Origin of the sequence: Paraburkholderia sp., from assembly GCF_024281035.1 — a bacterium.
GTDB lineage: Bacteria > Pseudomonadota > Gammaproteobacteria > Burkholderiales > Burkholderiaceae > Paraburkholderia.
In genome coordinates this window covers 1-91194 of sequence record NZ_JAMXLH010000006.1, presented here as the reverse complement: position 1 = coordinate 91194, position 91194 = coordinate 1, and the positions used below count along the sequence as shown (strand labels likewise).

Sequence of the window (91194 nt, the reverse complement as noted above, 5' to 3'; positions counted from 1 at the left end):
CCCTGTTCCCGAACGGTTACTACTTCTCGCTCGCAGGCTATACGGGCTACACGAACCTCATTCACATCAAGCCGAATATCACGCTCAAGCCAACCCCGAATCTTGTGTTGCTCGGCGGGTTGGGTTTTCAGTGGCGCCAAACGACCGGCGACGCCGTCTATCAGCAAGCCAATCAGGCCGTGCCGGGCACAGCGGGCAAGGGCAGCCTGTGGACGGGGATGTACGTGCAGTTGCGCGCGGACTGGACGATTGCGGCAAACCTGATCGGGTCGATCGAAGCCGTGCACTTTCAGGTGGGAAACGCGATCCGGCAGGCGGGCGGACACAACGCCGACTACGCCGGTATCGAGCTTAAATACGGATGGTAGGCGAGTTCGGCCTTTCGAAGCTCGTCGCGGTCATTCCAGCCAGGCGGACTCGCCGATCGGAGACAATCCGCCGTAACCGGCCGGACGGCCTCATACGAAGGAGGGCTCCATGCTCAAACGTATTGCAACCACGTTGCTTGATATCGCCTATGACGAACAGGGCGACGCGAACGGATGGCCGGTCGTCCTGCTTCACGGTTTCCCTTACGACATCCACGCGTATGACGAAGTGGCGCCACGGCTGGCTTCCCAGGGTGCGCGCGTCATTACCCCCTATCTTCGGGGCTACGGGCCAACGCGCTTCCTTGCGCCCACAACATTTCGCTCGGGCCAGCAGGCTGCGCTCGGCGCGGATCTGTTAGCGCTGCTCGATGCGCTTCAAATCGATCGGGCCGTGCTCGGCGGATACGACTGGGGCGGCCGGGCGGCGTGCATCGTGGCGGCGCTTTACCCGTCGAGAGCGCGGGGGCTCGTTTCGGTCAACGGCTACAACATCCAGGATATAGCCGCCGCGTCGCAGCCAGCGGACCCCGAAAGGGAATACCGGATGTGGTACCAGTACTACCTGCATGGCGAGCGCGGACGGGCTGGCCTGGCTGAAAACCGGCACGCGTTTTGTCGTCTCCTATGGTCGCTGTGGTCGCCTACCTGGCACATCGACGACGCCATCTACGCACGCTCTGCAGTGGCATTTGATAATCCCGATTTCGTCGACGTGGTCGTCCATTCTTATCGACACCGTTTCGGACTGGTCGATGGCGATCCTCAGTTTGACGATATCGAGCGCCGGTTGTCGGTTATGCCGCCGATTACGGTGCCTGCGATCACGCTCGAAGGGGATGCCGATGGCGTTGTTCTACCTGGAGAAAGACCGGCTGACTCGACGTGCTTCACTGGACGCCATCAGAATCGCGTCGTGCCGAATGCGGGCCACAATCTTCCGCAGGAGGCTCCCGAAGTGTTCGCCGCCGCGGTTCTCGATATCAACGCATGGGCTGGTTGACGCTTCGCGTGTGAGGTGTTTGATGCCGCCGAGCATTGGGCTCCATTAATCCGGACGATCACGTAGTGCCGGAACAGGGTGACTACCGCTGCACCAGGATCAGCTTGACTCCGACCCCGACGAACGCAGCGGCAAAACTCCGGCGTATCCACTTGAGAGCATCGGGTCGCGAAAGAATTCGATCGCGAACACTCGCCGCAAAGACTCCGTACACGACGAATACGGCGAACGTCATCGCCATGAAGACGAGCGAAAGTTCCAGCATGCGAAGTGCGGCCCGGTTTTCGCCGCGATCAATGAATTGCGGCAGGAAGGCAAAGAAGAAAATCGAAAGCTTGGGGTTGAGCATATTCACCAGGATCGCGTGCGAGATCACATTCCGATCAGAGTGCGTGAAGCCGTCGAACTTGATCCTCAACGGTCCATTTTCCTTGAGCGTTTTCCATGCCGTGTAGAGCAGGTAGGCGACGCCCGCATACTTGATCGCTTCGAATGCGACGGCGCTCGCATGCAGGAGTGCAGCCAGACCGGTAATCGCCGCCACCATGTGGGGCAGGATGCCGAGCGTGCAGCCCAATGCCGCGACGACGGAAGCACGCGCCCCACGCGACAAACCTGCGGTTAGAGTAACGAGTGCGCCTGTTCCGGGCGAAGCTACGACGATCAGCGACGTGATCAGAAATTCGACGTTCATCGTACCTGTAGCTCCGTCACAGATGTAGAAGGCCAAAGCTCGGAGATCGTCGCGCGGAGCATCGAGATCAGCCGTGCGATATCCGCCTCCGCCGTTTCGTGCATGGCCTCGACAATGACGAGCGCCGTTGTAGTCGTTTCCTTCACTGCCGAATAGCCGCTCTGACGGTTCGCCCACCGCCGTGCGTGGGCGCGATGACTATCGTCAACGAAGATAATCTCTCCCACTTCCGGATGCTCGATATCCCCCGCGAAGGTTTCATAAGTCTCCGTACCTGATGCAGCGCGCACCTGAAGGTCGCCAGTGATTCTGTCGAGATCCATGGCCGCGATCGGGATGGCGAAAGCCATCGACATGGCGTTGCACAGGTCGATAAGCGGATGAAATGAAGGCAGGTCTCCCCTTTGACGAAGTCGGCGGAGCAGCGCCTCCGAGGCGCAGCGATACTGTGTTGGCTTCAGGCCCATCTTTGCGAAAGCTCGCCGCCACGCCTGGATCTCCGGCAGATCGCTTTCTGTTGCGAGCGCGATGCGCTCCCTGGCAAGGGCGACGAGATGGGTGACGGGCTTAGCTATCGGCGCCACAGGTCCCAGTTCATCCAGCCGAAGTGCGCGCGAGGCGAGATTTGGGAAGTCTCGATGAATGGAAGGTGCATAGGAAAGCGGCATGATCGTGCCTCACGTCGAGAAAGGAGATCGAGCCTCAATTCTCGTCATCGTTTGTCCGATCGTCTTGAACAAAATTGCAGGCTTGTGTGGTTAGCCCGCTGCCTTGGCGTACGCACCCGGCGTTACGCCGAAACTGCGGACAAACAGCCGCGTCATGTGGCTTTGATCGGAGAAGCCGCTCAGTGCGGCCACCGCTGCGAGCCGCGTGCCGTGACGGATCATTTGGCGTGCGCGATGAATGCGGCGCTGCAGGATGTAGGCGTGGGGCGTGAGGCCGGTTGCTCTCGCGAAACCTCGCAGGAACTGATAGCGGCTCAGCCCAGCTTCGTTTGCTAGCGCGGTAAGCGTCAGAGTCGCGATGGGATCGTCATCGATCAACGCACGTGCCGCAGCGATTCCGGACGGAACAGAATGCTGCCTTGAGGAACCAGGGCGCAGCAAGCTCCCCAGCAGGAGCAGTAAGGTCTCGTCCGCCTTGAGTCCGTGCTTGTCTACAACACTGCCGGTCATTGCCTGGTAAAGCTCACTAAATTGACCTGCAATGCGCTTGTCGCTGACCTTGGGCCGGGTGAACTCGCAAGTCGCTCCTCCCCGTCCTTCGGTGATGTCGGTGGCTAGTTCAGCAACGATCGCGGGGTCCAGGTACAGCATTCGCCATGAGCGTCCGCCATCTCCGATCGGTGCCCCGTCATGCACTTCACCAGGGTTGACAGTGATTACGTCGCCCGCACCGGCTTCGACGAGACCACGGCCGCTCGCCGATTTCTGTGCGCCGCGTTCGATCAGACCTACACCGAATTGCTCGTGGGTATGGCGGCCAAAGACGAGTGTGGTGTCTGCTTCCACGGCTTCGATGCCGCTTCTTTGGCAGCTCAACAGCTTGAATCGCGTGCGTTCCATTTCTCTCATGGCCTCCGGGTGTCCATCGCTCAACGCCACATCGCCAGTGTGAATCATTTCATATGATGTAACCAACGGCCTGGATTGGGACCACGTCGATGTGTCGATTTTTGGCATTGTCAGTGATTCAGGCGTCGCAGTCGAACGTCCGTTGGTGGCCGTGGATTCAACCGGTCGATGCAACAGCTTGATTGCCGCTCCAGCGGCTCGCGATCGACGCTCCGCCTGACGGATTGGCTTTGCATCCGCCACCAGGTCAAGAGGGCAACTCAGGATAAGAAATTGAATCGTGAATCGATCCAGCTCACCGTGGAGGGGATGGTAGTCGGCTATCAATCCTGCTGTCAGGAAAGGAAGGGTAGGATGATGTTCGCGTACGCGCTATTGATGCTGTAATACGTGTTTATTTTCCCCGCCACGAACGGCTGGAATTCCGGCTGCATGATGTTCATGATCCCGCCGTCGCCATCCCAACACCAAGCCAGCACAGGCCAGTCAAGTGATTTCGCATAGGTGACGATGGCTCGCCAATCGGTATCCGGAGTCTCGTTGCTCTCCCCGAACTCGCCGATCATGCAAGGGCGCCCGGTCGCGACAAGAAGATCAATGTCCGCAAGCGTCAGCGGACCCTTGCCGTTCCATGTTTTGGGATAGACATGCATGGACAGAATCACGTTCTGATTGCCCGGCAGCGACGCCTTGGCGCGGTCAGTTGCTCAGGTTGAAAGTCAACGTCACTTCACCCACATATCCGCCATCGTTCGGCGCGAACTTCCACTTCATCAAGGCGTGGGTTGAAGCGCGCTCGAACAGCCCTGCTGGTGACGCGTGCATGATCTTGACCGAACCAACGCTTCCGTCCGCTTCGATGGTCAGGTGAGCGGTGACCGTACCTTCAACGTTGTCGGCCAGTGCGCGTGACGGATATTCCGGCTCGACACGCGTAAGCGGAACCAGCCCGCGCCGAATACCCGGCGCTTTCTGCGGTGACTGCATCGCCACGGGCTGAGCCTCACTCACCAGAGGGGGATGATCCGTGTGCACCGACTCCGCGGGGGGTGCCTCGGTTGCTGCGGGTGCGGTAACCACCTTGGGTTCAATCGCTGGCCTGGCAACCCGCTGCTTGACCGGTTGCGCGCGATGATGCTCGACCGGCTTCGGCTCGACTCGCCGCGGGGCAGGCGGCGGCGAAACGGGTGGTGCGTCGGCGATTTCGACAACGCGGGTGATCTTGATCGGCGCCGGTGGTACAGCTGTTTTCGTTTGCAACAACCGGTGGCTGAGTACGCCTGCAATCAAGGCCGCTTCGATCAGGCACCCGGCAATAATAGCGATCGCCAGCCTCGTGCCCGCCGCGTCGGATGATGTCTTCATGCCCGGGGCAATTACGGTCGCGTTCATAGCCTGCTCCTCAGCGTTTGGTCGCGATGCCAAGGTCTTCCACGCCAGCGGCACGGGCAATATCCATCGCATGAACGAGTGCTTGCAGCGGCACGTCCTTATCGCCCGCCACCATGACGTCGAGCGTCGAGGCATGCATGCGCTCCTTGATGAGCGCAGTGAGGGCATCCGCAGTGACCGGATGACCATCCGTCAACAGGGTGCCGTCGCGCAGCGCCTCGATCGTCAGCGAGGCCTTCGGCAGCGTTTCCGTGGTCGCCGCCTGAGGCACGCTGATCTTGAGTCCCCCAGTGTCGATCATCTTGAGCATCGTCACCATGAAGAAGATCAGCAGGAACATCATGATGTCGATCATCGGAATGATCTCAATGTGCGGCTTGCGCACTTCCATATAGCGGGTACGGGTCATCGTCGTGTTCCTGTAGTTGCCCCTGTAACTCAGGCCGCTGCGGACTGTGCACGCAAACGGACACTGTCCTTCAGGTGGAAATGCTTGACGCACGTGAATTTAAGCAAATCGAGTTGCAGCATGGCGACACGCAAGCGCTTGCCGAAGTATGCATTGGCCGCGACGCCGACGATCGCCACCAGCAGGCCACATGCTGTCGCGGCCAGAGCATGGCCGATGCCGCCCATCACGGCGCCGATGTCCTGCTTGCCGTTGCCGAACACGTTGAACGACTCGGTAATGCCGATGATGGTGCCCAGCAAACCGATCAGCGGACCCAGCGTCACGCATGCATCGATCATCCACAGGAACCGGTCAAGACGCGGGAGCTCATGAACGATGGCCTCATCGATATAGCGGTCCATGTGATCCGCGTCGAGATGACGTGCTTCAAGGGCGGCTTCCAGCGGCGCTTCGAATACGGTTCCCTCGTATTGACGGGAAATGGTACGCAGCGCATTGATCTCATGATGGTTGGTTGCCTGCAGTTCCTGATTGAGCTTGAGGCCGGATGGAACGAGGCGCGCAAAGCAGATGCCGCGCTCGATGGAAACCACAATGACCAGCAGAAGCAGGAGGATGAGCAGCGGGATGATGCCAGTCGATTGCTGACTCAACGTGATGAATTGTTGAAACATGATCTTCCTCGCAACGTGAAATTAGTAGAAGTCCTTAAAACAGCGCCGCAGGAGATTTGTCGAGGCTCTTGCAAAACATATGCAACCGGGCCTCAGTGAAGTTTCGGCGTGTAAGTGAGTCCCAGCCAAAACACACGGCCCGCCGAGAAGTTGTCCTTGAGCAAGTTGCGATCCTTGCCGGTGACACTCACGATTGGCGAGCTCGTCAGGTTCGCAACGGAAAACCAGGTCCGCCAACCGCGACCAGCGTCATAGCTCGCTTGCAGATCCCATTGGTCACGTGCTTTCCAGTAGACGTCCTGATGCGCGTAGGCAGAATCGATCTGACGCAGACTCTCGCCGACTCGGTTATAAGCCAGCGTGACGCCGAACTTCCGGTATTTGTAGAACACCGAAACGTTGGTGATATGGTCAGGCTGATTGATCAAACCTTTGATCGTACGTGTCGATCCGTTCGACTGGGTCGCATTCAGCCTGCCAGCCATGAGCGTTTCGTTGACTGAAAAACCAAACCCCGACAGATATGGACTCAGCCAGCCGAGGGTGCCCTGCACGAGCGACATCTCGATGCCGTTGACTTGCGACGCAGATGAGTTGAGCGGTTGGGTGATAAACGCTGGACGGGACTCGCCGCCATAAGAAAACTGGCCCGTGCTCGTTAGCGTATAAATCTCGTTCGAAATCTTCTTGCGGAACAACGCAACCGATGCGAGGCCATTGTGCGGCAGGTACCACTCGGTCGAAACATCGAAGTTGTTGGACTTTCGCGGCTTAATGTCTGGGTTGCCCTGCTTCACCGTAATCGATCCGTCGCTGTTCTCCGAGATCGACGAGTTCGGTGCATAAGCATCGAAGTTTGGACGTCCGATCGTCTCGCTGTATGCAAGCTTGAGCTTGACGTTGCCCACCGGACTCAGCACAAGCGACGCGGCGGGAAGCAGGTAGTCGTAATGCGAACGCCTGGTCACCGACTGCCAGCTCGTCGTCCCGTTTGCCGTGTTGCGCACATTGCCCGTTGTATTCAGATTCGTATAGTCCTGGCGCAATCCGAACATTGCTGCAATCCGGTCGGTTTGATACGTTGCCAAACCATAAACGCTGGCCGCCTGCTCATGGTGCGAGTAGTTGTTCTGAAGACTGTTGGCAAGGTTGGCGGAGTATGCCCCTGCGAGAGAGCCGTTCTGTGCGAGCTGGTTCCAGGCCGCCGAGTCGTCGACAATCACAAATGGCAAGCCGCCGCTATAGGGCAGTGGGACACCGGACAGATAGCCCGCGTCAGCGAGCGTCAGATTGCCGGCGTCCGTCGGCGTGTACATGTTGTAGTACTTGCTATAGCTGTGGCCGAGGGAGCGGTAATCGGCACCGACTGCATAACCCAGGCCTCGCGCATCGATGCCGACGTTATGACGGTAGTCCAGTTTCACATCGCCGACCCGATCATCGATGCGAACGTTGTCGATACGCCAATAGAAGGGTTTCCAGTTATTCAGGTTGGTAAAGTTGTCCGGATTCGCCAGATTAAACGATGGATTGAAACCCGAGGTGTTGTAATCCATCGCCAGCTCCGGAACGCCGGTTATCGTCGGGTATGCGCCTGGAGCATACTTGAAGTTGCCGTAAACGTATTTCGCGGCCCGCTGCGGGTTCCGGTCTGCTGCCTGAGAAAACGACGAACGCAATGATAGTTCCCGGTTGTCGCCAAGCTTCCAGTCCAGGCCGCCGCGAACCGTTTTCGTCGAACGGTCAACCTGGGACAGCATGTTGCCGGCCTCGGCCTCGCCCAGATTAAAGTGCCCCGATGTCGACGTCTGGTTGACCACCGGGTTTGGGCCGGTGCTGCGGCTCGTGTCGATGATGACTTCGTTCCGGGTTGCGTGAACATTGTCGTCGTTGAAGTCCACGCCGACAAAACCGTACACGTCGCGGCTGAATTTTGCTTCGAGCTTGATGTTGCCACCGATTCGCTCGATATTCTTGTAGTACAGCCAGTTCTTGTCCTGCTGGGGAACTGGAATGCCGTTTCCAGTATTTGGGCCGCCTGTTGACGACGGGTTGGCAATCGTGCCGTCCGGATTGTAGTAGCTGTAGAACACTTGATCCGTGGTCATGTGCCCTACGGAAACGGTATTTTTCTTTTCGTAGTTGGCTGCAATGACCAACCCCAACGCGCTGGTTGGGCCGAACGTGGTGCTGAACACCGTATTGATCTTGCGCGCCAGGCCATCGGCGCCGGACAGGACCTTGCCTGTCCCATCTGCATGCCCAAGCCCGCTGGACACCTGGAAGAATGGCTTTCCACCATTGTCGAATGCGCTGCGGGTTGTAATGTTGATAGAACCGCCGACGGCATTCGGATCCAGGTCAGGTTGCCACGTCTTGTACACCTCGAGCTTTTTGACCATCGTTGCGGACAATACGTTTGTACGTGCGCCGCGGCTCGTTTGATCGGTCGAGGCCCACGGCGCTCCGTCGATCGTCACATTGTTGTAGGCAGCATCGAGGCCGCGAATTGTCACGAATACCGCGTCATCCCGGCCATTGATCGAATCGGCGTTGAAACTCGTCGAAACGCCAGCGATACGCTTTACCGCGTCGTTGACGGTCGTGTCAGGCAGATTTTTGATCTGCTCACTGGTCAGGACGTCCATGACTCGATTGTCGTTGCGCTTGGTCGCAACAGCAGTCTGTGTCTGAGACCGCTGGGCAGTGACGTTGACGCTATCCATACGATGCACGCTGGGCGTATCGCGACCGCTCTCCCGGGCCTTGCCCGACGCTTCAGTCGTTGTCCGGAATTTGTCCTCTGTCGCCGCTGTTTCGGCCAGGGCAGGAGCCGCGGCGCAAATCGCCCACGCCATGATTGAGAGATTGATCCCCTGTCTGGCGCCTGGCAGTTCTAAAGTGTGTTCCATAGTTATCCTATTTAATGCAAATGCATGATCGATGCACGCCATGCATCAAATACTTGTCCGACGTTATGAGCCAATGGGACAGCGACTCGCGCGCTGGATGGTCAACGTCGCCCCGCGTCGTGATACAGGCGGATGTTATTACCCGCATCGGGTATTAATTGTGACAAGCAACTGTGCCGAGCCAGTTGTTTCGGTCGCTGAGAGGTCGAAGTACGGAAGGCCTTCACCGTCATGCAGGCGTCTTTTTCCCGTGCAGGTCGAGAAAAATAGGGGGAGCCGGATGGAGGGGAGCGGTGCGAAGCCGGTGCGTAATCCTCTGCGCGCGAGCAGTTTCGATATTACACAGTTGTAGTAGAATGCGACGGATGTGTCCCCGCATAAGGGAACCGTCCCGGAACACCACTCATACAAAAGACGAAAATGGATGCCTCAGCGGCTCAGCAGGCCTCGTCACAACGCCATGCGCGGACAGGCTTCACCGTTTCGCCCAGCGAACGGATCATTCTGGATGCGGTGCGGCGGCACCGCTCGATTTCCCGGGCGGCTTTGACCGTCGAAACCGACCTGTCCCAGCAGTCGGTTCACCGCCTGGTTGACCAGTTGATGGAGCGCGGGTTGCTCGTCGCAGGCGAGGCAATCAGGAAAGGGCGCGGCCAGCCGAGTCCGCAGATCGAACTCGAGCGCACCGCTGCTTACGCCATCGGCATCTCGGTCAGTACCGATTCGATGACGCTTTGCCTCGCGGATTTCGGCGGCGATATCCTCGAGGAAATTCGTCTAAGGATTCCACCGCTCCGCCGCAATGCCTCACTCACGGCATTGCGTGACGCGATGGACCGACTGGTGAAGAGAAACTCAGTCGATCGGGCGCGCATCATGGGTATCGGCTTCACGATCTCAGGGTTTTTCGTTCATGACCGGAAGCACGTCAATGCGCCAGTCCCACTTCAGGACTGGTCGCTGACCGATCTCCAGACAATACTGGAAAATACCTTCGAACTGCCGGTCTGGATGGAAAACGACGCAAGCAGTGCCGCGATTGGCGAAAGCCTCCTTGGCGTCGGGACATGGGCGCGCAACTTCTTCTACCTGAACTTCTCCTATGGCTTCGGCGGCGGTGTCGTGCTCAACGGCAAACCCTATTTTGGTTCGCACGGCAATGCCGGAGAAATGAAGTTTGACAAGGAGGAATCCAGGCGTCGGCCTGCACTGAAATTCCTGATTGCCGAGTTGCGAGCCAATGGTATCGACATCGATTCGATCGAAGACCTTCGGATGCGTTTTGATCCACAGTGGCCCGGCGTTGAGTCCTGGATCGAGCGAACGCTCCCGGCACTGGATCGCGTCATCAACACGCTCGCGGGGCTTTTCGATCCTGATGCGATCGTCTTCGGGGGACTCTTGCCGCCGACGCTCGGCAATATGCTGATCGAGCGCGTGCAATTCTGGGAACACCGCAATGGCGTCGGCCCAGCCCTTCCCAAGCTCGTCTTGAGCGAAACCAATGGTGACGCCACCGTCATCGGTGCGGCAGTGACGCCGCTGAAAAACACCTTCTTCCTGTAGGCCTGCGCCCGGGCGCCCACCGCCTCGGCTCGCCCCGGACGCGTGCCCAATCGCATACTGCCTGCCACAATTAATACACATTACGGGTAGTAATATTGGGCACTTCACCGCAATTTCAGACCGTTTTCCGGTCTCTCCTTCATGGGCACACCAACTCATCATATTGGCAAGAAGTTCAACATTGACGGCAGCGTACGCCGTTTCCCCGGCAATACGATCATCTGCCACATCCCCATGCTCACCGTCCTGTCGCGCGGACTTATGACGGTGCGGGATCGAGTCAGGATCAGTCCGTTTGGCCACAAATTCACGTTCCTGCCGCCGTCGAGTTACCACATGACTGTGTTCGACTGCATGCTGGACGAGAGACGCGGCCCGGGCCACTGGCCGAAGGACTTGCCTGCGGATGCCTCGATCAACGACGGCACGAAATTTCTGGTTGAGCGCCTTCGTACGCTCGACCTGCTTATCGATGCGCCATTCCGGATCCGTATTGGCTCCAGTGGCATTCAAACCTCGCTGACCTCCTTGACGCTGGTCCCGGAACCGGAAAGCGAGCAACGGCTGAGAGCGCTGCGCGATGCGATGTCCGAACGCTTCGGCATCACTGCGCCGGATCACGCAACCTATCTCTTTCACACCACGGTTTCATATCCAATCGAGGAGCTGGACGACGAGACGCCATGTTACCGCGCACTCTGGTTGGACGTGGTCGCCGAACTGGCGGAACGCATCGGTACCTTCGAACTCGGTGCGCCTGAATTTTGTACGTTTAACGATATGTTCGCGTTCGAAACCCAGTGTTTTATCGGGGAAGCGAGCGCACGCCTGCAATCCTGCTGAACATGGGAAGCGTAAAACACGTGCGAGCACACGCGGCCCGATCGCTTGCAAGCCTTGCCGTGGGCGCGGGGATGCTCCTGTCCCTGCCTGCGGTCTGCCATAGTGCCCAGTTTGATTTCTGGTACGCGCAAAGCGGCAAGGCGGGCATGGTCGTGCAACAACTGTGCGACGCATTCAATGCCAGCCAGTCAGCCGACCGTGTTCAGTGCATCGGGCAGAATGGCTACGAGTCGAATCTGCGTCAACTGATTGCCGCCTGGCGCGCGCATCGCTCGCCCGCACTCGCCGAAATCTATGATGTCGGCACGAACGACATGCTGCTCAGCGACGCCACAGTCCCGTATGCCGATCTGGCGCGCGAGTTCGGCAATGGCGACGTCAGTGCATCCTACCTTCCTGCCATTCGCCACTATTACGGGGATAAGCGTGGCGAGTTGTACTCCGCGCCGTTTGCGGTATCGACGATCGTGCTCTATACAAACGATGCCCTGTTGCGCCGCGCAGGAATTGCACAACCACCCCAAACATGGGAGCAATTCCTTCGGGACGCCGCACGCCTCAAGGCTGCCGGGATCGGCTGCCCCGCCGTCATCGACATCGACCCGTGGCAAATGCTTGAACAGCCCGGCGCGGTGGCCGGTGAGCCAATCGCGTCACTGCGAAATGGCGCGGGTGGACTGAACGCACGACTCGTCTTTGCATCAGGCCGGCACCCCGAACTCATGAACGCACTCCTGAACGGGTATCGTCGCGGCGAAATCGTCGAGGCGACCGAAACCCGTGTGGGCCGTCAGTCTCAAGCGTTCGCAAGCGGCGAATGTGCGATGTCGATCGGTTCCACGTACGCGTGGGGCATCGTCCAGCAAATGGGCCGTATTCAGGCCAGCATCAGCCTGCTGCCGAATTTCTCCGGCGTGCCGCGGCACAGTACGGTGATCGGCGGGTCGTCCCTGTGGATCATGAAGGGCTTCGATCGCGACACCTACCGGGCCATTGCGAAGTTCCTCGACTTCATCAACCAGCCGGCCAATCAGATGAAGCTCGCTGGGCAGACTGGTTTCCTGTTGAGAACGACCGGGACCGTCGCAGCATGGCGTGCGTCTGATGCACACGGCAATCCGCGGCTGCGACATCTCGAAGTGGCACTGACTTCACTCGATCAGCCCACGTCGGACTTTTCGCATGGTGCGCGGCTCGGCTTCTTCACGCAAATCCGGATGGCCTGGCAGCTAGAGGCCCAACGGGCCTTTGCCGGACAAAAAAGCATGGCCGACGCACTGGTGAGTGCACAGGATCAGGGCAATCGTCTGCTCGAACGCTTCCAGCGCATGTACGCGAAACCTTGACGGATACGACAGACCTGGAAAGGAAATTTCGATGAAACAACACGCCTTGTTCGAGGGATGGCGGCTGCCTCTGCTCATCGCATTACCTCAACTGCTGCTGATCTGCCTGTTCTTCTATTGGCCAGCGCTCAAGGCCATCGCCTGGTCGGTGCATCTGGTTCGTCCGTTCGGCAACGGCGAGGTGTTCGTCGGTCTGGACAACTATGCTCGCATCGTCACCGATTGGGCGTTCTGGGAATCGATCCGCGCCACGGTATTGTTTGCCGTTCTCGCCGTATCGATGTCAGTCGGTATTTCGCTGGGATTGGCGGGACTCAGCGAATATCTGCTTGGCGGCAGTGCGTTCTACCGCAATCTCATGATGTGGCCGTACGCAGTCGCCGGAGCGGTCGTTGGCATCATTCTGAAGTTCGTGATGAACCCCGTGGTCGGCCCCATGAGCGTGATCAATGAGATCTGGCCTGGCGCGTGGTCGCCCAACCAGCATCCGTGGGAAGCATTGCTCTTCGTTGCGACCGCCTTCGCGTGGATGCAAATGCCGTTCTGCTTCGTGATCCTGACCGCTGCGCTACGTGCGATCCCCGACGACTACCTGGCGGCGGCCGCGATGGATGGTGCCGGTCCGGCTCGACGCTTTATCGACATCCAGGTGCCGATGATTGCGCCGCAAATCGTCTTCGTCTTCGTTATCTGCACCCTGGACAGCCTGACCCATAGCTTCGGCCTGATCGATTCGCTGACCCGGGGCGGGCCCGCCGGGGCGACCAACATTCTCCCGTACAAGATTTATGCCGATGGTTTTCTTGGCCTCGACCTGTCCGGCTCGTCGGCGCTGTCGGTCATCCTGATGGTGATTATCGTTGCGGTGACAATCGTCCAGTCCATGCTCGCAAACCGCCAAAAGCAACCAGGGGGCCGCCGTGCGTGAGAAAGCCCCCGTTGTCCGCGTGCTTGGCCCGATCGTGCTCGCGATCGGCCTGATCTTTGCACTCGCCCCGATCTACCTTGCCTTATGTTCGGCTTCGGTGTCGAATCGGCAACTGATCGAACATGGCGTCGCGTTCGTGCCGGGCACGCAACTCATCGCCAATCTCGCGGAAGTGCAACGACGTGCGAACTTCGGTCGCCTGCTGCTAAACAGCTTCCTGGTCGCAAGCATCGTCGTCGTCGGAAAACTGCTGCTCTCCGCGCTCACGGCGTATGCCGTGGTGTTCTTCCGCTCGCGCATCAAACACGTGATCTTTGCCGCCGTGCTCATCACGCTGTTGCTGCCGCTGGAAGTACGCGTGATCCCGACCTATGCAGTGGCCGCGGACCTCCTTGAGCCGGTCCGCGCTGTGCTCGCCGCCACCGGTCTCGATCATGCGCTGCAGACGATCGCCAGCATCCGGATTTCGATCCCGACGATCAATCTGCTCAATTCATACACCGGTTTGTCGCTGCCGCTGGTCGCTTCTGCCACCGGTACATACCTGTTCCGCCAGTTCTACCGGACGATTCCGGCTGAACTGCTGGAAGCCGCCAAAATGGACGGTGCCGGCCCGATCCGCTTTTTCGTCGACATGCTGCTGCCGTTGTCCAAGGCCAATTTTTCTGCTCTCGGGATCATTGTGTTTGTTTCCACGTGGAAGGATTACATGTGGCCGCTCGTCGCGACCAATCAGCAGGACATGCGCACGGTGGTGCTCGGTGTCGTGAAGTTTCTACCGACCGATGCCTCGCAGCTTCCCGAATGGAACCTGATGATGGCGGCGACCGTCATCGCTCTGGCGCCGCCCATCCTGGTCGTAGCGTTGATGCAGAAATGGCTCGTGAAAGGCATTATTGGAGCAGAAAAATGACAGGAACGACCGCACCGCTGACGATCTCGGTCCGCAACCTTGCAAAGACCTACGGCTCGACGCATCTGATGAAAGATGTGAACATCGACTTCCTGCACCAGGAATTCACTGTGGTGCTCGGCCCGTCAGGCTGCGGAAAATCCACACTGCTCAGAATGATTGCCGGCCTCGAGGAAATTAAATCCGGCGAGATTCGCATCGGTGATCGGGATGTGACCCGGGCCGCTCCCAAGGATAGGGGTTGCGCGATGGTGTTCCAGAACTACGCGCTCTATCCACATATGACGGTGCGCAAGAACATATGCTACGGCCTGAAACTGGCTGGCTTGTCTTCGGCGGAACAGACTTCGCGCGCTGGCAAAATTGCCACGATGCTCGGGCTTGAGCATCTGCTGGATCGTCTGCCCTCACAGCTCTCGGGTGGGCAACGCCAGCGAGTCGCGATCGGTCGCGCAATTGCGCGACAGCAGGATGTCCTGCTGTTCGACGAGCCTCTTTCGAACCTCGATGCGAGCATGCGCAACGACATGCGCGTAGAACTTCGCAAGCTGCATGACCAGCTCGGATGCACCTCGATCTTCGTTACGCACGACCAGATCGAGGCGATGACGCTAGCTGACCGGATTATCGTGATGAACCAGGGCTGTGTCGAGCAGGTCGGTACACCGACTGAAATCTATCATCGGCCAGCCAATGAATTCGTGGCCCGTTTCATCGGTACGCCACCGATGAACCTCATGCCGGCCTCGCTCTCCGGTCATTCGATCCGACTCGCGGACGGGCAATTCGTGTCGCTCCCTCTGCCCGATCCGGCAAGCCTGCCGGAGCATGGTGAAGTCAAAATTGGCATCCGCCCAGAAAATCTCCGTGCCAGCCCGGTGTCCGGTGCGTTCACAGGAACCGTGACGGCGGTTGACGATTTGGGCAGCCACTATGTAATGCATTGCGCGGTTGGCGGCAGCCCGGTACTGGTCACGCAATGGACGATACCTCCTGATGTGGGCACATCAGTCTGGCTCGATGCACAGACTGGTACGGTTTCATACTTCGACGGTCGTTCAGGCGAGCGCCTTGGAAGCGGGTAGCCAACTCGATCGTAGTAAGCGCTAATTCGAAGGGGATGCCGACGGCGTTGTATCGGGTTTTCGGCGTGCGGATTCAACTAAATCGGCGACTGAATTAGCAACCGGGCTGTTCCACCAGCCAGTCAATTAACGCTCGCACTTTCGGCGGCATGAGCCGGTTCGGCGGATACAGCAACCAGACAGGCCCGCTGTAGGCGCGTGGCTCGAACAACCATGCGGGCAGCACCTGTACCAGCCTGCCGGCACGGAGATCGTCCGCAACGGCAAACTCCGGCAGGCTTGCCACGCCCCAATCTTCCAGCGCGGCTTCACGCCGTGCGCTCACATCGTTCGCTATATAGCGGCCTCTGACTTCGATGGTCTGTGTGTGGTTGCCTTGCCGGAAAGTCCACCGGTTGTCGTCCGGCGTATCGCCGAGACATAGACAATCATGCTGCGCGAGCTCGTTTGGAACCGCGGGCGTGCCGCGTGCGCGCAGATAGCCAGGCGAGGCGCACGGCAGCCATCGCACCGTGCCGAGCTGTCTTGCCACGAGGCCTTGCGGTGGTGTCGGCGTGGGCCGCACGACGAGATCGACGTGATCGCGTATCGGATCGATTTCCCGATCGTCGAATACGACCTGCACGTCGACTTCCTGGTAAGCACGCAAGAAGCCTGGAATCTTCGGGTGAATCAGGCTTTTCGCCAGCGAAATCGGAGCGCTGATGCTGACCCGGCCGCGTGGTTGTGCCGTCAACTGACTTGCCGCATCGACGGCTCCGGACGCCGCGTCGATCATCTCCCGGCAGTGGCGATAAACCTGCATGCCGGACTCCGTTAGCCTGATGCGCCGCGTCGAGCGTTCGAACAGTCGCGTGCCCAGTGCGCGTTCCAGCCGCTGCACTTGCCGGCTGATGGTCGAGGGCGTGGTGCCGAGCGGGTGGGCTGCCGACGAGAAGTTACCGGACTCGACCACCTGCGCGAAAGTCGCGAGATCCGGCAGCAACGGGAGAAGTTCGGTCGGTGTCATGGACGTACCAAGGCTAACCTGCGTTTCTGGTTTATTTATGCGTCGGATGCACAAAAGATGTTCCGGTCGACAGGATTATCGCTGCCAATGCATTATCGGACAATGAGGGCCATTCATTACGGGAGGCTCGTCATGCGTTTTCGGATCAGTACATCGGCCGATTTATTACTGCTTGTTGTGGCTTTCATCTGGGGAACGAGCTACGCCGTGGTGAAAAGCGCATTGCTCGTCTATCCGGTGTTGGGCCTTCTCGCGTTGCGCTTCGGCATCACGTTCGTGCTGCTGTCGCCGTCGCTGTGGTCGATGCGCGGATTATCGCGTTCTCAGTGGGGCAGGATCGTCGGCGCAGGGTGCGTACTGCTCGGGATTTTTCTGGCAGAAACGTTCGGCGTGCGGATAACGAGCGCGTCGAATGCGGCGTTTCTGATCAGCCTGTGCGTGGTGATGACGCCGCTGGTCGAATGGGCATGGCTCAGGCGCGGGCCGCGCGGCGTCGAATGGGTGGCCGCCGGGCTTTCCCTCCTGGGCGCCTTTCTGCTCGGCGGCGGCCGATTCGATTTCACCCCTGGTGATGCGTTGGTGGTGCTTGCCGCGCTGTTACGCGCAATCAATGTGTGCGCAACGAAGCGCGTCATGCAGGTCAACGCCGTTTCTCCGCTAGCGATGACGGCCGTGCAATCCGGCGTTGTGTCGTTCGGCTGCGCCGTGCTTGCTCTGAGCGTCGCGAGATCCGAATGGCAGCCCTTGCCTGCATTCGCCGGGTATGAGCGTTTCTGGATGATCGTTATTTATCTGGTCGCGGGCTGCACGTTGTTTGCTTTCTTCGTGCAGAACTACGCGGTCAGCCGCAGCACGCCAACACGCGTCGCGCTGCTGATGGGCAGCGAGCCTGTCTTTGGCGCCTTGTTTGCGAGCGTATGGCTTGGGGAACGGGTAACTGTGCTTGCGGCAATCGGGGGCGGGTTGATCGTCCTTGCCTCCCTGCTCGCATCGATTAAAGGAAAGGATCGGCGCGATCGGGATGTCGTCCCGGATTTTGAAGAGCCGAAACGGTTAGCCATCTAATGGAAAAGCGCCGGGAGCCGCGCATCGCGCGGCTCTCATGGTCGAAACCGCTCCGATCAGCAGCCCGTTTGCTTCACGCGCTCGACTGCGAGACCGAACACCGGACGCAGCTTCGTGCCGATCACGTTGCCGGAAAATGCCGCGACGAGCCACAGCCAGCCGTGCAGGCTGCCTGACGCAATGCCGCTGAAGTACGCGCCGATATTGCAGCCGTACGCGAGGCGCGCGCCGTAGCCGAGCAGCAGACCGCCGACGATTGCCGCGATCAGCGAGCGCAGCGGCAGACGCCACACGGGCGCGTAGCGGCCAGCGAGCGAAGCTGCAACCATCGCGCCGATCACGATGCCGATGTCCATCACCGACTTCACGTCGTGGCTGATCGGTGCGGCGAGGGCGGCCGCGTTCGGGCCGGTGCTCCAAACATGCCAGCTTGCGACGTCGACGCCCATCGCGGAGAACGCCTTGGCGCCCCACAGCGCGAACGCCGACGTGATACCCCACGGATGGCCTGAAAGCGCGAGCGTCACGAAGTTGAGGACCGCAAGCACGACGCCGCCGGCGAGCACCGGCCAGGGGCCATGCAGCCACGGCGATGCGTTCGGTGCGCGCTCAACGTCATTCACGAGGCGGCCGTGACGGCGCTTTTCGATCAGCACGGTCAGCGCGGCGATTGCCGCAAAAACCACGAGGTTCAGCACGATTGCCGGGCCGACGCCGAGCGTCTTCACGAGCGAGATCGGCTGGAGATGCGGCAGCGCCGCCCAGAACGGCATGTGCGCCGTGCCGACCACCGAGCCGATGACGAACGCGATCAGCGTGACGATCATCCGCGTGCTGCCGCCGCCGACCGCGAACAGCGTGCCGGAGGCGCAGCCGCCGCCGAGTTGCATGCCAATGCCGAACATGAATGCGCCGATCACGACCGATGTGCTGACGGGCGACACTTCGCCGACAACCGGATGACCGAACAGCGTGCCGGCGGAAAGTGCCGGGAAAAACAGCAGCACGCCGATCGCGAGCATCAGCATCTGCGCGCGCAACCCGGCGCCGCGGCCGTCGGCAATGAACACGCGCCATGCGGAAGTGAAACCGAACGCGGCGTGATAGAGCGTGATGCCGAGCAGCGCGCCGAGGACGTACAGTGCGGCCTGCTTCACGCTGACTGTCTGCGCAAGATAGATCGCGCCGAGCACGACGAGCGCGAGCGCAATGGTGAGCGGCTTCGGATTGATGTTGGCGAGGCGGCGGGGCGTGCCGCCGAACGACGTGGACAGATCGGACATGATGAACGGGGTCGGACGCGCTTGTTTCGCAAGGGCGGCACGCCGGTGAAGCCGGCGTTCGCAGTACGGACGAAAGGTCGCGAAAACTCGTTGAAGGAAAGTTGCCGAGTATATAGAAATGATGCAGTGCGCCCACGGCCCGCGACGGTCAGCGCCGCTCGATGGCAGGGCTGCGCGCACGCAGTGCCGTTAGCGTGAGAGGTCCGCCGCACGGGGCTTTACGGGAATTGACGCCGATCAATGTCAGCCGTTTAATAACCCCGCGTAATAGCGATATTTCAAATCTGCCTTGAAATCGCATTATTTTTTGCAGGAAAACGACAAGGTTAGCGATGCTGACAGGGCGAAAGATAGCGCTTCTGGATTGGCGATGACGGGATCCTCTGACCGACCCGGAGCGGCGCTTCAGATCTGACCGAAGCGCTCAGGCCAGGTCACGGACGGCGGCGTCCGTGCCTCGCTTCCTCCGCGCGAACGAGGAGGCCTGATGCCTGTTCCGATCAATCGAGAAGCCCTCTTAACGTGTCCCACGTGTGTTGAAGCCCGCAGTACAGCCCGCCGGAATTCTCGTCGCAGGTCTGATAACGTTTGCCTTCGGAGTGGTAATTGAACGTTACGGCACCCACAAGCAGTGCCACGAGCGCAAGGATCTTCGAACCTTCCAAAATAGCCTTCAGCATTGCCGTCTCCCTTGGAGTAGTTCTTCCGTACAGCGACGATATCTGACTATTTTCAAGCGAAAGCTGATGTGAGCGTCTGTGAACGACTGTGATCGATGTGGCTATGGGCAGATTGTCAGCAATCCAGGTCCGCCTGTCGAGTGATCGTTTGTCCGGACGGCTGCTCGATGCGGCGGCAACATTGCACCTTACTGTTCGATGAAAACGGGTGTTCCTGACTCGACCAGATCGAACAGCTCCACGATGTCCGCGTTGCGCATTCTTATGCAACCGTGAGAAGCGGGCACGCCCATCGGTTCAGTGTCAGGGCAACCGTGAATGTAGATATAACGTCGCATCGTATCTACTTCGCCTAGCCGGTTTTTGCCGTGTTCGCAGCCGCGTAGCCAGAGAATGCGGGTCAATATCCAGTCGCGCTCCGGGAACTGTTGCGCGAGATCGGTTGAGTAGATTTCACCCGTTGCTCTACGGCCGACAAAAACGGTGCCGACTGGACAGGAGGCGCCGATCTTTATCCTGATGACATGCTGGCCGCGAGGCGTGCAGCCGCTTCCCATTTGTTCGCCAGCGCCGTTTTTCGCTGTCGAGACTGGATAGGTCCGCACGGTTTCTCCGTCCCGTATGAACGTCAACGTTTGTCTGGAGAGGTTTGCGACGAGCCGCGGAATTGCCATTGGATTTACCAGCTTCGGGAACGTGGATCGCCATCGCATGACGGATGTCGACTTCCTGCCGATGATTGTCGGCGATCTGCGCGATGATGTCGAACGTCGTAAATTTGGTCCGGCGGTATTTCGCTGGCGCACAAGTGGAAATTCCACATGTGCTGTTAGCGGAAAAGCGTCCGCCGCGGTACGGGCGAAAGGCGTGTCCCGGTTAATCAAGCTCCGCGGTGGTCACCCACGCCATCTTCTTGAGCTGCCCGAGAATCGTATTCAGCGACCCTGCGAATGTTTCGGCGAACGATATCGTCATGTCCTCGAAGCCAAGTTTTCCGTTGGCCACAATCCGGACACGTTCGACGTCACGCGCCACCGGCATCAGTACCTGCCAGACTGCGGCGACGCGCAGGCCGCCGCTCAGTGCCCGAACCGTGATGTGGTGCCCTGTGGACGTTAATAGTGCAGCAATATCGGGTGTCATTCACCACCTCTTTCTCAGCTGTGTTCGCGCTATTGGCCGCACCGCCAGTGCGGCCGCATTCACGCGCGCGTTGGGTGCCACTACTCGTGATGATTGAGATTTCGTAGCATTCCTGCCCGTATCCGCTCATGGCGATAGTGAACAATCACCATGAAAAATCCGATACCAAGGGCCGACCCTCCAATGATCAAACCCAACCAGGTCTCACTCATGACTCATTCCTCTCACGGAACCACAGGGGGAAGCGAATAGATCATGCGGGTTAGCATCGCGTCCCCGCACGAACCGGACGGCGCGCATCGTGTTACTGCATGTGCTGCCCGCCATTGATCGCGATATTGGAGCCGGTCACGAAGCCAGCGTCGTCCGAGCACAGATAGAGGACGAGTGATGCCACTTCTTCCGGCTTGCCGAGACGGCCCATCGGAATATGCGGCAGGATCTTCGAATCGAGGATCTCCTGCGGAATTGCCGTAACCATTTTTGTCGCCAGGTAGCCCGGCGAGATCGTGTTGACGGTCACACCTTTGCGCGCAACCTCGAGCGCCAGCGACTTCGTGAAGCCGTGCATGCCGGCCTTGGCCGCGGCGTAATTGGTCTGGCCGATGGACCCTTTCGAACCGTTGACCGACGAGATATTGACGATTCTTCCCCAACCGCGTGTGACCATGTCTTCACATAGCGGCTTGGTCATGTTGAACACCGAATCGAGATTGGTGCGAATGACCGCGTCCCAGTTGACCTTGTCCATCTTCCTGAGCGTCATATCCTTTGTGATCCCGGCGTTGTTCACCAGAATGTCGACTGGACCGACTTCGGCCTGAATGCTGGCCACACAGCGCTGGCATGAGTCGTAATCGGAAACATCAACCGGGTATGCGCGGAAATTTCGACCGGATTTTTCCATGCTCGCCAGCCAGTCGGCTACGCCGGTGTTGTTCGGCGAGTGCGTCACCACAACCGCATAGCCAGCATCGTGCAGTTTCGTGCTGATCGCTTCTCCAAGACCGCCCATACCGCCCGTCACTACAACAGTGCGTTTCGTCATAGTTTCCATCCGTGAATTTAATCGCTGAGAGGTTCATGAATACCCATTGGCCACCTCGTATCACCCGTCATTGCGTTAGCACAAAGTGTCGCCGGCCGCCGCGTTCTGGGAGGCAATGGCTACAGCTTTGATTGAGCCGCGCGGGTTTTTGTAGTCTTGTGGTATTGCGCGAGTAGAGCCCGGTACGCCGACGAACTACGACATGCCGCCGCGCAGGCGCACCGTTAAAAATTTCAGATGCCCACTGCTTTCAGGCGTGCGTGTCCGAGTGCGACGTAACTGTCCTGCTGGCTCCCGCGATCATCGCGGAAACATTGGCCTGCATGCCTTCCACGACACTCCGAACCGATTTGCGCATCGTTTCCGCCGCGTCGCTCGCCGTCGAAAACGCCGATTTCACGGCAATGAAAGTGGTTTCCGAACCCGTTGGCGTTTGCGTTGCCCAGCTTTCGACACGGGCTAGCAAGTCGCGGGCGAACTGGTCGTAGTGCGCGTCGATGATCTTCGCAGAGGCGGTTTCGGTCGCGATCGCGATGTCATAGGCATGCAACTGATATGAGAGTGATTTCCCAACAGCGAACTGGGCGAGGCGCAACGGCGAACCCGGCCAATCGACGGTTGCGGCGTCGGACTGCATTTCCCGCAGACGTGCAACGCTATCCGCCAACACGGAGTGTGCGGCCTGCAGATTCAGTTCCGCGAGCTTCTGCACCCCATCAGATGCCTCGCAAGCCAGTGAAATGAAGAGCGAAATATTCGCTCCATAGAATTGCATCAGGTCTTTAGACGAAAACACGTTGATTTCCTCTCCGGGAATATTGGTGGCGACCACCCGACCTGATGGATCGCGCACGCCTATGGTTTTCAGATTGCTCTTGGTACGGAATTTACTTTCAAGTTTATTATTAGTATGACCAATTAGATGAGAGACGAATCGACCGGAATCGGAACTTCCTCACCTGATCTGCGACACGTGAAATCTTGCGCGACACTGATTTCAGAATCGCGACTGCAGACTAAAGCGCGGCAGTCGAATCATCTGCCGCGACGCTGGCGGAGCGTCTTCAATTACTAAAGTTGTGATTTATGCAACTACATAAAGCAGATATTAGAATTTTCATTCTAACCAGCAAATGTTAACTAACGCCACTGAATTCTGAGGTGGTTACATTTCCTTACGGTGCGGCACGGGGGCCGTCATTGCCATTGTCTGACTACTTTGAATATTCGAACAACAAATTGAAAATACAGGACAGTGACTCTTTCGTGACACGCTCCAACGCGTGGATCGACATTGGTCAATCATGAGTGAATACGTCAATCCAAAGGGCATGAAGTGTTGCGCGGGCGACAATTGCGGGCACGCATCAAATGTCAACTTGTCAACGTCTTGTGAGAACGACTTCAGATCAGTTTTGATCTGCATGCTGTACCGCTTTCACGCGACGACCGGTATGCCCAAAACATAGATCGCATGCGAACGAAAGCTGTACGCCGTTCGTTTCGCACGTGTCACGGCCACCAGACGAAGTGAAAGACAAGCAGGCCAGCGGATCGTAGCCCGCGCAAGCAATCTCGGTGACGCCATCTGGAGGAGGGTTGGTTACGTATGAGTCGGGAGCGAGAGCACCTGGGCCCTGATGTTTTTTTCTCCCCGTCAAATGCCGTGCCCGGGAAATTGTTACGAGAAAGTCGTGCGCCGGGCCCGAACGTTGCTTCTTATTCGTCACTCACCTGTCTTGTTACCACAGGCTTTCAAACTGTCCAATGTTTCGATTCACTCTGAAGACTGGAGCATCGTGTCCGAACTCGCGAATATGAAAGAAAGAGCGACCGTTGTGTGCTGGCGGCAAGGCCGAATCCTTCTTGTCGAACGGGGACGATCGCGGTGGGCGTTGCCCGGTGGAACGATTCGGCGTAACGAATCGCCGATCGATGCCGCGAAACGCGAGCTGAGCGAGGAAACGACCCTTTCGGAGTGCGAACTCGGATATCTGTTCCAGTTTGGCGGGTTGAACAAGCGGCATCACGTCTTCTATGCGGTCGTGCCACGGGACGCCCGACCCCAACCGGGCAACGAAATCCTCGTATGTCGATGGTTTCGGCCCGGCAAGGTGGCCACGCTTCTCACGAGCGTGCCGACGCGCGAAATCGTGAATCTCATTTTTGGTCATAAAGACGCCACAATCTAGACGCTGTGATCGTCCGCATCCGGTGCCTTGTTCCAGGATCGCAGCTATCCGAATTGACTGACTAATTCGACCAGGAAGATGGGGCCGAGACCATGATAGGAAACTTTGAAATTCTGGAGCGCCTGCTCATGGCCGCAGTGCTGGGTAGCGTCGTCGGTTTTGAGCGTGAAAGACTGAACTGGGCTGCGGGTTTGCGCACGCACATGCTGGTGAGCGTCGGGGCCTGCCTGATGATGCTGGTGTCGGCATACGGCTTTACCGATGTGCTGGGCGAGAAGAACGTCGCGCTCGATCCATCACGCGTTGCGGCCCAGGTCGTATCGGGAATTGGCTTCCTCGGGGCAGGGTCGATCCTGCTTCGGGGCGAAGTCGTGCGGGGATTGACCACTGCAGCCAGCCTGTGGTCCGTCGCTGGCGTCGGCCTTGCCGTCGGTGGCGGAATGTACACGGCCGCCATCGGTGCAACCGTCATCATCCTGGCAATTCTCGCGGGCCTCAAGCCGCTCGAACGCCGCTTCATCTCCGTCCGGCTACAGCGCAACGTACAGTTGCTGGTCGAACGCGGGAGCGTATCTTTGGACACCGTACATCACACGCTCGGTTCGGGGAGCGTCCGGGTCAAGCAGTTCATCGTCCAGCAATCCGAAGACGATCCGGAGCTCGACGACGTGCAAATCGCATTGTCGCGCGTGAGCGAAAGTGAGTTCCTGGCCATCTGCGCGCGGCTCGAGAAAATGGATGGCGTGCGTGTCTGCCGACACGATAACGGAACGCAGTGAGACATGCGGATAAATTGTGAACACAACGGTTTTACCAAGGGGCTTATGTCGGAGTCGACGCCAACATCCGCCTGCGGATGCAGGTTCAGGCGCCGCGTGCCCACGCTGCAACTGAAAAAATCGCACTTTTCAGACCTGCGGCCTGGCAGTCCGCGGCTATGAGCCAAAGGCCGTAGTACGTAGCGCACATACGCACATACTCGGAGATCGGATACGTGTGTCCATATCGGATAGACAGCCACGTACCCGTCGGCGGTTGCTCAGATTTGCCACGCGTCGTTCGGTCTGAACAATCCTGGCTTGTGGTGAAGAGCGCGCCGATCGCCCCGGAATCAAGTGGGGCTGTCGAGTGCGCGGAATGGCCTTGCATACCCTTTGCGGTTTTCTAGAATTAAAGGCGACACGCCGTTTTCACATTGCAGGATTACAGCGCCTGCTTGTGATCCATACGGCTGCGCGCATTGTCCACTTCACGCCATCATTTCCAGCGTGGCTCACGCCTGATCAGCGCCCCGGCGCTAACGACCACACTGCACGCGCTTTCGCACGCGAAGGCTGAGTCGAGCTTGCTCGGAGCCACGTGTAATCGACGCATCTTCCTGCACGCGGTGCGCTACGCGCTGGTGCTGCGCGGCGTCGCCATGCTTGTCTGGGCGGCACTGCTCGTGGCCAGCCATACCTGATGCTTCGTCGAACCCGTGGGTGCGGATATGGACCAAAGTCAGCCCGCTGCGCGCACCGTGCTGCTCACGAGTGCCACGATGGTCGCTTTCGCTTCCAACTCGCTGCTGTGCCGTCTGGCCTTGCAGCACGCCAGCATCGATGCGGCGAGCTTTTCCAGTATCCGGCTGGTCTCGGGTGCGGTAATGCTCATGGTTCTCACGCGCTCGGGTACGGCCAGAGCGCCGCGAGCGAGTGCGGACTGGATCGCGGCAACGATGCTCTTTTTGTATGTCGCGTTCTTCTCGTTCGCGTATCTAACAGTGAGCGCGAGCACAGGCGCATTGATTCTGTTCGGCGCAGTCCAGTTGACGATGTTCGGCGCCGGCCTGCACGCAGGCGAACAGTTCGCGCCGCGCGCGTGGCTTGGGCTCGCGCTGGCACTTGCGGGGCTCATCTATCTGGTGTCGCCTGGCATTACTGCGCCAACGCCTTTAGGTGCCTTGCTGATGAGCGTGGCGGGCGTGTCCTGGGGCGTGTATTCGCTGCGCGGCCGCGGCGTCGCGAATCCACTTGCGGCCACGGCGGGTAATTTCCTGCGCGCGGCTCCCATGGCGCTCGTTTTGAGTCTTTTGTTTCATAACCGCTTTCACGCTGCCCCCGCTGGCATCGCGCTGGCGATCACATCAGGTGCGGTGACATCGGGCATCGGCTACGTGCTGTGGTATGCGGCGCTGAAAGGGCTGTCCGCGATGCGTGCCGCGACGGTGCAGTTGTCAGTGCCGCCGATAGCCGCTTTTGCCGCCGTGCCGTTATTGTCCGAGGTAATTACTTTGCGCCTTGTGGTCGCGTCCGCTGCGATTCTGGGGGGTATTGCCATGGCGCTGGTGAGCCGCACGCAAAGCAAAAGCGCGACGGCACTTTCCGATCAAGGCGGGAAGCCCGGGCAATAGTTGCTGACGATAACTGATCGTGAAGGATGGGCGCACTTATAACGATGCCATCCAGACCTGGGTAAGCGTTTCATGCGTGCGGTAGAACGAGCGAACCAGTTGAAGCCTGGCGACCTGGCTGTAGTCGACAGAAACGTTGCTCGCTGACTTTCGCTCCCCATTGCTCTCCCTCGGATTCGCTGGTTAGCGTAAAGCCAAACGCTTCGTACAAGCGGCGAGCCGAATCCAGTTCCTTGAATGTCCAAAGGTGCGTCTCGCGGAACTGCTGCTCATCGACGAAGCGCATTGCGTGCGTCATGAGTTGCCGCCCAATACCGGAACCGCGTAAGGAATCGTCCACGATGAACCATCGCAAATGTGCGACTTGTGCGGGGGCGTCTCCGTCGATTGCAAGAGAAGCGAGCGTGCGGCCATTTTCGACGTAGAGCCAAAGCGCCTTATCTTCAGCTGGCAATGCGCCCGCAAACTCCGCGAGTTCCATCGCAACCTTCTTTTCGAAAAAAGCGCCGAACCCCAGGCGCTGCGAAAAAAAGCGCGCGTGAAGGCTTGCAATATCGCCCACGCAACCGGGCTGGTAGCCCTTGAAAATCGGCGTAGCCTCGGGTTCCGCGGTCGTCGCGTTTGCAACGTTATCTTGCACCGGTGCATCGGCATACAGCCCGAGAGAATTCAGCAAGGCTCGCTGGTCGGAGGGAACCATGCGACGCAGGGCATTCGCCACCTGTTCTGTCGCGAACTCATCGATCTTTTTGCGGCGTTTTTTCCCTTCGGCGGTCAGGTACAGCTCGATCACGCGCGCGTCGTCGCTCGAGACGCGGCGCTCCACGATTCCGGCTGCTTCGAGCCGCGAAACGTGTCGGCTCGTGTTCGATTTGTCCAGCTGCAGGATGTTGCCGAGGTCCTTCGCGCTGATGCCCGGCGACACCCCGATTTCGAGGACGGCGTGAACCGCCGAAGGCGCCAGATCACTATCCGCCAGGGCTGCGCGCATGAAGCCTAGTTCACGAACCAGTTTGCGGGAGAAAGTGCGTAGCTCGAGGATGGTCGCCTCGCGGGTTTTGGCGGGAGGGTCGATGAGATCCATGAGCAATCCAGAAAAGTTGCAAATCGCAATCAATATTAGTTGCGATTCGCAACCAGGCCGCGGGCCGGTTTATTGTCGCGCCGACCACCTGCACAGAATCGGAGCGTGCAGGACAGTCGGTCTGAATCTCCATTCGCGCACAAACACCGTTCAGCGCTGAATTCTTAGCGGAAGCGTGGAAAATCCACTGGCGGGATAAACGGCATTTACCGGTGGATTGCCCGGTACCAGCTCGATCCGGCTGCGCTTGAGGAGTTCTTCCGTGATAAGCCGTAGCTCCAGCCTGGCCAACGGCGCACCCGGGCAAACATGAATGCCCGCCCCGTACAGGAGATTATTTGCCGGATCGCGATCCAGACGGAACTCATCGGGATCGCCGAACACCGCTTCGTCCCGGTTGGCCGAAGCCCACATCAGCGTGACGCGTGCGCCAGCAGGCAGGTGTTGGCCGCTGATTTCCACTGCGCGGGTCGTTATCCGGCGATTGGAGATAAGCGGCGCATGAATGCGCAGAATCTCATCAATCGCAGCAGGCAGCAGCGAGGGATTTTCGCGCAATTCCTGTTGCAGAGCGGGGCGCCCGGCCAAATACTGCGCCAGAATGCCGACGCTGGCAGAGATTGTGCTTAGCTCCCCCACCGTCCAGTTGCGCAGGATGCTGACAATTTCATCGTCGTTGATAAGACGATCGCCGACTTGTTCTCGCAACAGGCTGGTTGTGATGTCGTCCGGCGCATTTATGCCGGCGGAACGACGGTCTGCCAGCAGTGCTTTGATATAGCCGTCGAATTCATAGGCGACATCCTCAAGTGCCGCTCTATCCCGCGCCAACGTCGCCTCGTGATTCTTGCGCGTCCAGCGGCGAAGCGGCTCGTGCAAATCAGTGGGCCAACCCATAAAAGCCGACTGAACCTGTAATGCAAAGTCTTCGGCAATTGCGGACATGAACTCCACCTCGCCGGATTGCGGAAGACTTTCCACCAGCGCAATTGCAATCTTTTGGCATATCGGCTCAAACGCCTGCATACGCGCCGCGCTGAAATACGGCTCGATTATTCGCCGGTATAAATCGTGCTCGGGCGGATCCATGCCATTAGGCACTGAGGGGTGGCTGGATGCGGCGTTGCTGAACGTCTCGTGCTCGTGAAGGGCACGCATCACATCCCGATGCTTGAAAAACGACCAGTTCAGATACGTGCTGTGTGCGACCGGACAGCGGTGCCGCATATCGTCATAGGCAGCAATCTGGTCCTCAAGCACGGCGTCGGACCTTGGATCCCAATCCGGGTTTTGTTTTTCAACCACGATTCCTCAGCAATCTATAGCAAATACCGAATTGATCCGGCGCTCTGGCAGCGTGTTGTGCAGACTTTGCCTGACAATCCCTGGGGCACATTTTGAAGCCCCTGCTTAATGCAAGCAAGGTTGCCGAAATAATCTCAGTAGCCGGAAGTCGTGCGCCGGGGTAACACAGGCGCCTTGGGCCGAGAAACAATCCTGAGCCCCTGCTACGCAGCGAGTCTGTTTTTGTTCACTTCAGGCTGCGTCAGCCTCAATAGGCGGTACCCGTTGGCAAAGAAAAATGGGGAGAAGGCTGACGCCTGTCTCCCCGAACGTTACTTTTGGTGAGATGAGAATGTCAAAAAAGATAACGGGGCTTACAGATCTCAGCATACACGGTTGCGCCATGTCTGAGCGGAGACACCCTACTGCCACCAAGGATATATCATAGCGTGATATATGGCGTGGTTGTGCCCGGCATAACTGCGGCAACGCGGTGCTGCGCGGACGCGACAGCGGTGCAGGGTGCCGATCTGGCGCGATTTCAAAATCGCTCGCCGGATCGCATGGCGAATGCCAGCGGACCGGATGATCCGGATGAAACAGTTTATTGGCGCAGCAAATCCGGGTGCAATCGATCTCTGCTTCCAAGCAACGGATGGCGCGTATCATCCTCGCGGTCGTTCGCGGCCGGATTCAGGTAGTTGATCAGGCTTGCTTCCAGAATGTCGATGTCGTGCTTATTGCCGCCATACTCGACCCATTGCAGATATACCCCCTGATCCGTATGCGTGTGGCGTGCTTCGAGCACGAAGCTTTTCCCTTTATGCCGTGCTTTTGTCTTTGTCGTGCGGATGCTCACCAGGTAGGAGGCCAACCTTTGCCGCAAGCTGGTGCTGGCCTGCCCAACGTATAAGACGCGGCCTGGCCGCGGTGTTTCTGCGAACTCCATGAATACATAGCAACCCGGAAAATCCGGAATGATGCCGCGATCGTTGTTGACGACCGCGACGTTGGCCATTTTCGACCATTCCAATTGCTGAAACCAGTCAGGTATCTTTTCCATCGCGACCTCTTCATGGAAAGCGCCGATGCTTTCGATGTCGACGCGGTCTACGCTGCACCCCGAAGCGGCACTTCAGGCCGAAGGCTGGCCGTGTTCAACGCTATCGGCGAGCGCGCGCAACAAGACCGCACCATCGCCGCGCCAGGCGCTGCCGTGCATGCAGGCGAGCGTGGCAGGCTGCAACTCAGCGAGGCGTTCCAGCATGGCGCGGGCATTTCTCGTGTGTGAGAAGTAGTCCATCTTGTGACGGAATGCCTCGCTGGGTTCGAGAATATCGTCCTCGGTAAGCGGCGGGTGATGCGAACCGCTCTGGGTAAACAAATCGCTGCAGAGCAGCGTTGCCGACGTGGTCTCCATGAGGAACCCGCATTCCCAGGCATGTGGCAGATGCGGTGTATCGAGCCAGCGCACGCTGTGCCGACCGAGTGAGACCGTTTCGTCGTCGTGAAGTGCGCGCGGTGGCCGGTTGGCGAAATCGCCCACCGAGACCATGGCCGCGATCTGGCCGCACAGTGGTTCAGCCTGCGGCGCGACAGCGAGAAATTCATTGAGTGCGCCGCATTCGTCGGCTTCGAAATGCGAAAGACCGATATAGCGCAAGCGATCGACAGGCATGATCCGCCCAACCGCTTCAGCGACAACCGGAAACAGTGCGCGTAGACCGGTGTGAAAGAGCAGCGGTGCGTCGTCGTCGATCAGGTACTGATTGAACGAAAATCCAGCGCCGCCAGGAAGCTCGACTGGCGTGGCAATGCGATAGATGCGGTCCGCAATCTCGTCGATTGTCGTACCGCCTGGAAGGGATAGGGTCACCATGGTGTTCTCCCTTTTTGCGCAACTGACATGATCCGGCTCGGTTGGACCGGCCGGGTGCCGATGTCCGATAACCACTATTGTGGCGCTTCGCGCGTAACGCCGGCATTTTCAGGTAGCCCTCGGAAACGCGGGATCCGCGCGCGCCGACTATCACAGATCATGTGAAAGTTTCTATACGATTCAGATCGCTATTTAGCTCCGAATGTGCGGTAGCGCACGCCTGCATGCATTGTCGGGAACTATCGTGGCTAGAGAATCTGATTCGACGGAGACGCCGATCGATCGGTCAGCGAGCGATCAAGACAGTCCACGATATTGCCGTTAGGGCGAGCATGCGGGCTAATTATCTTCTTGTATAGCGTCTCACGTTTCGACACCGCAAAAGCAGCCATAAGCGATCGTTTCAGCGATAAAGGTTTGCAGCTTATTACCTTCGCGCGATCGAGAACCGGATATCGCGACAGGTTCGCCGCGCACGCGCCTTTTACCCGGCGTGCGGGTCACCGGCCGAATACCTGCCCACGTCAGCGTCCGCGCTGAACACGGCGAATCCAGATGTAACCCCGTGTCGAGCAGGCGTCCAATCGGCGCCGGAGCCACGGCGCGCGCAGAAACACTTCGGCCTCCCTTGGGCCCGGCGCAGATTGACGCCGATGCGGTCAGCGCAGGTAAATGCAGGCAAGCGCAGCACAATAATCTGACTGGAGACGCTCGTGAAACTACCCGGTATATTGGCTGCCGCTTTGATGTGCTGCGTCGGCCCGGTCACGGCACACGCCGACGATATCATCGGATCCGGCAGTACCTTTGCGGCCCCGCTCTACGCGAGGTGGGCCGATGAGTACCGGAAATCCGGCGGAGACAGAATCATTTACCGCCCCATGGGGTCGTCAGACGGACTCAAGCAGGTCATCGCCCACCAGGTCGATTTCGCTGGATCCGATGCTCCGCTTACCGACGATCAATTGAACAAGGCGGGCCTGGTGCAATTCCCGACTGCGATTGGCGCTGTCGTGCCTGTCGTGAATCTTCCGGGTATCAAGGCGGGCCAGTTGATGCTGACGGGCGAGGTGCTCGCCAACATTTTTCTCGGCAAAATTCTGTACTGGGACGACCCTGCCATTGCGCGGCTGAATCCGAAGATAAAAATGCCGAACAATCCCATCGCCGTGGTACGGCGTCAGGATGGCTCGGGTACAACCTTGATATGGACGCACTATCTCGCCCAGGTCAATCCTGAATGGAAACGCCGGGTCGGGGAAGGGGTAAGCGTGCGTTGGCCGCTCGGCATCGGCGGCAAGGGTAACGAAGGTGTTGCCACTTACGTCGGATATTTGCCCGGTGCAATCGGTTATGTTGCATGGGACTTTACGAAGCAGAATCACTTGACCTACGTAGCGATGACCAACGCGACGGGTGCCATCGTGGAGCCAGGTGCCGAGACGTTCAATGCAGCGGCTGCCAGCGCGGACTGGTCCGGTTCGCTTCATCAGTTCCTGACCAATCAGCCCGGGAAGGACGCATGGCCCGTGATCGGGGCGACTTATGCAATTGTGCGGGCGAGGCCCGATGATGCGCGCCACACCGAGGAAACGCTAAAGTTCTTCGACTGGGCGCTGCTGCATGGTCAATCGAGCAGTGAGGCGCTCGACTACTGTCCGCTGCCGATTCCGGTAATCGCAAAGATCCGGTCACAGTGGCATGGCAATGCAGGCAACGTCGTGGCACGCGAGCCGGTAGCCGGTCAGTAATTCGCCCGTTTCTGCGAAACCGATCCTCATCGGATCAGTCTGCGCGAGCAATGCCTGAAGCATCCGTGGCCCGCTTGCGCGGGCTGCCCGTGTCTCGTTCTTGCGCGCTTGATCGCGGGGCGTTGCTTTAAAGTCATCGGAGCGTCACGACGGTTCGCGACGCGGTCAATAATTTCAGAAATGTTTAATATTTATAACTATTGGAATCCAGTTCACATATTTTGGAGTGCGACATGTTTCATGTCGTTGAGGATATTGAAATGTCACTGGCAATCAAAGAAAATAGCGGCGACGGATCGATCGGGTCACCGATCTATACCTGAGCGTACTGCGAGTTGAGAATCCCATCCACACAGATCAAGCAGCAGGTGTTTGCGCTGTGAACATCTGCCACCGAATGTTGGACCAGAAATCCTTGTCTCCTGAAAATCTCTTCCGTTGCTTGACCGTGTTGAAGCGCCTTCGGGTTTTTGCCATCATCGTTACGACACTTGGAGTCGCGGCAGCAGCGAACGCGTCCCCGGAATCCGTCGAATCATCTCATCCGCCTTTCCTTGCGCGGGTCGACGGAAACAAGTTGCTATCGCTTGTTGTCGAGCCTCGGCAACTGTCGCTGGATATGAATCGTGAAAATTCCATCAGATCCGAAACAAACGATTTCAAACCGGCGCGTTACTATTTCTCCGATGCTACCGTTCCGCGTTCTGTTCTGAAAAATCTCAAGGAAGTCTACCGCTACAATCGTCGTCGGGATGTACCGATCGTCTCTTCCGGCGGCAACTGGGTAATTGCCGAATACTTCCGGGCTAACTCACATATCCCCTCGGTAAGATTCAGACTTCTCGGAAAACGCGTGCAACGTCAGGAGCAACTTGATCCGGCAGGGAAGGTAACGGGGATCGTGCTGGTGGGATGGGCGCCGCGCAGCTCGATTGAAGATGATGTGCAGTCGGGTAGCCCCTCTGCGCCGGGTGAGCATGCGGCGTGGATCCGTGTGTTGAAGGTGTCGGCAACGGGAAAGAAGACGCTGGTTGCTGTTGCCTGGAAAGCCTCGGGTGGTGCCGTCCCTGCATCGATGAATGACGAACCGAACGAGCGCGATCTAAATTTCGGTCGCCCGGATGGAACAGTGCGATGGCATTCAATGGATGAGTTTGTGAAATCCACGGGCATCGATCTCAACGCCAGGAGCCTTTCGGGGAAGTCTCCACAATAAACGGCGGTCGTTGCCCGTGGGGTTGCGCGCGATCAATCCGAACCGGTGGATCAGAACGTCACGACGGTGCGCAATCCCGCCACGGCCTCGTTGCGCACCCGCGTACCGTTGTTATTCGGATCGGCGATGCCGCCGCCCGGATGGAAGATGTACTGGAGTTCGCCCTGTAGCAGCCACCATGGCGTGAGCTGGTATTGATACGTCGCCTCGATTACCGTCTCTGCCGTACGCACGGGATAGCGCGGCGTCTGGAAAGTTGCGATGTCGCGATCGAGTGCGCTCGTGTTTGCGCTGACGTTCGCGTAGCTGAGAGCGAGTCCGGCCGAATCGTTGTCGCGACCCTTGAATGGAGCCTTTAGCACGACCCCGGCATTGAGATTGAAGTCGAGCAGGTTGCGGTCGCCCGGCGCGCCCATTACGCGCGCGAACACGCCGAGCGATTGCGGGCTGTCTGCACGCGGGCGCCACACCATCTGGTCTGCAATGGCATAAACGCTGAAGTTGCCGCGATGCATGGCGGGCTCGCCGTTCGACGCGGGGCTCGCGAGCGAGAGGCCATTCGTGTCGAGATGTTGATCTGCAAAGCGATTGTTGTTGTACCAGAAGCCTAGTTTGTAGGTGCCTGGGAGCCCGCCCGGCTGTGTTGCAGCGGAGTCCCCGGTCGAAGGCTGATTGATCGCGTACTGGATCTCGCCGATGATCATGGCGCCGTTGTGCAGGTTGAACTGCGTGCCGCTGGCGTTGAGCCGCTGCGGGTCGCCGTTGCCCGGCGCCGGGTTGCCGTCGAAGATGCCGCCGAGAAGCGTCATCGAATCGCTTGGCTTGACGCGCAGGCGCACGCCGAGCGATGCCAGCGGATAGGCGGGGCCGCCCGCGGGCAAGTCAGTGGCAGCCAGCACGGGCCAGCCGAATGCCGCATTAGCGAAAGTGCTGGCGTACTGGCTGACGATAAATTCCTGATCGAGGCTCTGCTGGCCGATCTTGACGTCGAACTTGTCGCCCAGCGACTGCTGGTACCAGAGTTCCCACAGGCGCGTCGTCGCTTCCGCCTCGACGCCGCTCACAGTTTGCAGCGAATTCAGGCGTGCTGCGGTGATGCCGTGTCCGTGAATCTGCAGGGCATCGACAAAAAAGGTGCCGCCTTTCAATCCGAACGCCTTGCCGGTATCCACGTTAAGTCCGAATTGCGTGGCGCCGTTGTATGAAGCGCCCTTCGAGGTGCCGCCGGAGAAGTTGCCGTAGAGCTCGCTCGTTTCTTGCACATTGAATGTCACACCGTAGTTGCCCAATAGCGTACGCAGGCCACCCATGTCGCCGAGCAGGTTCGAACGGTCCCGGAAACCAGCCGGCGCGGCGTCCTGGTTTGCTGCTGCCGGGTCGGATGACGCCGACTGCGCGTGAGCGGGAGCACTTGCAACAGCGGCCAGTGCAAGTGTTAGCGTTGCGGCTATGCAGACTGGCTTCAGGCGCGAAAACGGGGCGAAGCGGCACCGCGTGTCAATGCCGTCGTCGTTTGGTGTGAGGGTGCCAATGGAAAGCATGGTGTTTTCTTCTGGTGAAACGAACCGATGAATGAGCGGTGCCGAAGCTGAAAGGCATTTGTCGCCGGCTTGCGGTTGATTTGCAGCTTTGCGGAAGTCGTATTCGCGACGACAGCCCGCTCAGGCGGGCCATGATGTGCCGCGAACGTTGCGTGCTGATGTCGCCCAGAGCGCTGCGATTGACGTGCCGCGTTGGACTGATTGCCCCGTGTGCACGCTTGCGTGCCCCCAGAGCAGCGCATTCCAGTCGCATTCCCGGCGCGATGCAATGGCCCCGGACGCGAGCAGGTAAGCGCGCGAGAGGCGTAAAAACCGTTCGTTATGCATGATTCAACTCCCGTCTGGCCCGGCAAGGCCGGGCAACGTTCGGAAAGCGCCGCTTGTTCAGCGAGTGAACGCTGTCGGCAAGCTTACGCAAAAAAGGGAGCGTGCTACGGACAAACCGCAAAGGCGGCCTGGGAAGAAGCGCGCTGCCCCGGGGCAATCCGGGTCAGCGGCGGGACGGGGAATCCGGTGTCGCTAACGCGCGATTGCAGCTTGGGGGCCGGCATGGACCGGCTTACAAGATCGACTGCTAGAGCTTGCGTCCACGAGGGACTCTCCTGTTTGGAAGACAGGGCGGATTCTATGCGCGCCGTTTGTGAACGCGCAAGTAAAAATTGCTACGCAGTGCTTAGTCGCTTAAAAGCGACATCGAACGCACTGTCGATCCCGACCCGATGGCCTGCAATCCCAGCGCGCGAGCGCTCGCTGCGTCGGTCGTGTGCAACGCAGCGAATGCAGCAACCCATGCTGCGTAAAGGCAGTATGAAGAGGTGAAAGAAATGATTCGCATCCACGGCGGATAACGGATTCGAAAGAAAAAACTTCGAAAAAACGTTGACTCGGCTCGCGCGCCGTCACTAGAATTCGCCTGTTTTCACGAAAGGGGCCTATGCCTTGGACAGTTGCAGTAGTCGACCTTCGATCCGTTTTCCTGCCTGACCGGCACGACGCCCGCTTTGAATCTTCCTTAGCCGCCGTCCTGCCAGCAGGCAGACGGTGCGCGCCGCAGTAGCTTCCGCAGTTCTTTCCTCGCGCATCTTTCGATTGACCGCCGTCATTGACGCGTGTGTTGTCACGCACATTCGTCCAGACGATTTTTCGCATTGAGCCGTTGGCTCGCGGCGCCGCTTGCTCGCGCCGTTTTGTGCACCGGATGCCGTGCGGATCCGGCGTGCGGTTTAACACGTCCGTCGATTTTCGATTCGGACCCAAACGACACAGGAGTTCACGATGCCCGACCCTGAACCTTGCCCTTGCACGACTCAACGCGCGTTCTTGCCGAACACCGTTCACTTCGCCTGACCACCTGGCCACATACGTTCCTTCACCCGCGCGAGCACTTCGCCTCGCGTGAGCGGAAACGAAGGCGGGCCTGGTCGAAGGCGCCACGTTTCAAGCTATTGGAGGAATCACCATGTACTTCGCTCTGCTCGTTTCGCAGCTCCCGCACGTCGAAGAATCTCGCACGTACTACAACGACATGCTCGCGCTTGACGCGCGTTCACACGCATCGTCCGGCGTTGCCGCTGCCATCTGGACGGCGCTCAAGAAGCTCGCTCACTGACACTGCCTGGCGTGGCCACTCTGCCCACTGCCCGAACACCGGTTTGGGGCAGGGCGGCGCCACGGTTTTCAGGCATCGACGTCGAGAGACTTCAAAATACGAATCGCACGATCAGCGTTGCGGCGCACGATGGCACAGTATTCGCGGCGCCGGGAACGAGTCTGCCGCGAGAATGCCGGACCGTGCCGCGAGGGCTCGGAGCCATCCCGGAGCCCGATTTTCATTTATGGCGCGCCAAACAGGCGATGGACGGGCGCGGTATCGCGCAGACAATTAAAAGAAAAGAGAGCGAGAATTATTGTCATTCAAAGATTGCATAAAAATCAATGAGTTGCATGATTTTATTGTTTGGTTGTGTGATAATCCGCGCTCTGATTTTTTAGTCTCTGCATGCAGTCGGAGACATGCGGAGCCACATCCATGAGCGTTAAAGACTCGATCGAAGCCAACCATCACGCCGCGGCCCAGCGCAGCATCGTGGTCAGCGTCTGCACAAACCTGGTCCTCTCGTTCGCGCAAGTCATCATCGGTGTCGTGGCGAGTTCGCAGGCTTTGGTATCCGATGGTATTCATTCGCTTTCCGATCTCGTGGCGGATTTCGTGGTCCTCCTCGCAGGCCGGCAAAGCAGGAAGGGGCCGGACGAAGACCATCCCTATGGACATCGGCGTTTCGAGAATGCTGCGTCCTTCATTCTGGGTCTGCTCCTGCTCGTGGTGGGCGGTGGAATGCTCTGGAGCGCCGTCGTGAAGTTCGGCAATCCGGCGGCGATACCGCGCGTGCACGCGGCCGCTTTGTGGGTGGCATCCATCGCGCTTGTCGCGAAGGAATCGCTTTTCCGTTACATGCTCGCCGTGGCGAAGCGCATTCGATCGAGCATGTTGGCCGCAAATGCCTGGCACGCGCGCTCGGATGCTGCGTCATCGCTCGTCGCCGCGCTCGGCATTATTGGCAGTCTGCTCGGCTATCCGATTCTCGATCCTGTCGCGGCACTGATTGTGGGCGTCATGGTGACCCGCATGGGCTGGCAGTTTGCGTGGGCCGCTCTGAACGACCTGATGGATCGTGCGGCGGACGAGGACGAAGTCGCCGCTATTCGAGCGACGCTGGCGGCCATGCCCGCCATCGCGGGCTTCCACGACCTTCGGACTCGCAAGATGGGCGACATGATCGTGGTCGACGTTCACCTCGAAGTGAATGCACGGTTGTCGCTGGTCGAGGCTCACGACATCGCGGCGGCTGTGCAGCGCGAGCTCGTCGACAAACATCGGGTGCTGAACGTCATGACGCACATCGATCCTGTGGGTGAGCCCACGCACGGCGAGGCCGCTATGCATGGCCACGATCATGGGCTTCGCCTGTCAAGCTGATTGGGAAGCGTTATTCCTCCCCCGGGAATGTGCTGCCGAACATCGGGTAGCCGCCAGCCGACTCGCTGCGCGTCGGCTCATCCTGCAGCACGTCCCAATGCTCGACGAGCTTGCCGTCTTCGATGCGCAGGATATCCACGGCAATCATCGCGGCGGGCGCGGCCGAACTGGTGTAGCGGCTGTGCAGCCAGACGAAATCGTCTTTGGCGATCACCATGTCGTACTCGAAACGGATATCGCTGAGCGATCGCACGAGGCCGAAAAGCCCATCCCGCCCGGCTGGAACGTGACGGCTGTGCTGAACGTAGGCGTCGGACCAGAACTGCGCGGCTCGCTCGTAGTCTTTCCTGTTGAACAGCGTGTCGAGTGCCTCGAGGACGAGTGCTGTGTTCTTCGCTTCGGATGTTGCGGTCATGGCGGAAAGCCTCTCATTCGACGGGAATCGGATAATTCTGCTCTCTACCGTCCGTCCGATAAATCTTGCGTTCGCTTCAACTGTGTTCTCGAGAAAGAGAACAATTCGGAAGGCTTCTTCGCGGTCGTGACCGCGCACCGCTCAGGTGAGCGGGTACGTTTCGTCCCCTGTAATGTCGATCGTGTCGTCGTCCTGCGTGTCGGCGCATGTCGGGCGGCACCGCGCCTCCGCTTCGGGCGTGCTGGACATCAACGGGCTGGTGCGCCACGACAACTGCCGCACCAACATAAAGTCGCCAAACCCGGATGCATGCGCTCTCGACCGAGCATCTGCCTTTTGGCGCCTGCCGGCAACCGGAACGCGTGTGGATTCTCAGTCCGATGACGCGACTGGCGGCCGGTACCTTGCGGGTACATGACAAGGAAAAATATGATTGACAACGCGCATCCATATAATTAACGTTCGTTTACTGAACGATCGTTCTATAAGAGGAGACACAATGCAGTCAGACAATTCCACGCCCAAGGTCGCACTCGTAATTGGCGCAGGCGACGCCACGGGCGGGGCGATCGCCGCCAGATTCGCACGCGAAGGCTATATCGCGTGCGTAAGCCGCCGCTCCGCGGACAAGCTGGAGCCGCTTGTGAACCGCATCCGGGAGCAGGGTGGCCGGGCATTCGGCTATGGCAGCGATGCGCGCAAGGAGGAGGATGTCGTCGCGCTGATCGAACGTGTCGAGGCCGAACATGGTCCGATCGAGGCAATGGTGTTCAACATCGGCGCCAACGTGCCGTGCAGCATACTGGAAGAGACGGCGCGCAAATACTTCAAGATCTGGGAGATGGCGTGCTTTAGCGCGTTTCTGAACGGTCGCGAAGTGGCAAAACGCATGGTTGCGCGAGGTCGCGGCACGATCCTGTTTACCGGGGCAACCGCGAGTGTCAGGGGGGCGGCGGATTTTGCGGCCTTCTCCGGTGCAAAGCATGCTCTTCGCGCCCTCGCGCAAAGCATGGCCAGAGAGCTGGGGCCCCGCAACATCCACGTTGCGCACGTGATCGTCGATGGAGCGATCGATACCGATTTCATCCGCACGACGTTTCCGGAGCGTTACGCGCTGAAGGAGCAGGACGGCATCCTCAATCCGGACCACATCGCGGAAAACTACTGGTATCTGCACCAGCAGCCGCGCGACGCATGGACGTTCGAGCTGGATCTGCGTCCGTACATGGAGCGCTGGTAATTTTTCGGCGCCCGCCCACGCCCACGCACACGCCCAAGCAATGCGAACGTTACTTGAGGTTGTCGAGGCCCAGCGCCTCTGCGAGAAAGCGTCTGCTCGAAACGAGTATGTCCCGGCGCGTGCGTTCGCCTGCAACCGTGCGAGCGAGCACGAGGGCGCCGACACATTGGGCGATCGCCGCCCAGGCGGCTTCCGGGTTGTCGATCTGCGAACTCCAGCTCTTCTGAATACGTTTGAGAGACTTCTCGACTTCGGCGCGCGCGGCGGGCGTGGCACGCGCGATTTCCGGGCCGAGTGTCGGCAGCGCGCAGCCCGACTCGGGATGCTGAACGTGATGCGTGCTCAGATAGCTGCGCAGACGCTTCGCCAGATCTCCATCGGGAGCGCTAGCGTCGGTTGCGAGAAGATCGGCGCTGTTGGAGGCTTCCTCGCTCACGAGCGCCTCGAAAAGCGCCTGTTTGGACGGGAAGTGGTTGTAGAACGCGGCGCCCGTCAGTCCGATCGATGCCATCAACGCGTCGATGCCCGTGGACGCGAAGCCGTCTTCTTTCGCGATGGCGCGACTGCTCTCGATGAGCTTGCGTCGCGTTTCTTCTTTGTGAGAGCTCGAATAGCGCATGGTCGGTTCCGGACTGAATGGCAAACGAGAATAGCATAACCGTCGTTCAGTTAAAGAAGGTTCATCTATGGTTTCGGTGCAATCTCGGGAACGGCTGGCATCGAAAAACGGCAAGGCAGTGCCATGGAGGATTTGAAAATGAAAACAGTCGAGTTTTATTTCGATTTCGGTAGTCCCGCGAGTTATCTCGCCTGGACCCAGCTTCCAGCGCTCGCGGCGCAGAGCGGCGCCCAGCTTGTCTACCGTCCAGTCCTGCTGGGAGGGATCCACAAGGCGACGAACAATACGTCGCCTGCGGCCATTCCCGCCAAAGGAGCGTGGATGCAAGTGGATCTCGCGCGTTTCGCGCGACGCTATGGCGTCGAGTTCGTGCACAACCCGCACTTTCCGATCAACACCCTGACGCTAATGCGCGGTGCAACAGGCATGCAGATGCAGGATGAAGCGTCGTTCCTGCGCTACGTCGAAGTTGTGTTCCGGGCGATGTGGGCGCAGCCGCAAAACATGGCCGACGCGGCCACCGTCCGTGCGGTGATCGAGGCGGGCGGTCTCGACGCGTCGCTTCTTTTGCAACTGACCGAAAGCCCCGCGGTGAAGGAAAAGCTGAAGCAGGATACGGAGGCGGCTGTAGCGCGGGGCCTTTTTGGCGCGCCCACGATGTTCGTGGGCGACGACATGTTCTTTGGACAGGACCGGCTTGATTTCGTCAGGGAAGCACTGGGTTAGCCGGTATCGCGCCAGTTTGAGTTTCTCGACGTCTTGCCGAAGTCTACCGTTGGGAAGATTTTGAGGAGCGCGTTGCGCGGGCGCGCCGTGTTCTCAGGACGTTGTTGCCCGGCCCATCCGCATGCGAGAGCCGGGCACGGCAGCGCTTATCGGCTCAGTCCGGCCTGCGCGCGCTGCAGCCACTCGCTGTTATGGTCGCGCGCGTGGCGTGGCCAATGCTTCGCGTCGTGCACGATCTCGGCGTAAAGCTCTTGCGCGCGCTTGCGATCGGCTTCGTCGGGCCGCGCCGCGAGCCAGTCGGCGAACAGGCAGCGCGGCGCGGCGTCGCTGGCGCAGGAAAGCGCCGTCTCGAACGCAGCGCGTGTGCCGCTCGCACCCACCGCCGCCAGGGCCCGCGCATACAGCAAGGCGGGAACGGGTTGCCGGCGTGCGATCGGGTGAACGTCGAACAGTTTTTCCAGCGTTTCCTGCGTGGCCGAAGCATCGCCGTTGGCAAACTGCGCCCGCGCCAACCCTTCGAGCAAGGCCGGATCGGATGAGAACGGCCCACTGGCTGCGGCGCGGTAATGCTCCAGCGCTTCGGCCGCATTGCCCGCATCGAGCAGCGCGGCACCCAGCCGCATGCGATGCGCAACGGTCGGCGCGCGATCGAAATCCGTGCGCGCCTCACGCACCGCCCGGTTGGGATCGACGAACTGCGTGATCGCCCGCGTTGCCGCCGTTGCGCCACGCGACTGGCGCAGGGAGGGCAGGTAAATCACGAAAAAGTAGACCAGACTGCCAAGGCCGGGGAAGAGAAACAGGATGATCAGCCAATACATGTTCTGTCGGCTGCGAACGGCATGTATCGCAAAGAACAGGGCAATGATGACGTAGAGGCTTATTCCGAAGATGCGCATTGACGAGAAGATCAGTAGTGGTGCGTTGCCAGCGGCACGGCGGCGAAATGGCAAAGCGCTATTGTGACAGAAGTGGCGGAAGTTTATTGGCATGCCTGATTGCCCGGCAGGCCACCTGTGTCCGCTACAGCTTTTCGACTACGCCACGTGAGCGAGGCCGGACGTGGCGCGGAGGGGCTGTGTCGCGATACATTGCGCCACCGATTCGAACAGCCTCATGTGCGCGAGGACGCGCGTGGTAATTGCGCAGCCGCAGTGATGCGTAACCTGCGCAGATCTGAAACGTACCGGGTGCGTGCATGACACGACGTACCGTGACGGCGCAGGAGAAGCTGGAAGTCCATAAACGGCTGCGTTTGCCGCTCGGCGCAAATGACGAACCGCGTGTTATGAACCGCTGGGCTTGTAGGCCTCGAGTTCGGTCGTAAAACGCTGGGTGCGTACGCCATTGCTGCCGTAATACTCCTCCACCGATTTCACCCAGCGGCCGACTTCAGGCACATACCAGAACGCTTTATAGGTGCTGCCGGCTGCCATTTCAGGCGTGACGTGTTGCGCCAGCGTGAAGAGCGTCGTTTGCCCCGGTCGCGCCTGCGCTGCCTGGACGACCGTATTCGACGGGGCAATCTGGCCACGCCAGTCGCCTTCCGCTTCGATTTTCACAGCGTGAAACTTGCCTGCGGGCACTTCGACGTCTTCATACCCGACGACCTTGTATTTCGTCGTCCACGTCGCCGAACTGAGCTTTGAGTTCGGATGCGGCTCCGTGTACTGCAGTTCCCAAACTTTGCCAGTTGTCAGCGGAAACGCCAGCGGCCGGTTGACGACGACCTGGTTTCCGCTAATTTCGCGCACCCGGCTCCAGTCCGCATCGACGATGACTTCGTTGCCGTTGGTGCTGGAACCGACTGGTTTCGATGAGATATAAATATGCGAATCCGTTACGCGCCGGACTGTGATCGCGTCACGCGTCTGGCGCCATCCATTCGGGCCCGTTTCTACCGTATTGACGTACGTCCAGGAGTCGCCCGCCTTCACCGTCGGCGCGCCGATCGATTGTGCCATGGCTATAACCGGGATACCGCAGGCGAACAGCAAAGCGATTCTTTTCATTTTCGATTGCCTTGACCTTACGTGACGGTGCCGACGATTTTAACCACTTTTCCGGCCTCGGGCGCCGCGTAAATATGTTTGCTATCGCAACCAGTTTCACGTTTTGAAACAGAACGTGGAATTTCCATAATCGCCAACGCCATACTCTCCGGGTTTCAGTTCATCGCAAGGTAATCATTGGGCATCCAGAGGAAAGCCGGACCGGGCTTGCCGCGGAACCACAGTTGCATTGCGAACGACAAAATCCGCTGCATTTACGGGCCACGGGCCGCGTGCACCGGGCGATCCGGACCCGAAATATTCCGGTCAGCCACGCGCGGGATTGCCGCAGATCGAGAGCCGGCTGTTATCGCCGGTAACACCGGTTTCCGGCCACGGCGGCGTTCGAGCCGATGCAGCGCAATCGCATGAATACCTGCCCGTAATCCGGGCTATTCGGTCGATCGGGCGCGAGGCCGATCCCCGACAATCGCTAAATTCGCAAGGTGGGCCGTAAAGCGCGCCCGCCAGTTGCAAAACTTAACGTATCCACCACTACTCGCGTTTTGTCGGGGCACATATGTCAAGCAACGTTACGATCACGGACGAACTGATTGCTGAAATCGCGGACCGGATGGCCGACGAAGGCCAGAAGATCTCTCCACTGGCCATCTGGTCCGAAGTCCATACCGGCTCGGTCGTCGCGGTGTCTGCCGCATTGCGCAAGTGGCGCGAAGCGCGCACGCCGCGGGTGCCGCAGGTCGTGGAGCGTCCGGCGTTGCCGGAAGCCGTGACGGATACGATGCGCGACGCGCTCGACCGGCTGTGGACGTCGGCGCAGGACGAGGCTGAACGCGCGGTGGCGCGGCGCCTTGCCGCGATGCGCCAGCGCGTGGACGATGCGAGCAGCGAGCGCGACGACGCGCTTGCTGAACTGCAAAGCACCGTCCAGGAGCTCGATTCGTTGCAGGGTCAACTGGATCAATTGACGCGTGCCTACGAGGCGAAGGTCGATTCGGCGGCAGGCTCGGAAGAGGACATCGCGCTCGCGGCGCAACGGATCGATGCGGCGGAACTACGTGCCCAGGAACTCGCGGAGCGCGTTTCGGCGCTTGAAGCGGAACTGGAGCGCGCGACGTCGGAACTGGCTGCGGAGCGCGAGGCGCGCGCGTCCCTTGCGGCTGGTATCGCAGACGAAGACGCGGCGGCGAGCGCTCAGGCCCAGCCGGTGGTTGCCAACGAGGACCGCGAATCGGAGCGCGCGGCGCTGGAAGCTGCGCATTCGGAAGCGGTTGCGCGTCTCGAAGGCGAGCTGGAATCGATCCGTGCGGCGCTGCAGGCCGAGCAGGAAGCGCATGCGGCCCAGCGGGAAGAGGCCGCCGGAGCGCACGCTGAACGGGATGCCGCTGCACTCGATCTGCAAAATGCGCAGGCGCAGCTTGCGAGCCTGACCGATGAGCGCCATGTGGCGGCTTCGGAAATCGAGCGGCTCTCGGCGAGCTTGACCGAAGCGCAGGCGCGAGCCGAATCCGCCGAGCAGCACGCCGACACCGTCCAGCAGCAGATCGAAACCGCCCAACAGCAGATCGAAGCCGCTCAGCAGCAGGCTGAAGCCGCTCAACAGCAGGCCGAAGCCGCGCAGCAACACGCCGAAGCCGTCCAGCAGCAGATCGAAGCCGCTCAACAACAGGCCGAAGCCGCCCAGCAACAGGCGGCCGAACTCGCCGAGCGCGTGGCGGCGAGCGAACAGGTGCACGGTGCAGATCAGGCGTCGTCAGCGGGTATCGATCCGCAAGCGCTCGAGGCGCTCAAGACTCAGCTCGCCAGCGAGGCGGAGACGCATGCCGCTGCGATTGCCGAAGCACGCGAGAACATGAAGAAATGGTCCGAGTATGCAAACGGGCTGAAGCAGCAGTTGACCCAGGCCAACGAGAAGATGATCGTCGTCCTTGCACGTGGCGCAGGCGAAGCATCGTTGAGCCGTCGTCTTGCCGCCGAACTGGGCCAGGTCAATCCGGAGCATCAATTGCTGCGCAAGGATCTCCAGCAGCAACTGGTGATCGAAGCGATCAGCGCACAGCTCGAACAGCAGGGCTACCGTTACGACGCGAAGACGGGCGTGGTGTCGAAGGTGAACGCCGAAAACGTGACGGCATGACGGCGTAGTTGTCCGATCGAAGCTGGCGCCCCGAAGCCGGATAGCGGGCGCGAGCGAATGAAGGGAGCTGGCCGTCTCTGGCCAGCTTTACCGCAGTTCCCGGCAGTCTGCGGCAGTCCGCGTTTTCCCCGCACGCCCGATGCAAGGGCGACCCCCACGTACACGACGCGCAACGCCGGCCTCGCTTGCGCGCCCGGCGGCTGCGTGAAGCAACCAGCGATTCTCGAATCGACCGTTTCGGGCGCGTTGCTACCTGCGCCTTGCGGGTCTGGCAGCCGACATCGTTACCGGCAATGCGTGCGCTACACGCTGATGCAGCATGTGGCCCCGTGCGCGCCTCACTTGCAAATGATTCTCATTTCCATTAACATTACAAAAATCTTTCGATAGCCGCTGCGTTACGCGGTTGTCCTTCTTTCCTGCGAGCCAGATCCCACCCCTGCAGTTATGTCCGTCCTCGAAACGCCACTCCATCGCGATATGCTCGACCGGCTATGCCGCATGGGGCCGCTCATCGCGCGCATCGTCGGTGCTGTTATCGGCGGCTACGTGCTCGGTGCGCTTGCGAGCGTAGCCGCGCTTCTGTTGCCGATTCCGGCGCCACAAGCCGTGTTGACGGGCACGCTCCTGAGTTTCCTCGTGTATGCGGGCACTGCGATCTCAGTGTTTATCGCGCGCAGTCCGTTGCGTGCGTGGTCGGGACTTGTGATCGCAGCGGCGCCGCTCGCATTGGCGGCATGGTTGGCCGCATCGGCCGCGGCGCGAGTCGAACTGCTGTGAGCCGCGCCGCGATCAAACTGCACGGGCGCGGCGTCAGGCAGAGCATGGCAGGTCTTCATACGTGGGCTGGCCTGCTGCTCGGCTGGTTGCTCTACGCGATGTTCCTGACCGGCACGGTCAGCTATTTCAGGGAAGAGATTTCGCAGTGGATGCGGCCCGAGCTTGCACGCTTGCGGAGTGCGCCCGATCAGGCAGCGCTCGCACAATGGGTGACCGATGCGCTCGAAACGCAGGCGGCAGGCAGTGCGCAATGGAGCATCCGGCTGCCGACGGAGCGCAGCAATGTAGCCACCGCATTCTGGCGCACGCCTGGCGCGGTATCCGGCGAGCGCACGCTCCAGAGCGCAATCTTCGACCCGGCCACGGGCAAGCAACTGGTTGCGCGCGAAACGCTCGGCGGCACGCTTTTCCATCGTTTCCACTACGAGTTTTACTACCTGCCTGCCCTGTGGGGCCGCTGGCTCGCGGGCCTGTGCGCGATGTTCATGTTCGTGGCGATCATCAGCGGCGTCATCACGCACAAGAAGATCTTCGTCGACTTTTTTACGTTCCGTTGGGGCAAAGGGCAGCGATCATGGCTCGACGCGCATAGCGCGCTTTCGGTCTTCGGCCTGCCGTTTTATCTCATGATTGCGTACACGGGTCTCGTCATGCATATGACGACCTACATGCCATGGGGCGCGCTGGCCGCGCTGAAAACGCCCGCGCAGCAGCAAGCGCTTGCCGCGCAGTTGAGCGCTGCCATCCGGCCCGGGAAACCCGTACGCATCGCGGCGCCGCTTGCGCGCGTCGATGCGATGGTGCGCGAGGCCGAGCTTCGCTGGGGCACGAATAATGTGCAGCGCGTGACGGTGACGAACCCGGGCGACGCGAGTGCGCGCGTGGCGGTTTCGCGCGGCGATGTTGCACGCGTTTCGTTGAGTCCACAGTATCTGCTGTTCGACGGCACGACCGGCCAGCTACTTGAAGCGAAGGAAAGCGTCGGCGCAGCGGCTGAAACGCGCGGCGTGCTGGCCGCGCTGCATAGAGGCCGGTTCAGCAATCTGCCGTTACGCTGGCTTTATTTCACCCTCGGACTCGGCGGCACGGCCATGATCGGCACCGGGCTCGTGATGTGGACCGTGAAGCGCCGCCAGCGTCTACTCGATCCCGAGCGGCCGTACTTTGGTTTTCGTCTGGTCGAGCGCCTGAATGTTGCGGTCATCGCGGGTTTGCCCGTCGCCATGGCCAGCTATCTATGGGCCAATCGGTTGTTGCCTGTATCGATGACTCATCGTTCCGATGCGGAGATCAACGTGTTCTTCGCTGTCTGGGGCGCGGCATTGCTGTTTGCGCTCGTCCGCCCGGCGAAGCGCGCATGGATCGGATTGCTGTGGTGCGCGGCGACGCTGCTGGCGCTCGTGCCTGTGGTGAATGCGCTGACGACTGCGCGCCCATTCTGGTGCAGCGTTGCTACCGGCGACTGGGTGTACGCGGGCTTCGATCTGGCGATGTGGGCGTTTGCCGCATTGCATGCGACGCTCGCGTTACGTGTGGCACGGCATCGCCCCCGCGTTCGGATCACGCGCGCGCGCGCCGCTGTCTCACAGCCGCAGGACGCGTGATGCCGATTTATGTCCTGTTTTACGTCCTGTTCCTCTGCGTACTGGCTTTTGCCTGCCTCGCCCTGGCGATGGCGCGCCATCAGGAAGCGGTTTTCGGCAAGACGCTGACCCGTGCTGCGTCAGGCGTTTTTCGAGGCAGTGGATGGAGTGCCCTGTTCATGGCGCTGTGGCTGTTGGTGTCTGCGGGACATGGTTGGGCACTGGGGCTCGTCTACTTCGTTGCTTGCACAAGTTTTTCCGCTGGTGTCGTCTACGGTGCCCTCATCGCGCATGAGCGATGGTTTGCAGCGCGGTGATGCTTCTACGTCGAACGCAGCGGAACGGTTGCCGATTGCCCCGCCATCATCAGGAAGTGAGTACACAGCCTATGCTCTTCGCCGCCCGAACGGATCGCCGTGTCGTCACCGCCGTCGCCCTTGTAGTGGCGCTACATGCCGCGTCGATCGTGTTCATGCTGGGGCGGCGCGACGCTGCCGCGCCGGTCGCGCTCAATTCGCAGACGATCGCCGCCGAACTGTTGGCGCCCGAACTCGTTGCTGCGCCGCCCGCAATTCAGTCGACGCCCACGCCTGTACCGCCCAAATCCTCCCCGCCCGTCACGCGCGAAAAACCACGGGTTCAGCCGAAGCAGAAATCCGTGCCGCTGCCGCTCGCGCAGGCACCGTCGCAACATCCCGTCGAGGCGGAAGCGTCCGCCGTGCCGACGCCGACTGCGCCCGCCGAATCGTCTCCGGCTCCGGCGCCCGCCGTCGCGGCGGCGCCTGCAGCGGGTAAGCCGACGATGGCAATGAACGCGCCAAAAAGCGTTTCGCACCTCGACTGCCGGATCGTGCAGCCGGATTACCCGATGCTGTCGAAGCGGCGCGGCGAGGCCGGTGTCGCCTTTGTGCGCTTCGTGGTTGGCGTGAGCGGGCGAATCGAGAACGTCGAATTGCAGAAAACGAGCGGCTACAGCCGCCTCGATGACGCGGCGCTCGCCGCAATGCGCGAGAGCGCATGCAAGCCGTATCTGGAAAACGGCGAGCCGGTGCGCGCCGCGTACACGCAGCCCTTTAATTTCAGCCTGCGCGACTGAGCGCGATCGAATCCAGCAGATTCGTGAACCACCAAGAGGAATGACTATGCAGAACTACGGTATCGCCCACGTATGGGCGCAAGGGGATTTCGTGACGCGCAGCATCGCAATCACGCTGCTGATCATGTCGGTGCTGTCCTGGTGTGTGATCGTCGTGAAAGGGTGGAACGTCGTGCGCCTGACACGGCTCACGAAAAACACTGAACGGGCGTTCTGGCATTCGGACGATTTCACGGATGGCGTGAAGAAGCTCGGCCACGGCGGTCGCGAGGGCAATCCGTTTCTGGCGCTTGCATTATCGGGCCAGGAAGCTGCCGAGCACCATCACCAGACGCAGCCGCATCTGCACGACGGAATGGATTTTTCGGACTGGATCACACGCTGCCTGAAAGACACGATGGACGACGCAATCGCGAAGATGCAAGGCGGTCTTGCGGTGCTCGCATCGATCGGCAGCACGGCGCCGTTCGTCGGCCTGTTCGGCACCGTGTGGGGCATCTACCACGCGCTGCTGCAGATCGGCGCCTCGGGACAGAGTTCGATCGACGCGGTCGCCGGGCCGGTTGGCGAAGCGCTGATCATGACCGCGTTCGGCCTGTTCGTCGCGATTCCCGCGGTGCTCGGCTATAACGCGCTGACCCGTGCGAACAAGGGCGTCGTCACGAAGTTGAATCGTTTCGCGCACAGTCTGCATGGGTACTTCGTGACGGGCGCGCGGCTCGCGTCGTCGAAGGGCAACTTGCGCGTCGCCACGCGCGGCCAATGACGACGGAGGCTTTCGATGGGAATGAACACCTTTTCGAGCGACGATGACGACGGTCTCATGAATGAGATCAACATGACGCCGCTTGTCGACGTGATGCTGGTTTTGTTGATTGTATTCATGGTGACGATTCCGGTGATCCGCCACGCGGTGAAGATCGAATTGCCGCATGCGAGCAGCCAGAAGGAGGACACGAAACCCGCGCAGGTCGACGTGTCGATTCAGGCGGACGGCACGGTGTTGTGGGACGGCGCGCCGGTCGACAGTGCCGCGCTGGGCGCAAAGATCGCATCGGCCGCGCAGGCGACGCCGCAGCCCGTGCTGCGTTTGAGCGCCGACCGGAAGGTTGCATATGAGAAGGTCGCGCAGTTAATGTCGGCTGCGCAGCGCGGCGGTCTCGCGAAGATTGGATTCGTGACCGATCCCGTGAAGGATTGAGCGGGTAGCGCTTTTGCTGCCCGATTTACATCTCGATCTTGCGACGACGTAGATAAACCAGCGCGACCATAGCGGCAATGAAACCCGATGCCGCGCCGACGCCGAGCGCGAAGCGAGGGCCGAGCGTATCGGCGACCCATCCGACAAGCGGCGCGCCCAGCGGCGTGCAGCCGAGAAAGATGGCCATGTAGATGGCCATGACGCGTCCGCGCATGGCGGGCTGCGTTTGCAGTTGAACGAGGCTGTTGGTCGAGGTTGTGAAGGTCTGCGCGACGGCGCCGAGCGCCACGAGGACAATGCCGAACGACCAGACATTGGGCATTACCGCAGCGAGCGTGCAAACGACGCCGAAGGCCAGCGCGCTGACCACCAGAACGGCTAGCCGCGGCGTCTCGCGCCCGGCTGCAAACAACGCACCGACGACCGAGCCTACCGCCATCGCCGAAGACAGCGCACCGTACAAATGCGGTCCGCCATGAAACGTGGAGAGCGACATCGTCGAAATGAAAATCGGAAAATTCAGCCCATAGGTTCCGATCAGAAACAGCATCGTCAGCGCGATCAGCAGATCGGGTCTGTGCCGTATGTAACGCAGGCCGTCGGCCATGCCCGCGCCGGACGCCGCGGCGCGGGGCAGGCGGCGGAGTTCGCTGACGCGCATTTTGAAAAGCGACGCCAGCACGGCGATGAAACTCAAGCCGTTGATAAAGAAAAGCCATCCGGTGCCGATGACCGCGATCATCACGCCAGCGACCGCCGGGCCGATAAGCTGCGCGCTATTGAACAACGTCGAATTCAATGCCACGGCGTTTGCGAGATCTTCATCGCCGACGAGTTCGGCAATAAAGGTCTGGCGCACCGGCGAATCAAATGCGCTAATGCATCCCATGAGCGCGGCAAATAGATAAACATACCCGAGCGTGACCCGTCCCGTGACCACCAGTCCGCCAAGGCCGATGGCGGTCGCCGCCATGGCGGATTGCGTCACCAGCAGCAACTTGCGGCGATCGACGCGGTCGGCAACCATGCCGGCGATCGGCATGAGAATGATCGGCGGGCCAAACTGGAGCGACATGACGATGCCGACCGCAGCGCCGCTGTGCTGCGTCAACCGGGTCAGCACGAGCCAGTCCTGCGCGATGCGCTGCATCCACGTGCCGACGTTCGAGACGAAAGCACCGGCCGCCCACACGCGATAGTTGTACCGCTCAAGCGAGCGAAACACGCTCTTGAGCCAGGTGAGAAGACTGGCGCGCGAAGCGGGTGGGGGCGAGGTCATTGCCGGGAGGTCGAACGGATTCAGGTTAAAAGCGATTTTGTCCTGATACTACGATCCAATGCCACATCTGGCTCGAAAACGCGAGTCTGATCTGTATTTTTCTGTTCAATCTTTGCGCCATGAGCACTGGGGCGCGGGTGATCGGAAAGTGTCGCGGTGCGATGCACCAACCCCTATCCCGAGCGCCGAACCTGAGGCAAACTACGCGCTGCAATTCGGCGATACCGCTGTGATGCCGGCATCGGCCTGATACTTTCCAACCTCAACGATTCCGGGGCCCGTTCGACGCCGGATCATGTCCCATGTCAAAAATTGCTGTCCTCGGAGCCGGCGTGACCGGCGTAACGACTGCATACGCGCTTTGTCAACGCGGCTTTGAGGTCACCGTATTCGAGCGTCACCGCTATGCGGCAATGGAAACTTCGTTTGCCAATGGCGGGCAACTATCGGCGTGCAATGCCGAAGTCTGGAACAGCCTCGCAACGGTTGCCAAGGGGTTGCGCTGGATGTTGACGCAGGACGCGCCCGTCCTGATGAATCCTCGCCCCAGTTGGCACAAATACAGTTGGATCGGCGAATTTCTCAAGGAGATTCCCCGTTATCGCGACAACACCATCGAAGCTGTGCGTCTCGCTCTCGCTGCGCGGAATCATCTGTTCTCGATTGCCGAGCGCGAGCGCATCGAGTTCGATCACGAGAAACGCGGCATTCTTCATTTCTACGCGACCCGCGACGAATTCGAGGTGGCGTCGAAGGTCGACGCACTGTTGCGCGAGGGTGGTCTGGAGCGTCGCCCGGTGACGCCGGATGAAATCCGTTCGCTCGAACCGACGCTGCATGGCGAATTTTTCGGGGGATTTTTCACCGAGTCGGATTCGACCGGCGATATTCACAAGTTCACCCGTGGTCTCGCCGATGCCTGTGCGCGCCTTGGCGTCGACTTTCACTACGACGCGCGCGTTCAAACCATTGCGCACGAACGCTCGGGAAAAGTGGTGCTCGGTGTCGAGGAGGGCGCAGAAACCATCCAGTCCACGTTCGACGGCGTAGTGATATGCGCTGGCGTTGAAAGCCGTGCCTTCGCTTCGGTCTTGGGAGACCACGTCAACATCTATCCCGTGAAAGGATATTCAATCACGGTGTGTCTCGACGATCAGCAAAGCCGCGACAATGCGCCGTGGAAAAGCATGCATGACGACAAGGCGAAGATTGTCACCAGCCGGCTTGGAGAGGACCGGTTCAGAGTGGCTGGAACGGCCGAATGGAACGGCTTCAATCGAGACATTCGCGCCGACCGGATCGAGCCTCTGGTGAGGTGGGTGCGCGAGTATTTCCCCGGCGTCGCGACTTCGCGCGTCATACCGTGGGCTGGCTTGCGTCCGATGTTGCCGCGCATGGTGCCTCGTGTGGGGCGCGGCAAACGAGACGGTGTCTTTTACAACACCGGACATGGCCATCTGGGCTGGACGTTTTCCGCAGCAACGGCCGATATGGTCGCCAATATTGTGTCAAACGAAATGCCGGGCCGCGAGATGCATTAGCCGGCGATGCGGCGCGGCGGACAGCATTGACGCTGCGCCGCGCGCAGAATCCGCAAAGGCGGAATTCGAGTGCTTCAGGCTACTGCCCGATGCGATCTGCCTTGAGTGATTTAATCGATTCAGTCACCTGATCGACAATTAGTTGGGCTTCCTGCATATCGAAATCGGCGTGGAAGCGCTTCTTCACGCCGCGCTCGGCCAGTTGAACGTGTTCGCTGGGCGCAATGCCGTGCCGCTCCAGGCACTTTTGCGCACAAAATAGCGGGCAACCATCGATCACGACGATAGGGCGGCCGGAACGGGCCACCTTCAACAAGGATGGGACGTCTCCGCCGACGCCGGCGATACACGACATTTCCGCTACGCCGCGACGGTCTAGCTGCAACGCTACGTAGTTGGCCATCTGCGCGGCACTCGAGCAGCCGGAGCATGAATAGACGAGCGGCAATTTTTTACTGTCGGCAGACATCCGGGAACCTCTCTCAAATCAGATTCGAACAGGCAGGTGCGCACCACTTCGGAGGTGCCTGTGCCGATCGTCAATGCGATGCTGTCTTGTTGCCGCACTGGCAAAAGTACATTTTGGGCACACCAAATCGAATCCCATTCCTGCGTTCTTTGCTTCCACGCACAGCTTGCGACTGCCCGGCAGGCTCAACGCTTTTGCTCGCGAATATCTGGCCGGCAAGGCATCCCACGAACCCGAAAACCGCACGAAAACTACGTGAAATCGGAACGGATCCCGAATAGTCCCCGAGTTGTCCCTGAATGGTTCAATCGCGTACTGCGAGTGGGGCCGGGACGCAAAAAAACATGGAACGCCCGCCTGCAAAGCCCACAACGCGTTTATTTCAATCGGCAAATTGTACACCAGCGCAGATTGAGCAGAAACGCTGCCTGGAATCCGGAATGGCTTGCGGCTGCGCTGTTTCCGTGTCCTGTCTTGCGCTTGCCGTCCACATTCGCCTGCGATTCAATGATCTGAAAAATCAGGCACCGATGTTGCGACATGTCGTCACCCGCCGCGATGCGCACTTTAGTCGCGGCAGCCCGTTCGATTTACCGGAGCCGTAACGTTTCTATGTTCAACGAACCTGGTCGAGCCGGCCCTGGTCCGCAGCAGTGTCTCCGTTGCGGGGCCAGGATTAACCGGTTGATGAAATTCTGCCCCCAATGCGGCGCGAACCAATCAAGCGAATCTCGTGCAGCGGACGCGAGCGAACTTGCGACGCATCACCTGCGGCCACAGTTCTATGCGTTTGGCAGTGTGGTCGTCTTCGCGCTTGCGATCACGGCATATGGGATCTTGCACCGCACCGAACCGGAAACGCCCCATGTTGTAAATGAGGTAGGTGGGGCCGTGCTGATGTCGCCGCAAGCGTCAGCGCCGCCACAAGCACCTGCGCAGCAAGAAGCGCTTACGCCGCCGCAGGCGTCTTTGCCTCAGGAGGCATCTGCGCCTCAGGAGGCACTCGCGCCGCCAGGTGCGTCTGTGCCTCAAGTTGTCGCAGTGCCAGCTACGCTCACGCCGCCGACCGTAGTGGTCGACGCACCCCCGAGCCAGCCACTACCTGCATCGCCCAGCACGACACATCGCGAGACACACGCCAATACCGCGCAGCGGTACGCCGCTACGCAGCGACGTCTTTCCGCCGAACGCGCAGTACTTGCCAGGCGAGCCGATGCGAACATGCGGGCCGACGTCGCCAGAAATATCGCCATTGCGCGTGCCAGTCTCGACAAGAACGATCTTTCCCAGGCACGCAGGGCCGTCATGAATGTGCTTGCGGAGCAGCCTGGCAACGGCGCGGCGCTACAGATGCAACATGAACTGGTTTCGCGCGAACAGGAGCGCGATGCGATGCTTGGCTACGCGCGGTTATGCATGCGTCAGGCGCAGTGGGTTTGCGCGTGGCATAACGCCGGTCGCGCACTGACCATCGACGCATCGAGCAGCGAAGCGAGGGAATTGATCTCTCGCGCGATGGTCGAGCATTCAGCAGGCGGCACGCGGAGTTTCGATCCATCCTTGCCCGGTGCGAATAACGAATAGTCGTAACCGGTTGTCGCGGTGGCGAATGGTGACACGTCGCGCCTGTCACGCGCTGGCGGCGTGTGCGATAGCGGTCCGCTCAAGCGGAGCTTATCGTTGAGTGCGTCTGGGCAAGCCGCGTTGCGTCGGCGCGATACCCATCGAAATGAGATCCAGGCCGAGAAACAACGCGAGCAGCTGCATGGGCGCAGATGGAAATATCGACGCAAGAAAAATGGCGAGAAAAAACGACAAGGCGGCGCTAATCAGCGAAACAACATTGATCCGGCCTGTTCCGGATTCGATGGATGCAACGATCTTGAAGAATCCGTCGAGCACGAAAAAGATCATCAGTATGACCGTGAGACCGCGTGCACGATTGCTGTTGTTGACCAAAATGAGCAAGCCGATAATGATCGGAACGAGAACGGGCGGAATGGCACGGATGATCGGCCATGTACCGCGCGTGGCGATGAGTCTGAATGCATGCACGATGCCGCAGAACAGCAGCATTCGTGCAATGAAGAGCGTGCCGATGAACGAACTCGAAACGAACGGCACTACGATACAGATGATACCGCCAATGATAAGAAGCGCAGAACTGGACCGCGTAAAGAAGGAACTGTTTTTCATATCTTCAGCTATTGAATTGCGACTACGCCGGTGACACGGCATCGTTCGCGTTAGCGGAAAATCGCATTCGATGGTCAATGTTCCTGGTTCTCAAGCGCGACGCGCATTATCGAGGTTTGCTTACATACGTTGAACTTCGTTTGCATTCGCTTTCTCAGCGTCTACGGCAGGATGGCATGAACGCTGCGGAGTGACAAGAGAGGGAATGCAATCGAAGCCCTCTTTAGAGTGCGCGACTAATAGACGACGCAGATCAACAATTACCGCATGCAGTATGAATGGCAGGTTGTATTCGCACAGATCAAACGTGGTTCATAATGAGCGGCGGCATAGCTGAATTGCAGTCGGTGTTTGCGTGCGTCGCGCGTGAATTGCAGCGGACTTCATGACGCGTACCCACACATTCTCGTACTGCCTGAGGTTCCGGCGGTTGAGAGGAGGTCTTGCCAAAAAGGGCCCATGAAACAGGATCTCATCACATGCACTTGCCTTGTCGTCATCAGCGCTATTACGGGTTGGGTGCTTTTCATTGGGCGCCCGGTATTGGCGCCGATCGCTTTCGCGATCATCACTTGCTACGTCATATTCGGGCTTGCGGAAATTCTCCGGCGCCTGCCGCACGTTGGCAAACGTCTTCGAGCAGGTGCGCGTTACTGGAGCGCCGCGGTGCTCATCCTGATTGCCGTGTATCTGGCGGCGAAGCTTTTGCTCATCGACAGCGACCGGATGGTGGCCGTGGCGCCGAAGTACGAAGCGACGCTGCTCGCGTTGTTGACCAAGTTCGCGGCGTTGCTGCACATCGAAACGGAACCGACATGGACAGCGTTTCGCCGTGAACTGCTCGGCACCGTCAACGTTCAGGCGATTATCACCTCGCTGCTTGGGTCGATTTCTTCGATCATGGCCACCACGTTCGTGGTGATGCTGTATACGGCTTTCTTCATGATCGAGCATGGAAGATTCAGGAGAAAGCTTTTGACGGTCATGCGGGGCAAGGCCGATCTCGATGGGGTCATTGACACGATCAACGCGAGAATCGGCACCTATCTGGCGTTGAAGGCGTTGCTTGGCGTGGCGCTCGGGGTGCTCAGCTGGATCTGCATGCATTTCATCGATCTGGAGTTTGCCGCATTGCTGGCCTTGCTCATCGTGCTGCTGAACTTCGTGCCGTACGCCGGGTCGCTGATTTCCGTGGTCATTCCAACCCTGCTGGCCGCGCTCCAGTTTGGTCAATGGAGCGAGCCGGCCATGCTTGCCATCGCGTTGTCGGCGATCAACTTCGTGATGGGCAATATTGTCGATCCGTGGTTGATGGCCGGGTCGCTGAACCTCAGTCCCGCGGTCATTCTGATGAGCCTTGCTGCGTGGACCGCGCTGTGGGGTGTTGCCGGGGCATTTATCGCCGTGCCGGGAACCGTGGTGCTGACCATCATCTTCACGGCGTTCGATTCGACGCGGCCGCTCGCGTTGCTGTTGACGCGGGAAGACGTTCCGCCGGTTAGCTAGTGCACAATTTCAGCGATGGGACCGGCACACAAGGTGCGGGTACGGCGCATGCCGTAAGCACGCGGTTGCGGGACGCCGGATTGCAGAGTGAGACCGGAGTGGCTGAATGCACTCCGGGGCAGGGCATTTGAACGAGCGAAGTGACTTTACTGCGTGAGCTTACTGCGTCGTGCCCGGAACGATCTTGGCGATTTTCCAGTCCTTCGTCGTGACGAGCACGTAATCGCCGTTTACGCCGAGCCACTTTTGTCCGCGACCTGGTGCGTCCAGACCGTGGCTCTTCCAGTCTTTCATGACGAAGTTGTAGTGGCGGTACTTGGTGGGAACGCGTTTCCCTTCGTGCCAATCCTGATGCGGCATGGTCGGCATGACTTGCTGCTGGCCGGTGCCCTGGCTTTCGTTCGGGGCCGGCGCGTTTTGCGCCATGACGGGTACGGCAACGCTGACGAGAAGTGCTGCGATAGCAGAAAGAACAAGCTGGCTTTTCATGACCGAACCTCATTGGAAAGTGAGTAGGTAGTGCCGTTCATATCGTGTTGCCGGTGATAGCGCGCAGTCGGGCAACTGCATCAACCCATGGCGTGTGAAGTAGATGTTATTTACCGATATCCGCCTTGAGCGGTGCGGGTCTCCTGCTCGCGACAGTTTAGCTCGACTATCTGCGAGCCTCAAATCAGGTGCTCGTGTTGTCCGATGATCGGGCGGCCATACATTGATTAAAGCGCGATTGCGTCCCGGCTGCCGGTGAATTGCGAATCGAAATTGATATCGCGCGCCATAGGTATCGGCAGTTATGCAAATGAGATACGCACAATCGTTTAAGTCGTTTGAACGTCACGACTGCGATATCCAGAATTTAGTTTGCTAACCAGACGAAACCGAATCAATAGTGTTCAATGGTGTTAAAGGACTCTGCGGGTGGCACTTACAAGCAACTTGCCTTTTCTTGATATGTCACGCCTCGTGTGTGCCGGACGAAATCGGCGAAGAAAGGACTTCGTGATTGCATGTGGCCGTTCGCAAGGATCAAGGTGCGAGTGCAAGCATTCATCAGGAGAGCAGCGTCGGCTGGCGACGCCGCTGCACCCGAAACGTGAAGGCACACCTTTTATTCAACAGCAGTCTCGTCCAAGCCCCGGTTGATCTCAGGCGACGAGTTTGGCGCGCAGCCGCCTGTACTCATCCTCCGTAAGCGATCCGGTCGTCTTCAGGCGATCGAGCTTCTCGATTTCGTCTGCGACGCTAAACCCGACGACCTGACGTAATTCGTCGCGTGCTTTTTGCGCTCGCTCCTGACCGCGCATGGCCATTTTTCTGCCCTGCGTAAGGAGGTAGGCAAATATGCCGATATACGGGAGCACGATGAGAAAAATGACCCATATTACTTTCAGGAAACCGGAAATATCGTGTCGGCTGAACAAATCGCTGGCGACCGTGATGAACAGCCAGAACCACAATATGAACATGAAAATCGAAAACACATCGACAATAAAGTTTGCAAACGTAAACCCGTTCGTGAAGATCATGGATGAACTCCGCTAGTTGTTGGTTGTGCGAGAGAACTCGCTGGGTTCCGCAAATGTATTATCCGCGCACTGACTTTTTTTTATCGGTCAGGTGTCCGGCGTCGTTCGCTTCACCTGTCCTCTCCACCGCAGAATGGCCAACGTCACGATCGTGGCGCGGGTCTGCGCACGATGGCGCATCAGGCCTCAACGGCAGCGAGCCGCGCTAGCGAATCAGTCTTTCGCGGCCGTACAGCATCATCATCACGATGATCACCAGCCCGAATACGACCTGGCGGAACACATCGGCGGGAAGCTTGATGCCGACTTGCGCGAAATAGTCCTGCGGCTGCAGCACGGACAGAATCGATTGCAATAACGTGATCAGGATGACGCCTGCGATGGTGCCGAGATAGGTGCCGCGGCCGCCAAGCACATTGGTGCCGCCGAGCACGATGGCTGCGATCGTCGGCAGCAGGTACGGGTCGCCCATCGCCTGATACGAGCGGTTCGCCCAGCCGGCAAGCAGTACGCCGCCCGCCGCGGCGCAGGCGCCGGACAGCGCAAACGCGATCAGGATGACGCGCCGGCTGTCGACGCCGGAGAGAAAAACGGCCCGCTCGCGATTGCCGATCGCGTAGATCTGCCTGCCCAGCCGGGTGCGTGTGAGCATGTAGACCGTGACCGCGCCAAGCGCGATCCAGACAAGCAGCGGATTCGGAATGCCCGGGATCAACTGGCCGCTGGCGACAGCGATCATGAAACCGGTGGCCCGATCCTGAGGTGCGAAGCCGCCGGTGTGATAGACCATGAGGCCCTGGGCGACGGCATTCATGCCGAGCGAAAAGATCATTGAAGGCGCACGCAACCAGGCAACTCCCAGGCCGTTCACCACGCCGACGAGAAAACCGCAGAAGATCCCGAACGGGATCGCGAGCGGCCCGCCGAGGGCGGGCCCAAGGATGCCCGACGCACCCGTGGCCATCATGCCGCCCATGGCGATGGTCCAGGGGATCGACAGGTCGATCTGCCCCATCAGGATCACGATCATCTCCCCGGTTGCGATGGTGCCGAGGAAAGAGGCGACCTGGAGTTGCTGGACGAGGTAGCCAACGGATAAAAAGCCCGGCTTGGCGGCTCCGCCCAACAGGAGCAGCAGGGCGATGCAACCGAAGGCGGTCAGCGTCGCGGCGTCGATCTTTGGCTTGAAGCGAAGCATGGGGCCTACCGGAAGAGGTCCAGCTTGTTGCGCACGCGCAGCAGGCGCAGTGAGCCGAGGCTGACCGCGAACAGCAGCACGACCCCGACGAACAGCGGCTGCAATACCGGATTGATGTTGAAGACGATGAGCAGATCGCCGACCGTGCGCATCACGAACGCCCCGAAGACGGAGCCGACTACCCCGCCGGAGCCGCCAAAAAGCGACGTGCCGCCAATCACGAGCGCGGCGATCGAATTCAATGTGTAGTCGCCGCCGAGTGCGGCGCGCGCCTCGCCGGAATAAGTAATGCAGGTCAGCAGCAGCCCGCCCAGCGCGGCGAACAACCCGGCGAGCGTGTAGGCGCTGAGCCTGGCGCGTGCAATCGGCACGCCGGACATATACGCGGCCTGCTCCGATGAGCCCGCTGCATAGGCGGCGCGCCCGAGTGTCGAGTTCCGGTAGGGCATCCAGACGAACACGATGGCGGCGAGGATCAGCAGCACGGAGGAGGGAACGCCGAACGTCGAGCGTGTCATCCAGTCGGCGAAATCGCCGTTGATATCGCCGCCGGGCTGGGGGCGCAGCGCGAGCGCGATGCCGAAATAGATCGCGCTGGTCGCAAGCGTGGCGATCAGCGGTTGCAGGCGGCCATACACGACGATCAAGCCGTTGACGAAGCCGCAAACGAGGCCCGCGGCCAGTACGCCGACGATGCCTAGCGCCGTTACGGCCGGACTGCCTGTGACGATGGTCGATGCGAGGCAATTGCCCAGCATGAAGATCATGCCCACGGAAAGATCGAGCCCGCCGGTCAGCACGGGCAGCGTCTGCGCCATGGCGACCAGCGCGAGCAGTGCGCCCTTGTTGGCTGCTGTGTTGACGATGTCGACGCTGAGCCCCATCGGTTGGGCGGCACCGTAAACGCCGAACATGATGGCGAAGATCGCCGCAGCGATCAGTGCTCCGCGCTGCGCCGCCAGCCAGTAGCGCCAGGTGCCGTCGTGCCGTTTGCGCGCAGGAAGGCGCGTTCCGATGCCCGTCATGATCCGTTCCCGTCGGCGCTCATCCGGATGCTCCGCGATGGCTGGGGGAGTGATTGGCCGTCGACGTCAGGTTCAGCGCCGCGCCGATGAGGTTGTGCTCAGTGAGCTCCGTGCCCTGTAGCATGCGCGTGACCGTGCCATCGTAAAAGACGGCCACACGGTCGCAACAGCCCATTAATTCATCGTAGTCGGTGGAATAGAACAGGATCGCCGTGCCTTGCTCCGCGAGCCGCCGCAGCAGATGATAGATTTCCTGCTTCGTGCCGACGTCGATGCCTCTGGTCGGGTCGTTCAGCAGCACGATGCGCGGTTGCGTCATCAACCATTTGCCGATCACCACCTTCTGCTGATTGCCGCCGGAAAGCGCGGCCACGGGACCGTCGAGCCCGTCCGATTTGATCCCCAGCTGGCGCACGATTGCATCGATCAACTGCGATTCGGCTTTAAGGTCGATCCGGCCAAACCGGCTCACCAAATCGAGCGCGGCGAACGACAGGTTTTCGCGCACGGTCATCGGCAGCATCAGCCCTTCGTTTTTTCGGTCCTCGGGAATCAAGGCCAGGCGGAGTTCGGGCGATTTTGCGTGCCGCGGGCTTGCGATCTTGACCGGCTTGCCGTCGAGTTCGATCTCGCCCGCAACGCCTATCAGCACGCCGAAGAGCGCCAGCAAAAACTGCCGCTGGCCCTGGCCGTCGAGCCCGCCGAGGCCGACCACCTCGCCCGGATGCACGTCGAGCGACACGTCCTTCAACGCGGCGGCCCACGAGAGATGGCGGATCGACAGCGCTGGTTTGCGTTCGCGCACGGTTCCTCCGAGTGGCGGAAAGGCGCTCGAATATTCCCGGCCGATCATCATCTCGACGATGGCGTCATCGCATCGCGTACCGGCGGCGAACGTCTCGACGTAGCGGCCATTGCGAAACACGGTGCAGTCGTTGGCCAGTTCGGCGATCTCATGCATCCGGTGGGAAATGTAGATGATGGCCATTCCTTGCGTGCGCAAGCGTTTCAGAAGCGTAAAGACCTTGCTCACGTCGGCGGCGGTCAGGGCCGAGGTGGCCTCGTCCAGGATCAATACTTTCGGTTGCCGCGCGAGCGCCTTGGCGATTTCGACCATCTGCTGGCGCGACAGAGGCAGGCTGCCTGCGGGTGCGGCGGGATGGATGTCGTCGCCGCCAATCAGCGCGAGCATCTCCTCGGCCCGCCGCCGCTCGGCGGCCCGGTCGATCCTCCCGAACCGGCGCGGACGCCCGGCAATGCAGATGTTGTCGGCCACCGTGAGATCGGGCAGCAGCGACAGCTCCTGAAAAATGCAGGCGATCCCTGCATCTGCTGCGGCCTTGGGTGTGGCGAAGCTAACCGTCGCACCGCCCAGAAAGATGCGCCCGCTGTCTGGCTGCACAACGCCGGAGAGGATCTTGATGAAGGTCGATTTGCCCGCGCCGTTCTCACCGAGCAGTGCGTGAATGGAGCCCGCGCGGCAGGAGAATTGCACGTCCTCCAGCGCCCGAACGCCGCCGTAATGTTTCGAAATACCCTCTACGCGCAGCAGTGGGTCCGGCGTTCCTTCAGCCATCTTCGTGCGTCTCCGTCCTGCCCGGCGCAGTAATCGGTCGTGGCGCGGTTTTCCCGTTCAGTTGTTCGTACCGGACTGCGCCGCGATTTCTTCGGCAGAGAAGCCGATATTGCAGCTCGGGAAGTTATTGCCGGCGAAGAAGCTGCCTGGTAGATTCGGGAAGACGTTTTTACCCGCTACGAACGGTGAGTAATCGACCGAGGTGGGCAGGGCGATGGCCTGCGGAATTACATTGCCCTGCAGCGCAGCAATCGCCGTCTTGATTGCGACCGCGCTCTGCGCCGGACCCGTGCCACCGGACTGGCAGGTCAGGCTGGCCTTGTTGCAGAGCAGCCGATAGGCGTTTTCCGTTTCGCCCGAGATCGGCGCCTTGAACTTGCCGGCATCGAGCATTGCCTGAACCGCACCTTGCGTTCCGCCTTGAACGTACAGGCCGTCGAAAACGCCCCCGGCGGTGATCGCGTCGGCGGTCGCCTTCTGCGCGTCGCCTGGCGCCCAGTTGCCGATCACGTCGACCACTTTCACTTTACGGCCCGACTTGTCGAGCACTTCATGAAAGCCTTGATTGCGGGCGAGGTCGACCGGCTGGCCGGACGGCCCGCGGACATGCAGCAGTGTGAGGTCGCCCGTGGGCTTCGCCTGCTTCAGCAGGAACGTAGCCGCCATTTCGCCGAGGCCATGCTGGTTCACGTTGACCGAAATCTGTTCCGGGTCGTCAATCACGTTATCGAACGAGACGACAACCACGCCCTTCGCATTGGCCTTGCGCACGACGCCTTTGAATGCGGCGGAGCTATTCGCGTCGACGATGATCGCGTCAAAACCCTGATCGATGAAATTGTTCGCGGCGGCGATCTGCGCGGCCACGTCCTGGCCGACGGAGACGACCTTGAATTCCTTGATGTCCTTCTTGACGGCGGGCTGCGCGACATATGCCTTGGCGACCCGGATCATCTGGACGCGCCAGTCGTTGGCGATGAAACCATTGACGAGCGCAATGCGGTAGGGGCCGTGATTGGCTGGCCACTGGAAGAATTTCGTGCTGGCCGATTCTGGCTTGAAGCATGCCGGATCGGCGCCCGGGCCGCTTACCGCTTTCGGGCCCGACGCCAGCGCGTGTGTCGATAACGCGAGCGTCATCAGCATGCCAATTGCCGTGGGATACAGGACTTTCTGCATACTTTTCATATGTCTCCCCCATCGACCAGCCCGTACCGCCCTGACTCGAAAAGGCTAGGTGATCGATAAACGGCATGTCAAGGCGCACGGCAGCATGACCACTTAATGGGACGTTAATTGCGTGGTTTTTGATGCGTGAGCGAAACGTAATCCAGTCAGAAGCGGGGTTTGGGCGGGACAAGGCGCCACGTGATGGCGACCGCGAGCAGGAACGCAACGTAAAGAACCGTGAACACCCAGCCCGGGAAATCGTAATAGAGCAACGCGCTCACCCAATGCTGGATAAAACCTTGCGGGCCAGCCGATCCGGTGCGCAGAAAGTCTTCCAGCACGGTAAGCGGACACGGCACATTGAGAACCGCGAGGGCGGCAACGATACCGATGGCGAAGATATGAAATGTCCGGAACACGCGATTGCGTGCCCACGCATGCTTCAAGCCTGCGCCGGTCCAGATCGCGATCAGGCCGCCGACGATAAACAGCACGATCAGCGCGTGCAACACGAGAATCACGTTGGCGAGCCAGATCATGTGGCGTCCGCCCCGGTTGACTGGCGGTGCCGGTCACGGCACCGCGATGGCTCCACAGGATTCGACGCTCACGCGTCTTGTCCCGCTGGCAACGTCGTTAATGCCGCTTACACAGCGCCTGGATTGACATAGACGGTCTTCACCACCGTATAGAACTCCCTGGCATAGCTGCCTTGTTCCCGTGGTCCGTAACTCGAACCTTTGCGTCCGCCGAACGGAACGTGGTAATCGACCCCTGCGGTCGCTGCGTTGATCATCACCATCCCGGCCTGAACATGACGCTTGAAGTGCGCCGCGTATTTCAGCGACGTCGTGCAGATACCGGCTGAAAGCCCAAAGCGCGTATCGTTCGCGACAGCCAGTGCTTCTTCGTAATCCTTCACCTTGATGACCGATGCCACCGGGCCGAAGACTTCCTCGCGGTTGATGCGCATGGCGGACGTGGTTTCCGTGACGAGCGCGGGCGCCAGGTAAAACCCCTTCGTCGCGGCTTCGACACGTTGACCGCCGAATACCGTTGCGCCTTCGTCGCGCGCAATCGCGATGTACCGCTCGTCCTGTGCGAGCTGGCTTTCGTCGACGACCGGGCCGATCTGCGTCGCCGCGTCGAGTGCGGGGCCGATGCGCAGGGTGCTCATGCGCGCTTTCATCGCTTCGATAAAGCGATCGTAAATGCCTGCCGTCACGATCAGTCGGCTCGATGCCGTGCAGCGCTGGCCGGTCGAATAAAACGCGCCGTTGATACAGGCCTCCACGGCGATATCGAGGTCTGCATCGTCGAGGACGACCATCGGATTCTTTCCGCCCATTTCGAGCTGGAACTTCTTGCCGAGCGCAACGCATTTGGCCGCGATAGCCTGACCCGTTGCCACGGAGCCGGTAAAGCTGATGGCGTCGACATCCGTCGACTGAACGAGGGCTTCGCCGACCACCGAGCCGCTTCCCATCACCAGATTGATCACGCCTGCGGGTGCACCGGCTTGCGCGATGATCTTCACGAGTTCCCACGTGCTGGCGGGCACGAGGTCGGCGGGTTTGATGACGACGCAATTACCAAAGGCGAGGGCGGGGGCGATTTTCCACGCGGGAATCGCGATCGGAAAATTCCACGGCGTGATCAGGCCCACGACGCCGATCGGCTCGCGCGAGGTTTCGACGGTCATGTCGGGCCGCACCGAAGGCACGATTTCGCCGCCGAGCCGCAGCGCTTCGCCAGCGAAGAACTTGAAGATCTGCCCGGCGCGGCCGACTTCGGCAGTTGCCTCGGCGAGCGTCTTGCCTTCCTCGCGCGCGAGCAGTTTGCCGAGTTCGAATTTACGCGCAAGGATTGCGCTGCCGGCCTGGTCCAGCAGATCGAAGCGCTGTTGCGGCGTGCTGTGCGACCATTTCGGAAAGGCCGCGCGGGCCGCGGCGATGGCACGTTGTGTCTGGTCGGCGTCGGCTTGCGCAAATTCGCCGATTACGTCGTCGAGATCGGACGGATTGACGTTGCGCTTGACCCGTTCCGCCGGAAGCCACTCCCCGGCGATGAAATTGGCGAACTGGTTCATGGTGTCGAATGGAAAATCAAAAAAATGTCATGTCGTTATGGCGTTGAGCCCGCAACGAACGTCGGGCGAGTTCAAGCCACCCCGAGCAACCCGCGCTGTGCGAGATTGCGGTAAAGCGCGCGTGCGCCGAATGTCCACGGCGCGATTTCGGTACACAGGCGCACTGTATTGACGAGCGCGCCGAGCGGCGGCGCGGAGATCGTCACGACGTCGCCCAGGTGATGCGTGAATCCGCCGCCCGGCGCATCGCGATCCTTGATGGGCGAGAACATGGTGCCGAGAAACAGCATGAAGCCATCGGGGTACTGGTGGTGCCTGCCGCAGGTCTGGCCGACGAGGTCGAGCGGATCGCGGCTGATTTCGCTCATGTGGCTGATGCCTTCCAGCACGAACGCGTCGTCGCTGCCTTCCACACGCAGGGATACGCTTGTTTGACGTACGGTGTCGATCGTGAAGCGCTCGTCGAACAGGCGCACGAACGGGCCGATGGCGCATGAGCCATTGTTGTCCTTGCACTTACCGAGCAGCAGCGCCGAACGGCCTTCGATGTCGCGCAGGTTCACGTCATTGCCGAGTGTCGCGCCGACTGCGACGCCCTTGCTGCTGACCGCCAGCACGATTTCAGGCTCGGGGTTGTTCCATACCGATGCGGGATGCAGGCCGATATCGGCGCCAAAGCCCACCGACGACATCGGCTGCGACTTCGAAAAGACCTCGGCGTCGGGTCCGATACCGACTTCCATGTACTGCGACCACGCATTGCGTCGTTCGAGTTCGGCCTTAAGACGCAGGGCCGCGTCGGAGCCGGGGCGAATTTTCGACAGATCGGTGCCGATCAGCGCGGTGATGGCATTGCGCACTTCGTGAGCCTTCGCGGGGTCGCCGCCTGCCTGCTCTTCAATCACGCGCTCGATCAGGCTCACGGCGAAGGTGACGCCGCATGCCTTGATCGGCTGAAGGTCGCATGGGGCGAGCAGAACGGGACCGCTGCCGGATTGCCCCGCGAGACTGGCCTCGATCAGTTTGCCGACCGGACCGAGCGATTCGCCCTGCGCCGTGCGGGCGATATCGACGACATCGGCGCGGTCGAACAGATCGGCGGTGGTCGGCACCGTACGCGTGATGTCGAACACTTGGCCGTTGCGCACGACAACGACACTGGGCCCTTCGCTGCGATCGTCGCTATCGCCGTGTCGCCATACGCGCCCGACGAGCAGTGCGGATTCGAGGTCCTGCGGCAGACAGGCGGAAGGGTTGGAAACGTTCATGGGTCGATCGGGCAGAGAGTGGAGAGGTTGAACTGCGCAGCGTGGCGTTACCGATGTTGCAAGTGCATTGCCGTTGCGGCGAACGCCGCGGTTCATGTCGCGGTTCATGGCGCGATTCATGTCGAATATCTGGCGGGCGCGCACGGCAAGGCGACAACAGGGCGCCTTGCCATGATTGCCCCTGTATCAGTGCGAGTGGCGCGGGTCGCCGCGTTCCTCGATCACTTTGAGGTACAGCGTGGCCGGTTCGAGGCAGCCGCCTGTCGAGAGTTGCCCCACCATTTGCCGGTAAAGCTCCTGCCACGGCGTCTGCGAGCGCGGCACGTCGAAGCGCGCCTCCTCGCGGCGGCGCGCGAGTTCGTCCGCGTCGACCATCACGTTGACGCTGCGCGCATTCAGATCGACGCGGATGCGATCGTTGGTGCGCAGCAGCGCAAGACCTCCGCCCACCGCCGCCTCCGGCGACATGTTGAGAATCGAAGGGCTCGCCGACGTACCGCTTTGCCGCCCGTCGCCCATGCACGGCAGCGATTCGATCCCGCGGCGCAACAGCGCGGCGGGCGGCGCCATGTTGACCACCTCCGCACTGCCGGGATATCCCACGGTGCCGCAGCCCCGGATCACGAGGATGCAGCGCTCGTCGATTTCGAGTGCGGGGTCGTCGATGCGTGCATGATAGTCCTCCGGACCTTCGAACACGATTGCGCGCGCTTCAAAGGTGTTTTCGGCGCCAGGTTCGCTCAAATAGGTCTGACGAAATGCGTCGCCCACGACGGACATCTTCATGATGGCGCTGTCGAAGAAGTTGCCGGATAGCACGACGAAGCCTGCGCGGTGCTTGAGCGGTTCGTCGTGCGGCCGGATCACTTCGCGATCGGCTTCGGGCGCGGTTGCGGCGATGTCGCCGATGGTGCGGCCGGACACGGTCGCGCACTGCTCGTGCAGCAGGCCGGCTGCCGCGATCTGGCGCAGCACGGCGGGCACGCCGCCCGCACGGTGGAAGCTCTCGCCAAGATATTCGCCGGCCGGCATGCAATTGACGAGCAGCGGCACCTGTTCGCCGTGGCGCTGCCAGTCGTCGAGGCTCAGATCGATGCCCATGTGACGCGCAATCGCAATCAGATGCGGCGGACAGTTGGTCGACGCACCCAGTGCGGACGCAACCACAATCGCGTTTTCAAACGCCTCGCGGGTCATGATGTGCGACGGGCGCACATCGTTACGCACCATACCGACGATGTGCTTGCCGGTCGTGTAGGCCATCTGGCCGCGTTCGCGATACGCGGCCGGAATGCTCGCGCAGCCCGGCAGCGACATGCCGAGCGCTTCGGCAAGGCAATTCATCGAAAGCGCCGTGCCCATCGTATTGCAGTGCCCGATGGAGGGCGCGGACGCAGTGGTCAGCTCCATGAAGCCTTCGTAGTCGATCTCGCCCGCGGCCAGTAGGTTTCGCGCATGCCAGATCACCGTGCCCGAGCCGACACGCTTGCCGTGATACCAGCCGTCGAGCATCGGTCCGCCTGAAAGCACGATGGCAGGAAGGTCCACGGTCGCCGCCGCCATCAGGCCGGCTGGCGTGGTCTTGTCGCATCCGGTGGTGAGCACCACGCCGTCCAGCGGAAAGCCGTGCAGGATTTCCACGAGACCCAGGTAGGCGAGGTTGCGGTCGAGCGCGGCAGTCGGGCGGCGGCTTTGTTCGGCGAGCGGATGAACCGGAAACTCCATCGGAATGCCGCCGGCGTCGCGAATGCCAGCCTTCACGCGTTGCGCGAGTTCAATATGGTGGCGGTTGCACGGCGCCAGATCGCTGCCGGTCTGTGCGATGCCGATAATCGGACGTCCCGACTGCAATTCCTCGCGCGTGAGGCCATAGTTCATGAAGCGCTCCACGTAGAGCGCGGTCATGTCTGCGTGCGCCGGGTCGTCGAACCAGTTCTGGCTTCTCAGCCTGCGCGGTTTGCAATCGGACATCTTGGTCATCTCTTGAACGGAAAAAGGGAAGGTGGGTTCGCCTGTGTTCGCCCTGACTGGCCGGGCCATTCGCTTGCGGATTCAGTGGCCGGCGTGAGAGAGCGTTAAGACATGTTACCGATAACAGTCGAGCATGTTACGCCTGCCGCACGATCGGGTACAACCACGGGTTATCCCCTGGTATTCCCGAGCTTTTACCGAACTTTTCCCGAACTTTTCCCGAATTTTTCCAGTAATCAGACTTGAAAGACGGCTCAATCAAACCGGGGACGGCAAGTCAAACCGGTTCTCGGGAATACCCTGTGAAAACGTTCTTGAGTCTATGCTCAATCGCATGATATCGTGCGGATGTTACCGATAACGTATAAGCGCCGGCAGCAAGCTTCGCTGACTGGTGTAATCCCGTAAAACAGGTTTGGAAGGTGGAGATCGGCGATGGAAAAGCGAGTTTCGAAGGCAGTATTCAAAGCTAAGGCATGCGAATTGTTCAGGCATGTCGAAATGCTGGGCGAGACGGTGGTCGTCACGGATCGCGGCGAACCTACCGTCGAAATCCGCCCCTATCGAAGCCGCCGCAAGAATCCCCTCGACCTGTTGCGCTCCTCCATCGTTCACCTCAATCTCAAGAGCGGCGTCGAGCCGCAGCCGCAGGCGCAACAGGCCGACAACGGATGATCACGCTCGATACCCTCGCACTCGTTTACTGGTTGAGCGGGGCGAACGAACTGAGCGGGGCGGCGCTAAAAGCCATTGAAAACGAGCTGAACGGCGGCGAAATCCTGATTTCGACGATCTCCATGCTGGAACTGGCGCAGTTCGTCGATGACGGTCGTCTTGCGCTGTCGATGGACACGCGCAGCTGGTTTTCGACGCTCGCCTCGATTGAGGGCGTGCGCCTCGTGCCGGTGGATGCCGCTATTGCCGTTCGCGCCGCTTCAATGTCGCGAGAACTGAGCTCGCATCAACGGTTGATTGCGGCTACCGCCCGCACGCTCGGCGGCGCGCTCGTCACGCCGGATGAGCGAATGCGGGCGTTGACTTATCTGGACGCCGTCTGGTGACGCCTGAAGCAGCGCCGACGCGCAGCCGGTCAGTGCCCGACGCGATGCAGGCGGCCCTTGCGCGCGGACTGCGCTGCGGTTGCACGCCGTTGTGCGATGGGCGCGGGTCCCGTTGAATCGCGGACCACCAGTTCCGCAGGAAACGTGATGCGCGGCGAAGCGGCGTCGAGACCGGCAATCTGGGCGAGCAACGTATTAACCGCGGAACTTGCCATCTGCTGGAACGGTTGGCGCACGGTGGTGAGCGCAGGATGAAACTGCTCGGCCATCGGGATGTCGTCGAAGCCGATCACGGAAATGTCGGCGGGCACGCGCAAACCTGCCTCGCGCACGGCGGCGATCACGCCAAATGCACTTTGGTCGTTGGCCGTGAAGATCGCGGTGGGCGGATCGGGCAGTTCGAGCAGCCCGGATGCGACCTCGAACGCCGTCATTTGCGAGAGATCGCCGACGGCCACGAGATTGGGATCGTGCGGCAGTCCGTGGCGCACAAGCGCGTCGTGATAGCCGCGTTGACGGTCGCGCACGCCTTCGATCGCGTCGTTGCCGCCGAGAAAAGCGATTCTCCGATGGCCGAGTTCGGCCAGATGATCGACGGCGAGCTGCGCGCCGCCGTAGTTGTCGACCGACACGGAGGGAAAGCGGTTCAGCGTGCCGCGCTGGTCGATCACGACCACCGGCAGGTTCGTATTCGCGAGGGAATCGAGACACAGGGATTCGCGCGGCAGGATTGCCAGCAAGCCATCGGAAAACTGGCGCACCAGCCCCAGCACGTCGTGGTGCGTCTGCCGGTCTTCGTCGGAGACCGTGTAGACGAGGATTTCGCAACCGGCGGCACGGGCTGCACGCCCGGCGCCCAGAATCAGTTCGCTGGAAAACTGCGTGTCGAGCGTCGGCGTAATGATGCCGATGATGCCGTTGCGGCCGCCCGAAAGTTTTTGTGCGGTGCGATTCACGACATAGCCGATGTCCGACGCGATCCTGGCGATTTCGTCACGCGTTTCGCGCGACACGCCGGGCCGCCCGTTAAGCGCGCGCGACGCGGTCATCTGCGAGACACCCGCAAGACGGGCGACGTCCGCGAGTGTCGGATTTTGTTTGGTCATTGCCTGGCAACCTGTTCTGAAAATTCCGCACGGCGGACCGCCGTGTTGGGCGTTAGCGTTATCGTTAATTGTCGAGCCATTCTAGCAGAACATAAAGTCGCTGCCCGGTTCGCCGAGTAGCGCCACATAAACACTGCAATTGCCGGGGTTTAGCCAATCGGCGGCGATGTGCCCGGGTTGCCGGATGCGGATCACGTTAACCCCGATAGCGTTAGAAGATCGGCTTTACTAACATCCCGTAACGTTAAGGCTAACGTAGTGCCAATAACTTCATGAGAGGAGACGTATCGATGGCATATGCGGTTCTTTCGAAGGCGCGGCCGGTAGCAGGGGCAGTGGCGCTGGTTTGCTCAATGCTGGCCGCCGCATCGGCCGGTGCTTACGCGCAAGACGCGAAAGTCATCACGACGTGGGACCAGCAGACCAATACGTCGTCGAGCAAGATCATTCGCGACGCGTCGGATCGCTTCGAGAAGGCGGACCCCGGTTACAAGGTCGAGAACTCGCACGTTCTGAACGAGGCCTACAAGACGAAGCTGAAGGTTGCATTCGGTGCGAATCAGCCGCCATGTGTGTTCGAGAACTGGGGCGGCGGCGGCCTGCACGAGTACGTGAAATCCGGTCAGATCGTTGACCTCACGCCGTACCTGAAAAAAGACCCGGCATATCGCGACCGCTTCATGAAGGCGTCGTGGGATGTCACGACGTTCGACGGCAAGACCTACGGCGTTGCAGCCGAAAACGCAGCGGCCGCCGTGATCTTCTACAACAAGGAAGTCTTCAGGAAGTACGGCATCACGCCGCCGAAAACGTGGGACGAACTGATGCACGTCGTCAATGTGCTGAAGTCGCATAACGTTGCGGCGTTCTCGCTTGCAAACAAGAACAAGTGGACGGGTTCGATGTACTACATGTATCTCGTCGACCGCATCGGTGGTCCGCAAGTCGTGAAGGACGCGCTCGCGGGCAAGGGCAAGGGCTTCGAAGATCCGGCATTCATCGAAGCCGGCAAGCGTATTCAGGAACTCGTGAAGGCTGGCGCGTTTGCGCCGGGCATCAATGGTCTGGACTACGACTCGGGTGCTTCGCGCCGTCTGCTGTACTCGGGCAAGGCCGCCATGGAACTGATGGGCGCCTGGGAAGCTTCGACGATCGCGAACGAAGATCCGGCGTTCTCGAAGGACCTGGATTTCTTCCCGTTCCCAAGCCTGCCGGGCGGCAAGGGTGATCCGCGCGATCTGATCGGCACCGTCGGCGATGGCTTTCTGAGCATCTCGACCGAGTGCAAGTTACCGGACGCAGCATTCAAGTTGATTCAGGCCCTGACCGACGATCAGGCGATGCAGGATCGCGTGGGCGACCACAAGGTTCCGCCGGTCAACAAGGTCAAGATCGACGATCCGTTCCTGCAGCGTCTGCAGACTCAGCTCGCCGCGGCACCGAGCGTGCAGCTTTGGTATGACCAGGCCCTGCCGCCCGCGCTTGGCGAACTGCACAAGGACACCGTGCAGCAGCTGTTCGGTCTGTCTCTGACGCCTGAGGCTGCCGCAGAACAAATGGAAGCCGCTTCGAAGAAGGGTGGTTAATTTCTGGCCCTGGAGGAAAGTCCGGCGGCGCCGCGTGGTGCCGACCGGCATAAAAGCTCGTGAACATCGCACTTTCCGCTACACCTGAACGCCGGCTGCGCTTTTCATCGCAAGCGCTCGTCACGGTCGTGTTTCTTGCGCCCGCACTCTTTTTGCTGGCCGTATTCCTGCTTTATCCGCTCGTTTCGAGTTTGCGGCTGTCGCTGCTCGACTGGAACGGCCTCGGCAACACGGCTCGTTTTGTCGGGCTCTCAAACTGGGTGCATCTCGCGCACGACACGGTGTTCTGGCATTCGCTCGTGAACAACGTGATTCTTGCTGTCACATCCATCGTCATTCAGCTTCCCGTCGCGCTCGCACTCGCCGTGCTGCTGGAAAAGGCCGGCCGTGGCTCGCGCGTGCTCAAGATTCTCTACTTTCTGCCACTGCTCATGTCGAGCGTGGCGATAGGCGTGCTGTTCAAGAACGTCTACGATCCGAACTTCGGCCCGCTCAATGCCGCGCTGCAGGCTTTCGGACTCGACAGCCTCGCGAAGGACTGGCTGGGCGACCCGCATTTGTCGCTGGGTTCGACCATCGCCGTGATCATCTGGCAGAACGCGCCTTTTTACATGATTCTGTTCCTCGCCGGGCTTTCGTCGATGCCGGCCGAGGTCAACGAGGCCGCTCTCCTCGACGGCGCGTCCGAGTGGACCATTTTCTGGCGCATCAAGCTGCCGCATCTGCAAGGCACGGTGCGTACGGCTGTCCTCTTGTCCGTGCTCGGATCGCTGCGTTACTTCGATCTCGTCTACGTCATGACCGGCGGCGGCCCCGAAGGCTCGTCCGAGTTGATGGCCACCTACATGTACCGCACGGTCTTTAGTTCGTTCCAGCTCGGCTACGGCAGCACCATCGGCTCGGCGATGTTCCTCATCGTCTGCACGGTGGCCGCGGTATCGCTGCGCTTCACCCGCCGTTATGCAACCGAGGTTTGAACCATGAACAAGAAACGTCGGTTCCCCCGGGTGGGAATTCCCCTCCTTGCGCTGATCTGGCTGGCCGTCACGACGCTGCCGTTTATTTTCATGGTCGCGTCAAGTTTCAAGAGCCAGGAAGAGACTTTCTCGACGCCCGTTTGGGCGCCGCCGCAACATCTGTATTTCGGCAACTATGCGGCTGTGCTGCAAGGGCCGTTCTTCACGTATTTCCGTAACAGCGTATTCGTGGTGGGCGTGTCGGTGCTGCTGATCGTCCTGATCAGTGCGATGGCGGCCTACGTGTTTGCACGCTTGCGCTTTACGCTGAACAAAACGCTGTTTGCACTCGTGGTTGCCGGCATGATCGTGCCGCTGCACGCAACGCTTGTGCCAATCTATCTGCTCACGCGCAACCTCGGTCTTTACGACACGCCGTTTGCGCTGTTCGGCCCCTATGTGGCGCTCAGTCTGCCGGTGTCGATCTTCATCTTGACCGAATTCATGCGCCAGATTCCGCGCGAGCTTGAAGAAGCCGCGCAACTGGACGGCTGCAGCCCGTTTCGCATTTTCTGGCGCGTGTTCTTCCCGCTCTCGGGACCGGGGCTCGCCACGGTTGCGATCTTTAACGGCATTGGTCTCTGGAATGAGTTCATCTTCGCGTACATCCTCACGTCGACGTCCGAGCACCGCACGCTGCCGCTCGCGATCTGGGACTTTCAAGGGCAGTACGCATCGAACATACCCTCGATGCTGTCCGTTCTCACGCTCACGTCGCTGCCGCTGATCGTTGCGTACGCATTCGGTCAGGAGCGCGTGATCAAGGGGATGATGGCCGGCTCGCTCAAGGGTTGATTTCAAAGGCTTGATTCAAGGGCTGAATTCAAGGGCTAACCGCATCGCACATCGCCTGGCATCGTGCCGGCACGCGTGACCGGCACACCGAACTTCGCATAAAACGATATGGCAAGCATTTCTCTCTCTAACGTACAAAAGTCCTACGCGAACGGTCACCCGGTGATCCGCGACGTCAATCTCGAAGTCGGCAAGAACGAGTTTTGCGTCTTCCTCGGGCCGTCGGGTTGCGGCAAGTCCACGCTGTTGCGCATGATTGCCGGTCTCGAATCGATCACCGACGGTGAGTTGCGTATCGACGGACAACGGATGAACGAAGTCGAGCCTGCGAAGCGCAAGGTTGCGATGGTGTTCCAGAACTACGCGCTGTATCCGCATATGAGCGTGTTCGAGAACATGGCATTCGGCCTGCGCCAGGCCAAAGTGGATAAAGTCACGATCGACAAGAAGGTGCGCCGCGCAGCCGAGGCCCTGCAACTGGAACAGCTGCTCGAACGACGGCCGGCCGCGTTGTCCGGCGGCCAGCGCCAGCGTGTTGCGATTGGCCGTGCGATCGTGCGCGAACCCGGCGTGTTTCTTTTCGATGAGCCGTTGTCGAACCTCGACGCCGCGCTGCGCGTGCAGACGCGCACCGAGATTGCGCGGCTGCATCGCGAATTCGGCGGCGCGAGCGCGGTGTATGTCACGCACGACCAGATCGAAGCCATGGCGCTCGCCGACAAGATCGTGTTGCTGCGGGCCGGTACCGACATGACCCGCAATGGCAGCATCGCGCAGATCGGCGCACCGCTCGACCTCTATCACCGGCCTGCGAGCCGGTTTGTCGCGGGCTTCATCGGTTCGCCGAAAATGAACTTCTTGCCGGGCGTCGTGAACGCTGTCGATGAGAGCGGCATCGAAATCGAACTCACGACGGGTGAAATTATTCGCGCCGATGTCGATGGCCGAGGTACTGCCCCGGGCATGACCGTCACGGTTGGCGTGCGTCCGGAACACATGACGCTTGCGGGCGACGAACGCGGTGCCCAGTCGATCCAGTGCACGGTGCGCCTGGTCGAGCACATGGGCGAGCACAGTTACGTGCACGTGGAAGGCGGTCATCGCACGCACGCGATGCTGATCGCCAAGCTCGCGGGCGATAGCCGCCTCGCGCGAGGCGAGCAGGTCAGGCTCGCGGTGCCCGCGAATGCCTGCCACGTTTTTGACGATCGCGACTTCGCAATGCGACGCCTGCACTGATTGCGCGAGCCAGCGCAACAGAAATCATTTTGTCTAAACAAAGCCGATTGCACGATTGATTCAATCTAAAGGAGTCCTTTTGATGTCGCTTGAGCACACGAGCGAAATTCCGCTCTATCGGGACCCCGCCGCTTCGACCGATGCGCGTGTTGCCGATCTGATGTCGCGCATGTCGATCGATGAAAAAATCGCACAGCTTCACGCTGTGTGGCTGAAGCTTTCGGCAGATGGAAATCACCAGCCGCGTTCCGAAGATTTCGCGCAGCGCGACGCGGGGGTCCCGATCGAACAGCTTCTGCGTCACGGTGTCGGACAGGTGACGCGCCCGCTCGGTACACATATCGTCGAACCAAAGGAAGGCGTGCGAGCGCTCAATGCATTGCAGCGGCAGGTGGTGGAAAACACGCGCCTCGGCATTCCGGCGATGGCGCACGAGGAATGCCTCGTGGGGCTGATGACGAAGGACGCCACGCTGTTTCCCTCGCCGTTGAACTATGCGGCGACGTGGAATGCCGAGCTGATCGGCCGCGTCGGCAAGATTATCGGGGAGCAGGCACGCTCTATCGGCTGCCATCAGGGTCTCGCCCCGGTGCTGGACGTCTCGCGCGACCCGCGCTGGGGGCGCACCGAAGAAACGTTTGGCGAAGATCCCTACCTGGTGGGTGTGATGGCCTGCCACTATGTGAACGGGCTTCAGGGTGAGCGGCGCGATCTGCTCGCTACGCTCAAGCACTTTGTTGCGCACTCAGCCAGTGAAGGCGCGCGCAATCATGCGCCGGTGCATGTCGGTCCGCGAGAACTCAACGACACCTTCATGCTGCCGTTCGAAATGGCGGTCAAACTCGCGCATGCCGGTTCGATCATGCCGGCCTATCACGATATCGACGGCGTGCCGTGCCACGCGAACCGCGAGCTGCTCGAAGGCGTGTTGCGCGAGAAATGGGGTTTCGACGGTCTGATCGTGGCCGATTATGCCGGGGTCAATCTGCTTTACAGTCACCACGGTGTGGCGCACGACGCGGCTGCAGCGGCCGCGCTCGCGTTCAACGCGGGTCTCGATGTCGAATTGCCGGGGCACGAGTGCGCGTTGCATCTGCGAGAAGCGCTTGCACGCGACGAAGTCAGCGAGGCCACCATTAATACGGCCGTTGCTCGCGTGCTACGTACGAAATTCGACCTCGGCTTGTTCGAACATCCCTACGCCGACCCCGAACGTGTGAACCTGCGTGGAGCCGAAGCGACCGCTGCGGCTCACGAGGTGGCGCTGCAATCCGCTGTTCTGCTTCGCAACGACGGCGTGCTTCCCCTGAAGCTCGATAGTGCCGCGAGGGTCGCCGTGATCGGACCGACCGCCGACGATCCACTGGCGCTCCTCGCGGGCTATAGCTTCCCGGTGCATCTGATCAATAGCGGTGAGCAGTCGCATCTGGCGATGACTACGCCATTGCAGGCATTACGCGATTTGCTCGGGCAAGACCGGGTGATTCATGCACGCGGTTGCCACATCATCGAGGAACGGCGCGCAGGAGCGCCGGTGTTTCCGGGCGATGTCGCATTGGAGGACATGTCTGCCGACAAGGTCGACGAACTGATCAGCCGCGATACGGCGGACATTTCCGCAGCGGTGGCCGCGGCCGCGCAGGCGGAGGTTGCCATCGTGTTCGTCGGCGATCTGGCCGGACTCTTCCAGTCCGGCACGGTGGGTGAGGGCTCGGATACCGATAGCCTCACGCTGCCCGGCGTTCAGCAGGCGCTGCTCGCCGCCGTGGTCGACAGCGGCACGCCGACGGTCGTGGTGATGACCGGTGGCCGTCCCTACAATCTCGGCGGTCTCGAAGATCGGGTGGCCGCGCAGATCATGGTGTTCGCACCCGGCGAGCAGGGTGGCGAAGCGCTTGCGCAACTGCTTACCGGCAAGGCGAATTTCAGTGGACGTCTCCCACTTTCGGTGCCGAAGAGCGCCGGTGCCGTGCCCTATACCTACAATCACCGCCTCAAGAGTTCCGGCACACCTGTGGCGTATCACTTCGGGTCGCGCTATCCGTTTGGTTTCGGCCTGAGCTATACGCAATTCCAGTATGGCGGGCTCGAACTCTCGTCGCGGCAAGCCGCGATCGAAGACGGCACGTTTGAATTCAGCTTCACCGTGAACAACGTGGGTGCGCGCGATGGCGAAGAGGTCGTGCAGATCTACGTGCGCGACAAGCTTGCCTCGTCATCACGTCCCGTGCGCGAATTGAAGGCGTTTGCGCGAATTCCGGTCGCTTCGAACGCTTCGGCGCGCGTACGCGTGCGCATTCCGGTGGACATGCTCAATTTCACCGATGGAAGAGGCGAGCGCATCGTCGAACCAGGCGACTTCGATCTGATGATCGGCAGCTCGAGCCGGGACATCCATTTGAGCGAGACGCTCACCGTTGCCGGCCGCGAAACCCGCACGCTCGAGTGTAACTGGCGCATGGTCAGTGAAGTCGAAGTCCTCGAAAACTGAAAGGAAAATGCCAGTGCTTTCGCGCGCCGCGTCGTGCGATGCACGAAGGCGCTGGCAAGCTGAAACTCGTAACGATCTGGAAATCTGGACTATCTGATGTCGTACGCAATCTATCCGAGCCTCGTGGACAAAACCGTCGTAATCACGGGCGGTGGCAGCGGCATAGGCGCCGCCATGGTCGAGGCGTTCGCCGCGCAAGGTGCGCGCGTGTTCTTTCTGGACGTGGCGGAGCACGACTCGCTCGCGCTACAGGAAAAGCTCCGCGGCGCGCAGCATCCCCCCTTGTTTCGCCGCTGCGATCTGCGCGACATTGACGCGCTCAACGCCACGTTCGCGGACATCGCCGCGAGCGGCACGCCGGTCGAGGTGCTGATCAACAATGCCGCCAACGACGACCGCAATGAAGTGGGTGATGTGAGCGCCGCCTACTGGGACGGGCGCATGGAAGTGAACCTGCGGCATCAGTTTTTCTGCGCGCAAGCAGTTGCGGATGGCATGCGCAAGCTTGGGCGCGGCGTGATCCTGAATCTGGGTTCGATCTCCTGGCATCTGGCGACGGCCAACCTGAGCATTTACATGACCGCGAAGGCGGGCATCGAAGGACTCACGCGCGGGCTCGCGCGCGATCTCGGTGTGCACGGCATTCGCGTGAACTGCATCATTCCCGGTGCCGTGCGCACGCCGCGCCAGATGAAGCTCTGGCAGTCGCCGGAGAGCGAAGCGAAGATTGTCTCGGATCAATGCCTGCGCGAGCGTATCGATCCGGAGCACGTGGCGCGCATGGCTTTGTTCCTTGCTTCCGACGACGCGGCCCGCTGCTCGGGGCGCGATTACTTTGTCGATGCGGGCTGGTACGGCGGATGAATTCGATGACACCTGTTTGCGTATGGCCCGTTGCGGCCGCACTGGGCGAAGGGCCTATTTGGCGTGCCAGCGAAGGCGCCGTGTACTTCGTCGATATCAAGAAGCGCAAGCTGCATCGCTTCTCGGCTGCAACCGGCGAGACCCGTACGTGGGACGCACCGGCGCAGACCGGTTTTGTCCTGCCGTACGCGGACGATACGTTTGTGTGCGGCGTTCAAGGCGGCCTTCACCGGTTCACGCCTTCAACCGGCGAATTCGAGTTGCTCAAGCACGTGGAGAGCGAATTTCAGGGCAACCGCATCAATGATGGCTATGCCGATGCGCGCGGACGCCTGTGGTTCGGCACGATGGACGATGCCGAGGTCGATCCCAGCGGCGCGTTGTACATGGTGGGCGACAGCGGCGAAATCGTGCAGCGGGACAGCGGCTATGTAATTACCAATGGCCCTGCGATGAGCCCGGACGGCAGCACGCTCTACCACGGCGATACCGTGAAGCGGGTCGTGTACGCGTTCGATGTCGCAAGCGATGGAACGCTAAGCGGCAAACGCACGTTCACGGCAATCTCGGGCACCGGATATCCCGACGGCATGGCCGTGGACGCACAAGGCTACGTGTGGATTGCGCTATTTGGTGGCGCACGCATCGAACGATATTCTCCGGCTGGCGTGCTGGTGGATCAAATCGCGTTTCCGTGCTCCAACGTCACCAAGCTTGCGTTCGGCGGCGATGACCTGTGCACCGTATACGCCACGACGGCCCGCAAGGGCCTCTCGCAGGCGCAACTGAGCGAGCAGCCATCGGCGGGCGGGTTGTTTACGTTCCGCTCGCCCGTGAAGGGGCAAACGCAGGCGGTATGCACTGCGGTGCTCGGGTGAAGCACGCGCTTAACCGCGAGCGCGCCGGCGCGCCGGGCCGCCCGGTATGATAGGGGCTTACTGACCTCACGGCTTTTGTTCATGGGCGCTTCGCCGGATCACCCGCTTTCTGCACCGCCTCGCATGTCGGATGTCGCCCGGCTCGCCGGGGTGTCGAAAATGACTGTCTCCCGCGTGCTCGCGGGCGGCAACGTATCGCAAGCCACGCGCGAGCGGGTCCAGAAAGTAATCGACGAACTCGGCTACGTGGCCGATGCGGCGGCAGGTGCGTTGTCTTCGGGGCGGTCCGATTTCGTCGCAGTGCTGGTGCCGTCGCTCGCCAGCTCCAATTTTTCCGATACTGTGCGCGGCCTGAGCGCGGCGATTGCGCCTTATGGTCTGCAACTGCTGCTGGGCGATACCGACTACCGGCTCGAGCAGGAGGAAGCGCTGGTGCGTTCGATGTTGCGCTACCAGCCGAGGTGCGTCGCGCTCACCGGAAGACATCACACAGAGGCCACCCGCACCTTGCTGAAACGCGCGGATATCCCTGTTGTGGAAATGTGGGATCTGCCGAGCGATCCGATCGACATGAGCGTGGGCTTTTCCAATTCGAAGGCCGCGCGGGCCATGGTGCGTTATTTGCACGACAAGGGTTATCGGCGCATTGGTTTTCTCGGCGGCGCGGGCGAACTCGACCGGCGCGGTCTCGACCGGATGCGCGGCTATGTGGCCGAGGTCAAGGCGCTCGGTCTTGGCGAGCCGCGGGTGATCCGGGTTGGCGAATCACCCGTCACGATGAGTCATGGCGCGCCGGCGCTCGGTGCCTTGCTCGAAACATGGCCGGACACGGACGCCGTGATGTGCGTGAGCGACATGTCGGCCTTCGGTGCAATCATGGAATGTCATCGACGCGGCTTGTCGGTGCCGAACGATATCGCGGTGGCCGGTTTCGGCGATTTTGAGGTCGCCTGGTGCAGCTACCCGACGATCACGACGATTTCCGTGGATGCCTATGGAATCGGGCTCCGTGCCGGAGACGCGTTGCTGGCCGCGCTCGGTGCGATCGAGCAGGAGGGGCAGCCGCGCACCCGGACCGTCAAGATCGAGTACACGGTCGTACCGCGCGACAGCGCTTGAACCTCTTTTACGGACGCTTGCCGCTTACGCGGTCGCTTTCGCGCAGATCGAACGGCTGCGCAACGCGCAGCCACGTGGTTAGAGCACGCTAGGATGTTCACGCACAATCGTTGCACTGACAACCAGCCACGCTGTTCTCACGCTGAGATAGCCAATAAACAGGTTCGCGCCGATAAACACGGGCCAGGAAAGCGATATCGCGGAAGGCACGCCACGAACGGCGAGCTTGAGGCAAACCACGGTTCCCGAGACTACGCCGAAGCTGAAGGCCCACCATGCGTACCCAAACGGTTGCTCCTTCAGCCACGATTTCAGCCTGAGTCCCACCAGCGTCTGAAATAGTCCGTAGCCGAGCAGCATCAGCAACCACTCCTGCGGCGTACCGGGTGCGACGACCAGAATGGCCGCCGCACAAACGACGGGCGGTGCGAACTGAATACCCAGTAGAGAACGTTGTGCGACGGGCAGGGAGTGGCCGCTCCAGAGCCGCTGGATTATCAGCGGCTCCAACGCGAGCCACGAAAATACGCCGGTGCCGAGGAGTAGCCACGCCCAGCTCGGCTGATTCAATGCGCCGAACGCTGCGGCGCTGGTGAAGCTGCCCGCTACGGTCGGCAGGTAAAGCGTCGGTGTCGTGTCTTCCGCCCGCCGCTCCCCGCGCCATAGCGTGCCCGTATGCCATGCCGAGAACGCGAGTTGCCAGCAAATGCCGGCAATCAGCAATCCCCACGCCCACGCTGTCGACCAGATCGTGACAGCCTGGCTGATCAGGAAGGTGGCGATGCCCGCCAGGGCGGGTGTCCCGCCTGCAACAGGGTGCTCGAACTCCGCGCGCATCAGATCCGGACGGCGAATCGCGTGGACGATATATGCGCACAGGAGACTCGCCCAAATTACCGTTGCCACAACAAGGATGTCCTCGCCGACATGCGCACTGATTCCCCAAAGATGCTCTGCGACTCGCCAGGATTGTCCGAGGCCGGACAATCCGAGGATGACGCTGAACATCGATGAGGGGACGGGTGGTAAGCGAAACGACACAAGCCTCGGCGGCATATTGCGGAATTGGACAGGGGAGAATAAAAAGGTCAACCGCTTTACTACGGCGACTTCACCGGCATACCGGGATCGTATGCACCGCCGTTAATCTGCGTATTTCTCGGGTTGACCCACTCGATCAGTCGTTGGCCGGGCTGCGTTGATCCGCGCGTTCGCAGCCGTACGGCGGCCTTACTGGCCGGTCGCGCTCTTTACGGCGCATTTGGCCTCGATCCTTTCGCCGTCGCTGAACTTAAAGGTGACAGGCACCGTCGAGCCGACCGCGAGCTGCGCCTTCGGCTTCTCGAACATCGCGTGATAGCCGCCTGGCGCGAAGGCGAACGTGCTATTGGCCGCAATCGTCACCTTCTCGATCGGCACCATTTTCGAGGTGCTGCCGGTCGTTTGTGTCTGGTGCAGCGCGGACATGCCGAACGCTTCGGTGTGGATGCCATCCAGATCAATGGGTTTGCCGCTCATGTTCATGAGCTTGAAGTAGCCGCCTGAGGGCATCTCGCCCGGCATCGAGCGGATCCAGCAGTCGGAAACCATCATGGCGGCAGCCGAAGCACCAAGCGAGGTGGCGGCAAGCGGCAGTGCGATAGCGAGTTGGCGGAAGGTGCGGTGCATCGCTCAATCTCCAGTTCAAGGTTGAGAAAACGTGATTAAGTGGCGGGATATCGGTCCCGCAACGGGTGCAACGATCATGCGTCGTATCGCAATTGCACGACCGGGATTCACCGCGCGCCCGCTGCCTGTCGGCATCCTGCGGCGCTGCATCGCGGCCAGCGCGAGCCTGGCAGGCGCGTGGTCTGAGCGGCCGACATCGGCGTAGCGCAACGCTACAGGATAATCCTGGAAGCGAAAACCCTTGCACGGCGCGCTTTTTTACCAGCTTGCGTGTCGTTCGGGGAAGAAATCCGCAACTTCCAGTGAAGCGCGTCAATTTGACTCTTCCACCGCGCATCGAAACCGGGTTGCCGCGGTGCATCGGCACAACGTTCCCGGAAGTGTGCGCGACGCTGCGGAGTTTGAGCAGGCCAACACGCGTCGCGCCAAAACCGATAATACCGAGCCAGAGCATTTCTTGATTTATTAAACATTTAAAATCAATAAAAAATTATGCTTTGTGAGCGTAAATCCTATAGGACATCGAAAATAAATCTCTATAGAGATACCTTGCGCTCGTGATTTAACTCAAGGTGATGGGCGACGATCGCTTCGGGGAAGGGTATCCAATGCCCTGCCAGCGCAACTGGTTACCAGGAGCCTGGCCTTGCCTCGCCAGATCGAACCGAACCATCAGTGCTATGGCGTAAACGGTTCACTGAAGCTTGGTATACCCGCGCCGACTTACGCTGCGCATACCACCATCATCAACACCTCGGAAGATTGCCAATGAAGTTTTCGTGAACATTTATGTAACAAGGCTAACATGGTTCATCAGGATAACCAATCATATGAAAGATTTTTCGGTGCCGCAAGACTCGTTTCCAAATAGTTTCATCTGCATTCTTGCTGCATTGTCACCCCCATGTATGGGATTGGATTGGAGTTTCGAAGAACATTGCCATGATCCGGAAATCGCAAGACGGCCAACTAAAACGGTTCGCGATGACGTCGAGCAGCATGCGTCGCGCACGACGCTGAATGCACCTGTTCGCCGCTCGCCCGGTGGCTGTGTTACCGGCCGCCAACCCGAACGGATCGACGCTTCAGAAGTAGCACTGCAGTTCCCCGCGACGGCGAATGTCGAGCGTCGCGCAATGGAAGGCGCCGCCGAACGGTCTGTAACTCAGGAAAGCGCACGGGATCGGTTCAAATCTCCAATCCTTGAACGCCTTGATCAGCGATAGCTGGGACGCATCCACGATCACCCGCTTCTCGTCCAGCATCAGCGTGTTGATGCTGGTCCACGAATTGCACATCGAAAATTTCGCCATGATTCCCGCAACCGGATCGGGGCGCGGGGCGATCAGCACATCCCAGCTCTTGAGGATCGGCGGCAGTCGGGTTACGTCGATGCAATCGGGGTTGACCAGAACCTTGCCGGGACACAATGGATTGAAGCTGGAATTGATGTGCATCGGCTGGCGGCAGTGGGTTTCGATTTCGTGAATGCGAAAACCGTCGCCCAGATGACGTCGCAGCCATTCGATGCCGGACCGGTTCGTCACGTTGGAGCGCGTGACAAACAGATCGCGGCCACACCGGGTGAAATCGGCGGCATCGAATACCGGTTCGAATTCGTTGACGATGTAGCGCAATGGCTCGTACTTGCCGGAAATACGGTAGCCCGGGTCGAACGGATCGTCGGTCAATGGCGGCCGTGGTGCCGCAGTACAACGGGCGCCCTGATGACAATACTCCTTGAACAGTGCACCATAGGCATCGCCCTCGAAGTGGCGCGAACGCCAGCACAGGGGCGTCTCGATGATCTCGTCGCCGATCACCAGATAGCTGTCGCGCGGACAGGCCACGCAGAAGCCGTGGCTAAACCACGAAGGCGTGCCGAAACGGACACGATGGTTGATAACGTCAGGCCGACGCACGGTTACGCCTTCCGCTTCAAGGATGCGCACGTACGCGTCGAGTTCCTTTTGCGCCAGATCGATCATCCAGCGGGGATAGCGCCGGCCGGCGACGAAACGATGCAGCCTTGCCGTGACGCTCGGCACGTTGAAGGTGACGCCGACGTGATATGGCGGAATGATCGCCCCGTCGATCCGTCCGACGATCACCTCCTCGAGCGGATCCCATTCGTTCCATGAGCTAACGGGCTTGACGTTCCTGTCCGCTAAATCCGGAGGCCCCGGGAGGGTGGCGGTTGGCATTGACTGGACGACCGTCGAAACGCCAGCCGACTGGTTGTCTGAGCAACGGGATTGCGGGAAAGCATTCCGCGCGGCTTCGTCCTCCGGTACTGCGCGGCGCCGTGAAAGCAGGCGGCGCGTTTCCAGCAGGTGCCAGGCCAGCAGCCCCGGCAGTCCCAGTGCGACGTCGGGCACCCGCTTGATCAGCGACAGCGCGAGCGCGATCTCAGGAGGCAATCCGTAAATACGCCCGAGGAGCAGAAAAGCGCCTTCCTGTACGCCATATGCGCCCGGCACCGGAAAGGCCGCATCGCGCACGGCCTGACCGAGGCTTTCCAGCACCATCGCTTCTGTGAGGGTCGGCTTGGCGCCCATGTACGTGAGGGCGACCCATATCTCTGTTACGCCGATGAACCACGCAGTCAGGTGGACGAAGACGGCGCTCAGCAGCGCTGCCCTGTTTGCGTGGATGCGCTGCAGGTTGTCGTGAAGTCCGAGTTCGCCGAAGGACATCTTCAACCAGCGCGCCGCCGCCAACAAGCCGCGTTCGATCAGCGCAAACAGCCAAAAGCGCTGCGCGAGATAGAAGCCGATGAGCGCCGCTGCTGCCACCGCCAGCCCGGTCGACAACCACTCTATCAGCGCACCTCCGCGGCCGCCCGCCACGAGGAGCCCGAATCCCGCAACGGTAAACAGGAACTGGGCAAAGGCCTGAACCAGCAGGTCGACCAGGATGGAGGCGCCCGCGAGTCCGCCTGCCACGCCCCAGAAGGTCAGGAGCCGCGCGCCAATCAGATCGCCGCCAACGGACACTACCGGCAGGAGCACGTTGATCGCCTCGCGTATCCAGCGAAGCAACACGAACACGCCGTAGCGTTGCCGGGACAGGGGACGGACCACGCGGCCCCATGCAACGCCGATGAACACGACGATCACGGCGCGAATCGCCACGATTGCCGCAATGCTCCAACCAGCGCGCGTAACAGCGCCCAGCACGAGCGTCACATCATGGCTGACGACCAGCGCGACGGCTGCCAGTAGCCCGCACGATGTGGCGACGATTGCGCCAATCGCCGCGCCGCCATTGGTCCTCAAGTAGGGAATTTTCATGGATTTCCCGGCCGTTGGCGCACACCCGCTCAAACGGGACTGCCAAGGCATTTAACTTGAAGCTACACGTTATGCGTAAAAGCGTACGAAAAGTGGCCGCGATAGGACGTTGCAACGTGGGACGCGCGAGTTTAAGCCGATGGACAAAGACCGAGATATCGATTGCGCACGCGCCATAAAGTTGGGTGGCGCGGCACGCCGGAGACAGTATTGAGGGTCGGCCGGAATTCGTGAAATTTTCGCCAAAACACCTTGACCAGGCGATTTAACGGAGAAATTCATTATCTTTATCAGTTTGATATTGCCGGTCCGATGATGCACTGCCCGTCTCGGCCAGCCACGCGGCTTCGCTACGCGCGCGCGGCTTCTGGTGGGCCCTCGTGCAGAAAACGCGATGCGGGCTTACCCGTTTGGGTATTGCTGATTAATGAGCGCTAGTCGCAGCATCGCCAACTGCGCGGCCAGGTTGCCATGCAGATAGAGATCGCGACGGCGAAGCGCCGATTGCTGCGCGGACGCGTCATACGCCAACGGCAGCGTCAGTCCGTTGGCCGCCGCGGCATTCATTCCAGCTCCACGCGACATCTGAATGGCGAGCGCTGCCTGATCCGCGTGCGTAACGACAGCCACACTCCCCAGTGCAGCAGCCGTGCCGGCATGCCTGACGATCGCGGCAGCGACGCCGTCTGGCGTCGGCACGTTGACGTCCAGGCTGCCCGGTCCGGTGGGTGTTCCGATCGACGTGACGCCAGCGGTCATCGAGTACTTCGCCGCGAGCACGTTCGCGACTTCCTGCTGCGCGTAGATCGGCGCGGAGATTTTCTGGCGAAGCTGAAACACTGCATCGGCGATCTGTTCATTCACGGGGCAAGGCGTCGGCGCGGCGCCGCCGGCCGCGGCGCGGTTGCCGAAACTGTACGCGACGATCGTATTGATCCGGTCGACGTCGACGGTCGGCGGCGTCCACGAAAAGAACGTGTTGAAGAGATACGTGGATTCGGTGCCAGCGACGGTTTGATCGTTCAGTTCGTTCGTCAGCTTGCCGAGCATCTGACGCTTCAGCTCGGCATCGGAGAAAGGGATATCGCTGGCGTAACCAGGGGCGCTGACGGCGCACGCCGCGACGAGCGCGGGCGCGGATGCCAGGAAGTGGCGGCGAGTTTGCATGATCGTTCGTGTTCTGTGTGAAGCGGATAGCGTCAGCCGTTCGGAAATGCGCGGCTCGCGGCAAGCATCGACTGCATGTTCATTTGCGCGTACATGTCGTGCACGAGATAGAGGCTGCGGCTGCGCGTCCACGGCTGGCCGGACTGCGTGTCATACGCCGCCGGGAGCGGCACTTCCTTCGCCGCGAATGCCTTCATGCCCGCCTGTTGCGAGGTCAGGATGCAGCGTTTCGCGTGATCGCGATGGCCGACCACCGCGACGTTGCCCATCGCCGCAGCGCCGCCCGCGCGCTTGACGGCCTCGAGCGCCACGCCAACCGTACTCAGATACACGATCGTGCCGTCGCTTGCGACGATCGGCTCAATGGAGGTCAGCACGTCGGTGCCCATCCGGTACTTCGAAACCAGGAAGCGCGCGATTTCCCACTGCGCGTAGATCTTGACCGGTTTCAACCGGTAGATCCGGTGAACTGAATCGGCCAGCGCTTCGTTGGTGGGGCCAGGATCGGGCAGCGCGCTCTGGTTGCCGCCGGTGCTCGACGTGTTGCCGCTTGCGGCATTCGGACGATTGCCGAAGCTGTACGCGACGATCGAATCAATCTGCGCGGCCGGAATCGACGGGAGCGACCACGTGAAGCCGACGTCCATCATGACCGGAACAATTGCGTTGACCGTTGTGGCGTCACCGAGTTGCGCGCTCAGCTTGCCGGTCATTTGTGCCTGAAGTGCGGCGTCTGTAGCAGGCGCAGGCGTGGCCGAAACGTCGTTGCCGCCGCACGCACTCAAGGCGGACGTTGCGGCCATCGCGGTTCCTGCGGTGAGAAAGCGTCTGCGCGGAGGTCGGGGCGAATTCGAAGTCATAAGGTATGCGAAAAAATATGTAGGCGATGCCACTGCGACTCGCGTCTCGGTCGGCATGCCTGGAATGGAGGGAGCGGAAATCAGTGCGCCGATGATGTGTGCGACAAACTTCACGATCGGCGCGACGTAGCGTGTACCGATCGGGCGACCGGTAGATCGGGATCTTAGTGATCCTTTATTAAATCGCAATGACGAGGTTCTGCAATTTTTTTGATGACGCAGACAGGATCAGATTTTCACGTTGTTTGACGATCTGTCTCAGGTTGCCATCGGCCGGATACGCAAGTATGGGTAGCCGGGGCCGAGGTTGCGCCGAGGTGCGAAATTCACGAATCCGCGCACCCGGCACTCCCGGCGGAGCTGAAGGAGCAGGAATCGAGGATGGTCTACACGCCCGGCGCGGCCGAGATCCGCTTCGGCTTCGGCCAGTTTCGCCAGGCGTCTGCGCGCGTGCCAATCCTCACGCGCCAGGCATGATTGGGCTTATCGTTCCCGCCGCGCAATTCTCCGTTCGCATCGGCTGATACTTACTTCAGCCGCCCGGCGAGAAACTGTTGCAGCCGCTCGCTGCGTGGCGTATTCAGCACCTCGCGCGGATCGCCTTGCTCTTCGATTTTCCCCTGGTGCAGGAAGATGACGTGATTCGACACATTGCGCGCGAACCCCATTTCGTGGGTGACGACGATCATGGTGCGACCTTCTTCCGCCAGCGCCTGCATCACTTTCAGCACTTCGCCGACAAGTTCGGGATCGAGCGCAGAGGTCGGCTCATCGAACAGCATCACTTCCGGTTCCATCGCCAGCGCGCGTGCGATCGCTACGCGCTGTTGCTGGCCGCCGGATAGATGCGACGGATACTTGTGCTCGACGCCGTTTGAAAGACCCACCTTGGTCAGATATTTACGCGCACGGTCTTCCGCCTCGCTGCGGCTCAGACCCAGCACGCTAATGGGCGCTTCGATGATGTTTTCGAGCACCGTCATGTGCGCCCACAGGTTGAAATGCTGAAACACCATGGACAGGCGCGTGCGCATCGTCTGCAATTGTTTCGGATCGCTCACCCGCAGGCCGCCGTTGCGGTCGGCCGTCGTGCGAATCTGCTCGCCGTTGAGCGTGATCTGGCCGGAGCAGGGCGATTCGAGGAAGTTGATGCAACGCAGGAACGTGCTTTTTCCCGAGCCACTTGAACCGATCAGGCTGATCACGTCGCCAGCTTTCGCCTTGAGCGATACGCCCTTCAATACTTCGTTTTCGCCGAACTTCTTGTGCAAGTCATCGACAATCAGCTTGTACATTCTCAATACACTCCAACAGGGCGGCTCGGGGTTCAGTGCCCTTGCGGTTTCAGGTAAGCCAGCATGCGTGTTTCCGTGCGCCGGAAAACCCATATCAGGGCGAAGACAATCGCCGCATACAACACAGCCGCGATTCCATATGCCTGGAACGTCATGTAAGTGGCGGAGTTCGCGTCGCGCGCCACTTTCAATATGTCCGGCACCGTCGCGGTGAAGGCGAGAGTCGTGGCGTGCAGCATCAGGATGACTTCGTTGCTGTACGACGGCAGCGCGCGACGTAACGCGGACGGCAGGATGATGCGCGTATACAGCTTGTATTTCGACATGCCATAGGCAAGCGCCGCTTCGATTTCGCCGTACGCGGTGTCTTTGATCGCGCCTGCGAAGATCTCGGTGGCGTAGGCGCACTCGTTCAGCGTGAACGCCAGCAGCGTGCAATTCATCGCGCTGCGAAAGAATCCGCCGAGCAATACATGCGAGTGGACGAAGTGCAGGCTGTAAATACCGGTGTAGATAATCAGCAACTGGACATAAAGCGGTGTGCCGCGAAACACGTACGTATAGAGCCAGACCGTGCGCGATACAAAGGGATTGCGCGACGTGCGCGCAATGGCCAGCGGCACGGCGAGCAGGAAACCGAGTGCGATTGAAACAACCAGCAGCCAGAGCGTGATGACGAGGCCGCTGTAGTTGAAGCCGTCACTGTAAAGATAGTTCGGCCAGTATTGCTGAAGGAGTTCGATCAAAGCGCAGCCCTCCGCACACCGGTCGAATAGCGCTTTTCGAGTCGGTGCAATGCCAGATTGGAAACGGTGGTGATGCCGAGATAAATCGCGCCGGTGACGAGCGTAAAGAAGAAGAACGCCTGCGTGGCCTTGCCTGCGTCCTGCGCGGCTTTCACCACGTCGGCAAGACCGATGATCGAGACGAGCGCGGTTGCTTTCACGAGGACCTGCCAGTTGTTGCCGATGCCCGGCAGCGCGAAGCGCATCATCTGTGGAAAAAGGATGCGTGTGAATACACGCCTTGCGCTCATGCCGTATGCGAAACCGGCTTCGATCTGCCCTCGGGGAACGGCGAGAAAGGCGCCGCGAAAGGTCTCGGTGAAGTACGCGCCGTAAATGAATCCGAGCGTAATGACGCCGGCCACGAAGGGGTCGATGTCGATCTGATCCATACCGAGAACGTCGGTCAGGTCGTTCAGCCAGATCTGGATGCTGTAGAACAGCAGCAACATCAGGACAAGATCGGGTACCGCGCGGATCAACGTCGTGTATGTCGTGCCGATGCGCTGGAGCGTGCGATTGGGCGAGAGTTTCGCCGCAGCCCCGGCGAGGCCAAGCAGAAATGCCGCCGCGAGAGAAAGCACCGCGAGCTTGATGGTTTCCCACGTGCCCGCGAGGAGTAATGGGCCGAAGCCTTGAAAAAGCATGAGCGGATGTCCTCCATGAAATGACACGTGCCGGGCGAGGGCGCGGCGTGCTTGCGTAGGTTCTGCTAGTTGTCTATACAAGATATCGTGATGGCCAGATAGTCAACAATCAGTGTTATCACTGATGGGTATGGCTGGCACGCGAGAAAAAAGCGAGAAAAAAGCTATTAAACACAGGTATCAGACGAATCGCCTGAGGGTATACGTGGAGATGATTTAACTTGTATAGACAAGCTTGATTCGATACGCTGGCATTACCTTGTCCATACAACTTTCCTGTGATGATTAAACTGACTCCTGGCCACGTAACCCTCTCGCAACTGCGCCAGATCGCGCGCGAAACGGTGAAACTCGAACTCGATCCGGCGAGCTACGCCGCCATCGACGCGGCCGCGCAAACCGTCGCCGCCATCGCCGCGAAGGGCGAGCCCGCCTACGGCATCA

The 91194-nt window shown here is 60.2% G+C and carries 86 protein-coding genes; 40 read left to right on the top strand and 46 right to left on the bottom strand.

Annotated features, from left to right (window positions below):
- Nucleotides 1-368: alginate export family protein (locus Q0L30_RS01775; RefSeq protein ID WP_296650371.1), on the top strand; the 368-nt coding region annotated here is incomplete at its 5' end.
- Nucleotides 369-477: 109 nt separating this feature from the next.
- The gene (locus Q0L30_RS01770; RefSeq protein WP_296650368.1) at nucleotides 478-1371 is read left to right on the top strand and encodes an alpha/beta hydrolase; all 894 of its coding nucleotides are present in this window, start codon (nucleotides 478-480) and stop codon (nucleotides 1369-1371) included.
- An 82-nt stretch (nucleotides 1372-1453) separates the two neighbouring features.
- Here Q0L30_RS01770 and Q0L30_RS01765 read toward each other — a convergent pair whose 3' ends face one another.
- From Q0L30_RS01765 to Q0L30_RS01730, 8 genes are all read right to left on the bottom strand, one after another.
- Nucleotides 1454-2065 (bottom strand): LysE family translocator, encoded by a 612-nt coding sequence (locus Q0L30_RS01765; protein WP_296650367.1) that lies wholly within the window; start codon nucleotides 2063-2065, stop codon nucleotides 1454-1456.
- Nucleotides 2062-2733, bottom strand: coding sequence for a B3/4 domain-containing protein (locus Q0L30_RS01760; RefSeq protein ID WP_296650364.1), 672 nt, complete (start codon nucleotides 2731-2733; stop codon nucleotides 2062-2064). Before Q0L30_RS01760 ends, Q0L30_RS01765 begins: the two co-directional genes overlap by 4 nt.
- Nucleotides 2734-2823: 90 nt before the next feature.
- Nucleotides 2824-3633, bottom strand: a complete 810-nt coding sequence (locus Q0L30_RS01755) for an AraC family transcriptional regulator (RefSeq protein ID WP_296650381.1) — start codon at nucleotides 3631-3633, stop codon at nucleotides 2824-2826.
- A 344-nt stretch (nucleotides 3634-3977) separates the two neighbouring features.
- Nucleotides 3978-4325, bottom strand: coding sequence for a cellulase family glycosylhydrolase (locus tag Q0L30_RS01750; protein WP_367277755.1), 348 nt, complete (start codon nucleotides 4323-4325; stop codon nucleotides 3978-3980).
- A 16-nt stretch (nucleotides 4326-4341) separates the two neighbouring features.
- The gene (locus Q0L30_RS01745) at nucleotides 4342-5034 is read right to left on the bottom strand and encodes an energy transducer TonB (protein ID WP_296650359.1); all 693 of its coding nucleotides are present in this window, start codon (nucleotides 5032-5034) and stop codon (nucleotides 4342-4344) included.
- Between the two features lie 10 nt (nucleotides 5035-5044).
- The gene (locus Q0L30_RS01740; RefSeq protein WP_296650356.1) at nucleotides 5045-5443 is read right to left on the bottom strand and encodes a biopolymer transporter ExbD; all 399 of its coding nucleotides are present in this window, start codon (nucleotides 5441-5443) and stop codon (nucleotides 5045-5047) included.
- A 29-nt stretch (nucleotides 5444-5472) separates the two neighbouring features.
- Complete coding sequence (locus Q0L30_RS01735) at nucleotides 5473-6120, bottom strand: MotA/TolQ/ExbB proton channel family protein (protein ID WP_296650353.1); 648 nt, start codon at nucleotides 6118-6120, stop codon at nucleotides 5473-5475.
- Nucleotides 6121-6212: 92 nt separating this feature from the next.
- On the bottom strand, nucleotides 6213-9032 hold the full coding sequence (locus Q0L30_RS01730) for a TonB-dependent receptor (protein ID WP_296650350.1): 2820 nt from the start codon (nucleotides 9030-9032) through the stop codon (nucleotides 6213-6215).
- Nucleotides 9033-9452: 420 nt separating this feature from the next.
- On the opposite strand from Q0L30_RS01730, the gene Q0L30_RS01725 reads away from it, so the two are divergent.
- The 6 genes from Q0L30_RS01725 to Q0L30_RS01700 all read left to right on the top strand — a co-directional run bounded on the left by Q0L30_RS01725 (nucleotide 9453) and on the right by Q0L30_RS01700 (nucleotide 15713).
- Nucleotides 9453-10598, top strand: a complete 1146-nt coding sequence (locus Q0L30_RS01725; protein WP_296650348.1) for an ROK family transcriptional regulator — start codon at nucleotides 9453-9455, stop codon at nucleotides 10596-10598.
- Between the two features lie 141 nt (nucleotides 10599-10739).
- Nucleotides 10740-11441 (top strand): DUF1868 domain-containing protein, encoded by a 702-nt coding sequence (locus Q0L30_RS01720; RefSeq protein WP_296650345.1) that lies wholly within the window; start codon nucleotides 10740-10742, stop codon nucleotides 11439-11441.
- 71 nt (nucleotides 11442-11512) lie between these two features.
- A complete protein-coding gene (locus Q0L30_RS01715) occupies nucleotides 11513-12787 on the top strand; it encodes an extracellular solute-binding protein (protein WP_296650342.1) in 1275 nt (424 codons plus the stop codon).
- A gap of 31 nt (nucleotides 12788-12818) precedes the next feature.
- The gene (locus tag Q0L30_RS01710; protein ID WP_296650339.1) at nucleotides 12819-13715 is read left to right on the top strand and encodes a carbohydrate ABC transporter permease; all 897 of its coding nucleotides are present in this window, start codon (nucleotides 12819-12821) and stop codon (nucleotides 13713-13715) included.
- A gap of 34 nt (nucleotides 13716-13749) precedes the next feature.
- Nucleotides 13750-14628 (top strand): ABC transporter permease subunit, encoded by an 879-nt coding sequence (locus tag Q0L30_RS01705; RefSeq protein ID WP_296650337.1) that lies wholly within the window; start codon nucleotides 13750-13752, stop codon nucleotides 14626-14628.
- Nucleotides 14625-15713, top strand: coding sequence for an ABC transporter ATP-binding protein (locus Q0L30_RS01700; protein ID WP_296650333.1), 1089 nt, complete (start codon nucleotides 14625-14627; stop codon nucleotides 15711-15713). The genes Q0L30_RS01705 and Q0L30_RS01700 overlap by 4 nt, the downstream gene beginning before the upstream one ends.
- 94 nt (nucleotides 15714-15807) lie before the next feature.
- Here the strand turns inward: Q0L30_RS01700 and Q0L30_RS01695 are convergent, their stop codons facing one another.
- Nucleotides 15808-16722 carry a LysR family transcriptional regulator gene (locus tag Q0L30_RS01695; RefSeq protein ID WP_296650379.1) on the bottom strand — a complete coding sequence of 305 codons (915 nt, stop codon included), beginning with the start codon at nucleotides 16720-16722 and terminating at the stop codon, nucleotides 15808-15810.
- A gap of 132 nt (nucleotides 16723-16854) precedes the next feature.
- On the opposite strand from Q0L30_RS01695, the gene Q0L30_RS01690 reads away from it, so the two are divergent.
- On the top strand, nucleotides 16855-17787 hold the full coding sequence (locus tag Q0L30_RS01690) for a DMT family transporter (RefSeq protein ID WP_296650330.1): 933 nt from the start codon (nucleotides 16855-16857) through the stop codon (nucleotides 17785-17787).
- A 56-nt stretch (nucleotides 17788-17843) separates the two neighbouring features.
- On the opposite strand, the gene Q0L30_RS01685 is transcribed toward Q0L30_RS01690, so the two are convergent.
- From Q0L30_RS01685 to phaP, 6 genes are all read right to left on the bottom strand, one after another.
- Complete coding sequence (locus tag Q0L30_RS01685; protein ID WP_296650327.1) at nucleotides 17844-19070, bottom strand: YeeE/YedE family protein; 1227 nt, start codon at nucleotides 19068-19070, stop codon at nucleotides 17844-17846.
- A 500-nt stretch (nucleotides 19071-19570) separates the two neighbouring features.
- Complete coding sequence (locus tag Q0L30_RS01680) at nucleotides 19571-19750, bottom strand: hypothetical protein (RefSeq protein ID WP_296650324.1); 180 nt, start codon at nucleotides 19748-19750, stop codon at nucleotides 19571-19573.
- Between the two features lie 188 nt (nucleotides 19751-19938).
- Entirely contained in the window at nucleotides 19939-20424 is a 486-nt protein-coding gene (locus tag Q0L30_RS01675) for a L,D-transpeptidase (protein WP_296650322.1), read from the bottom strand.
- Between the two features lie 202 nt (nucleotides 20425-20626).
- Nucleotides 20627-20893: a hypothetical protein gene (locus Q0L30_RS01670; protein WP_296650319.1), complete on the bottom strand. Its 267-nt coding sequence runs from the start codon at nucleotides 20891-20893 to the stop codon at nucleotides 20627-20629.
- A 304-nt stretch (nucleotides 20894-21197) separates the two neighbouring features.
- The gene (gene phbB / locus Q0L30_RS01665) at nucleotides 21198-21941 is read right to left on the bottom strand and encodes an acetoacetyl-CoA reductase (protein WP_296650317.1); all 744 of its coding nucleotides are present in this window, start codon (nucleotides 21939-21941) and stop codon (nucleotides 21198-21200) included.
- A 250-nt stretch (nucleotides 21942-22191) separates the two neighbouring features.
- Nucleotides 22192-22794, bottom strand: coding sequence for a TIGR01841 family phasin (phaP, locus tag Q0L30_RS01660; RefSeq protein WP_296650314.1), 603 nt, complete (start codon nucleotides 22792-22794; stop codon nucleotides 22192-22194).
- Between the two features lie 964 nt (nucleotides 22795-23758).
- Here phaP and Q0L30_RS01655 point away from each other — a divergent pair.
- The 4 genes from Q0L30_RS01655 to Q0L30_RS01640 all read left to right on the top strand — a co-directional run bounded on the left by Q0L30_RS01655 (nucleotide 23759) and on the right by Q0L30_RS01640 (nucleotide 26525).
- Entirely contained in the window at nucleotides 23759-24133 is a 375-nt protein-coding gene (locus Q0L30_RS01655) for an NUDIX domain-containing protein (protein ID WP_296650376.1), read from the top strand.
- A 92-nt stretch (nucleotides 24134-24225) separates the two neighbouring features.
- Nucleotides 24226-24912, top strand: a complete 687-nt coding sequence (locus tag Q0L30_RS01650) for an MgtC/SapB family protein (protein WP_296650312.1) — start codon at nucleotides 24226-24228, stop codon at nucleotides 24910-24912.
- A 461-nt stretch (nucleotides 24913-25373) separates the two neighbouring features.
- A complete protein-coding gene (locus Q0L30_RS01645) occupies nucleotides 25374-25595 on the top strand; it encodes a hypothetical protein (protein WP_296650310.1) in 222 nt (73 codons plus the stop codon).
- A gap of 27 nt (nucleotides 25596-25622) precedes the next feature.
- Nucleotides 25623-26525, top strand: coding sequence for a DMT family transporter (locus tag Q0L30_RS01640; protein ID WP_296650308.1), 903 nt, complete (start codon nucleotides 25623-25625; stop codon nucleotides 26523-26525).
- A 70-nt stretch (nucleotides 26526-26595) separates the two neighbouring features.
- Here Q0L30_RS01640 and Q0L30_RS01635 read toward each other — a convergent pair whose 3' ends face one another.
- From Q0L30_RS01635 to Q0L30_RS01620, 4 genes are all read right to left on the bottom strand, one after another.
- Nucleotides 26596-27609 carry a helix-turn-helix domain-containing GNAT family N-acetyltransferase gene (locus tag Q0L30_RS01635; protein ID WP_296650305.1) on the bottom strand — a complete coding sequence of 338 codons (1014 nt, stop codon included), beginning with the start codon at nucleotides 27607-27609 and terminating at the stop codon, nucleotides 26596-26598.
- 150 nt (nucleotides 27610-27759) lie between these two features.
- Nucleotides 27760-28914, bottom strand: a complete 1155-nt coding sequence (locus Q0L30_RS01630) for a cytochrome P450 (RefSeq protein ID WP_296650302.1) — start codon at nucleotides 28912-28914, stop codon at nucleotides 27760-27762.
- 583 nt (nucleotides 28915-29497) lie between these two features.
- Nucleotides 29498-29956, bottom strand: coding sequence for a hypothetical protein (locus Q0L30_RS01625; protein ID WP_296650300.1), 459 nt, complete (start codon nucleotides 29954-29956; stop codon nucleotides 29498-29500).
- Nucleotides 29957-30028: 72 nt separating this feature from the next.
- On the bottom strand, nucleotides 30029-30772 hold the full coding sequence (locus Q0L30_RS01620) for an MBL fold metallo-hydrolase (protein WP_296650298.1): 744 nt from the start codon (nucleotides 30770-30772) through the stop codon (nucleotides 30029-30031).
- A 713-nt stretch (nucleotides 30773-31485) separates the two neighbouring features.
- Here Q0L30_RS01620 and pstS point away from each other — a divergent pair.
- Both pstS and Q0L30_RS01610 read left to right on the top strand, forming a co-directional pair.
- Nucleotides 31486-32523 (top strand): phosphate ABC transporter substrate-binding protein PstS, encoded by a 1038-nt coding sequence (pstS, locus tag Q0L30_RS01615; RefSeq protein WP_296650295.1) that lies wholly within the window; start codon nucleotides 31486-31488, stop codon nucleotides 32521-32523.
- Between the two features lie 379 nt (nucleotides 32524-32902).
- Nucleotides 32903-33739 (top strand): hypothetical protein, encoded by an 837-nt coding sequence (locus Q0L30_RS01610; RefSeq protein WP_296650292.1) that lies wholly within the window; start codon nucleotides 32903-32905, stop codon nucleotides 33737-33739.
- Between the two features lie 50 nt (nucleotides 33740-33789).
- On the opposite strand, the gene Q0L30_RS01605 is transcribed toward Q0L30_RS01610, so the two are convergent.
- On the bottom strand, nucleotides 33790-35280 hold the full coding sequence (locus Q0L30_RS01605; RefSeq protein ID WP_296650290.1) for a carbohydrate porin: 1491 nt from the start codon (nucleotides 35278-35280) through the stop codon (nucleotides 33790-33792).
- 1459 nt (nucleotides 35281-36739) lie between these two features.
- Between Q0L30_RS01605 and Q0L30_RS01600 the strand changes: the two genes are divergently transcribed.
- Nucleotides 36740-36889, top strand: coding sequence for a hypothetical protein (locus tag Q0L30_RS01600; protein WP_296650287.1), 150 nt, complete (start codon nucleotides 36740-36742; stop codon nucleotides 36887-36889).
- A 420-nt stretch (nucleotides 36890-37309) separates the two neighbouring features.
- Entirely contained in the window at nucleotides 37310-38257 is a 948-nt protein-coding gene (locus Q0L30_RS01595) for a cation diffusion facilitator family transporter (RefSeq protein ID WP_296650285.1), read from the top strand.
- 10 nt (nucleotides 38258-38267) lie between these two features.
- On the opposite strand, the gene Q0L30_RS01590 is transcribed toward Q0L30_RS01595, so the two are convergent.
- Nucleotides 38268-38672 (bottom strand): ester cyclase, encoded by a 405-nt coding sequence (locus Q0L30_RS01590; RefSeq protein ID WP_296650282.1) that lies wholly within the window; start codon nucleotides 38670-38672, stop codon nucleotides 38268-38270.
- A 499-nt stretch (nucleotides 38673-39171) separates the two neighbouring features.
- Here Q0L30_RS01590 and Q0L30_RS01585 point away from each other — a divergent pair, with 499 nt between their 5' ends.
- Entirely contained in the window at nucleotides 39172-39912 is a 741-nt protein-coding gene (locus Q0L30_RS01585) for an SDR family oxidoreductase (RefSeq protein ID WP_296650278.1), read from the top strand.
- Between the two features lie 49 nt (nucleotides 39913-39961).
- On the opposite strand, the gene Q0L30_RS01580 is transcribed toward Q0L30_RS01585, so the two are convergent.
- Entirely contained in the window at nucleotides 39962-40531 is a 570-nt protein-coding gene (locus tag Q0L30_RS01580; RefSeq protein WP_296650276.1) for a TetR/AcrR family transcriptional regulator, read from the bottom strand.
- A gap of 138 nt (nucleotides 40532-40669) precedes the next feature.
- Between Q0L30_RS01580 and Q0L30_RS01575 the strand changes: the two genes are divergently transcribed.
- Nucleotides 40670-41257 carry a 2-hydroxychromene-2-carboxylate isomerase gene (locus Q0L30_RS01575; RefSeq protein WP_296650274.1) on the top strand — a complete coding sequence of 196 codons (588 nt, stop codon included), beginning with the start codon at nucleotides 40670-40672 and terminating at the stop codon, nucleotides 41255-41257.
- Nucleotides 41258-41403: 146 nt separating this feature from the next.
- Here the strand turns inward: Q0L30_RS01575 and Q0L30_RS01570 are convergent, their stop codons facing one another.
- The gene (locus Q0L30_RS01570) at nucleotides 41404-42156 is read right to left on the bottom strand and encodes a hypothetical protein (protein ID WP_296650271.1); all 753 of its coding nucleotides are present in this window, start codon (nucleotides 42154-42156) and stop codon (nucleotides 41404-41406) included.
- A gap of 387 nt (nucleotides 42157-42543) precedes the next feature.
- Nucleotides 42544-43269, bottom strand: coding sequence for a hypothetical protein (locus tag Q0L30_RS01565; protein WP_296650269.1), 726 nt, complete (start codon nucleotides 43267-43269; stop codon nucleotides 42544-42546).
- 559 nt (nucleotides 43270-43828) lie between these two features.
- On the opposite strand from Q0L30_RS01565, the gene Q0L30_RS01560 reads away from it, so the two are divergent.
- The 7 genes from Q0L30_RS01560 (at nucleotide 43829) to Q0L30_RS01530 (ending at nucleotide 50066) form a co-directional block, all read left to right on the top strand.
- On the top strand, nucleotides 43829-45406 hold the full coding sequence (locus Q0L30_RS01560; protein WP_296650267.1) for a DNA-binding protein: 1578 nt from the start codon (nucleotides 43829-43831) through the stop codon (nucleotides 45404-45406).
- Nucleotides 45407-45853: 447 nt separating this feature from the next.
- Nucleotides 45854-46186 carry a DUF3649 domain-containing protein gene (locus Q0L30_RS01555; RefSeq protein WP_296650265.1) on the top strand — a complete coding sequence of 111 codons (333 nt, stop codon included), beginning with the start codon at nucleotides 45854-45856 and terminating at the stop codon, nucleotides 46184-46186.
- A gap of 44 nt (nucleotides 46187-46230) precedes the next feature.
- Nucleotides 46231-47790 (top strand): PepSY domain-containing protein, encoded by a 1560-nt coding sequence (locus Q0L30_RS01550; RefSeq protein WP_296650262.1) that lies wholly within the window; start codon nucleotides 46231-46233, stop codon nucleotides 47788-47790.
- Complete coding sequence (locus tag Q0L30_RS01545) at nucleotides 47790-48086, top strand: DUF3325 domain-containing protein (RefSeq protein WP_296650259.1); 297 nt, start codon at nucleotides 47790-47792, stop codon at nucleotides 48084-48086. Before Q0L30_RS01550 ends, Q0L30_RS01545 begins: the two co-directional genes overlap by 1 nt.
- Nucleotides 48087-48157: 71 nt before the next feature.
- Entirely contained in the window at nucleotides 48158-48865 is a 708-nt protein-coding gene (locus tag Q0L30_RS01540) for an energy transducer TonB (protein ID WP_296650374.1), read from the top strand.
- A gap of 46 nt (nucleotides 48866-48911) precedes the next feature.
- Nucleotides 48912-49631, top strand: coding sequence for a MotA/TolQ/ExbB proton channel family protein (locus Q0L30_RS01535; RefSeq protein WP_296650256.1), 720 nt, complete (start codon nucleotides 48912-48914; stop codon nucleotides 49629-49631).
- A 15-nt stretch (nucleotides 49632-49646) separates the two neighbouring features.
- Nucleotides 49647-50066 carry a biopolymer transporter ExbD gene (locus tag Q0L30_RS01530; protein ID WP_296650254.1) on the top strand — a complete coding sequence of 140 codons (420 nt, stop codon included), beginning with the start codon at nucleotides 49647-49649 and terminating at the stop codon, nucleotides 50064-50066.
- Between the two features lie 25 nt (nucleotides 50067-50091).
- On the opposite strand, the gene Q0L30_RS01525 is transcribed toward Q0L30_RS01530, so the two are convergent.
- Nucleotides 50092-51345 (bottom strand): MFS transporter, encoded by a 1254-nt coding sequence (locus Q0L30_RS01525; RefSeq protein ID WP_296650251.1) that lies wholly within the window; start codon nucleotides 51343-51345, stop codon nucleotides 50092-50094.
- 302 nt (nucleotides 51346-51647) lie between these two features.
- Between Q0L30_RS01525 and Q0L30_RS01520 the strand changes: the two genes are divergently transcribed.
- A complete protein-coding gene (locus Q0L30_RS01520; protein ID WP_296650249.1) occupies nucleotides 51648-52886 on the top strand; it encodes a D-amino acid dehydrogenase in 1239 nt (412 codons plus the stop codon).
- Nucleotides 52887-52965: 79 nt separating this feature from the next.
- Here the strand turns inward: Q0L30_RS01520 and Q0L30_RS01515 are convergent, their stop codons facing one another.
- Complete coding sequence (locus Q0L30_RS01515; protein WP_296650245.1) at nucleotides 52966-53355, bottom strand: putative zinc-binding protein; 390 nt, start codon at nucleotides 53353-53355, stop codon at nucleotides 52966-52968.
- A gap of 540 nt (nucleotides 53356-53895) precedes the next feature.
- Here Q0L30_RS01515 and Q0L30_RS01510 point away from each other — a divergent pair.
- The gene (locus Q0L30_RS01510; protein ID WP_296650243.1) at nucleotides 53896-54939 is read left to right on the top strand and encodes a hypothetical protein; all 1044 of its coding nucleotides are present in this window, start codon (nucleotides 53896-53898) and stop codon (nucleotides 54937-54939) included.
- Nucleotides 54940-55029: 90 nt separating this feature from the next.
- Here the strand turns inward: Q0L30_RS01510 and Q0L30_RS01505 are convergent, their stop codons facing one another.
- On the bottom strand, nucleotides 55030-55551 hold the full coding sequence (locus tag Q0L30_RS01505) for a DUF308 domain-containing protein (RefSeq protein WP_296650241.1): 522 nt from the start codon (nucleotides 55549-55551) through the stop codon (nucleotides 55030-55032).
- 459 nt (nucleotides 55552-56010) lie between these two features.
- Here Q0L30_RS01505 and Q0L30_RS01500 point away from each other — a divergent pair, with 459 nt between their 5' ends.
- Nucleotides 56011-57057: an AI-2E family transporter gene (locus Q0L30_RS01500; RefSeq protein ID WP_296650239.1), complete on the top strand. Its 1047-nt coding sequence runs from the start codon at nucleotides 56011-56013 to the stop codon at nucleotides 57055-57057.
- A 159-nt stretch (nucleotides 57058-57216) separates the two neighbouring features.
- Here the strand turns inward: Q0L30_RS01500 and Q0L30_RS01495 are convergent, their stop codons facing one another.
- The 10 genes from Q0L30_RS01495 to Q0L30_RS01450 all read right to left on the bottom strand — a co-directional run bounded on the left by Q0L30_RS01495 (nucleotide 57217) and on the right by Q0L30_RS01450 (nucleotide 68889).
- Nucleotides 57217-57546 carry an RcnB family protein gene (locus tag Q0L30_RS01495; protein WP_296650236.1) on the bottom strand — a complete coding sequence of 110 codons (330 nt, stop codon included), beginning with the start codon at nucleotides 57544-57546 and terminating at the stop codon, nucleotides 57217-57219.
- Between the two features lie 656 nt (nucleotides 57547-58202).
- Entirely contained in the window at nucleotides 58203-58583 is a 381-nt protein-coding gene (locus tag Q0L30_RS01490) for an SHOCT domain-containing protein (RefSeq protein ID WP_296650233.1), read from the bottom strand.
- 205 nt (nucleotides 58584-58788) lie between these two features.
- Nucleotides 58789-59781, bottom strand: coding sequence for an ABC transporter permease (locus tag Q0L30_RS01485; protein ID WP_296650231.1), 993 nt, complete (start codon nucleotides 59779-59781; stop codon nucleotides 58789-58791).
- A gap of 5 nt (nucleotides 59782-59786) precedes the next feature.
- Nucleotides 59787-60806, bottom strand: a complete 1020-nt coding sequence (locus Q0L30_RS01480) for an ABC transporter permease (protein WP_296650229.1) — start codon at nucleotides 60804-60806, stop codon at nucleotides 59787-59789.
- 19 nt (nucleotides 60807-60825) lie between these two features.
- Nucleotides 60826-62382: a sugar ABC transporter ATP-binding protein gene (locus Q0L30_RS01475; protein WP_296650227.1), complete on the bottom strand. Its 1557-nt coding sequence runs from the start codon at nucleotides 62380-62382 to the stop codon at nucleotides 60826-60828.
- A gap of 57 nt (nucleotides 62383-62439) precedes the next feature.
- Complete coding sequence (locus Q0L30_RS01470; RefSeq protein WP_296650224.1) at nucleotides 62440-63561, bottom strand: substrate-binding domain-containing protein; 1122 nt, start codon at nucleotides 63559-63561, stop codon at nucleotides 62440-62442.
- 155 nt (nucleotides 63562-63716) lie between these two features.
- Entirely contained in the window at nucleotides 63717-64091 is a 375-nt protein-coding gene (locus Q0L30_RS01465) for a DUF2784 domain-containing protein (RefSeq protein ID WP_296650222.1), read from the bottom strand.
- 107 nt (nucleotides 64092-64198) lie between these two features.
- A complete protein-coding gene (locus Q0L30_RS01460; RefSeq protein ID WP_296650219.1) occupies nucleotides 64199-65641 on the bottom strand; it encodes an aldehyde dehydrogenase family protein in 1443 nt (480 codons plus the stop codon).
- A 71-nt stretch (nucleotides 65642-65712) separates the two neighbouring features.
- On the bottom strand, nucleotides 65713-66909 hold the full coding sequence (locus Q0L30_RS01455; RefSeq protein WP_296650217.1) for a fumarylacetoacetate hydrolase family protein: 1197 nt from the start codon (nucleotides 66907-66909) through the stop codon (nucleotides 65713-65715).
- A gap of 186 nt (nucleotides 66910-67095) precedes the next feature.
- Nucleotides 67096-68889, bottom strand: coding sequence for an IlvD/Edd family dehydratase (locus tag Q0L30_RS01450; protein ID WP_296650214.1), 1794 nt, complete (start codon nucleotides 68887-68889; stop codon nucleotides 67096-67098).
- A 426-nt stretch (nucleotides 68890-69315) separates the two neighbouring features.
- Between Q0L30_RS01450 and Q0L30_RS01445 the strand changes: the two genes are divergently transcribed.
- Complete coding sequence (locus Q0L30_RS01445) at nucleotides 69316-69555, top strand: type II toxin-antitoxin system Phd/YefM family antitoxin (protein WP_296650213.1); 240 nt, start codon at nucleotides 69316-69318, stop codon at nucleotides 69553-69555.
- A complete protein-coding gene (locus Q0L30_RS01440; RefSeq protein ID WP_296650210.1) occupies nucleotides 69552-69941 on the top strand; it encodes a type II toxin-antitoxin system VapC family toxin in 390 nt (129 codons plus the stop codon). Before Q0L30_RS01445 ends, Q0L30_RS01440 begins: the two co-directional genes overlap by 4 nt.
- 29 nt (nucleotides 69942-69970) lie before the next feature.
- Here the strand turns inward: Q0L30_RS01440 and Q0L30_RS01435 are convergent, their stop codons facing one another.
- Nucleotides 69971-71047 carry a LacI family DNA-binding transcriptional regulator gene (locus Q0L30_RS01435; protein WP_296650206.1) on the bottom strand — a complete coding sequence of 359 codons (1077 nt, stop codon included), beginning with the start codon at nucleotides 71045-71047 and terminating at the stop codon, nucleotides 69971-69973.
- A 290-nt stretch (nucleotides 71048-71337) separates the two neighbouring features.
- Here Q0L30_RS01435 and Q0L30_RS01430 point away from each other — a divergent pair, with 290 nt between their 5' ends.
- From Q0L30_RS01430 to Q0L30_RS01395, 8 genes are all read left to right on the top strand, one after another.
- The gene (locus tag Q0L30_RS01430) at nucleotides 71338-72633 is read left to right on the top strand and encodes an extracellular solute-binding protein (protein WP_296650204.1); all 1296 of its coding nucleotides are present in this window, start codon (nucleotides 71338-71340) and stop codon (nucleotides 72631-72633) included.
- 59 nt (nucleotides 72634-72692) lie between these two features.
- Nucleotides 72693-73610 (top strand): carbohydrate ABC transporter permease, encoded by a 918-nt coding sequence (locus Q0L30_RS01425; protein ID WP_296650201.1) that lies wholly within the window; start codon nucleotides 72693-72695, stop codon nucleotides 73608-73610.
- Nucleotides 73611-73613: 3 nt separating this feature from the next.
- Nucleotides 73614-74444, top strand: a complete 831-nt coding sequence (locus Q0L30_RS01420) for a carbohydrate ABC transporter permease (RefSeq protein WP_296650199.1) — start codon at nucleotides 73614-73616, stop codon at nucleotides 74442-74444.
- 108 nt (nucleotides 74445-74552) lie between these two features.
- Nucleotides 74553-75683, top strand: coding sequence for an ABC transporter ATP-binding protein (locus Q0L30_RS01415; RefSeq protein WP_296650196.1), 1131 nt, complete (start codon nucleotides 74553-74555; stop codon nucleotides 75681-75683).
- An 82-nt stretch (nucleotides 75684-75765) separates the two neighbouring features.
- Nucleotides 75766-78174 carry a glycoside hydrolase family 3 N-terminal domain-containing protein gene (locus tag Q0L30_RS01410; protein WP_296650194.1) on the top strand — a complete coding sequence of 803 codons (2409 nt, stop codon included), beginning with the start codon at nucleotides 75766-75768 and terminating at the stop codon, nucleotides 78172-78174.
- Between the two features lie 96 nt (nucleotides 78175-78270).
- Entirely contained in the window at nucleotides 78271-79038 is a 768-nt protein-coding gene (locus tag Q0L30_RS01405) for an SDR family NAD(P)-dependent oxidoreductase (protein ID WP_296650191.1), read from the top strand.
- Complete coding sequence (locus tag Q0L30_RS01400; RefSeq protein ID WP_296650189.1) at nucleotides 79035-79916, top strand: SMP-30/gluconolactonase/LRE family protein; 882 nt, start codon at nucleotides 79035-79037, stop codon at nucleotides 79914-79916. The genes Q0L30_RS01405 and Q0L30_RS01400 overlap by 4 nt, the downstream gene beginning before the upstream one ends.
- Before the next feature lie 123 nt (nucleotides 79917-80039).
- Nucleotides 80040-81035 (top strand): LacI family DNA-binding transcriptional regulator, encoded by a 996-nt coding sequence (locus Q0L30_RS01395; RefSeq protein WP_296650186.1) that lies wholly within the window; start codon nucleotides 80040-80042, stop codon nucleotides 81033-81035.
- Between the two features lie 78 nt (nucleotides 81036-81113).
- Here the strand turns inward: Q0L30_RS01395 and Q0L30_RS01390 are convergent, their stop codons facing one another.
- The 8 genes from Q0L30_RS01390 to Q0L30_RS01355 form a co-directional block, all read right to left on the bottom strand.
- Entirely contained in the window at nucleotides 81114-82043 is a 930-nt protein-coding gene (locus Q0L30_RS01390) for a dicarboxylate transporter/tellurite-resistance protein TehA (RefSeq protein WP_296650184.1), read from the bottom strand.
- Nucleotides 82044-82265: 222 nt separating this feature from the next.
- The gene (locus Q0L30_RS01385) at nucleotides 82266-82703 is read right to left on the bottom strand and encodes a copper chaperone PCu(A)C (RefSeq protein WP_296650182.1); all 438 of its coding nucleotides are present in this window, start codon (nucleotides 82701-82703) and stop codon (nucleotides 82266-82268) included.
- Nucleotides 82704-83788: 1085 nt separating this feature from the next.
- A complete protein-coding gene (locus tag Q0L30_RS01380; protein ID WP_296650180.1) occupies nucleotides 83789-85996 on the bottom strand; it encodes a lysylphosphatidylglycerol synthase domain-containing protein in 2208 nt (735 codons plus the stop codon).
- A 402-nt stretch (nucleotides 85997-86398) separates the two neighbouring features.
- On the bottom strand, nucleotides 86399-87163 hold the full coding sequence (locus tag Q0L30_RS01375) for a Tat pathway signal protein (RefSeq protein ID WP_296650176.1): 765 nt from the start codon (nucleotides 87161-87163) through the stop codon (nucleotides 86399-86401).
- 32 nt (nucleotides 87164-87195) lie between these two features.
- Nucleotides 87196-88023 carry a hypothetical protein gene (locus tag Q0L30_RS01370; RefSeq protein WP_296650173.1) on the bottom strand — a complete coding sequence of 276 codons (828 nt, stop codon included), beginning with the start codon at nucleotides 88021-88023 and terminating at the stop codon, nucleotides 87196-87198.
- Nucleotides 88024-88550: 527 nt separating this feature from the next.
- Entirely contained in the window at nucleotides 88551-89318 is a 768-nt protein-coding gene (locus tag Q0L30_RS01365) for an ABC transporter ATP-binding protein (RefSeq protein ID WP_296650171.1), read from the bottom strand.
- A 32-nt stretch (nucleotides 89319-89350) separates the two neighbouring features.
- Nucleotides 89351-90064, bottom strand: coding sequence for an ABC transporter permease (locus Q0L30_RS01360; RefSeq protein WP_296650168.1), 714 nt, complete (start codon nucleotides 90062-90064; stop codon nucleotides 89351-89353).
- On the bottom strand, nucleotides 90061-90750 hold the full coding sequence (locus Q0L30_RS01355; protein WP_296650166.1) for an ABC transporter permease: 690 nt from the start codon (nucleotides 90748-90750) through the stop codon (nucleotides 90061-90063). Before Q0L30_RS01355 ends, Q0L30_RS01360 begins: the two co-directional genes overlap by 4 nt.
- Nucleotides 90751-91031: 281 nt before the next feature.
- Here Q0L30_RS01355 and Q0L30_RS01350 point away from each other — a divergent pair.
- Nucleotides 91032-91194 (top strand): aromatic amino acid lyase (locus tag Q0L30_RS01350; RefSeq protein ID WP_367277754.1); only part of this gene is annotated, 163 nt, incomplete at its 3' end.

Excerpts from the sequence above, each read along its gene's own strand:
- Q0L30_RS01770 (WP_296650368.1), top strand. The coding sequence starts at position 478 with ATGCTCAAACGTATTGCAACCACGTTGCTTGATATCGCCTATGACGAA.
- Q0L30_RS01765 (WP_296650367.1), bottom strand. The coding sequence starts at position 2,065 with ATGAACGTCGAATTTCTGATCACGTCGCTGATCGTCGTAGCTTCGCCC.
- Q0L30_RS01760 (WP_296650364.1), bottom strand. The coding sequence starts at position 2,733 with ATGCCGCTTTCCTATGCACCTTCCATTCATCGAGACTTCCCAAATCTC.
- Q0L30_RS01755 (WP_296650381.1), bottom strand. The coding sequence starts at position 3,633 with ATGGAACGCACGCGATTCAAGCTGTTGAGCTGCCAAAGAAGCGGCATC.
- Q0L30_RS01745 (WP_296650359.1), bottom strand. The coding sequence starts at position 5,034 with ATGAACGCGACCGTAATTGCCCCGGGCATGAAGACATCATCCGACGCG.
- Q0L30_RS01740 (WP_296650356.1), bottom strand. The coding sequence starts at position 5,443 with ATGACCCGTACCCGCTATATGGAAGTGCGCAAGCCGCACATTGAGATC.
- Q0L30_RS01735 (WP_296650353.1), bottom strand. The coding sequence starts at position 6,120 with ATGTTTCAACAATTCATCACGTTGAGTCAGCAATCGACTGGCATCATC.
- Q0L30_RS01730 (WP_296650350.1), bottom strand. The coding sequence starts at position 9,032 with ATGGAACACACTTTAGAACTGCCAGGCGCCAGACAGGGGATCAATCTC.
- Q0L30_RS01725 (WP_296650348.1), top strand. The coding sequence starts at position 9,453 with ATGGATGCCTCAGCGGCTCAGCAGGCCTCGTCACAACGCCATGCGCGG.
- Q0L30_RS01720 (WP_296650345.1), top strand. The coding sequence starts at position 10,740 with ATGGGCACACCAACTCATCATATTGGCAAGAAGTTCAACATTGACGGC.
- Q0L30_RS01715 (WP_296650342.1), top strand. The coding sequence starts at position 11,513 with ATGCTCCTGTCCCTGCCTGCGGTCTGCCATAGTGCCCAGTTTGATTTC.
- Q0L30_RS01710 (WP_296650339.1), top strand. The coding sequence starts at position 12,819 with ATGAAACAACACGCCTTGTTCGAGGGATGGCGGCTGCCTCTGCTCATC.
- Q0L30_RS01700 (WP_296650333.1), top strand. The coding sequence starts at position 14,625 with ATGACAGGAACGACCGCACCGCTGACGATCTCGGTCCGCAACCTTGCA.
- Q0L30_RS01695 (WP_296650379.1), bottom strand. The coding sequence starts at position 16,722 with ATGACACCGACCGAACTTCTCCCGTTGCTGCCGGATCTCGCGACTTTC.
- Q0L30_RS01690 (WP_296650330.1), top strand. The coding sequence starts at position 16,855 with ATGCGTTTTCGGATCAGTACATCGGCCGATTTATTACTGCTTGTTGTG.
- Q0L30_RS01685 (WP_296650327.1), bottom strand. The coding sequence starts at position 19,070 with ATGTCCGATCTGTCCACGTCGTTCGGCGGCACGCCCCGCCGCCTCGCC.
- Q0L30_RS01680 (WP_296650324.1), bottom strand. The coding sequence starts at position 19,750 with ATGCTGAAGGCTATTTTGGAAGGTTCGAAGATCCTTGCGCTCGTGGCA.
- Q0L30_RS01675 (WP_296650322.1), bottom strand. The coding sequence starts at position 20,424 with ATGGCAATTCCGCGGCTCGTCGCAAACCTCTCCAGACAAACGTTGACG.
- Q0L30_RS01670 (WP_296650319.1), bottom strand. The coding sequence starts at position 20,893 with ATGACACCCGATATTGCTGCACTATTAACGTCCACAGGGCACCACATC.
- phbB (WP_296650317.1), bottom strand. The coding sequence starts at position 21,941 with ATGACGAAACGCACTGTTGTAGTGACGGGCGGTATGGGCGGTCTTGGA.
- Q0L30_RS01655 (WP_296650376.1), top strand. The coding sequence starts at position 23,759 with ATGAAAGAAAGAGCGACCGTTGTGTGCTGGCGGCAAGGCCGAATCCTT.
- Q0L30_RS01650 (WP_296650312.1), top strand. The coding sequence starts at position 24,226 with ATGATAGGAAACTTTGAAATTCTGGAGCGCCTGCTCATGGCCGCAGTG.
- Q0L30_RS01640 (WP_296650308.1), top strand. The coding sequence starts at position 25,623 with ATGGACCAAAGTCAGCCCGCTGCGCGCACCGTGCTGCTCACGAGTGCC.
- Q0L30_RS01635 (WP_296650305.1), bottom strand. The coding sequence starts at position 27,609 with ATGGATCTCATCGACCCTCCCGCCAAAACCCGCGAGGCGACCATCCTC.
- Q0L30_RS01625 (WP_296650300.1), bottom strand. The coding sequence starts at position 29,956 with ATGGAAAAGATACCTGACTGGTTTCAGCAATTGGAATGGTCGAAAATG.
- Q0L30_RS01620 (WP_296650298.1), bottom strand. The coding sequence starts at position 30,772 with ATGGTGACCCTATCCCTTCCAGGCGGTACGACAATCGACGAGATTGCG.
- Q0L30_RS01605 (WP_296650290.1), bottom strand. The coding sequence starts at position 35,280 with ATGCTTTCCATTGGCACCCTCACACCAAACGACGACGGCATTGACACG.
- Q0L30_RS01600 (WP_296650287.1), top strand. The coding sequence starts at position 36,740 with ATGTACTTCGCTCTGCTCGTTTCGCAGCTCCCGCACGTCGAAGAATCT.
- Q0L30_RS01595 (WP_296650285.1), top strand. The coding sequence starts at position 37,310 with ATGAGCGTTAAAGACTCGATCGAAGCCAACCATCACGCCGCGGCCCAG.
- Q0L30_RS01590 (WP_296650282.1), bottom strand. The coding sequence starts at position 38,672 with ATGACCGCAACATCCGAAGCGAAGAACACAGCACTCGTCCTCGAGGCA.
- Q0L30_RS01585 (WP_296650278.1), top strand. The coding sequence starts at position 39,172 with ATGCAGTCAGACAATTCCACGCCCAAGGTCGCACTCGTAATTGGCGCA.
- Q0L30_RS01580 (WP_296650276.1), bottom strand. The coding sequence starts at position 40,531 with ATGCGCTATTCGAGCTCTCACAAAGAAGAAACGCGACGCAAGCTCATC.
- Q0L30_RS01575 (WP_296650274.1), top strand. The coding sequence starts at position 40,670 with ATGAAAACAGTCGAGTTTTATTTCGATTTCGGTAGTCCCGCGAGTTAT.
- Q0L30_RS01570 (WP_296650271.1), bottom strand. The coding sequence starts at position 42,156 with ATGCGCATCTTCGGAATAAGCCTCTACGTCATCATTGCCCTGTTCTTT.
- Q0L30_RS01565 (WP_296650269.1), bottom strand. The coding sequence starts at position 43,269 with ATGAAAAGAATCGCTTTGCTGTTCGCCTGCGGTATCCCGGTTATAGCC.
- Q0L30_RS01560 (WP_296650267.1), top strand. The coding sequence starts at position 43,829 with ATGTCAAGCAACGTTACGATCACGGACGAACTGATTGCTGAAATCGCG.
- Q0L30_RS01555 (WP_296650265.1), top strand. The coding sequence starts at position 45,854 with ATGTCCGTCCTCGAAACGCCACTCCATCGCGATATGCTCGACCGGCTA.
- Q0L30_RS01550 (WP_296650262.1), top strand. The coding sequence starts at position 46,231 with ATGGCAGGTCTTCATACGTGGGCTGGCCTGCTGCTCGGCTGGTTGCTC.
- Q0L30_RS01545 (WP_296650259.1), top strand. The coding sequence starts at position 47,790 with ATGCCGATTTATGTCCTGTTTTACGTCCTGTTCCTCTGCGTACTGGCT.
- Q0L30_RS01540 (WP_296650374.1), top strand. The coding sequence starts at position 48,158 with ATGCTCTTCGCCGCCCGAACGGATCGCCGTGTCGTCACCGCCGTCGCC.
- Q0L30_RS01535 (WP_296650256.1), top strand. The coding sequence starts at position 48,912 with ATGCAGAACTACGGTATCGCCCACGTATGGGCGCAAGGGGATTTCGTG.
- Q0L30_RS01530 (WP_296650254.1), top strand. The coding sequence starts at position 49,647 with ATGGGAATGAACACCTTTTCGAGCGACGATGACGACGGTCTCATGAAT.
- Q0L30_RS01525 (WP_296650251.1), bottom strand. The coding sequence starts at position 51,345 with ATGACCTCGCCCCCACCCGCTTCGCGCGCCAGTCTTCTCACCTGGCTC.
- Q0L30_RS01520 (WP_296650249.1), top strand. The coding sequence starts at position 51,648 with ATGTCAAAAATTGCTGTCCTCGGAGCCGGCGTGACCGGCGTAACGACT.
- Q0L30_RS01515 (WP_296650245.1), bottom strand. The coding sequence starts at position 53,355 with ATGTCTGCCGACAGTAAAAAATTGCCGCTCGTCTATTCATGCTCCGGC.
- Q0L30_RS01510 (WP_296650243.1), top strand. The coding sequence starts at position 53,896 with ATGTCGTCACCCGCCGCGATGCGCACTTTAGTCGCGGCAGCCCGTTCG.
- Q0L30_RS01505 (WP_296650241.1), bottom strand. The coding sequence starts at position 55,551 with ATGAAAAACAGTTCCTTCTTTACGCGGTCCAGTTCTGCGCTTCTTATC.
- Q0L30_RS01500 (WP_296650239.1), top strand. The coding sequence starts at position 56,011 with ATGAAACAGGATCTCATCACATGCACTTGCCTTGTCGTCATCAGCGCT.
- Q0L30_RS01495 (WP_296650236.1), bottom strand. The coding sequence starts at position 57,546 with ATGAAAAGCCAGCTTGTTCTTTCTGCTATCGCAGCACTTCTCGTCAGC.
- Q0L30_RS01490 (WP_296650233.1), bottom strand. The coding sequence starts at position 58,583 with ATGATCTTCACGAACGGGTTTACGTTTGCAAACTTTATTGTCGATGTG.
- Q0L30_RS01485 (WP_296650231.1), bottom strand. The coding sequence starts at position 59,781 with ATGCTTCGCTTCAAGCCAAAGATCGACGCCGCGACGCTGACCGCCTTC.
- Q0L30_RS01480 (WP_296650229.1), bottom strand. The coding sequence starts at position 60,806 with ATGACGGGCATCGGAACGCGCCTTCCTGCGCGCAAACGGCACGACGGC.
- Q0L30_RS01475 (WP_296650227.1), bottom strand. The coding sequence starts at position 62,382 with ATGGCTGAAGGAACGCCGGACCCACTGCTGCGCGTAGAGGGTATTTCG.
- Q0L30_RS01470 (WP_296650224.1), bottom strand. The coding sequence starts at position 63,561 with ATGCAGAAAGTCCTGTATCCCACGGCAATTGGCATGCTGATGACGCTC.
- Q0L30_RS01465 (WP_296650222.1), bottom strand. The coding sequence starts at position 64,091 with ATGATCTGGCTCGCCAACGTGATTCTCGTGTTGCACGCGCTGATCGTG.
- Q0L30_RS01460 (WP_296650219.1), bottom strand. The coding sequence starts at position 65,641 with ATGAACCAGTTCGCCAATTTCATCGCCGGGGAGTGGCTTCCGGCGGAA.
- Q0L30_RS01455 (WP_296650217.1), bottom strand. The coding sequence starts at position 66,909 with ATGAACGTTTCCAACCCTTCCGCCTGTCTGCCGCAGGACCTCGAATCC.
- Q0L30_RS01450 (WP_296650214.1), bottom strand. The coding sequence starts at position 68,889 with ATGACCAAGATGTCCGATTGCAAACCGCGCAGGCTGAGAAGCCAGAAC.
- Q0L30_RS01445 (WP_296650213.1), top strand. The coding sequence starts at position 69,316 with ATGGAAAAGCGAGTTTCGAAGGCAGTATTCAAAGCTAAGGCATGCGAA.
- Q0L30_RS01440 (WP_296650210.1), top strand. The coding sequence starts at position 69,552 with ATGATCACGCTCGATACCCTCGCACTCGTTTACTGGTTGAGCGGGGCG.
- Q0L30_RS01435 (WP_296650206.1), bottom strand. The coding sequence starts at position 71,047 with ATGACCAAACAAAATCCGACACTCGCGGACGTCGCCCGTCTTGCGGGT.
- Q0L30_RS01430 (WP_296650204.1), top strand. The coding sequence starts at position 71,338 with ATGGCATATGCGGTTCTTTCGAAGGCGCGGCCGGTAGCAGGGGCAGTG.
- Q0L30_RS01420 (WP_296650199.1), top strand. The coding sequence starts at position 73,614 with ATGAACAAGAAACGTCGGTTCCCCCGGGTGGGAATTCCCCTCCTTGCG.
- Q0L30_RS01415 (WP_296650196.1), top strand. The coding sequence starts at position 74,553 with ATGGCAAGCATTTCTCTCTCTAACGTACAAAAGTCCTACGCGAACGGT.
- Q0L30_RS01410 (WP_296650194.1), top strand. The coding sequence starts at position 75,766 with ATGTCGCTTGAGCACACGAGCGAAATTCCGCTCTATCGGGACCCCGCC.
- Q0L30_RS01405 (WP_296650191.1), top strand. The coding sequence starts at position 78,271 with ATGTCGTACGCAATCTATCCGAGCCTCGTGGACAAAACCGTCGTAATC.
- Q0L30_RS01400 (WP_296650189.1), top strand. The coding sequence starts at position 79,035 with ATGAATTCGATGACACCTGTTTGCGTATGGCCCGTTGCGGCCGCACTG.
- Q0L30_RS01395 (WP_296650186.1), top strand. The coding sequence starts at position 80,040 with ATGTCGGATGTCGCCCGGCTCGCCGGGGTGTCGAAAATGACTGTCTCC.
- Q0L30_RS01390 (WP_296650184.1), bottom strand. The coding sequence starts at position 82,043 with ATGTTCAGCGTCATCCTCGGATTGTCCGGCCTCGGACAATCCTGGCGA.
- Q0L30_RS01385 (WP_296650182.1), bottom strand. The coding sequence starts at position 82,703 with ATGCACCGCACCTTCCGCCAACTCGCTATCGCACTGCCGCTTGCCGCC.
- Q0L30_RS01380 (WP_296650180.1), bottom strand. The coding sequence starts at position 85,996 with ATGAAAATTCCCTACTTGAGGACCAATGGCGGCGCGGCGATTGGCGCA.
- Q0L30_RS01375 (WP_296650176.1), bottom strand. The coding sequence starts at position 87,163 with ATGCAAACTCGCCGCCACTTCCTGGCATCCGCGCCCGCGCTCGTCGCG.
- Q0L30_RS01370 (WP_296650173.1), bottom strand. The coding sequence starts at position 88,023 with ATGACTTCGAATTCGCCCCGACCTCCGCGCAGACGCTTTCTCACCGCA.
- Q0L30_RS01365 (WP_296650171.1), bottom strand. The coding sequence starts at position 89,318 with ATGTACAAGCTGATTGTCGATGACTTGCACAAGAAGTTCGGCGAAAAC.
- Q0L30_RS01355 (WP_296650166.1), bottom strand. The coding sequence starts at position 90,750 with ATGCTTTTTCAAGGCTTCGGCCCATTACTCCTCGCGGGCACGTGGGAA.